The organism is Shewanella halifaxensis HAW-EB4, from assembly GCF_000019185.1.
Taxonomy (GTDB): Bacteria; Pseudomonadota; Gammaproteobacteria; order Enterobacterales; family Shewanellaceae; genus Shewanella; species Shewanella halifaxensis.
In genome coordinates this window covers 576,714-692,056 of record NC_010334.1, presented here as the reverse complement: position 1 = coordinate 692,056, position 115,343 = coordinate 576,714, and the positions used below count along the sequence as shown (strand labels likewise).

Annotated in this window: 95 protein-coding genes, 1 tRNA gene and 2 pseudogenes (2 of these 98 cut by a window edge); 34 read left to right on the top strand and 64 right to left on the bottom strand. The window is 44.1% G+C overall.

Going from position 1 to position 115,343, the window contains the following annotated elements:
• From SHAL_RS02925 to SHAL_RS02875, 11 genes are all read right to left on the bottom strand, one after another.
• Nucleotides 1–259: the start of an ABC transporter permease gene (locus SHAL_RS02925; RefSeq protein ID WP_012275705.1), read on the bottom strand. It extends 572 nt beyond the left edge of the window; the window shows 259 of its 831 coding nt (coding positions 1–259); its start codon is at nt 257–259; the stop codon falls past the left edge of the window.
• Between the two features lies 1 nt (nt 260).
• Nucleotides 261–1,169, bottom strand: coding sequence for an ABC transporter ATP-binding protein (locus SHAL_RS02920; RefSeq protein WP_012275704.1), 909 nt, complete (start codon nt 1,167–1,169; stop codon nt 261–263).
• Nucleotides 1,170–1,261: 92 nt separating this feature from the next.
• Nucleotides 1,262–2,581 (bottom strand): nitrous oxide reductase family maturation protein NosD, encoded by a 1,320-nt coding sequence (gene nosD, locus SHAL_RS02915; RefSeq protein ID WP_012275703.1) that lies wholly within the window; start codon nt 2,579–2,581, stop codon nt 1,262–1,264.
• A gap of 54 nt (nt 2,582–2,635) precedes the next feature.
• On the bottom strand, nt 2,636–3,124 hold the full coding sequence (locus tag SHAL_RS02910; RefSeq protein ID WP_041415812.1) for a nitrous oxide reductase accessory protein NosL: 489 nt from the start codon (nt 3,122–3,124) through the stop codon (nt 2,636–2,638).
• 172 nt (nt 3,125–3,296) lie between these two features.
• Nucleotides 3,297–4,244, bottom strand: a complete 948-nt coding sequence (gene nrfD, locus SHAL_RS02905) for an NrfD/PsrC family molybdoenzyme membrane anchor subunit (protein ID WP_012275701.1) — start codon at nt 4,242–4,244, stop codon at nt 3,297–3,299.
• A gap of 2 nt (nt 4,245–4,246) precedes the next feature.
• Complete coding sequence (locus tag SHAL_RS02900) at nt 4,247–4,957, bottom strand: 4Fe-4S dicluster domain-containing protein (RefSeq protein ID WP_012275700.1); 711 nt, start codon at nt 4,955–4,957, stop codon at nt 4,247–4,249.
• A 61-nt stretch (nt 4,958–5,018) separates the two neighbouring features.
• Complete coding sequence (locus tag SHAL_RS02895; RefSeq protein WP_012275699.1) at nt 5,019–5,732, bottom strand: tetratricopeptide repeat protein; 714 nt, start codon at nt 5,730–5,732, stop codon at nt 5,019–5,021.
• Nucleotides 5,733–5,849: 117 nt separating this feature from the next.
• On the bottom strand, nt 5,850–6,635 hold the full coding sequence (locus SHAL_RS02890; RefSeq protein ID WP_041415809.1) for an FKBP-type peptidyl-prolyl cis-trans isomerase: 786 nt from the start codon (nt 6,633–6,635) through the stop codon (nt 5,850–5,852).
• A 59-nt stretch (nt 6,636–6,694) separates the two neighbouring features.
• Entirely contained in the window at nt 6,695–7,123 is a 429-nt protein-coding gene (locus SHAL_RS02885) for a rhodanese-like domain-containing protein (RefSeq protein WP_041415808.1), read from the bottom strand.
• 69 nt (nt 7,124–7,192) lie between these two features.
• Complete coding sequence (locus SHAL_RS02880) at nt 7,193–9,223, bottom strand: cytochrome c3 family protein (RefSeq protein WP_012275696.1); 2,031 nt, start codon at nt 9,221–9,223, stop codon at nt 7,193–7,195.
• 713 nt (nt 9,224–9,936) lie between these two features.
• Nucleotides 9,937–12,744, bottom strand: coding sequence for a hypothetical protein (locus SHAL_RS02875; RefSeq protein WP_012275695.1), 2,808 nt, complete (start codon nt 12,742–12,744; stop codon nt 9,937–9,939).
• A 405-nt stretch (nt 12,745–13,149) separates the two neighbouring features.
• Between SHAL_RS02875 and SHAL_RS02870 the strand changes: the two genes are divergently transcribed.
• Nucleotides 13,150–13,809, top strand: coding sequence for a LysE family translocator (locus SHAL_RS02870; RefSeq protein WP_012275694.1), 660 nt, complete (start codon nt 13,150–13,152; stop codon nt 13,807–13,809).
• Nucleotides 13,810–14,099: 290 nt separating this feature from the next.
• On the opposite strand, the pseudogene SHAL_RS23640 reads toward SHAL_RS02870, so the two are convergent.
• The 15 genes and pseudogenes from SHAL_RS23640 to SHAL_RS02800 form a co-directional block, all read right to left on the bottom strand.
• Nucleotides 14,100–14,352 (bottom strand): annotated as a pseudogene (locus tag SHAL_RS23640) (hypothetical protein); the annotation flags it as partial.
• Nucleotides 14,353–14,513: 161 nt separating this feature from the next.
• A complete protein-coding gene (locus tag SHAL_RS02865) occupies nt 14,514–14,831 on the bottom strand; it encodes a hypothetical protein (RefSeq protein ID WP_012275693.1) in 318 nt (105 codons plus the stop codon).
• A gap of 94 nt (nt 14,832–14,925) precedes the next feature.
• Nucleotides 14,926–15,363, bottom strand: coding sequence for a T6SS immunity protein Tdi1 domain-containing protein (locus SHAL_RS02860; RefSeq protein ID WP_012275692.1), 438 nt, complete (start codon nt 15,361–15,363; stop codon nt 14,926–14,928).
• Between the two features lie 106 nt (nt 15,364–15,469).
• Nucleotides 15,470–15,922: a hypothetical protein gene (locus SHAL_RS02855; protein WP_012275691.1), complete on the bottom strand. Its 453-nt coding sequence runs from the start codon at nt 15,920–15,922 to the stop codon at nt 15,470–15,472.
• Between the two features lie 767 nt (nt 15,923–16,689).
• Nucleotides 16,690–17,973 (bottom strand): winged helix-turn-helix domain-containing protein, encoded by a 1,284-nt coding sequence (locus SHAL_RS02850; protein ID WP_012275690.1) that lies wholly within the window; start codon nt 17,971–17,973, stop codon nt 16,690–16,692.
• 209 nt (nt 17,974–18,182) lie between these two features.
• Nucleotides 18,183–19,028 carry an ABC transporter permease gene (locus tag SHAL_RS02845; protein WP_012275689.1) on the bottom strand — a complete coding sequence of 282 codons (846 nt, stop codon included), beginning with the start codon at nt 19,026–19,028 and terminating at the stop codon, nt 18,183–18,185.
• A 1-nt stretch (nt 19,029) separates the two neighbouring features.
• The gene (locus SHAL_RS02840; RefSeq protein WP_041415807.1) at nt 19,030–19,938 is read right to left on the bottom strand and encodes an ABC transporter ATP-binding protein; all 909 of its coding nucleotides are present in this window, start codon (nt 19,936–19,938) and stop codon (nt 19,030–19,032) included.
• Between the two features lie 56 nt (nt 19,939–19,994).
• Nucleotides 19,995–21,353 (bottom strand): nitrous oxide reductase family maturation protein NosD, encoded by a 1,359-nt coding sequence (gene nosD / locus SHAL_RS02835; protein WP_012275687.1) that lies wholly within the window; start codon nt 21,351–21,353, stop codon nt 19,995–19,997.
• Nucleotides 21,354–21,407: 54 nt separating this feature from the next.
• Entirely contained in the window at nt 21,408–21,896 is a 489-nt protein-coding gene (locus SHAL_RS02830) for a nitrous oxide reductase accessory protein NosL (protein ID WP_012275686.1), read from the bottom strand.
• 348 nt (nt 21,897–22,244) lie between these two features.
• Nucleotides 22,245–23,192: an NrfD/PsrC family molybdoenzyme membrane anchor subunit gene (gene nrfD, locus SHAL_RS02825; RefSeq protein WP_012275685.1), complete on the bottom strand. Its 948-nt coding sequence runs from the start codon at nt 23,190–23,192 to the stop codon at nt 22,245–22,247.
• Between the two features lie 2 nt (nt 23,193–23,194).
• Entirely contained in the window at nt 23,195–23,902 is a 708-nt protein-coding gene (locus tag SHAL_RS02820) for a 4Fe-4S dicluster domain-containing protein (protein ID WP_012275684.1), read from the bottom strand.
• Nucleotides 23,903–23,987: 85 nt separating this feature from the next.
• Nucleotides 23,988–24,455, bottom strand: a complete 468-nt coding sequence (locus SHAL_RS23375; RefSeq protein WP_223296235.1) for a tetratricopeptide repeat protein — start codon at nt 24,453–24,455, stop codon at nt 23,988–23,990.
• A gap of 295 nt (nt 24,456–24,750) precedes the next feature.
• Nucleotides 24,751–25,551: an FKBP-type peptidyl-prolyl cis-trans isomerase gene (locus tag SHAL_RS02810; protein ID WP_012275682.1), complete on the bottom strand. Its 801-nt coding sequence runs from the start codon at nt 25,549–25,551 to the stop codon at nt 24,751–24,753.
• Between the two features lie 37 nt (nt 25,552–25,588).
• The gene (locus tag SHAL_RS02805; protein WP_012275681.1) at nt 25,589–26,017 is read right to left on the bottom strand and encodes a rhodanese-like domain-containing protein; all 429 of its coding nucleotides are present in this window, start codon (nt 26,015–26,017) and stop codon (nt 25,589–25,591) included.
• A 60-nt stretch (nt 26,018–26,077) separates the two neighbouring features.
• Nucleotides 26,078–28,114, bottom strand: coding sequence for a multiheme c-type cytochrome (locus SHAL_RS02800; RefSeq protein ID WP_012275680.1), 2,037 nt, complete (start codon nt 28,112–28,114; stop codon nt 26,078–26,080).
• Between the two features lie 555 nt (nt 28,115–28,669).
• Between SHAL_RS02800 and SHAL_RS02795 the strand changes: the two genes are divergently transcribed.
• Genes SHAL_RS02795 through SHAL_RS02785 form a run of 3 tightly spaced genes read left to right on the top strand, consistent with a single transcriptional unit; the run spans nt 28,670 to nt 31,666 of the window.
• A complete protein-coding gene (locus SHAL_RS02795; protein ID WP_012275679.1) occupies nt 28,670–30,646 on the top strand; it encodes a heme lyase CcmF/NrfE family subunit in 1,977 nt (658 codons plus the stop codon).
• Nucleotides 30,643–31,089: a cytochrome c-type biogenesis protein gene (locus tag SHAL_RS02790; RefSeq protein WP_012275678.1), complete on the top strand. Its 447-nt coding sequence runs from the start codon at nt 30,643–30,645 to the stop codon at nt 31,087–31,089. The genes SHAL_RS02795 and SHAL_RS02790 overlap by 4 nt, the downstream gene beginning before the upstream one ends.
• Nucleotides 31,082–31,666 carry a TlpA family protein disulfide reductase gene (locus SHAL_RS02785; RefSeq protein WP_012275677.1) on the top strand — a complete coding sequence of 195 codons (585 nt, stop codon included), beginning with the start codon at nt 31,082–31,084 and terminating at the stop codon, nt 31,664–31,666. The genes SHAL_RS02790 and SHAL_RS02785 overlap by 8 nt, the downstream gene beginning before the upstream one ends.
• Before the next feature lie 357 nt (nt 31,667–32,023).
• On the opposite strand, the gene nhaC is transcribed toward SHAL_RS02785, so the two are convergent.
• Nucleotides 32,024–33,553, bottom strand: a complete 1,530-nt coding sequence (gene nhaC / locus SHAL_RS02780; RefSeq protein ID WP_012275676.1) for a Na+/H+ antiporter NhaC — start codon at nt 33,551–33,553, stop codon at nt 32,024–32,026.
• A 542-nt stretch (nt 33,554–34,095) separates the two neighbouring features.
• On the opposite strand from nhaC, the gene SHAL_RS02775 reads away from it, so the two are divergent.
• The gene (locus SHAL_RS02775) at nt 34,096–34,674 is read left to right on the top strand and encodes a nucleoside triphosphate pyrophosphohydrolase family protein (protein ID WP_012275675.1); all 579 of its coding nucleotides are present in this window, start codon (nt 34,096–34,098) and stop codon (nt 34,672–34,674) included.
• Nucleotides 34,675–34,987: 313 nt separating this feature from the next.
• Nucleotides 34,988–35,890 (top strand): alpha/beta hydrolase, encoded by a 903-nt coding sequence (locus tag SHAL_RS02770; protein WP_223296234.1) that lies wholly within the window; start codon nt 34,988–34,990, stop codon nt 35,888–35,890.
• A 111-nt stretch (nt 35,891–36,001) separates the two neighbouring features.
• On the opposite strand, the gene ubiA is transcribed toward SHAL_RS02770, so the two are convergent.
• The 3 genes from ubiA to SHAL_RS02755 all read right to left on the bottom strand — a co-directional run bounded on the left by ubiA (nt 36,002) and on the right by SHAL_RS02755 (nt 39,668).
• A complete protein-coding gene (gene ubiA / locus SHAL_RS02765; RefSeq protein ID WP_012275673.1) occupies nt 36,002–36,865 on the bottom strand; it encodes a 4-hydroxybenzoate octaprenyltransferase in 864 nt (287 codons plus the stop codon).
• 142 nt (nt 36,866–37,007) lie between these two features.
• Nucleotides 37,008–39,173, bottom strand: a complete 2,166-nt coding sequence (gene uvrD, locus SHAL_RS02760) for a DNA helicase II (protein WP_012275672.1) — start codon at nt 39,171–39,173, stop codon at nt 37,008–37,010.
• Between the two features lie 141 nt (nt 39,174–39,314).
• Entirely contained in the window at nt 39,315–39,668 is a 354-nt protein-coding gene (locus SHAL_RS02755) for a RidA family protein (RefSeq protein WP_012275671.1), read from the bottom strand.
• Nucleotides 39,669–40,032: 364 nt separating this feature from the next.
• On the opposite strand from SHAL_RS02755, the gene SHAL_RS22355 reads away from it, so the two are divergent.
• A complete protein-coding gene (locus tag SHAL_RS22355; RefSeq protein WP_012275670.1) occupies nt 40,033–42,117 on the top strand; it encodes an EAL domain-containing protein in 2,085 nt (694 codons plus the stop codon).
• Between the two features lie 41 nt (nt 42,118–42,158).
• On the opposite strand, the gene SHAL_RS02745 is transcribed toward SHAL_RS22355, so the two are convergent.
• The 4 genes from SHAL_RS02745 to SHAL_RS02730 form a co-directional block, all read right to left on the bottom strand.
• Complete coding sequence (locus tag SHAL_RS02745; RefSeq protein ID WP_012275669.1) at nt 42,159–42,608, bottom strand: NUDIX hydrolase; 450 nt, start codon at nt 42,606–42,608, stop codon at nt 42,159–42,161.
• A gap of 332 nt (nt 42,609–42,940) precedes the next feature.
• Nucleotides 42,941–43,876 (bottom strand): SPFH domain-containing protein, encoded by a 936-nt coding sequence (locus SHAL_RS02740; protein WP_041416225.1) that lies wholly within the window; start codon nt 43,874–43,876, stop codon nt 42,941–42,943.
• Nucleotides 43,877–43,878: 2 nt separating this feature from the next.
• Nucleotides 43,879–44,808 carry an SPFH domain-containing protein gene (locus SHAL_RS02735; RefSeq protein ID WP_012275667.1) on the bottom strand — a complete coding sequence of 310 codons (930 nt, stop codon included), beginning with the start codon at nt 44,806–44,808 and terminating at the stop codon, nt 43,879–43,881.
• A 28-nt stretch (nt 44,809–44,836) separates the two neighbouring features.
• Nucleotides 44,837–45,316: an NfeD family protein gene (locus SHAL_RS02730; RefSeq protein WP_012275666.1), complete on the bottom strand. Its 480-nt coding sequence runs from the start codon at nt 45,314–45,316 to the stop codon at nt 44,837–44,839.
• Between the two features lie 395 nt (nt 45,317–45,711).
• On the opposite strand from SHAL_RS02730, the gene SHAL_RS02725 reads away from it, so the two are divergent.
• Nucleotides 45,712–46,464 carry an outer membrane protein OmpK gene (locus tag SHAL_RS02725; protein WP_012275665.1) on the top strand — a complete coding sequence of 251 codons (753 nt, stop codon included), beginning with the start codon at nt 45,712–45,714 and terminating at the stop codon, nt 46,462–46,464.
• A 77-nt stretch (nt 46,465–46,541) separates the two neighbouring features.
• Here SHAL_RS02725 and udp read toward each other — a convergent pair whose 3' ends face one another.
• Nucleotides 46,542–47,300, bottom strand: coding sequence for a uridine phosphorylase (udp, locus tag SHAL_RS02720; protein ID WP_012275664.1), 759 nt, complete (start codon nt 47,298–47,300; stop codon nt 46,542–46,544).
• 495 nt (nt 47,301–47,795) lie between these two features.
• On the opposite strand from udp, the gene SHAL_RS02715 reads away from it, so the two are divergent.
• The gene (locus tag SHAL_RS02715; RefSeq protein ID WP_012275663.1) at nt 47,796–48,011 is read left to right on the top strand and encodes an HP1242/YdcH family protein; all 216 of its coding nucleotides are present in this window, start codon (nt 47,796–47,798) and stop codon (nt 48,009–48,011) included.
• Between the two features lie 98 nt (nt 48,012–48,109).
• On the opposite strand, the gene SHAL_RS02710 is transcribed toward SHAL_RS02715, so the two are convergent.
• Nucleotides 48,110–48,568, bottom strand: a complete 459-nt coding sequence (locus SHAL_RS02710; RefSeq protein WP_012275662.1) for a hypothetical protein — start codon at nt 48,566–48,568, stop codon at nt 48,110–48,112.
• A gap of 211 nt (nt 48,569–48,779) precedes the next feature.
• Here SHAL_RS02710 and SHAL_RS02705 point away from each other — a divergent pair, with 211 nt between their 5' ends.
• From SHAL_RS02705 to SHAL_RS02690, 4 genes are all read left to right on the top strand, one after another.
• A complete protein-coding gene (locus SHAL_RS02705; RefSeq protein ID WP_012275661.1) occupies nt 48,780–49,616 on the top strand; it encodes a mechanosensitive ion channel family protein in 837 nt (278 codons plus the stop codon).
• A gap of 241 nt (nt 49,617–49,857) precedes the next feature.
• Complete coding sequence (locus SHAL_RS02700) at nt 49,858–50,898, top strand: outer membrane beta-barrel protein (RefSeq protein ID WP_012275660.1); 1,041 nt, start codon at nt 49,858–49,860, stop codon at nt 50,896–50,898.
• A 591-nt stretch (nt 50,899–51,489) separates the two neighbouring features.
• Nucleotides 51,490–52,422, top strand: coding sequence for a LysR family transcriptional regulator (locus SHAL_RS02695; RefSeq protein WP_012275659.1), 933 nt, complete (start codon nt 51,490–51,492; stop codon nt 52,420–52,422).
• The gene (locus SHAL_RS02690; RefSeq protein WP_012275658.1) at nt 52,419–53,357 is read left to right on the top strand and encodes a LysR family transcriptional regulator; all 939 of its coding nucleotides are present in this window, start codon (nt 52,419–52,421) and stop codon (nt 53,355–53,357) included. Before SHAL_RS02695 ends, SHAL_RS02690 begins: the two co-directional genes overlap by 4 nt.
• Before the next feature lie 15 nt (nt 53,358–53,372).
• Here SHAL_RS02690 and SHAL_RS02685 read toward each other — a convergent pair whose 3' ends face one another.
• Complete coding sequence (locus tag SHAL_RS02685) at nt 53,373–54,152, bottom strand: radical SAM protein (protein WP_012275657.1); 780 nt, start codon at nt 54,150–54,152, stop codon at nt 53,373–53,375.
• A 514-nt stretch (nt 54,153–54,666) separates the two neighbouring features.
• Here SHAL_RS02685 and SHAL_RS02680 point away from each other — a divergent pair.
• From SHAL_RS02680 to SHAL_RS02655, 6 genes are all read left to right on the top strand, one after another.
• Entirely contained in the window at nt 54,667–55,863 is a 1,197-nt protein-coding gene (locus SHAL_RS02680) for a hypothetical protein (RefSeq protein WP_041415805.1), read from the top strand.
• 87 nt (nt 55,864–55,950) lie between these two features.
• Entirely contained in the window at nt 55,951–56,562 is a 612-nt protein-coding gene (locus SHAL_RS02675; RefSeq protein ID WP_012275655.1) for a hypothetical protein, read from the top strand.
• 372 nt (nt 56,563–56,934) lie between these two features.
• Nucleotides 56,935–57,990 (top strand): ComEC/Rec2 family competence protein, encoded by a 1,056-nt coding sequence (locus SHAL_RS02670; RefSeq protein ID WP_012275654.1) that lies wholly within the window; start codon nt 56,935–56,937, stop codon nt 57,988–57,990.
• Nucleotides 57,983–59,311, top strand: coding sequence for an ABC-three component system protein (locus SHAL_RS02665; protein WP_223296232.1), 1,329 nt, complete (start codon nt 57,983–57,985; stop codon nt 59,309–59,311). The genes SHAL_RS02670 and SHAL_RS02665 overlap by 8 nt, the downstream gene beginning before the upstream one ends.
• Nucleotides 59,295–59,834, top strand: coding sequence for an ABC-three component system middle component 1 (locus SHAL_RS02660; RefSeq protein ID WP_012275652.1), 540 nt, complete (start codon nt 59,295–59,297; stop codon nt 59,832–59,834). Before SHAL_RS02665 ends, SHAL_RS02660 begins: the two co-directional genes overlap by 17 nt.
• Nucleotides 59,824–62,955 (top strand): AAA family ATPase, encoded by a 3,132-nt coding sequence (locus tag SHAL_RS02655; RefSeq protein ID WP_012275651.1) that lies wholly within the window; start codon nt 59,824–59,826, stop codon nt 62,953–62,955. Before SHAL_RS02660 ends, SHAL_RS02655 begins: the two co-directional genes overlap by 11 nt.
• 101 nt (nt 62,956–63,056) lie before the next feature.
• On the opposite strand, the gene SHAL_RS02650 is transcribed toward SHAL_RS02655, so the two are convergent.
• On the bottom strand, nt 63,057–64,466 hold the full coding sequence (locus tag SHAL_RS02650) for a DEAD/DEAH box helicase (RefSeq protein WP_012275650.1): 1,410 nt from the start codon (nt 64,464–64,466) through the stop codon (nt 63,057–63,059).
• A gap of 4 nt (nt 64,467–64,470) precedes the next feature.
• The gene (locus SHAL_RS02645) at nt 64,471–65,010 is read right to left on the bottom strand and encodes a VspR family transcription factor (RefSeq protein WP_012275649.1); all 540 of its coding nucleotides are present in this window, start codon (nt 65,008–65,010) and stop codon (nt 64,471–64,473) included.
• 132 nt (nt 65,011–65,142) lie between these two features.
• On the opposite strand from SHAL_RS02645, the gene SHAL_RS02640 reads away from it, so the two are divergent.
• Both SHAL_RS02640 and SHAL_RS02635 read left to right on the top strand, forming a co-directional pair.
• Nucleotides 65,143–65,349: a helix-turn-helix domain-containing protein gene (locus SHAL_RS02640; protein ID WP_012275648.1), complete on the top strand. Its 207-nt coding sequence runs from the start codon at nt 65,143–65,145 to the stop codon at nt 65,347–65,349.
• A gap of 605 nt (nt 65,350–65,954) precedes the next feature.
• Nucleotides 65,955–66,614: a competence protein CoiA gene (locus tag SHAL_RS02635; protein WP_041416222.1), complete on the top strand. Its 660-nt coding sequence runs from the start codon at nt 65,955–65,957 to the stop codon at nt 66,612–66,614.
• 95 nt (nt 66,615–66,709) lie between these two features.
• Here SHAL_RS02635 and SHAL_RS02630 read toward each other — a convergent pair whose 3' ends face one another.
• Together SHAL_RS02630 and SHAL_RS02625 are read right to left on the bottom strand one after the other, a co-directional pair.
• Nucleotides 66,710–67,852, bottom strand: coding sequence for a reverse transcriptase family protein (locus tag SHAL_RS02630; RefSeq protein ID WP_012275646.1), 1,143 nt, complete (start codon nt 67,850–67,852; stop codon nt 66,710–66,712).
• 148 nt (nt 67,853–68,000) lie between these two features.
• The gene (locus SHAL_RS02625; RefSeq protein WP_150102049.1) at nt 68,001–69,257 is read right to left on the bottom strand and encodes a phosphoribosyltransferase-like protein; all 1,257 of its coding nucleotides are present in this window, start codon (nt 69,255–69,257) and stop codon (nt 68,001–68,003) included.
• Nucleotides 69,258–69,436: 179 nt separating this feature from the next.
• On the opposite strand from SHAL_RS02625, the gene SHAL_RS02620 reads away from it, so the two are divergent.
• From SHAL_RS02620 to SHAL_RS02605, 4 genes are all read left to right on the top strand, one after another.
• A complete protein-coding gene (locus SHAL_RS02620) occupies nt 69,437–70,309 on the top strand; it encodes a phosphoribosyltransferase-like protein (RefSeq protein ID WP_012275644.1) in 873 nt (290 codons plus the stop codon).
• Complete coding sequence (locus SHAL_RS02615; RefSeq protein WP_041415803.1) at nt 70,310–70,654, top strand: hypothetical protein; 345 nt, start codon at nt 70,310–70,312, stop codon at nt 70,652–70,654. It abuts the gene before it with no gap.
• A 151-nt stretch (nt 70,655–70,805) separates the two neighbouring features.
• Nucleotides 70,806–71,837, top strand: coding sequence for a reverse transcriptase domain-containing protein (locus SHAL_RS02610; protein WP_041415801.1), 1,032 nt, complete (start codon nt 70,806–70,808; stop codon nt 71,835–71,837).
• A gap of 262 nt (nt 71,838–72,099) precedes the next feature.
• Nucleotides 72,100–72,507, top strand: coding sequence for a hypothetical protein (locus SHAL_RS02605; RefSeq protein ID WP_012275642.1), 408 nt, complete (start codon nt 72,100–72,102; stop codon nt 72,505–72,507).
• Between the two features lie 356 nt (nt 72,508–72,863).
• Here SHAL_RS02605 and gmtX read toward each other — a convergent pair whose 3' ends face one another.
• From gmtX to SHAL_RS23370, 4 genes and pseudogenes are all read right to left on the bottom strand, one after another.
• Nucleotides 72,864–73,502: a gamma-mobile-trio protein GmtX gene (gmtX, locus tag SHAL_RS02600; RefSeq protein ID WP_012275641.1), complete on the bottom strand. Its 639-nt coding sequence runs from the start codon at nt 73,500–73,502 to the stop codon at nt 72,864–72,866.
• Nucleotides 73,499–77,017: a gamma-mobile-trio integrase GmtZ gene (gene gmtZ, locus SHAL_RS02595; RefSeq protein WP_012275640.1), complete on the bottom strand. Its 3,519-nt coding sequence runs from the start codon at nt 77,015–77,017 to the stop codon at nt 73,499–73,501. The genes gmtX and gmtZ overlap by 4 nt, the downstream gene beginning before the upstream one ends.
• Nucleotides 77,010–78,419, bottom strand: coding sequence for a gamma-mobile-trio recombinase GmtY (gmtY, locus tag SHAL_RS02590; protein ID WP_012275639.1), 1,410 nt, complete (start codon nt 78,417–78,419; stop codon nt 77,010–77,012). The genes gmtZ and gmtY overlap by 8 nt, the downstream gene beginning before the upstream one ends.
• A 129-nt stretch (nt 78,420–78,548) precedes the next feature.
• Nucleotides 78,549–78,653: pseudogene (locus tag SHAL_RS23370) on the bottom strand (radical SAM protein); the annotation flags it as partial.
• Nucleotides 78,654–78,820: 167 nt separating this feature from the next.
• Between SHAL_RS23370 and SHAL_RS02585 the strand changes: the two are divergent.
• Nucleotides 78,821–79,066, top strand: coding sequence for a hypothetical protein (locus SHAL_RS02585; protein ID WP_049763866.1), 246 nt, complete (start codon nt 78,821–78,823; stop codon nt 79,064–79,066).
• 77 nt (nt 79,067–79,143) lie between these two features.
• Here the strand turns inward: SHAL_RS02585 and SHAL_RS02580 are convergent, their stop codons facing one another.
• The 3 genes from SHAL_RS02580 to SHAL_RS02570 all read right to left on the bottom strand — a co-directional run bounded on the left by SHAL_RS02580 (nt 79,144) and on the right by SHAL_RS02570 (nt 82,421).
• The gene (locus SHAL_RS02580) at nt 79,144–79,602 is read right to left on the bottom strand and encodes a GNAT family N-acetyltransferase (protein ID WP_012275636.1); all 459 of its coding nucleotides are present in this window, start codon (nt 79,600–79,602) and stop codon (nt 79,144–79,146) included.
• Nucleotides 79,603–79,758: 156 nt separating this feature from the next.
• Complete coding sequence (locus SHAL_RS02575) at nt 79,759–81,348, bottom strand: DHA2 family efflux MFS transporter permease subunit (RefSeq protein ID WP_012275635.1); 1,590 nt, start codon at nt 81,346–81,348, stop codon at nt 79,759–79,761.
• Complete coding sequence (locus SHAL_RS02570) at nt 81,348–82,421, bottom strand: HlyD family secretion protein (protein ID WP_012275634.1); 1,074 nt, start codon at nt 82,419–82,421, stop codon at nt 81,348–81,350. The genes SHAL_RS02575 and SHAL_RS02570 overlap by 1 nt, the downstream gene beginning before the upstream one ends.
• A gap of 94 nt (nt 82,422–82,515) precedes the next feature.
• Here SHAL_RS02570 and SHAL_RS02565 point away from each other — a divergent pair, with 94 nt between their 5' ends.
• Nucleotides 82,516–83,463 (top strand): LysR family transcriptional regulator, encoded by a 948-nt coding sequence (locus SHAL_RS02565; RefSeq protein ID WP_012275633.1) that lies wholly within the window; start codon nt 82,516–82,518, stop codon nt 83,461–83,463.
• A 126-nt stretch (nt 83,464–83,589) separates the two neighbouring features.
• Here SHAL_RS02565 and SHAL_RS02560 read toward each other — a convergent pair whose 3' ends face one another.
• A complete protein-coding gene (locus tag SHAL_RS02560) occupies nt 83,590–85,656 on the bottom strand; it encodes a multiheme c-type cytochrome (RefSeq protein WP_012275632.1) in 2,067 nt (688 codons plus the stop codon).
• Between the two features lie 803 nt (nt 85,657–86,459).
• Between SHAL_RS02560 and SHAL_RS02555 the strand changes: the two genes are divergently transcribed.
• The gene (locus SHAL_RS02555; RefSeq protein WP_012275631.1) at nt 86,460–87,188 is read left to right on the top strand and encodes a YebC/PmpR family DNA-binding transcriptional regulator; all 729 of its coding nucleotides are present in this window, start codon (nt 86,460–86,462) and stop codon (nt 87,186–87,188) included.
• 98 nt (nt 87,189–87,286) lie between these two features.
• Here the strand turns inward: SHAL_RS02555 and yedF are convergent, their stop codons facing one another.
• The 3 genes from yedF to fdhD all read right to left on the bottom strand — a co-directional run bounded on the left by yedF (nt 87,287) and on the right by fdhD (nt 89,775).
• Complete coding sequence (gene yedF, locus SHAL_RS02550; protein WP_012275630.1) at nt 87,287–87,523, bottom strand: sulfurtransferase-like selenium metabolism protein YedF; 237 nt, start codon at nt 87,521–87,523, stop codon at nt 87,287–87,289.
• A gap of 75 nt (nt 87,524–87,598) precedes the next feature.
• Nucleotides 87,599–88,840 carry a selenium metabolism membrane protein YedE/FdhT gene (gene yedE, locus SHAL_RS02545; RefSeq protein ID WP_012275629.1) on the bottom strand — a complete coding sequence of 414 codons (1,242 nt, stop codon included), beginning with the start codon at nt 88,838–88,840 and terminating at the stop codon, nt 87,599–87,601.
• Nucleotides 88,841–88,911: 71 nt separating this feature from the next.
• Nucleotides 88,912–89,775: a formate dehydrogenase accessory sulfurtransferase FdhD gene (gene fdhD, locus SHAL_RS02540; protein WP_012275628.1), complete on the bottom strand. Its 864-nt coding sequence runs from the start codon at nt 89,773–89,775 to the stop codon at nt 88,912–88,914.
• 285 nt (nt 89,776–90,060) lie between these two features.
• On the opposite strand from fdhD, the gene SHAL_RS23000 reads away from it, so the two are divergent.
• Nucleotides 90,061–90,155, top strand: a tRNA-Sec gene (locus tag SHAL_RS23000).
• Here the strand turns inward: SHAL_RS23000 and selB are convergent.
• The 9 genes from selB to zntR all read right to left on the bottom strand — a co-directional run bounded on the left by selB (nt 90,133) and on the right by zntR (nt 102,626).
• A complete protein-coding gene (selB, locus tag SHAL_RS02535; RefSeq protein WP_012275627.1) occupies nt 90,133–92,049 on the bottom strand; it encodes a selenocysteine-specific translation elongation factor in 1,917 nt (638 codons plus the stop codon). The two genes, SHAL_RS23000 and selB, sit on opposite strands and share 23 nt — an antisense overlap.
• Entirely contained in the window at nt 92,046–93,494 is a 1,449-nt protein-coding gene (gene selA / locus SHAL_RS02530; protein ID WP_012275626.1) for an L-seryl-tRNA(Sec) selenium transferase, read from the bottom strand. The genes selB and selA overlap by 4 nt, the downstream gene beginning before the upstream one ends.
• Before the next feature lie 145 nt (nt 93,495–93,639).
• Complete coding sequence (fdhE, locus tag SHAL_RS02525; protein WP_012275625.1) at nt 93,640–94,620, bottom strand: formate dehydrogenase accessory protein FdhE; 981 nt, start codon at nt 94,618–94,620, stop codon at nt 93,640–93,642.
• Nucleotides 94,621–94,622: 2 nt separating this feature from the next.
• A complete protein-coding gene (locus tag SHAL_RS02520; RefSeq protein ID WP_012275624.1) occupies nt 94,623–95,267 on the bottom strand; it encodes a formate dehydrogenase subunit gamma in 645 nt (214 codons plus the stop codon).
• 5 nt (nt 95,268–95,272) lie between these two features.
• A complete protein-coding gene (gene fdxH, locus SHAL_RS02515) occupies nt 95,273–96,175 on the bottom strand; it encodes a formate dehydrogenase subunit beta (protein ID WP_012275623.1) in 903 nt (300 codons plus the stop codon).
• Nucleotides 96,176–96,177: 2 nt separating this feature from the next.
• The gene (gene fdnG, locus SHAL_RS02510; RefSeq protein ID WP_150102048.1) at nt 96,178–99,195 is read right to left on the bottom strand and encodes a formate dehydrogenase-N subunit alpha; all 3,018 of its coding nucleotides are present in this window, start codon (nt 99,193–99,195) and stop codon (nt 96,178–96,180) included.
• Nucleotides 99,196–99,915: 720 nt separating this feature from the next.
• Nucleotides 99,916–100,584 carry a thiol:disulfide interchange protein DsbA/DsbL gene (locus tag SHAL_RS02500; RefSeq protein ID WP_012275620.1) on the bottom strand — a complete coding sequence of 223 codons (669 nt, stop codon included), beginning with the start codon at nt 100,582–100,584 and terminating at the stop codon, nt 99,916–99,918.
• A 174-nt stretch (nt 100,585–100,758) separates the two neighbouring features.
• Complete coding sequence (locus SHAL_RS02495; RefSeq protein WP_012275619.1) at nt 100,759–102,108, bottom strand: SO_0444 family Cu/Zn efflux transporter; 1,350 nt, start codon at nt 102,106–102,108, stop codon at nt 100,759–100,761.
• A gap of 2 nt (nt 102,109–102,110) precedes the next feature.
• Nucleotides 102,111–102,626 carry a Zn(2+)-responsive transcriptional regulator gene (zntR, locus tag SHAL_RS02490; protein WP_012275618.1) on the bottom strand — a complete coding sequence of 172 codons (516 nt, stop codon included), beginning with the start codon at nt 102,624–102,626 and terminating at the stop codon, nt 102,111–102,113.
• Nucleotides 102,627–102,973: 347 nt separating this feature from the next.
• Here zntR and purH point away from each other — a divergent pair, with 347 nt between their 5' ends.
• From purH to SHAL_RS02475, 3 genes are all read left to right on the top strand, one after another.
• Entirely contained in the window at nt 102,974–104,563 is a 1,590-nt protein-coding gene (gene purH / locus SHAL_RS02485; protein ID WP_012275617.1) for a bifunctional phosphoribosylaminoimidazolecarboxamide formyltransferase/IMP cyclohydrolase, read from the top strand.
• A 197-nt stretch (nt 104,564–104,760) separates the two neighbouring features.
• On the top strand, nt 104,761–106,062 hold the full coding sequence (gene purD, locus SHAL_RS02480) for a phosphoribosylamine--glycine ligase (protein ID WP_012275616.1): 1,302 nt from the start codon (nt 104,761–104,763) through the stop codon (nt 106,060–106,062).
• A gap of 367 nt (nt 106,063–106,429) precedes the next feature.
• Nucleotides 106,430–106,648, top strand: coding sequence for a hypothetical protein (locus SHAL_RS02475; RefSeq protein ID WP_012275615.1), 219 nt, complete (start codon nt 106,430–106,432; stop codon nt 106,646–106,648).
• Here the strand turns inward: SHAL_RS02475 and SHAL_RS02470 are convergent.
• Nucleotides 106,638–109,205, bottom strand: coding sequence for a putative bifunctional diguanylate cyclase/phosphodiesterase (locus tag SHAL_RS02470; protein ID WP_012275614.1), 2,568 nt, complete (start codon nt 109,203–109,205; stop codon nt 106,638–106,640). The genes SHAL_RS02475 and SHAL_RS02470 overlap by 11 nt on opposite strands.
• Before the next feature lie 336 nt (nt 109,206–109,541).
• Nucleotides 109,542–110,606, bottom strand: a complete 1,065-nt coding sequence (gene hemE / locus SHAL_RS02465; protein WP_012275613.1) for a uroporphyrinogen decarboxylase — start codon at nt 110,604–110,606, stop codon at nt 109,542–109,544.
• Nucleotides 110,607–111,137: 531 nt separating this feature from the next.
• Here hemE and SHAL_RS02460 point away from each other — a divergent pair.
• Nucleotides 111,138–111,605, top strand: coding sequence for an Rsd/AlgQ family anti-sigma factor (locus SHAL_RS02460; protein ID WP_012275612.1), 468 nt, complete (start codon nt 111,138–111,140; stop codon nt 111,603–111,605).
• A gap of 131 nt (nt 111,606–111,736) precedes the next feature.
• Here the strand turns inward: SHAL_RS02460 and acnB are convergent, their stop codons facing one another.
• Nucleotides 111,737–114,334 (bottom strand): bifunctional aconitate hydratase 2/2-methylisocitrate dehydratase, encoded by a 2,598-nt coding sequence (gene acnB / locus SHAL_RS02455; protein ID WP_012275611.1) that lies wholly within the window; start codon nt 114,332–114,334, stop codon nt 111,737–111,739.
• A 403-nt stretch (nt 114,335–114,737) separates the two neighbouring features.
• Between acnB and hxpB the strand changes: the two genes are divergently transcribed.
• On the top strand, nt 114,738–115,343 hold the 5' portion of the coding sequence (gene hxpB / locus SHAL_RS02450; RefSeq protein ID WP_012275610.1) for a hexitol phosphatase HxpB. It continues 60 nt past the right edge of the window; 606 of the gene's 666 nt are visible here — the first part of the coding sequence; its start codon is at nt 114,738–114,740; its stop codon lies off the right edge, out of view.

Below are 115,343 nucleotides of genomic sequence, written 5' to 3'. Positions count from 1 at the left end.
ATTCATCTTCACCGACAAAGGCGTCATAGCTCACTAACATGGCTGCTAAGGGGATTATAAATACCGAAACCGTCGACAGACTCGACATCAAAGTGTCGATCTCTGGCAAAGACAGATGTCCGGCTACTGCGCTTCCGGCAAAAGTCACACTCAGAGACAAAATCAAAAATATTAATGAAATAAAAATAACCCAACGATTGCGCAGACTATCTTTGATCTCTTTTTTGGCGATAACCATCACCGGGGATTGCCTCATCATATTAACTCACCACTTCGATTTGAGCGCATTGACCCATATACAGGTGATAAATATCGGCCAGAGTCGGCTCTTTAAGGTTGAAATCAAACCGCTGGCACTCAGACATTAATAGCTGCAGCACCTTAGCCTTAGAGTCGACATCCAGCAGCAGCGCATCATCGATATAATAGGGAGCCAGCCTTGGCTCCTGCTCTACCCACATCGCCAAATTAGGCGATGTCAGCCGAGTTTTAAGACCACTGTTTTGCCTAAGCTCGGCCAGACTGCCCTTCGCTAGGCTCTTACCCTTAGCTAAAATCAGCGCAATATCGATGTTGTTCTCAATCAGCGATAACTCATGGGTACAGACGATGATCCCGCAGCCTTGGCGCTTAAGCTGGTCAATCTTGCCGTAAAGAAACAGCGAGGCCACAGGGTCTAAGCCCACCGTTGGCTCATCTAATAGTAATAGCTCTGGCTCGCACAAAATCGCCTGGGCAAAGCCAAGGCGCTGCTTCATCCCTTTCGAGTAAGTCTTCAGCGCTCTGTCTTGGGCGTACTCTAGTCCAAACTCTTCGATAAGCTGGCCAACTCGTGATTTAGTGACTCTTTTAAGCGCCGCAAAGTAACTTAAAATCTCCTTGCCCGTCAGTTTGTCGTAGAAGCTGACATTCTCGGGTAAGTAACCAATTTTCAGCTCGGCGCGATCGCTTAAGCGAGCCAAATCTTGCCCCAAAATACTCACCTCACCATGAGTGGGTTTGATCAGACCTAACAGAATTTTAATCAGGGTAGATTTACCCGCACCATTATGACCCAACAAGGCCATAGTCTGTCCACGTTCAACCTCAAAGCTGACATCATTAAGGGCGGTAAAATCGGTAAACTGATGCGAGATATGACGCGCTGATACTGCTAAACAAGGATTCATTGATTCTCCGAACATGCCCAATAGCCAAGCCTCTAGGGCAAAAAAATCGCCTAATGGCTGATATTTACTGCCAGTTTGTTAATCATTGCCTATTAATAGTCAAATGCGGGATTAGGCGTTAACAGGGGAAAACTATCGACTATGCCGCTAGGCTCTGTTATTTCAAATTGACTCTGCACCCAGCGAAGTACTACAACAATAGGGCTATCCATCAAGAAGTTAGCTTCAGGATAAAGCCAAAACAGTTTATCTATATTATCATTAGGACGGTAAGCCGTGTTGCCTACATCATCGGAACTGTGACCCCAACCTAGGTATCCACTCCAGTAATTACCACGACCAGTTTGACTCCACTCCAGCAAGACATCGCCGACATATTTAACTTGGGAAAAGTTATCAATAAACTGATTACCATAAACCTGATTGCCCTCGCCGCCCATGGCCATATAGAAGCCTATATCATTGTTGGCAAAGCGATTATTAATAATGGTGTTGTCTCGGGCGCCGTAAACAAAAATACCTTTACCTTCTTGGCCCTGTATTTGGTTTTCGCTGCGATTAATAATCTGTTCGACCCGATTAGACTTCACCAACGAGTCTTTGGTCATATTGAGCAAGATACCAAAATCAATCGCATCCCAAACCTGATTACGGTGCAGGTAGATACGTTTCGAGTCCATCAGTGCATAACCACCATCAACTTGATAACTTTGGTTATCGAAAGCTTCGTCATCGGTGGTATACATATAGTGGATACCATACTGCTGGTCGAAAAGTTGATTTGCATACACTTTACTTTTACTGCCAGACTCAAGGTAAACCCCATCTCTGACCTGCGAGATAGTATTGCCCCATATTTCAGCACCGATAACATGTTGCAGATGGATACCATCACCTCTATCTAAGATGTATAGGCTGCTATTGCCCACAATCACGTTATTGTGGATCTTTATATCGTTTAGCTCATCGGCGCGAATACCAAAACCATTGCCAGTCAGAGAGTTATTATGAATTCTTAGCCCATGATTTCCAGGCTCAACTAAAATTCCTGCATCACGCTCGTAATGATCATTGCCCCAGTTTTCAATTCTCAGGCCTGAGATCTCAACATTTGGCGCAAATACCTTAATGGCACTGCCTATACCATTTGCATCTATGATGCTGTCGCCAAGGCTTGAAAGAATAATCGACTGATGAATTTGAAGTGGGCCTTGATAACGTCCAGTATCGAGAATAATTCTATCCCCCGATTTGGCATGAGTTAGTGCATGCTTTAACTCTTCAGTACTAGACACTGACAGGTTCTCAGCGTAATTATTAGCACTATAACCAAGAGTGACAGCCAATATAAACAGGCGAAAAATAGCGGCTCTACTTGCCCGGCTAACAACGTTTAACAGTGATATGTTCATCGCTTAATACCACCTTCACTAATCATCAAACCTAAATCAACTCGCTTTTTCTAGCTATTCGCCAGCCAGTAGTTCAATAGTGATCTGCTCATAGGTTAATACTGCACCACCAAACTCTTGTGCAAACTGAGTCGCACCTTCTTTTGTGGCAAAAGACGCAACAGCAGGACCCATCACCGCCTTTTTACTGGTACCATAAACATACCAAGCAGAGGCACCATCAACAAAGGTGTTATCGTCAGGATTTTCCCAATCTGCAACCGACATATCATGCACCTTGAGATACGTGATCTGTCGCTTATTCTCAGGCTGTAGCGCAAAATTAAACATGTCTCGAGTGGAGCAGAACTTTGGCACTATCGATTCATTCTTCAAACCCAATTGCCCTTTGGGCCCTGGGTACTTTTTGATCATCATGCCGCATAGATGACAACGTTCATGCTCATGAATTGCCTGCGCTTTTGCTGATTGTGAAACGGCGTCCCCTTGGCTACAAGCAAACATTAGCGGGACAAATAACAAGATGAGCATCAGTTTTTTCATACAAGTTCCAACTTGAAGTGACTCAGAAGAGGCACTCGTCACCTTGCTAACCCATGGAGGTAAGCGAACAAGGTGAGAGTATATGATTTCAACAGATCCGACTCCTAATACCTACCCTGCAGGGACGGCGTATTAGGAGCGAACCAATTGAACTCAGCTACCGACCCTAAGGTTAGATAGCAAAGTTTTGACCTGCGTACAGGATAAACATACGCAGACACATCATGCCGGTAACAGCGCATACACCCGATAGATAGAATGCTTTAGCTGAATGGCTAAATGACTTACCCGTAGCAAAGTTAAGCAATAGTGGACCACCAAAACCTAGACCCACAACACCAAACCAGAACACCGCAGCCCACTCTCCGGTATGGAAAGCAGTAAATGCACTCTGTGCTCCCGCATTACCCGTCATTAGTGATGTCACTATCATGAAGATGAATAGTATTTCAGCAATCATGATTGGCCATTCTGCACCGTGCAGTAACTTCATATCTTGGCTATGTAAGTCTTCTTTAAACATCGATACCGCAAGCATTTTGGCTGCTGCAGCACCCGCTGAGATACCAGAGGCTATAAATAGTGCCGGTAGTACAGAGGTGTTGATGATAGGAAAACGGATCAAAGCCGAGATAAGGAAGCCTGTATAAGCACAGACAGCAAGTGCTAGTACCAGTACAGTGACTTCACATGGACGACGAATGCCCTGAAGCTTATCAACCAAAGGTACAAGCATTTTAAGCGCAGGTACCGAGCGGATCTCTTCTTCGAATGCGTATAGGCAAATTAATGCGACCAGCGGGATGTAGACCGACAGCGCGATAACACCGATAGACATTACCGAATTTAGGTTATAGAAAACTAAAATTCGCCAGAAGAACAGCGGATTGGTCAAATCGAGAACCAAACACAACATACCTAAGCTGATGGTTACCAATGAGATCAATGCTGCCGCTTTATAAAATGGCGTATTGGTTGTCTGCTTTTTGTAGAATCGCAGGAATAGCGCAGTGGCTAGCGCACCACCCGAGATCCCGGCAAAGAACAAGTAAACAGCAATGGGCCAAGGCCATGCAAGGCCCTCGGAAAGCCCCATTGTAAACTCAATATTTCCGTCCATATCTATACTCCCTGCTTAACAATAGGTATGTAACGTAAGCTTGGTTCAGTACCAAACCCTGGCTTAATACGCACAGAGTCTTTAACTCGTAATAGCTTACTGATATAGGATGTCGGATCGTTAACATCACCAAAAATCAGTGCATCATAACGGCACTTCTGCACACAGGCAGGTAGCTCACCAATGGCAAGTTTGCTATTCAAGCAAAAATCACAGTTGTCAGCGACATCGGTTTCTTTATTAATAAAACGCGCATCGTATGGACAAGCCGCAATACAGTACTTACAACCAGCACACTTACTCGCGTCCATGGTCACAATGCCAGTCTTCTCATCACGGTGCGCCGCGCCTGTAGGGCATACGGTGACACATGGAGCATTCTTACACTGTTGACACGACACGCGGACAAACTTACGTTCACAACCACATTCTTCTGTTTTACCGCAGTGTGGACAAGGCTGACCTTCTACCGCACCAGAATGCTGTTCCATCAACAGCCTAGATTTACCTTCTGGTAAGTTGTTGGCTAAATTACAGGCCTCCTTACACTCGCCGCAGCCGGTACATTTATGTTGATCAAACACCATCGCATAATGGGGCTTGTTTGCATCTGACTCACCCTCTTTGACAGAACTGCACCCTAAGGGCGCTATTATCAAAGAGCTGGCTCCTAAGCACTTAAGGAACCTCCGTCTCTCTATATTTTCACTCACAGCATCCTCCAGCTATCAGCTATTTTGCTGATATATTTATACTTATTAGGTTTACGTGACTCTACTCAGATGCAGCCACTGAACGATTAGCTATTTTTTGCTCGGCTCTATAAATTGCATTATTAATTGAGGCTCGGTTAATGCTCTGGTTGTCACTTTCGAGTAGCTTCAGCCATTGCTCGATGGCTGGTTCAAACTCACCATTTAGGTAAGCGTGGGTCGCAAGTAACAGCCGAGATTGCGGCTCATATTCGTCGAGCGCCAGGGCTCTGGCGATAACCAAATCAATGTCTAAACTCATTTCACGGTTGTCGCGGTAATACATGGCATTGGCTTTCATTCCCAAAATGCCGGCATCATCACCCGTGAGTTTGAGTAGTTCATCGAAGGTTTGTACAGACTCGTTATACAGGCCGCCATCCACATAGGATTGAGCCAAATTTAATAATGCAATTTGATTACTAGGTTGCTCATTTACTTTCTTTGCGTTTTTATTGATCTCTGCGGTGATCAGATAATCAATATTTTCGTCTATCACTCCCTTATTCCAACCATCGAAATGGCCAATTTGTGAGTAAATTAAAAGTGTCGATGTAAAGAGCACCACAGATAGCCCTGCGGCAACCTTAATATCAGCCTGTTCATTGCTTTGGTCATCGTTAAAGGAGTTAGCTACCAGCGTTACACCATGCTTTTGACAAGAGTGATGATGACGCAAAATTAAAGTGATAACTGCACATAGGGTGACAGCAATGCCGATAGCTAAACTATTCATAGTGACTCTCTACAAACGACACAAACAAACTACAATTCAGATCTAAACTGCTCAGTTAACTCAAGTGACCTGCGCCATGTACGCTAGCAACGGTATGAGTTAAGTGAGTACATACTATTAGTGACCGCCGCCCATCATGCCGCCCATGCCCATGCCACTTAAGCCCATGCCATGAGAGTTTTGGCCTGGCGCTTCAACTTTAACCAGTTCGACTTCAAACACTAAAACCGAACCAGGCGGGATAATGCCAACTTGCTTATCGCCATAGGCAAGCGCTGCTGGAATAGATAATTTGTAAGTCGATCCCTCATTCATTAGTGGGATCCCTTCTTGCCAGCCTTCAATAACACTCATCAAGGCAAAACGGTTTGGTTCATTACGCTCATAAGTACTATCAAACTCAGTCCCATCTATAAGTGAGCCTTTGTAATGCACAGTAACCACATCTTGAGGATCAGGTTTACGACCTTCACCTTCGCTTATGACTTCATACTGCAAGCCAGATGCCGTTTCTTTAACACCCTCTTTTTTCTTGTTTTCAGCAAGATACTCGTTACCCGCAGTTAAGCTCTCCAATGCTAACTTAGCTTCAGCCGCTTCTCTGGCTGTGTTTAACTGCTCAGCACGCTGATTGAGGTAAGTTAAAATCTCTTCGTCTGAAAACCTTGGGTTATCTTTAAGCGCATCGACCACACCTTCAATCACAAGGTCTACATTCACTTCTGCGCCAAGTTCAGTTTGGTTATAAATTTGACCCGAGATGTACTTACCTAATGAAGCGCCAATGCTGTAAGACTCTTTTTGTACTTCGGATGTAAGCTCTGTTTGCGCCATGGCGTTGGCAGACATACACAGAGTAAAACCAGTCACAACAGCTAGGGTGGTTTTTGTAAATTTTTTCATAATTATCATCTCTTTAAATAAACAATTTGCGTTTAACTCTTGTATCCAACATCCAGCTGTTACGGTCTTTCTGTTACTCGGTTAGAGAGGCGCCATCCATAAATACCATCAGGCATCTGTCTAACATTGGTGTAGCCCATCTTCATCGTATGATGTGCTGCGACTTCACTCGCGTTACAAAGACGGTTTGCGCAATAAAAGACCATCAGTGCGTCTTTATTAGCAGGCAGTAATTTTTTCCAATCTTTAACGTTGAAATAAATAGCACCTGGAATATAGCCTTCTGCCCACAACTCCAATGTATTAACATCGAAAAAGTACACGCCCTCTTTACCAATTAGACTCTCAGCTTCCATCATGCTAATCGTGTGAAGCTGGTGCTCATAGCGCGGAGCGGGTGCCATGTCAGAGCCACCACCTGCTAAACAGCTTGCTGAACTAGCAAGTAAAGTGAAGGTTACAAGAATTTGACCAAGTGCTTTTTTCATAATCTTTCTCTCTATTGCCTCGGCAATTATCGCAGTGCAATGCATGCCGAGGCGGTTAAGTTAGGCGGCTTACTTAGCTGCGTAACCTGTTCCATCTAGAATGTTTTGCGCTTGCGTAACATACGTAAGTGCAGCATCTAGGCGCTTCTGGCTATAACGGAAACCGTGAACACCCCAAGAACCATCTTTCTTAATTAGATCAACAGTCTCTTGTGCCTTCTCTGCTAGCATTAGCACTTGAGTCTTGTCTTCAACAGACAACTTAGTGACTTCTAATAGCTGATCGATACGTACAAGAGCTTGTTCAACTTTGGTGAAAACTTCCTTAACTGGAGTTTGCATCTTCATTACTTCGCCGTAGATCTCTAACTGATCTTCGTAATGTAGACCTTTCTCAAGCTCAGACTGGAACTGGCTGTGACAACCCTTGTTCTCTACCACATCGTGGTCAGAGATTGAGGTACGAGCACAAGACCACATTAAGTCGAGGTATGAGCGACCTTCTTCGTTCTTAGCAACAGTCCAACCTTTAACACCGCTTGGGCCACCAGCACGAGACTCACCTTCAGGCGGGTTCAACGTCTTCAGAGTTGGGTCGACTTCAATCTTCCACATGTGAGACTTACGTACCGCGTCAAATCCAGCTTGGTCAGGGAACTGCAATGCCTTGAAGTTTTCACAGCTACCCATGTTAGGCATGTGACAGCTTTGACAAGTTTGCTGGTTGTGAGTATCTGAGTTCTCAGCAATCAGTGTTTGCGCTTCATGACAGTCTTTACAGTCTTTCTTAAGCTTTGGTGTAGTAAAACCAGACATCCAAGAGCCGTCAGTCACTTCGTGCGGATCGTGACATGTAGTACAACGCATGCCCTTCTCGTAGTGCTCAGAGTTATACATCTGAGAACCTTCAGTACCACATGATGGACATAGAGACTTCATCTTCACACCAAAGGCATACTCGCCTTTCTCTTGTGCTTCAGGTGTATCTTGAAGAGTTGGGTCATACTGGAAACGCTGGTGACAACGTTCACAGTTAGACTGCATGCCGCCAGTACCACCATCTAAGTGACCACCTGCGCCATGACACTCTTCACAAGCAATACCACGAGAAATCGTGTGCTCTTGAAGTTTCTTCGGATCGCCTAAGGCATCAAAGAATTCTTCCTTACTCTGGAAGTCAAACTTAAACGTATGACAGATTTCACAGTAAGAGCTTGCTGGTTGGAAAAGCATTTCTGTACGATATTTAGCACCGTATGAACTCATGCCTTGCTGATGAGAACCAGACGCACCAAAACCTTCTAGAGTTATTGGGAAGTCAGGTATAACATCGTTAATTTTCTTAGACATCTCAGGGGTTAGCCATTCAGCCCAACCACGAGAGAACTGGTTAGCACCAGCAACCATCTTGCCTGTGCCGTCGCGTAATAGACCGCCTTCAATATGATAAGTACCACGTACTAACCAAGAATCGATGAAACCATATTTGGTACGCGGTGTACCAACAGTTGCATAGATAGCATCTGGCGTAATGCCGTCAGGTAAGATTGAGGTATCTTTAGTGTTGTACATGGTTTTTTCAATGTCGTTATCCACTTCTGGGTGTTCGCCAGGGAAACGAATTGTTTTAGCATGACGCGAGCGCTGCCACTTTTCATATTGAGTCGCATGACATTCAGCACACTTCTCAGGACCAACGAAGTTGTTTGGATAATCTAAGATAGATTTAGCACCTAGGCGGTACTGCACCGCACGAGGCTTACCAACACCTTTACTATATGCAGGGCTGTGGCCCGTATCTAAATACTCTTCACCACGGTCACTGATGTGGTAATCACCCACTAAGTTTCCAGATTGCTGGTATTTAAACATTGGATGGTTTTCGAATAGGAAATCGAATAATTCATCCTCTTGTACAATATAATCTTGCAGCGTTTTAACGCCGTTGATCTGTTCTGTTCCTTGATAGTTAGCTATCGACTCTTTAGCCGTTTTTCCCATTTGAGGGATGCTATCGTACTTTCCAGCAGCGTTCGCATTGGCAATGGCACCAAAACAAAACAGCACGCTTAATGCTACCTTGTGTTTCCAGCGTCTCATCATTCACTCCTACTTATATTATTTTATTTTTTTCACTGTTTTTAGCATGTTTCTAAAACACACTTTTTTAAATCTAACCGTTCACCGATTGAGCTAAACATCTGAGCGACGCCTATTTTCCACATAAAAAACAGTAAAAATCTGCGCTACAGCACACTTAAAAAAGCATCAGAACCGATTAGATATAAAAACAACATTTACAATAAAAAACAGTAGGTTAAATAGTTATCTATAGATCTTTTTAGATATAAAAATCACAACTTAACGTTTTTTGAATCGCAAAAAAGTTGCAAAATCGGTCACTTACAGCGTAAGTCTGCGCTGTTTTATTTAACGCAAAGTAAGGTGACATAAGGGATCGCCCCCTGGTAGCTATTAAGAGGTAGGTGTAATACGGTGGATTGCTGCGAAATATAGAATGGATAGCCGCTCACCGCCCCAATAGGGTACTAAAGACCTTTTCAAGGTGTTTTAAGGGAGGGGTTAAGGGACTAAAAGACTAATAGCCTTCAGAGTAGATTGGCATCGAGATGATGCACAGAAAGCTGTGAGGAGGTTTACGTTATCTCGTAGTGCTTAAGATTAAAATTAGACATAAATTTAAATTAGACTGAGCCTTTTTAAAGATGATTGCAGAGGATGGCTTTATTACAGCTTAATCACAGCATTGTTATAATAACAGCTGTAATAAAGCCACCCAGAACTGTCAGCAACTAAGAGCGGTTACTAAATAACTTTCCCGCCAACTGTTTTACTGCGCTAGAACAGTCCTGCAAGAAGCTCTGTGCAGTGATGTCGGTCAGTGACTCAGCGCCTTGCAGCATCTCGAGTAGTTGCACTCGTTCATTCGCCGTCAGCCTATCTTGCATATCCGGCAAGCGGTTTTCAGCTGCCAACCTGAGTACAAACTCCTGCTGTTCGTAGCCCTCGTGTACGGCAAAGTACACTAGCGATGTTTCCGGTACTCCTGCCCTGTCGAGCCAATTTAATGCCCAGCTTTGTTTAGCCACATCCAGTGCACTGTCCATATCACAATCTCCATGGCGCTCATTGCCGACCTCGCAGTGACTCCAACGCTCTGCCATTGTGATTTCACCGCTTTGGATTCTAGAGGTCACATAGGCCTCCTCCACAGAGCATCGACCCAGCCAGTGCAGACCACGCTTACCTAACTGTGCTAAAAACAGCGTCAAATGCTCTGCCATTTCACTTGGCAGCAGCCAGACAAAATCGGCAGGCCCCACTTTGCCGCGATACATAGGATAGGGGTTCCACCCCTGAAGTTTTGATAATTTCAGCGCCTGTGGGCTCAACTCCTGTAAGCCTTCACCGCTGACAAGATAGGCCATCAGTTTGTCATACACAGTTTGCGCGGTAGCATCGTCAAAATCTTCTTTTAGCGTATTGATTAAAGCCGCTTCAAACATCGGCATTATCGGTAACTCAATCTCAGGGTTAACCGCCTTAACATGCTGAAAAAATTCCAAAACCTGATCTTCACGGCAATACTCAAGTTGCTGTAATAGCGTCTCAAATTGCTTTAGCTGCTGACGCCCTATCATGCTGGTATCTGCACTATCTAATGCCGCATATTGCGCAACTTTGTCAGTGTAGCGGCGGGCAAATCTAGGATCGGCTGGGCGGTAATCAGCGACTTGTTGATCTGTCATCAGAGTAAAAGCCTCAAGCATGGCTTCAGATACGCCATGTTGATGCAATAAATTGAATAAAGCAGTCTCGGTATCTTGATCATTAATCGCGGCATAAAGCGGGTAATCGGCCTTAAATTTTACAATGCGATTTATCACTCGCTGGGGTGCAATCGATAGCCAGAGTTGCCAGTGCCTTTTGGCTAGCTGCACGACTGGGCTAGAACCTTCACCCTGATTTAGTTTACCCGCGCTTTGTAATAACAAGGTGGTTAACATGCAGCGTTGACCACCATCATAGTTAAACAAGGTCCAATAAGCCGCCTGTTTCGCGCTAATTTCAGGCCCAGACTTACCTCCATCTTTTGCCATGCCAGCGCGCACCAGCTCGATCATTTCTGCGTCGTTCTGTTGAGTAGCTTCAGCATCAGAGCCAACACCAGACTTTTCTACATACGTCAGCCACTGGCGTAACACCTCAGTATCAGCTTCTGCTACATCGCAATACTTGAGGACAAAATCAGTGAGTAGCTTACTCAAGTGCAGCTCAAGCCATTGCTCAATCGCATCACGCTCCGCAAAACTTGGTTGCTGGAGCAACCTATGTGCAAGATAAGCACTACTACCTAGATGCAGCGGCATATAAGGTAAGGCTTCAACAATCTCTAGACCACCGCGATAACCAAGCTCATCACTCAGGCGCTCAAGACGGTTTTGCGTCAGCAGTTCGAGTCTTGGGTTGAGACAGCTAAAGAATGAACGGCCGCTTTTTTCATCCCACAAAATCGGCTCTACTTGTGCTAGTTCAGACAGGGATTCTTGTTCACTTTCTTCCTCTGCTTCAACTTCAGCCGGCTCCATCCAAACCTGATAAGCGTTATCAAGCCCATTTAACTGAGCTTCTGCTACCGAGAAATACTCAGACTCGTTGCGAGTTTCAGTGAGCGTTGCCGCCAACGCTATGATTTCGTCTTCAACTTTAGCGCCACAAATAAGCTGCTGCTTTACCCTGTCTTGCCACTCTTCTTGCTGTTCTTCTAGCTCCCAGCGCTCGCATCCCACAGACCAAACGCCCATGCTGTCATAATATTCAAACAACATCTCTGCTAGAGAGGTCGACTCGTCAGCAAACACCAAAATAGGGCTGATCTGCAATCGCGCTAATAGCTCATGTTTAAAATAGCTGTAATCGTCAGGGTGAGATTGTAGGTGCGCTAACAAGTCTGGCTGCGCCGCGTTATAACCCTCATCTTCAAAAGAGTCGCTTTCATAGAAGTAGCGGCGCACCTCAGCCCCATCGCACCACACATAAGCCTTGATCAAATCACGGCTCCAGCCATGCTTGTTAACTAAATTGCTAAGCAAGCACAGCGGTGCAGTCATGGTCTGGGTATCCCAGTAAGGCACAAGGAAGCGACCTAGCAGCGGGCTATAAGAAGCATCGCTTTCTATCAGCATATACAAGGCTTCGATACCGAGCGCGTTGCAGTCATCTATCCAGAGATCGTTAGAATCGTTACGGCTACGAGCAAACGCCACCAAAGCTTCAATCGTTTCAACCACCGCAGGTATCAACTCGGAGAAGTTTAACGCAGCACCAAACAACACAGGCTCGCTGATATAGCTCAACTTCTGTTCATCGCGACAGGCATTAATGGCCTGCTCTACCAAAGCGTGGTTACTCCCAGCATCGTCCAAAGTCAAAGCGCTGCCGTCAGGCTTAATAAACTGCACATTGAGTAACAGGTTCATGGTTAAGCGAAACGCCGAACCGTTCTCTAGGCGCTGGCGATACTCGGCCAGTGCATTGGCAATACTCTCTGCAGAACTTGGATCGACAACGATGGAAACATACTTATCAAACTGGGCCATACGGCATCCTTGGCGGTGGAATAGAATAAGAAAACAAATAGATAAAGCGACCGAAGATTATCTCTGTGCACAATAAAATGCGAATAAAAATCGTAGGGATATGAGGTTGCGCCACACCACTAACCACTACTAACCACTACTAACAGCTTGAAACTATGGTATTTAACAGCAATCTCTGCCGTTTAACGAGGAAAGGTAATCTCGATTATCTAAATTTTCATGGCCCCATCCAAAAGGCATTGCTCAAAAACAACCTTAGTGGTAACTTGCTAATATCATTGTAAATAAATGACTCTTCACCCAGACGAGATACCGCTAATCCCCCGCAGACTATTATCGAAGTTAGCGCTAATACACTGTTATCTTTTATTGTAATTTTTGTGTTTTTTTATGGAGTCACTTTAGATGGACATAAGCTTGATAGGGATTTTTGCTACTGTTGCCTTTGCTCATTTTTTAGCATTAATTAGCCCAGGCCCTGATTTTGTTATCCTTGTAAAGAGTGCCGTTAAAAATGAAAGCAAAAAAGCCATAGGAGTCGCGCTGGGCATATCAATTGCAAATGCATTATATATAGCATTGTGCTTAATTGGCGTGGGTTCATTATTAGCAAGTTCTGTATATATTATGATAGGGCTAAAAATTGCAGGAGGGTTGTTTTTAATATATTTAGCAATTCAAGCCTTACGTGCAAAAAAAAGCGATTACGCTGGTTTGTCTTCTCAAGTCAATCGTGGGGATCATAATGAGACCACTTTTTTCAAGGAGTTTATTGTTGGTTTTATGTCTGCAATTTTAAACCCAAAAAACATTCTATTTTATTTAAGCTTATTTACGGTTGTGTTAACTAAAGATGTAAGCCTTACATTTAAAATCATGCTGGGAATTTGGATGACTTCCATCGTGTTTATATGGGATTCAGCAATTGTGATTTTTTTGTCTGGCGATAAAGTCAGGAGCAAGTTTTCTAAGCTGGCTTATTATATTGATAAAGCAACTGGTGCTATTTTAGGCTTAGTCGGCTTTACAATCGTGAAGGCCGCGTTTACTAAATCAAACGTATAATAAATGCTTAGTTGGAAAACCACCGTTGGCTATCGCTCCATGCTTTAGCCAACCAATAGTTTCCACTTTGCAAAAGGTTAAGCCCCATCTCAGCCTAGAAATTTAATGACCAACTAGAATTAATTGAACTGAAAGATAAATCCCTTTTGGTTGATACTGTTTTTCATTACCAATTAAAGCAACTGCTTGGCGGGCAGCACCTCCTTAAGAGCTGCATTCACTCGTTGTTGTGTGCTGATGTAGTCTGACATTCCTGATGTTTTAGCTACCTTCGCGCGAATAGACTCTCAGTCTGGCCAGATATTAGTTATTTCAAGGGCAATAGTAAGTGTCACATGCTGATGATCACTCCCTCTCTGTCACCAAGAGTGCATAGGATACGACATCAACCACAAATAGCTTCCGTTAACTTCAATATTTGTTCCTCAACCCATCCACGGCGATGGTCATAGTTCTTACCTGTGTATTTGTCATCACCACACACTCTTTTATAGCAAAGAATCGGGCAAGCCGAACCACACGGCTACAACAATGGTAATACGGTCTTCTTGTTAAGTAGAAAGTTCCAAACTAATAAACGTACTTCTGGGATAGGCTTACAAGGAGAAGCATAACCACCTCCTACTTCAGCAATAACTAAAGCTTAATAAGAGGCTACAAAACATGCCATTTATCTTGGGTGTCTATGGTTAAGCGATTGCACACTATTCATTAAATGGCTCCCATGCTTCAGCTTCAAGGTCACCGCACTCAGAGATGATACTGCCGTTTTCATCATGAATTTTGTATGTGTGTTGAATATCTCCAATTGTTCCGCAACCATCCAAACCTAACAAAATTGAGTAGAATACGTCATTGAGTATTCCATCAATTACCGCATTCATTTTCTCCTGCTGATGATCTGAAAGCCCCATTTGCTTTATCAGTTCTGATACTGCAGTAGCTGGCTCGCCAGATGTATAAAGTTCAAGACAGTAATCTTTCTCTTTCTTGAAATTCTGGACAAATTCATTTGCGTTCATATGTTTCCTTACGCTTAACGCCTGCATTTGGAGCACGCAGTGCGGAGGTCACAGTCCACGAAGTGGGCGAACAACATGCACTTGTTATGCGTGCTCAATCTACCACCTTTAGTTGAATTTGAGCGCCGTCGGGGAGGTCTTTGATTTGGTTGGCCAAATCACCAGAGAAACGTACAAGCTCAATTAGTGGTGCCGTTTTAATATTAGAGATAGCGTACTCGCCACCGAGAACACTGGGTGTAACGAGACAATATTTATCTCCCTCGCTAAGCGGACCAAGATGTTGGTTAGCTTGCTCTACCAACGCTTGCATGTACCAATCTTCCAAGAACTCTTGATCTGTGGATAAGCGATCAAGATCTTCTCTATTCTTGGCAACAAGTTCACAGTAGACGTCTTCTGGGCATAGCCGCCAGTACTGACCCTTTGAATCCTCAATCATAAGATTTCCGAAATCGTTTTGTCCTACGATCTCGATAGGGTCAATCCCGACCCAGCCCCATGACTCTTTAACTGCCTGAATGATTCTCATGACTTCCTTTACGCATAACGCCCTCGTTAATGGGCAAAATTTAATGGGCTAAAATTGTTGAGGAACGAAAAACAGCAACAGTATTTTGTCCTGATTTAACAGCTTGTTATATTTTTTTACACACCGTAATTTCGTTGGTTTCACTATTAATTTGAACCCAACGATTTTCATTTATAGACTTAGTAATAGTTGACGCTGTGTCAGCTAACATAGCTTTTCTCAGGCTTTCTTCGGCACCCGTAAGAAAACCTGTCTCATCTTTAATTATTGCTATTTCTATTGAGTCTATCTGCTCTTTAACTGTAAGATACTCTAATTGAAAAGTACCTACGGTGGTAGATTCTAAAATAGATTCGACTCCATCTTTTTGTATAAAAGTAACCTTGCCATTATGCGTGAAGCTCATGTCTTGAGTACGATATTCGACAATACTAATGAGTGCCATTTCACCATTTGCCTCAGGTGAGCAATCCCACTTACCATTTATTTTCCATTGGTCATTTTCGAACGCAAAACTATTAAGACTAAATAACATAAATAAAACTAGAATTTTGCGCATACGTTTCCTCGAAATATAACGTCTTATTAAACAGCAGCAGCGCTAACATTGTTATCGCTGCTGCATTTTTAAATATTATCAGTGCGTCTTGATAATGTTCTACGCAAAAATATAACTTATTGTTTTAAAAGATAACACAAAAACAAAAAAGGCATTACCCGTACAGAATTATATGCTTTTTATAGCAACTGGTTTGCTGATAAGCTCGGCGTAATACTGAACTCACAGAAAACACCTATTCCCCATCGAAGTTGTGAAATACGCAAATGAAAATGCCGTGGAACCATCATGGATGATGGTTCAGGCTCGGAGGGACATGGACGTCCCATCTGAGCCGTTAGGCGATTTTCATTGGAGTATGAGGCCCGTATCTAATGCATGTAACTTCGTCTGGGGCGCTGAGGGTTTGCTAAGGGGGACAAGCGCTTTCCCCCTTAGCTCGGGTGTGGGCGAAGCACCACGACATTAATTGTTAGACGCAGTCTAACTTAAAGGTCAGGCGTAGCCTGATAGGTGGCAAAGCCACGACCTTTATCAAGCGGAGCTTGATTAGCTATATATGGGACGCAGTCCCATAACGTTAGTTATCAAGCGCAGCTTGATTGCACATATTGACAAAGCTCAACTGTGGAGCACCACAGCCAAACCAAGGGCACAAAAAAGCCCACATAACCGTGGGCTTCCAAAGAGGGACGCAGTCCCATGATGCTAATCGTTAGACGCAGTCTAACCAAACAGCTCTGCTCGATATGAGCCCTGATATCGACCTAAATATCGAATCTCTCATAATGGTACCAAGCCGTAACTTGGCCAAACAACGGAATGACCCAAACCGCCGTCTTGTGATCTTGATGAATTCGAATGTAATACAGCTCTTCATCTTTAATATTACGCTTGCGTAAATCGCGATAAAAACGCACCGCTGAGCCATTCAATTTATCGGGGCGGATCAAGTCTTTCTGCTCGACTTTCACCTGGAAGATATCGGCCTTAAGGCCATCAATCATGCCGGAATACTGTTTAAACTTACCTCGCACCTTGTACTTAATCGGTGTGGTTAAACAGTCTTGGTCGGTGATGCAGGTCGAGGAGTGGAATTCACCGCTATCTGACGAGTCATAGATCAGTGACATGTTAATATCGGCGCGGATCAGTAGCTCATCTTTCACCGGAAAATACACATCGGCCTGATAGTTATGCTCAAGCAGCGCACCACTGGTATCGGTACTTTCAGGCAGCATCACGCGGTTGTAGCGGATGCGTTGCTCCATGGCACTGGAGAGATCGACAAACTCCTCCAAATTCAGCTGTGCTGGCTCTGAGTCCACCGAGGTTAGGTTAATTAACCCCTTACCCGCACACTGCTCTTTATCACTACCGGGGCAGATAGCCATCGAATAATTTTCGCCATCTGTGGCAACATAGGCATTGAAATCTTCATGGCAGGTTAAGAAGCTGTTATCTGGAAGCAGGTGTTTCTCCCACATAAACGGATGCAGATGCGGCGCGTCATCTTTATAGAGCAGCTGAGCATTGCCCTTTAATCCACCCACTTGCAGATCGAATTGCTCATCGGCACTCCAGCGAGCCAAGTTCTGCTTGGCCTTGTGACTATCACTAAAATACCAAGCAAGTACTAGCAACAATAGGGCGATAACGATGCCGGAAATTTTAACTATGAGTGAAACGTCGAAAATCGCGGCGCGCATCGATTCGGCGTCATTGACCGCTAACATCTTCACATGGGATTGGGTCGAGATGTGTAACTGATAACCACGACGGGCGATGGTTTTCAGTTGTACCTCACGATAAGCGTCGAGCTTTTTACGCAAGGTACTAATACATTGAGTTAACGAAGTTACGGCAACGACGCGATCGGGCCATCCAGCACTAAGCAGCTCCTCTTTAGAGCAAACTGGCTTGGAGGAGAGCAGAAGACGATGCAGCACTGCTGACTCGGAGAAGGTTAAAATGACCTTCTTACCACTCACATGATCAACTAACTGGTGAGCTTCTGTATCTAACTCCAAATAAGGAGTGATTTTTAACACAACTAACCTCGACTACTTATTATGCGCAACTGATGCCTGAATGTGAGAATTCTACAACTAAGTGCTTAAGTAGAATGTGATTATTGGCTCAAAATGGCCGCCAATGTGCGGCCAATCATCGCCAATGTTCACAGATTTAGAAATTAGTGATATTACTCATTTAGTTGTAGGCGCTTTCTGGCCCATTAAGTGGATTTATTCCGGCTGAATTAAAGCGGCTTACGCTTAAAGATCCGATGCGAGATAAGCGTCAAAGAGACAATCCACAGCAAAAATAAACCGTACATGGCCGATAAGCCCCAATCCGTCGTAGCTATCATCGCCAAGCTGCCTGTCGCGCCCTCGCCCTCTATCGCCACTAAATTGATTGCACGGTAGAGGTCTGTTGGGCTCATGGCGATCAGAATATTAATCAGGAATTGATTAGCGAAGGAAAAATCAGAGACCAACAGGGTCAAGAGCAATAGATCATAGATCAGCACAAATAGAAACCATAGCAACAGTAAACAACCGATCGCCTTGGCTTTCTCGGTGCACTTGAGGCTGACGATGTAACTGAGCAGAATAAAGGTCAGTGCTAACAAATTACTACTGAGTAGGAACTGCGCAAACGCCGCCACTAACTCGGCGCCATTGTACTGCTCACCAACGAGTAGCAGCAGGGCTGCTGTCAGTCCAAAGGCAAAGCCTGTCGCAGTCAACATCACTGTGATATGGCCGAGTAGTTTACCGAAGATAATCTGTGAGCGCGTCAGCGGGTAAGATAGCAGTAACAATAAGGTACCCGCCTCCTCTTCACCGACAAAGCTGTCGTAACAGAGCAAAATCGAAGCCAGCGGGATGATAAATACCGAGATGGTCGATAGGCTGCTCATCAAACTACCAAGCTCTGGCAGATACAGGCTGCCTGTCACTGCGCTACCGGCGAAGCTGACGCTCAAAGAGAGCAGTAAAAAAATACTGCCCATAAAGGTAAGCCAGCGATTACGAGAGCTATCGCAGATCTCTTTATGGGCAATAATCAAAATCGGGGATTTAAGTCTATTCATCTGCATTCTATGACTGCTCAACCGAGGAGCGTAAAGATTGCCCCATTAAATCGTGGTAAATATCTTCGAGCCTTGGCTCTTTGATTTCAAAATCAAATATTTGGCATTGTGAGACTAAGTGCTTAACGATGTCGACCTTCTTATCCGCGTCAAACTGCAGTAAGCCATCTTGGTAAAACTGCTGCAGATAGGCATTGGTCTTCACTCTTTCACTCAGCTCACTAAAGTGGATACGGGTCTTGATCGAGCTGGCATTTCTCAGCTCGGCGCAGGAACCTATGGCGAGGCGCTTTCCCTTGGCCATGATCAAGGCTCTGTCCAGATGGGATTCAGCCAGAGACAACTCATGGGTCGAGATCACCACCGCGCAGCCCGCCAGCTTTAACTGATTGATCTTGCCGTAGAGGAACTGTGATGCCTGAGGATCGAGCCCCACCGTTGGCTCATCGAGTAGCAAGACCTTAGGCTCTGATAAAATGGCTTGTGCCACCCCAAGGCGCTGTTTCATCCCTTTAGAATACGTTTTTAGCTGTCGATGCTGGGCGTATTCGAGGCCAAACTCCTCAATCAGTGACGCAACACGAGGCTGATTCACCCCTTTTAACGCCGCAAAATAACTTAGTACCTCACAGCCTGTCAGCTTGTCATAGAAGTTTGCATCCTCAGGCAGATAGCCAAGACGCACGCTATTGTGAGCCTGACTTTCCTGTGCATTCTGCCCCAAAATATTGACCGTTCCGGATGTCGGCATGATCAGGCCTAGAATGATCTTAATCAGGCTAGACTTACCGGCACCATTGTGACCGAGCAGGGCCATGGTCTGGCCTGCCTCGACATCAAAACTGACGCCATCGAGTGCGGTAAAGTCGTTATATTTAAGGCTAACATCGGTTAGCTGTATTGCGAGTTCTGACATTGTGGTCTCTGCTCTGCTCCTATGATTGCCCCTAGGTTGTGGGGTGGCTGTGCTCATCAGTACTGCGCCCTATAGACGCTACCTGTACTGCCAGTGCTGCCCGCACTGATCAGGGGAAAGCTGTCGACAATGCCTGTAGCGGCGCCGACTTCAAATTGGCCTTGCACCCAACGTAGCAGCGCAACCACGGGGCTGTTCATCAGGAAACGCGCCTCAGGATAGAGCCAAAATAGCTTATCGAGGCTGTCGTTAGGGCGGTAAGGTTTATCGGCGATGCCGTCATGGTTTGCATCCCAGCCCATATAACCGCTCCAGTAATTCCCACGTCCTTGATGACTCCACTCTAAGAGCGAGTCGCCCACGTATTTCACTTGGGTCTTATTATTGACAAACTGATTACCGTAAACCTTATTCTTCTCACCGCCCATCGCCATATAGATACCGATGTCACTGGTGGAGAACAGGTTATGGCTCACTTCATTATCGCGGGCGCCGTAGATAAAAATCCCTTTACCCTCATTGCCAAGCTCAGCCGTGCCTTGTGGGTTATGCCCCAGCGATAAGCGGTTATGACTCACGATGCAGTGGTTACTGATATTGAGCAGCACGCCAAAGTCTAAGGTATTGGAGGCCTGATTTTGATGTAGGTTAACGAACTCTGAGCTCATGATGGCGTAGCCACCATCGACGTTATCCACCTCGTTGCCATAGCCTTCATCATGCTTGGTATACATGTAGTGAATACCATACTGTGCAGAGTGGAAGCGGTTATCGAACACTAGGCTGTTAGTGCTGGTTTCCAGATAGACACCATCCCTAACATGGGAAATTTTGTTGTCATGCACCACAGGTGCATCGACCCCCTTGAGATAAACGCCATCGCCCCTGTCGAGCTTATACAGCGCGGGGTTGCCAGTGATGACATTATTCACCACGGTAATATGCTTGCTATTTTCCGAATAGATCCCAAAGCCATCACCTTTAAGGTGACTCGACTCGATACGTACACGGTCGGCGTTATCTTGTACCAAGATGCCGGAGTCGAGCTCATAGAGATCAGCGCCCCAGTTTTGAACTTGTAAGTTGGAGATGGTGACATCCGAAACAAACACACTAATGGCGCTACCACTGCCTTGGGCATCGATAATCGCGCCCTTTTCACCCATTAGCATGATGGGCTGATGGATCTCAAAATGGCCAGAATATTCACCCGCCTTTAAAACAACGGTGTCGCCCGCTTTAACCATCAACAGTTGCTGTTTAAGGCCTTCGGCGTTCGACACCGAGTAGTTCGCCGCGACGGTAAGCGGGCTAACAAACAGGCAGAACCAAGTGCTAAGGCAGACCTGTTTCGCTGCCTTTCTCAAACTGTTACGCGCCAGCTCTGAGCCACAATTTTTCATGAGTTTCTTCATAATTTAGTAACTAACCATTGTAAGCAACCATGGTAAGTAACCACTCACCTACAACTATTCGCCCGCTAACAGGGCGATATCAATTTTTTCATATGGGAGAACGGCGCCGCCAAACTCCTGAGCAAACTTAACCGCATCGGCTTTATTCTTAAAGCTGGCCACCGCTGGACCCATTACCGCTTTTTTAATGCTGCCGTAGACATACCAAGCCTGGGTTGCATCGGTAAAGGCGTCATCTTTAGGTTGTTCCCAATCTGTAGCTGCTACGTCATGGACAAAGAGCGCTTCGATTTGGCGTTTGTTCTCGCTCTGCAGTGCGAAGTTAAACATATCGCGTGTCGAGCAGAACTTGGGCACTATCGACTGTTCTTTTAGGTGAACTTGCCCCTTAGGCCCTGGATACTTAGTGATCATCATGCCGCACAGGTGGCAACGGTCATGTTCATGAATGGCCTGGGCCGTGTATTGCGTTGCATCCGCGCTGCTATCGCTACACGCACTCATTAGAGGTAAAAGGAATAGTAAACAGATTAACTTTTTCATTGTATTTCCAGAATCAAATATGCTTTCAGGCTACCCCTTCAATAGCCTTGCAGGGGCGACATTGAAGGGCTAGCTTACTCACAGCTAGCGAAATTCAGGAGGGTGGAGCTAAAGCGAATTGTTCACTAAGCGCCCATAGGGAAAGCGCTCAAAGACCACATGCTTCAACACCACCACCATTTGAACTTACTAGCATTATTAGTATTGAGTCTTTGATCACTCCATCGTTAAGGGGATACCTAAACGACTTGGGGAGGAGTCACCCCAGACTCACTACTTTTTACACATCAGATTAATCAATAGCGGCGTTAACTTAGGGGGCGTTAACGCGTTATCGATAGACTCCGACTAGATGGCATTTAACTGACCGGCGTAAATGATGAATAAACGCAAGCACATCATGCCGACTACTGCACACATACCAGACATGAAAAACGCTTTAGCCGAATGGCTGAACGCTTTACCTGTGGCGAAGTTAAGCAATAGTGGACCAACAAAACCAATACCCACAACACCCATCCAGAACACATTAGCCCATACGCCGCTATGGAAAGCGGCAAATGCACTCTGTGCACCAGCATTACCCGTTGCTAAAGACATGACAATCATGAATAGAAACAGGGCTTCGGCTGCCATTACTGGCCATTCAATGGCATGTAACGTGTGCATATCTTTGCTGTGTAAGTCTTCTTTAAATACCGAGACTGCAACCATTTTTGCAGCAGCAGCACCGGCTGAAAGACCTGACGCAACAAATAGCGCAGGCAATACAGAGGTATTGATGATTGGGAAACGGATCAAGGCCGAGATCAAGAAACCAGTATAGGCACACACTGACATAGCAAGTACAAGTACTAGCTTTTCAGATGGCGCGCGAATAACGCGTAACTTGTCGATAATTGGCAACAAGAAATGCAGTGGCTTACATGCCTTAATCTCTTCCTCGAACGCGAACAGTGTCACCAACGCAACCAAAGGAATGTATGCATTTAGGACAAGAACACCCACAGACATCACAGAGTTTAGGTTGTAAAACACCAAGATTCGCCAGAAGAACAGCGGGTTAGTCAAATCTATAACCAGACACAACATACCTACCGCAATCGTGACTAATGAAACTAAAGACGCCGCCTTTAAAAAAGGCGTGTTTTCAGTTTGTTTTTTATAGAAACGAATAAACAGCGCAACCGCTAATGCACCACCAGAGATACCAGCAAAGAACAGGTAAACCGCAATTGGCCAAGGCCAAGCGATGCCTTGTGAAAGGCCCATTGTAAATTCAATATTACCGTCCATGACTATACTCCTAGCTTCACAATAGGGATGTAACGTAGGCTAGGTTCAGTACCGAAGCCCGGCTTAATACGTACCGAGTCCTTAACTGCTAATAGCTTACTCACATATGAAGTTGGATCGTTTGCATCACCAAAGATCAGCGCATCGTAACGGCACTGCTGCACACATGCAGGTAACTCACCAATGGCAAGCTTGCTGTTTAGGCAGAAGTCACAGTTGTCGGCTACGTCAGTTTCTTTGTTGATGAAACGTGCGTCATATGGGCAAGCACCGATACAGTACTTACAACCCGCACATTTCGCCGCATCCATGGTCACAATGCCAGTCTTCTCATCACGATGTGCAGCGCCCGTTGGGCAAACTGTTACGCAAGGAGCGTTCTTACATTGCTGACATGAAACGCGCACAAACTTACGCTGACAACCACAGTCATTGGTTTTACCACAGTGTGGACAAGGTTGACCTTCAATGGCGCTTGATTGCTCTTCCATTAATAGTCGAGACTTACCTTCGGGTAAGTGGTTAGCCTTATTACAGGCTTCCTTACACTCACCACAACCAACACATTTGTTTTGGTCGAAAACCATTACATAGTGCGGCTTGTTGGTGTCTTCCTTATCTTTGACCGAGCTACACCCAAGCGGTGCTAATATCAAAGAGCTGGCTCCAAGACCTTTAAGGAACCTCCGTCTCTCTAGATTTTCACTCACAGCATCCTCCGAATATCGGTATTCAACCGACACGTTATTTTTTTAATTTAATATTTTTACTAGCGTTTATTTAGGCGTTAATGAGTTAGTCGAAATCAACTTGCGTTAATTTTTGCTTAGACTTTTCAATTGCAAAATTAATAGCGTCAGAATTAAAAACTTGAACCTTATTGGTTAAAACAATATTCCAGTTATCTATCGCCTTCTGATAGTTACCGTTTAGGTAAGCATCGTTGGCAATAAGTAAGCGGGTATTGAGCTCTTCGTGATGCAGAGTTAGCGCCCTCGCGATCACTAAAGAGGTATCCATGCTGATTACTCGACCATCTCGGTAGTACATGGATGATGCTTTTAACCCTAAGGCCTCAGTATTCTCGCTGTTAATCACCAGCAATTGATCTAAGGTTTCGATCGCATCTTTATATAGGCCGCCATCGATATACGACTGGGCTAAGCCTAATAACACTAGTGGATCATCAGGGTTTTTTTCGGCAAGTTTCTGTCCCTTATTGATATCAGCAACCAGTAGATAATCGACATTGTAGTCAGCCATCGCTAAGTCCAAGTCCTGGTATCGACCTAACATCAAATAGAGGAATACAGAAACACTGATTAAAAATACACCTATGAATCCAAAAGGATAATTATTGTTTGAATTAACATCATTTGACGTGATGTAATTATTAGAGCCAAAACAGTCTCCAACCTCATTTTCTAAGTCTTGGATTCTTGTGCCATATTTAAAATGATGGCAAAAAAGAAATGCAAACGAACAAAATAAGGTAATTGAGATACTAATAAGTACAGTATTCATTTCGGCTCTATATCAATAATTAATATCAAATTTATTAGTGTGGATTGGCGCCCATAGAGCCGCCCATCATGCCACCCATACCCATGCCACTTAGACCCATGCCGTGAGCACCTTCACCAGGCGCTTCAACTTTGACTAATTCAACTTCGAATACCAAAGTTGAGTGAGGCTGAATCATGCCAACAACACGGTCGCCGTAAGCAAGTGCAGGTGGAATAGCTAACTTAAATTTTGACCCTTGAGGCATTAAAGCAAGGGCTTCTTGCCAGCCTTCAATAACGGTAACTAAAGAGAAACGGTTTGGTTCGTTACGATCATAAGTACTGTCAAACTCAGTGCCATCAATCAAGGTACCCTTGTAGTGAACAGTGACAACATCATTGCCTTGCGGCATTGCACCTTCACCCATGGTGATCACTTCATATTGCAGGCCTGACTCGGTCTGCTTAACATCGCTGTTTTTAGCATTTTCAGCCATGAAAGCTTCACCAGCTGCTAAGTTCTTAGCAGTCAGTGCATCTAACTTGACCTGCTTAGCCGCATTTAGCGTTTCGGCGCGCTGGTTTAGGTAAGTCACGATTTCCTCTTTAGACATTTTTGTTTCGTCTTGTAACGCATCGAGTAAACCATTTACAACTTGACCCATATCAACTTCAGCGCCGAGCTGAGTTTGGCCATATACCTGACTAGAGATATGGTGACCAAATGACGCACCTATACTGTACGATTCCTTTTCAACGTCAGTCGTTAGGTCGCTATTCGCAAAACACGACACCGATACTGATAGGGTTAGACAAGACACAACGGCCAAGACACTTTTTTTAAGCTTTTTCATACAATCAATCTCACTAAAAATAAATAAACATAATCCGTTATGGCTTTTCTGTTACTCGATTCGATAAACGCCAGCCGTAAATTCCATCTGGCATTTGACGAACATTGGTATAACCCAATTTCATCACGTGTCGAGCAGCAATTTCACTGGCATTACAAAGACGGTTTGCACAGTAGAGAACCAACTGTGCGTCTTTGTTTTTTGGCAGCAAGTCTTTCCAATTTTTAACGTTGAAATAAACAGCGCCTGGAATGAATCCTTCTGCCCATAACTCCAATGTATTGACGTCGAAGAAGTAAACTCCCTCTTTGCCCACTAAGGTTTCTGCTTCTACCATGGTGATCGTATTAAGCGGTTCATCATAATATTTAGCAGGGGCCATCTCTTGACCACCACCGGCATAACTGCCCGCCGATAGCATTGATAACAAGACGGTGAAAACGACACTTCCCAGTACTCTATTCATAATTTCTCTCTTAGTTACCTCAACCTAAGTAGCCTTAGGTTGAGGTCGGTATTAACTCAATTACATTTTTTTAGCGCTGTAACCAACACCGTCAAGAATATTTTGAGCTTGGGTAACATAAGTTAGGGCTGCGTCTAGACGCTTCTGGCTGTAACGGAAGCCATGAACACCCCATGAACCATCTTTCTTGATTAAGTCGATAGTTTCTTGTGCTTTCTCAGCTAGCATTAGGACTTGAGTCTTGTCTTCAGTAGACAGCTTAGTCACTTCTAGTAGCGTATCGATACGTTCAAGAGCTTGTTCAACTTTGGCGTAAACATCCTTAACAGGTGTTTGCATCTTCATCACTTCGCCATAGATCTCTAACTGGTCGTCGTAATGCATGCCAGTTTCTAGCTCAGACTGGAATGGGCTATGACAACCCTTGTTATCCACTACGTCTTTGTCAGAAATCGCTGTACGAGCACATGACCACATTAAGTCTAAGTAGTTGTGACCTTCTTCGTTCTTAGCCACAGTCCAGCCTTTAACGCCTGAATCACGTGGTTGACCTTCAGGAGGGTTCAATGTCTTACGCTCTGGGTCGATATCGATCTTCCACATGTGTGAACGACGTACCGCATCGAAACCTGCGCTATCTGGGAACTGAATCGCAGCGAAGTTTTCACAGCTACCCATGTTAGGCATGTGACAGCTCTGACATGTTTGGTTGCTGTGAGTGTCAGTGTTGTCAGCGATCATTGCTTGCGCTTCGTGACAGTCAACACAGTCTTTCTTCAGCATTGGCTTAGAGAAACCAGATAGGAAGTCGCCATCAGTCACTTCGTGTGGATCGTGACAAGTTGTACAACGCATGCCTTTCTCGTAGTGAGAAGAAGCAAACATTTGCGAACCTTCAGTACCACAAGATGGACAAGCAGACTTCATGTATACGCCGAATGCGTATTCCATCTTCTCTTGTGCTTGTTCTGTATCAGCTAGTGCGTCAACGAAGAAGAAACGCTGGTGACAACGTTCACAGTTAGACTGCATGCCGCCAGTACCGCCATCTAAGTGACCGCCCGCGCCATGACACTCTTCACAAGAGATACCCTTAGAGATAGTGTGCTCTTGTAGCTTCTTAGCGTCGCCAAGTGCATCGAAGAACTCTTGCTTGTTTTGGAAGTCAAACTTGTATGTATGGCACATTTCACAGTAAGAGCTACCAGGTTGGAATAGCATCTCTTTCTCGTACTTAGCACCGTATGAAGTCATACCCCACTGGTGAGAACCGGTAGCGCCAAACTCTTCTAGCGTTACTGGGAACTCAGGAATTGCTTTATTAATCTTCTTCGCCATCTCTGGAGTTAGCCATTCAGCCCAACCACGAGAGAACTGGTTAGCACCGGCAACCATCTTGCCTGTACCTTCAGATAACAAACCGTCACGAACGTGGTAAGTACCACGAACCAACCATGAATCTAGGAAACCGTACTTAGTACGTGGTGTACCAATAATGGCGTACACGTCGTTAGCACGAATACCGTCTGGAAGCATTGATGCATCACTACCGTATAGCTTTGCATTCAAATCGCCATTTGGTACTTCTTTATCGGTAATTTCGCTTGGGAAACGAACTACGTTAGCGTGGCGCGAACGTTGCCATTTCTCGAACTGAGTCGCGTGACACTCACCACACTTCTCTGGACCGACGAAATTGTTTGGGAAATCCAGTGTAGATTTAGCACCTAGACGGTACTGAACAGCACTTGGACGACCCACACGCTTGCTATATGCCTGGCTTCCACCAGTGTCTAAATATTCTTCACCACGGTCACTAATATGGTAATCACCAATTAAGTTACCTTCTTCCTGATACTTGAACATTGGATGGTTTTGAAATAAGAAATCAAATAACTCATCTTCTTGAACAATATAATCGTGTAGTGATTTAACACCTGTTCTTTCTTCTGTACCAGCATAGTTTGCGATTGCATTCTTAGCAGATGCACCCATTTCAGGAACGCTATTGTACTTGCCACCAGCGGCATTTACAGAACCAATAGCGCCGAAACAAAACAGCACACTCGCGGCTGCTTTAAGTTTCCAACTTTTCATCATCACTCCTAGTTATAACCTAGTTATAGTATTTTCATCATCATTCAACTAAGGCACTCTCTTGTTTAGCGAACAACTGAACAATTGAGTTGAGGCTATTTTCCACATCTTTTTTGGAAAGAATACGCGTCACTGCAAGAAATGAGATCTAGAAAAGCACAGATAGTAAAAAATCAGTGAAAAACAAATACAAACAATGACTTAGATTAATTATTGCAGTGTGTTTTTCACTTGTAATCGCACCTTTTGACATCTAAAAGGATCTAAAAAATCCTGATTTAGACGTGAAAAAACATCAGAAAGCAAACGGGATACTATAAAGGCTAGAGAGGTCACAAAACACTTCGCTAATATAACCTACCCTTGAGTTCAATGACGTAAAACAGTCGTTGCTAAAGCATCGAATCTGGCTAATGGTTAATAATTAGCAGTCAAAACAATTTAATGAATCGCTAAATTCAAAATCAAGCAATAGTGAAAAGCCAATTAACAAAGCATAAATTTCACACAGGCTTTTTGAACTTTTAAACGTAAACAAATAGAGAAGTTAATAAGATGATCCCAGAGTTAGGACTTATTTTCCTTATCATTAGCACAGTCACTGCTGTGTTACTTGCGTTTATTCCGCTCTATGCGTCATATACTAAAAACCATTATTTATTTAGTTATGTAAAAACATTAACCGCATTAATGACGGTCACCATTAGCGCTTCTATATTATGTTTGCTTATTTCATTTTTACTCGATGACTTCTCGGTTGCCTATGTTGCCAACCATTCCAATACGCAATTAGCCACCCTATATAAAGTCGCCGCGGTATGGGGTAGCCATGAAGGCTCAATGCTGTTTTGGGTGGTATCGATAGCCATTTGGGGCTGTTTGATTGTGTTCTCATCGCGCTACCAAGATCCACTGTTTATTGGCCGCATGATTGCCATCTTGGCATTTGTTATTGCCGGCTTTAACTTATTCATGCTGTTTACCTCTAACCCCTTTGCGCGCTTGCTGCCAAACTTCCCGGTTGAAGGTCGTGACCTTAACCCAATCTTGCAAGACATAGGCCTTATCTTCCATCCGCCGATGTTGTTCTTAGGCTATGTTGGCTTAACCATCACCTTTGCCGCCGCGATTGCGGCGCTACTGGGGGGCAAGTTTACTCAACAACATGCTGGCTATTTGCGTCCTTGGGTGCTTATGGCCTGGGTCTTTTTAACTGGTGGTAATGCCTTTGGCTCATGGTGGGCCTATAACGAACTTGGCTGGGGCGGATGGTGGTTCTGGGATCCGGTGGAAAACGCCTCGTTTATTCCCTGGTTGGTCTCCACTGCATTACTGCACAGCGTGGTACTGAGTCAGCAACGTAGCAGTTTTAAGATCACCACCCTGTTGCTGTGTTTACTGGCATTCTCATTGAGCTTATTAGGCACCTTCTTAGTGCGCTCAGGTATCGTACAATCGGTACACGCCTTTGCGTCAGACCCGACTCGCGGCATGTCAATTCTATTCCTATTGGGTGTTTTTGTGTGTGGCGCCTTAACCCTGTTTGCCTTAAAGGCTCATTTGATTAAGTCTAAGTCTGACTTTGCCCTCATCTCACGAGATAGCGTGATGTTGCTCGGCAACATCGTCTTAATCGTGGCAGCTATCTCAGTGCTACTCGGCACCTTCTATCCACTGCTATTCGAGCTATTAAATCTAGGTACCCTATCTGTTGGCGCGCCTTATTTTAATAGTATGTTCGTGCCACTGACCTTTGTCGCCGTATTGCTCATGGGCGCTGCGCCGCTTATTAAGTGGCAACAACAGACGTTAAATAGCTTATACCCACTACTTGGATTATTTGCCGCGGCCGCAGTGATAGGTGTGCTGGTCGCAATACAAACTCGTGATGGCTTTAACCCTTGGGTATGGATTGGTGCCACTTCAGCTAGCTGGATATTGCTAACTCTTGGCTACTTAATGTTTAACCTACGCCAGCAAGGATTAGCCGTTATCGCTAACAAGGCTGCCATGTTGATCGCTCACCTTGGTGTGGCTGTCACAATTATCGGCGCTACAGCCGTATCCAACTTTGAAACGCAGGAGTTACTCAGAATGGGGCCGGGGCAAGGCAAGGTCGTTGCTGGATACACCTTTGTGTATGAAGACACCGTTGATGTGGATGCCACGAGTTATACCGCGATTCAGGCTAACATTCGCGTCACCGATAGTGATGATAACTTTATCGGTTATATCACCCCACAGCGCCAAACCTTTAAGACTAACGCCATGGAGACGACTCAAGCGGGCATTATGCGTAACTTAGCGCGCGATCTATATGTCTCCAGTGGCCAACAATTGAGCGAGACTGAATACTTGGTACGTATTAGCCACAAACCACTGGCGTGTTGGCTCTGGATTGGTGGCTTGATGATGATGTTTGGCGGCACTATTGCGGCTTTTTCAGGCTTACATAACCTCCGTCAGCAAAAAGCAAAGGCTCACTCCTCGTCCTCACAAGTCACATCTAAGTATACCGAGGAATTAGCATGAGCAAAGCATACACGTCGACGTTAATGCGCTTACTTGCAGGCCTAGCCATATTGCTTTGCATAAGCATCTCTGCGCAAGCGGCGAGCGATAAAATCCATTACACCCAGGACCAAATTCGCGATTTGGGTTTTGAGATTGCCCATGAGCTACGCTGTCCAATGTCTGTTAATCAAAACCTATTTGACTCAAGTGCACCTATCGCCAGCGAGCTTAAGGGGCAGATTTTTTTGATGCTAGATCAAGGCGAGTCTAAGGCTGAGATCATCGATTTTTTAGTGCAGCGTTACGGCGAAAAAATCCGTTACCAGCCAAGTTTTTCAAGCGCAACGGCCCTGCTCTGGTTTGGTCCATTACTCCTTCTATTCGGCATAATCGCCTTCGCTGCGATTTGGATCCGTGAACAACGTAAACATCAAGATATTAAGGCTAACACCCATGAATAAAACACATTTACTGAGCTGCTTACTGGTTTTCTCATCCCTGCTTATACCAGCACAAGCTCAAGTCGCCTCAAATAAGGTTTATAGCACAGGTAAAGCCATTGAGAAGCCGCTTATCATGTCACGCTTTATCGAGATGCAGTCGGCTCGCTCGGTACCTGAAGTGATGTTTACCGACACTAAAGGTGAGCAAATTAGCTTAAAGCAATACAAAGGGAAATTAGTATTAGTAAACCTTTGGGCAACGTGGTGCGCACCGTGTATCAAAGAGATCCCGCAGATGGAAAACATCCGCCAAGTTAATAAAAACAACAACTTGGTTGTGGTTCCTATCTCAATTGACGAAGAGAGTGACAAGGTACAGGCCTTCTTAGAACGCCATGAACTTGGCCATTACCAGACTTGGTTAGATCCTCAGAAAACCATCGACCAAATTATGCCAGCCGACGTGGTACCTGCAACTTACGTGTTTGACGGCTCAGGCAACCTAATAGGCTTTTTACGTGGTTATCTTGATTGGGGCGACAAAGAAGTGCAGCCGTATCTTGAGAAGCTAACGGCAAAGTACGCGCATCGTTAGTTCTAGGATCAAGCTAAGACGGTAATGCCGATAGGGGCTGAGACGGAAAGGCAGGATCAAAACCCATTGTAGGTCGGCGTTTATGCCGTCTTTTGACTGTATAGCAGGACGAAGTCCGTTCTAGCCGCGAAGCGTCCTCGAAACGAGTATGCGAGCGCTCTAGGTCCTAGGTCCTAAAGTGATTTAAACATTGCTTTCCTTGCTAAACGCCCATTTCGATGGGTTATGACTTTCACCCTCTCCATGGTGAGATTTGGCTTATTAATAATTCGATTAATAGCTACGCCAAGTGCCTTGTCGATTCCTAACCGACAAGGCTTTTTTTTGTCCTGACTACTACCAATGTCTCACGCCTGCTTAAGCAACGGCCTCTTGTGCCTGTGGTACTTCAGCCTCTGGCAATCGCTCGATTTTAAAGTCGTATTTCGCATAGGCTGCGCTAATAAGTGGACACACTAAGTTAAAGAAGGCGTAAGGTAGATAAGCCACTGTCGCCACCCCTAAGGTGCTGGCCATATACGCGCCACAGGTGTTCCACGGAATAAGCGGGCTAGTAATCGTGGCCGAATCCTCTAACGCTCGGCTTAAGTTAACCGGTGCTAAGCCTCGTTTTGCGTATTCCACTTTAAGCATACGCCCCGGCAAAACGATTGCGATAAACTGATCGGCGGTGATCAAATTGGCGCCGATACCGCTCGCTAATGTCGTCAAAATCAAACTACCGCTGGACTTCACTAGACTCAGAATACTCTGCAAAATGCGCTTAAGCAGACCTGTAACCTCCATGATGCCACCGAAGGTCATGGCGCAAAGAATTAACCAAACCGTATTCATCATGGTGCTCATACCACCGCGACTGAGTAGATTGTCTAACACCTCATCCCCCGTACTGGCGGTGTAGCCATTAAACATCGCCACCCAGATCCCTTTAATCAATGCCACAACCGGCATCAAGGTTTCGTCATCTGCAAATTTGACCACATTATCAAATTGGAATAGCGCCGCGCAGACAGCACCGGCAATCGTGCCGATAATCACAGTCGGAAAGGCCGGGATTTTTTTCCAGGCCAAAATAAATACCACTAGCAAGGGTAAGAGTAGATGAACGCCAGGATTAAAATCGGCTTGAATGAGTGACAGAGTGGTTTCAAAATTATTGTTATCCATGCCTGATTGGGTGTTAAAGCCCAAGAATAAAAAACCTATCATGGCGATAATAATACTTGGTGCCGTAGTCCATAGCATGTGTCTAATATGACTGAAGATATCGGTTCCTGCGACCGCAGGCGCTAAGTTAGTGGTGTCTGACAATGGCGACATCTTATCGCCAAAATACGCACCGCTAATAATGGCTCCGGCGGTGATTTCCACATTAAGCCCCATAGCAGAAGCCACTCCGACCAAGGCAATGCCTAAGGTACCTGCAACCGTCCAAGAGCTACCGATACTGATAGCAACCACAGCACATAATAAGCAGCAGGCAACATAGAAATACTCGGGGTTGAGTACCAACATGCCGTAATAGATCATGGTCGGTACGGTGCCTGCAAGGATCCAGGTACCAATCAAGGACCCAACGGTAAATAAGATTAATATAGCACCAGTAGCCACACCGATACTGCGGACAATGCCTTGCTCCATTTCCGCCCAGCTATAGCCGTTCTTCCAACCAATTAATAGCCCTATACAGCCAGCCATAATCAAGGCTATCTGGTTTGCACCGTAAGAGCTGTCGGATGAAAACAGATACACTGCGGCGGTGAGCATCATCACCAAGGCAATTATCGGGATCAGGGCATCGAGTAATGTTGGAGCGGTATGTCGACTATCTTCTAAAGGGTCAATAGTCACAGACTCTGACTGTTGAAGATCATTATTTGAGCTCATGAAACATCCTTATTATTTTTATTATGTCCTTCAGCTCTATTCGCTTTAAAAACGAATTTAATTACGAACTGTTCACCATACCGCAATGGTTTAGCGTACCGAGAAGAATATCCTTACATAAAATTAACAACAACGTCTAGCATCGTCCCCCCAGCCTTATTACACAACAGTCCTTTTTATCTGACGCGCAAGCCTAGTTATTCACTAAAAACATCGAACACTGACTAACCACGCAGAAAAATAATATTTTTAAAACCTTGAAAGACTAATGATAAAAATTCACCACCCGTCTCACAACCAGCTAAAAATACAACAATTATGCAGAATCAATGAAAAGCGAATAGAGAACCACTCACTTTGAGAGCGGGATTTTGACAAACTGACCTTATTAAAGTCGGTTGCAAGGGAGTGATGGTCAGAATTTGATAGGCTGGTAGGTAGCAAGATTGCTACGCATCAAGCAGCGGTTGGCTTTCATTTATAGCTTCAGTTCTTTAGTATGGCGGCTCTTAACCCTATTTTGCAGCAAAGGCACAATTGAGATGAAATTATCCGCTTTGGATCAACCACTATACGATCACCTATATCGCGATATTCGAGAGTTTCGCTCAACTTTCGATCTACCGATTGAGGATAGCAATACACTGGATGATAAAGCCGATACACTGCACACATCCTTAGCTATCGAAGAACTTACTGAGCTTGCTGAAGCCGACAGCCGTGTAGAACAGGCCGATGCCATCGTCGACTCTGTCTATGTATTGATGGGCCGTCTAGTACATTTGGGCGCAACCCAAGTTAGCGATAGACTCGAGATCAGCTACGTCATCGACCTGCTGCTACACGTAGCTAAGAACCGTGAAATCGACTTTGTCACTTGCTGGGATGAAGTGCATTCTAGCAACATGAGCAAGGTATGCCGTAACGAGCAAGAGCTTGAAGAGACCATCGCTTTCTATGCCAAGCAAGGTGTTGAGATTGTTGGCAGCACCAAGGGCGACTTCATCATCGCCAAGTGCGCTAAAGACGTCGATATGGCGGGTAAAGTGGTTCGCCAAGGTAAAGTATTAAAATCCGTTTACTACCGCCCAGCGGATCTAGAAAAGCTAGTTAAAGCTTAAACTTTTATCTCCTGATCAAAAGTGTCCGCTTTTAAGCAAAAGTCAGCAGAGCCAAAGGCTCTGCTGACTTATAAGATACCTTCTAACTGGCTTCTCTTAGCCGTTTTATTTTATCGCCAGCGATAAACTCAGCCACCGATAATGATTATTTATCGTGCTAAATGTAAGAGATTTCCCCTAAAGAAAAGGTTAAGCTATTACCACAACTAATGGATAAGTAGAGCCGACAATGTCCTCCCGAAACTGCAATGCCCCATTACTTAGACTCATGCTTTGCAGCATACTGTTAGCAAGTTTTTTCCCTACTACGTGCATGGCGAATAAACCCGTTATTGAAGCCTCGGCACACTTAACCACCCCCTTTAGTATTCCCCGCAGCCATACGGTGCAAATTAACGATAAAGAGCGCAACTATAAGCTCTATATCAAGCTACCCAAGGGCTATAAATCCTCGGCAAATAGAGACAGGCAGTATCCGGTGATCTATCTCACCGATGCCATGTATACCTTTCAGATCATGTCTGGCGTGACCCGCTTTCCGATGAACTCAAAACAGATGCAACCGACGATTATCGTCGGGATCTCATGGGAGTTAGGTCTTAGAAGCGATCATAGCCGAGTAAGGGACTACACCCCTACCGTAGACACCAGCTGGAAAAAAGTCACCGGCGGGGCAGATAGACATTTGCACTTTCTAAAGAGCAAAATCATCCCCTATATGGAACAGAACTTTCGTACGGTTCCAGAACAACGCACTTATGTCGGTAACTCTTTAGGCGGACTATTTGGCGCCTATATTCTTTTAAAGCAGCCTGAACTTTTTAGCAATTACTTGTTAGGCAGCCCCTCTCTTTGGTGGCAAAAACGACAGTTCCTCACTCAGTTCGCAAAGAATATCGCTTCGCTCAGGGAGATAGATGCAAATGTCTTTATCGGTATCGGTGCCTTAGAACATAACGGTGAAGACGGGGATTCTCAGCACAATATGGTGGCCGATGCACAGCACTTTAAGGCGTTACTGAACAATCTTGAAGTGAACAACCCGGCTTTAAACAGCAAGCTATTGATTATCGATGAGGCTCACCACGCTATAGCCTTTGCGACTACGGCTGTTCATGGGATGGACTGGCTGTTTAACAGTAAACGAGGTAAAAGCATTGGAAACCAGACAGCCCTCACGCAAGAGCTTGCAACGACAAAAGAAGAAAGATTCTAAGTAAAGAGTGCTATCAACAGCAGTCTCGATTAGTACGAATTAAACTGCCCGCCGCTCAGTCTTTAAGATGCAGGCTGTTTTAGATAATAACTGAGTTAATCTAAAGTAAGACTATAAGATTAAATAATCTAAGGTCAGTGCAATATATAACACCATGCCTGCCCAATTATTATTGAGAAAAGCGGTAAAGCAGGGGCCGCGTTCACGTCCGTAAATCAACTTCTGTTGATACACAGCAAAGCCGATAAAGGCCAATATTCCTAGGCCATAAATTTCACCTCGCCCAGCCAACATGCCCGCAATAATAAAACAGCTTAATGCCGCAAGCTGAAAGGCAGCGATTATCTGTCTGTCATAGCGACCAAAAAGAATTGCCGTCGACTTGATGCCGACTTTTAGATCATCGTCACGATCCACCATGGCATACATGGTGTCGTAGGCTACAGTCCAACACCAGTTAGCCGCAAATAGCCACCAAGCCTCAATCGGCACTGTACCAGTTTGCGCCGCATAGGCCATGGGAATAGACCAGCTCCACACCGTGCCAAGAAACATCTGCGGCATATTGGTGTAGCGTTTGGTAAAGGGGTAAATAATGGTAAGAATAATACCGACGACGGAGAGCTGTACGACCAGAGGGTTGAGCATTAGCACTAAGCTAAAGGCAAATAGACCCATCACCCCAAACAGCAGTAGTGCTTCTTTACTGGAGATCTCGCCACTAGCAAGGGGTCTCGCTTTGGTGCGTTCAACATGGGAGTCGAGATCCCTATCGGCATAGTCGTTGATGATGCAGCCGCAAGCTCGCATCACCACCACACCAATAACAAAAATGATAAACACTTTGAGATCTGGCAGACCACCTGCGGCAAAAGTTAAGGCCATCAAACAGGGCCACAACAACAACAAGGTACCAATGGGACGGTCCATACGCGCGAGTCGCATATAAACGTCAAGTTTATCCCTAAAACTCATTTATTAGGCTCTCCTACAACGTCTTCGGCCTTTAATCTTCTACCCGCATTATGACTGAGCTGTAACAGTATTCAACCAGTATTGAGAATAATTTGTAGCGATAACTTTGCTTATAAGAGAGCCTGTTAATGAGCCGATTTGATTAAAGCGCCTCCAAGCGAGCGTAAGCGATTACTAACCACTTGCTGCCAACATCGAAAAAGTTAACCTGGATGCGCGCCTGAGCTCCACTTCCCTCATAATTTGTTACCGTGCCCTCACCGAATTTGGGGTGCATCACACGTTGGCCAATCTTAAAGCCGGAGTCATTAAAGCTATCATCTTGTTTACTAAAGCGACTGCTAACGGCCGGCGCTGAAACCTGAGTTCGCATACGGATCTCTTGCACATATTGCTCAGGGATCTCTTTAACGAAGCGCGAAGGTCTAGCAAAGCTCTCACGGCCATAGATACGTCTCGACTCGGCATAGGTGATATACAGCTTCTGCATGGCGCGGGTCATACCCACATAACAAAGACGACGCTCTTCATCGAGACGATCCCCTTCATCAATTGCCATCTGGCTCGGGAACAAACCTTCCTCCACACCAGCCATAAATACCATTGGGAACTCAAGACCTTTAGCCGAGTGCAATGTCATCAATTGTACGGCATCGGTAAACTCATCGGCCTGCCCTTCACCCGCCTCTAACGCGGCATGGGATAGGAAGGCGTTAAGCTCGCCCATATCTTCAATTTCTTCTGGCATCACAAAGCTACGGGCAGCAGTGACGAGTTCCTCTAAGTTTTCGACACGTGCACGCGCTTTCTCGCTCTTTTCTGCCTCATACATCGCCTTAAGACCCGATGTTTGAATAACATGGTCAGTCGTGCGCTGCAGCGATAGCTCATCGGAGTCCATTCTCATGGCGATAATCAAGTCCATAAAGCCACGAACCGCATTAGCGGCGCGACCATTGAGGACCTTCTCCTCGATTAAGCGAAGACTCGCTTCCCACAGCGTCATCTCTTGCTGACGCGCCGTGGTACGAATAATCTCTAAGGTGCGATCGCCAATACCACGGGTTGGGGTATTCACCACACGCTCAAAGGCGGCATCATCATTCTTGTTGTTGATTAGCCGCAGGTAGCCCATGGCATCTTTAATCTCTTGGCGTTCGAAGAAGCGTAGGCCACCATAGATACGATAGGCGATGCCCTTATGTAATAAGGCTTCTTCCAGCACTCGAGACTGAGCGTTAGAGCGATAAAGAATGGCGCAATCCTCTAACTTACCGCCTTCATCCTGCCAGTCAGTGATCCTACCCACGATAAAGCGCGCTTCATCCATCTCATTGAAGGCGCAATAAAGCCCAATCGGCTCACCGTCTTTATCATCGGTCCACAGCTTCTTGCCCATACGATCTGGATTATTGGCAATCAGCTGGTTCGATGCGTTAAGAATATTACCGCTCGAGCGATAGTTCTGCTCTAAACGAATGGTTTGCGCCGCAGGGAAGTCGGCTAAAAACTTATGCAGGTTCTCCACCTGAGCGCCACGCCAGCCGTAGATAGACTGATCGTCATCACCCACAATCATCACGTTAGCCGTTGACCCGGCAAGCACACGGATCCACGCATATTGGATGGCGTTAGTATCTTGAAACTCGTCGACTAATATATGCTTAAATCTATCTTGGTAGTGATCCAAAATATGTGGTTTGTTAAGCCATAGCTCATGGGCTCTGAGTAAGATCTCTGCAAAATCCACTAAGCCGGCACGATCGCAAGAGTCTTGATAGATCTGGTAGATCTTCAGTAAATTTTGCTCAATCGGGAAACCGCCCGCATCGATATGCGATGGGCGTAGACCTAAGTCTTTCTTGCCGTTGATATAGCCTTGCGCTTGTCTTGGCGGATACTGTTTCTCGTCCAAGTTAAGGCTTTTTAGAATTCGTTTGATCAGACGCAGTTGATCGTCTGAGTCTAAGATTTGAAAGCTCTCAGGCAGATTAGCATCTTTATAATGGGTGCGTAGTAAACGATGTGCTAAGCCGTGGAAGGTACCGATCCACATGCGGCTCATGTTGCCACCAGCGACCTTTTCAACACGCTCACGCATCTCTTTTGCCGCTTTATTGGTAAAGGTTACCGCTAAAATGGCATAAGGGCTTTGCTGTTCAACCTGCATCAACCAGGCAATTCTGTGGGTTAACACCCGCGTTTTGCCACTACCAGCTCCCGCCAAAACTAGCATGCTAGATTGCGGTGCACCAACAGCTTCACGCTGCTTGTCGTTTAGGCCGTCGAGTAAAGAAGATACGTCCATTATTGCCTCCAAAAAATCAAGCGGGCAGTATAACAGAACCTGAGAACTCGGGGATAGAATTCGCGCGAAGAGCAGGGGTTAAAAGCAGAAGAGAGAATTACCGAAGTGAGCTTTCACCTCGGTAATGAAGGCTGTCTATGATTAAGCTTTTTCGGCTGCAACGACAGAGATCTCAACCAATAGCGCATCGCGGGCCATCTTAGCTTCAACACAAGCGCGGGCGGGTGCGTGCCCTGCTGGTACCCATGCGTCCCAAACTTCATTCATCTCAGCAAAATACTGCATATCTTTAATGTAAATTGTTGCTGACAGAATATGCTCTCTGTCACTGCCTGCTTGCTCTAGTAGGCTATCAACCTTTTCCAACATGGTACGTGTCTGCTCGGCAATACCTTGCTCAGCATCCTTAGCCACCTGACCACATAGGTAGACGGTGCCATTGTGTTTAACAATACGGCTCATTCGGGCGGCGGTTTCAATTCTTTCTATCGTCATTTTTAACTCTGCTACTCAATTAATTGGATTGTTAGTGTCATTCTAAATAAGATTCTATTGATTAGCATCTGATTTATCGCTGAAAAATATTTAAGGGGTCATCTGACGTTTTGTTACATTTATGGCTATTTACCATTTGTAGATTTAAGTCCTATACTTAATGCGATAGATAATCAACGGATTTGATTTCTGAATTTTTAAGGGACTAAATATGGCTTATCCAGATACCAAGCTCAGCTTCTTATTTTACCAATTGCATTCAGCCTTCAACCCTACCCTTTTAGCTCATATCCGATCTGCGGCAGCCTTGTTAACGATTTCTGAGGCTCAATTATTCTCTCGTAGCAGCAGTGGTAGTTAATATATGAAAACAAATACAAATTTCCCGATCAACTCAGGTTATCTTTGCCTAACCATGGTCATTTTTAATGCCTGCATAGGCTTATTTTGTCTATTGGGTCTCCCAGCTCAGAGCTCTACACTACCACTTACGATACTGTTGCCATTAGCCAATATCATCGTATTTGGTGTCATTTTCAGCCGTTTTTATAATCAACACAAGCACGCCTGCACGCTAAGCGAAGCTCCATTAAATACCAATGAATTAAGCCTGAAAGTGGATCATAAAACCGCGCAGTTAAATCAACTGAGAAAAACAGAATTAAGCGCCAGAACGGTCAGTAAAAATGTCCAACTTGAAGTAGAAGTAGAACAAGCTCAAACCATAATGACATTAAAAGATGATTTACAACTTCTATCTGCCATCTTAGATTCCACTGCTGTCGCGATTTATGCCGTGGATAATAAAGGCCTGTGCATCTTTGCAAATCCTCAATGCGCTCTGTTACTCGGATATAGTCACCCTTCGCAATTACTTAAATCCAATATGCAGCAACTGGTTAACCAAAGAGCCGAGTCACCAAATACTGAGTCATCAATCCAAGATCTAGAAAATATTAAGGAAGACATTTTTTGGAAGGCTGATGGTAGCAGTTTTCCTGTCGAATATAATTCACAGCCTCTAACCTTAAATAGCCACGTCAATGGTGCAGTCATCTCTTTCTATGACAATAGTGAACGCCGAGAAGCAGAAGAACTGATCCGCCGCCAAGCCCATTATGATACGTTAACTGACCTGCCCAACCGTTTCTTGGCTTTGAAGCGTCTTGAGCAATTAGTTGAGTCCAGTGAAAGAAGCGGTAAAATGCTGGCGGTCATCTTTCTTGATTTAGATGACTTCAAAAAAATTAACGACTCTTTAGGCCACGAGGCTGGAGATCTACTGCTTATCACTGCATCGGAGCGGCTATTAAAAACGACTAGAGCAGAAGATACTGTAGGGCGTTTAGGTGGCGATGAATTTATCATTTTACTCGATGGCCTCTCGAGCGCTAATGATGCTCAGCCTATTGCTGAAAACCTAATCGGTGGCTTTAGGAAGCCATTCTATATCGACAACCGACAACTTATCCTCACCGCCAGCATCGGGATTGCTATCTACCCTAACGATGGTGAAACCCCTTCAGAATTATTACGAAATGCTGATTCCGCCATGTACCACACTAAGAGCATAGGCCGAAATACCTACTCATACTTCACCCACGCAATGAATAAAGAGGTTTCTCGTCGTCTTGCTATCGAAGAACAGATCCATGGTGCCTTAGAGCGCGGTGAGATCAGAGTACACTACCAGATCCAACTCGATATCAGGGATGGCAGTATAATGGGGGCCGAGGCGCTATTGCGTTGGAATAACCCAACTTTAGGCAGTGTCTCTCCGGCTGAGTTTATTCCAATTGCCGAACAAACCGGCATGATTGAACCTATGGGCGAGTTTGTTCTACAACAAGCATTAGAAACTGCACACATTTGGCAGAGAAAGTTTAACGACAAGTTTAGAGTGGCAATAAACTTATCACCTCGCCAATTTAGAAATCCCAAACTCGTACAAACGATCATTGATAAGGTTGAGAAGCTAGGTATGCATCCTAGTGATCTTGAGTTAGAGATCACAGAAGGAGTACTACTCAGTGGTCATGCTTATACACTCGGTGCACTCATGCAGTTAAGTGAAGCAGGCTTCTATATATCAATGGATGACTTTGGTACTGGGTATTCTTCTCTTAGCTATCTAAAAACTTACCCATTTACCATACTGAAAATCGATCGCAGCTTTATTCATGACATGAATAAAGACGATAAGAGTAACGATCTTATCATCGCCACAATCGAGATGGCTCACGCTTTAGGCATTAGAGTTATTGCAGAGGGAGTAGAGACCCAAGAACAACTCGATGAGTTAAGCTTTATGATGTGTGATTACGCTCAAGGCTTTTTGATCAGCAAGCCTGTGCCGCTAAAAGAGCTATTAAAAATTGGCTCTCGCTATAGAAAAATGCATGAACAGAACACATTTCAAGGAGAGTCTGAAGCCTTAAACATCGTCTAGCGATTAAAAATATACGGCTAATATGTCAGATCTAGTCTGGACTAATACTTACGGCTAATCACGGTACCGTTATAATAAAGGCAGTCTTCAACTCTTTGTTTTTGAACATCTGGTAGCGAAGAGATCGGAGCAAATCGATATTCGCTATGCTCATCACTCAAGCATATTTGGGCAGCTTGTGGCAGCTCACACAAGAAAATAAATACCCGTGAGTTGTAGGCTTTATGATAATAAACTCCTGTAAGGTAGTTAATCTGCACCAGTACTCCAAGCTCCTCTACACATTCCCTCAATAACGCCTCATGAATGGTTTCTTCTGGATCTAAAGCACCGCCGGGGACTCCCCACGCACCACTGCCATAATCAGCTTTGAGTAACAGCACACTCGGTTCAGGCAAATCCTTACTTATAATCACCGCGTGACTACTGATACCAATCAGTATAAAGATTTGGTCACTCAGCGAGAGTTTAGCGGCACTGAGACAAGGCAACGAGTGAAGAGCATAGTTGAACTAGGGCTTGTTCCTTAAGAGTCACAGTATCAGAGCCGCTAAAACTCGCCATTCTGGAGCGTTTTTGGCTGCCTACTTCTGCGTTGAACAACTTCACAAGGGAGCAACCATTTTTTCAGTTATTCGCCTTGAATTAGTTTGCCAAAAACGTTCTGAGTAGATCAACTTCTTATACTGATTGGTATGAGTCTAAACTTATCTTCAAACGCCATGGTGCCTTTCCTTATGAAACGACCGATTGGTACCTGTCACCCATAAAAAATGCTAACTCCCATTTTAGAAGCTAGCATGTTTAGCAATAGTTCAGACTGTTATTTAGGAGTCTCTTCTAGTCCGATACTATTCATCCAGTGGTCAAAGTCCATCATATTTCCGGGTAAAATAACCTTACTTTGGCCAGAGCTGACGCCATCGAGCTGTTTAAGGTATTGCGCACCTAACTGCATACGCACCACGTTTTTTCCGCCTGGCGCCGCAATAACGGTGGCCATACGCTCAATCGACTCTGCCGTGGCTCGTGCAATGGTTAAGATCTCCTCCCCCTTACCTTCAGCCTCGTTAATTCGGCGCTGCATCTCACCTTCTGAGTGGTTAATGGTTTCCGCTTTGATACCTTCAGAGCGATTAATCTTACTCTGCTTATCACCTTCACTCTTGGCCAGTAATGCACGCCGTTCTCGCTCGGCATTGACCTGCATCTCCATGGCATTTTTAACCGTTTCAGGCGGAGTAATATTTTTAATTTCATAACGGTGTACTCGAATACCCCACAGTGCACCCGCTTGATCCAGCACTTCAACCACTTTGGCGCTAATCACGTCACGCTCTTCAAAGGTACGGTCTAGATCTAGGGTACCAATCACGCTGCGCGTGGTGGTTTGCGCTAACTGAATCGCCGCATAACGGTAATCGGTAACGCCGTAACTGGCTTTTACTGGGTCAACCACTGAAATATAGATAACCCCATCAACTTCTACATTCACTTCATCACATGAGAAGCACTCCTGGGGTGGCACATCAATCGTCTCTTCTTTTAGATCGTGTATATAAGCCACTTTATCGACGAATGGCACTAAAGCGTGAAAGCCCGCATCCAAGGTTGAGTGATATTTACCTAAACGCTCCACGATATAGGCCGACTTTGTAGGCACTAAGCGAATCGATTGAAATAGCTTAACCACAAAGATGGCAAAGATAAGGCCCCAAATGCCCATTACAATTAGATCGGTATCAATTCCTGCAATCATCATTAGCGTGCTCCCTTAACTGAGTTGGCTGACACTGCGTTAGTGACCTGTTCCATGCCTTCGAAGAATCCCTCAATCTTGGCCAGTTCTGCTGGTACAACAGACACATCTGCCTCAGCCAAAATCTTACCTACTTGGGTGATGAACTGCTCTTTTAGCTGCATATTCATCGCTTCGTTACCGCCATCTTTAGCCAGCGCAGCAGACACTAACTCCATACCTTCAGCCTTCGCACGAGCAACAATTGCAATTTCTTGCGCGGTACCTTTGGCCTCATTGATGCGGCGTTGTTTTTCACCCTCAGACAAGTTAATCGCTTCTTGGCGCTCACCTTCAGATAGATTAATCATCGCGGCTTTTTCTGCATTTGCCAAGGTGATCTCGGCGCGCTTACTGCGCTCCGCTTCCATCTGCTTCTCTAGGGTGTGGATGACCTTACGCGATGGGGTGATATTTTTAATCTCATAGCGCAGTACCTTGATCCCCCAAGGATCCGATGCTTTATCGATTTCGCGCACAATCGACTCGTTGAGACTATCTCGCTCTGAGAATGTCTGGCTTAGGCTTAATTTACCTATCTCTGAGCGCATGGTGGTTTGTGCTAGGTTTACCGCCGCGCGGCGATAATCTTCAATACCATAGCTGGCAAGCTTGCCATCCATCACCTTCAGATAAACAAGACCATCGACCTCTAGCTGAGTATTGTCTTTTGAGATACAACTTTGTGGTGGTACATCGAGCACTTGTTCACGGATTTCATGCTTATAAGCCACGCGGTCAAAAAACGGGATTAAAAAATGAAATCCAGGTTGCAACACGGTACGAAACTTACCTAGGCGCTCAATCACGTTGACCTCACGCATAGGTACAATTAGCAGCAATTTATAGAGAATAAAAAAGACGAATAAAACAAAGAGTGTAAATGCAAACATAGAGAGATCCTTTCCTGACTAAAACCCATTACTTTTCTGCGCAGTGCTCATCTTCAGCCTTTATAGGCTCAACCACTAACGCAATATTATCTCTGCAGATAATCCGAACTACAGAGCCAGCAGCTATCTCGCTACCATCTCCCAGTGCAGACCATTCACAGCCCTGAAACTCGACTCGCCCCATCTGTTGTGCCGGGCCAATAGTTTGTTTGACAGTAGCGAGCTGATCGTAAATATCCAACTCTTCATCGGTATTGTCGATGTGGGCGTCTCCGCCAACCAACTTTTGTGTGATCTGGCGAAAAACCAGTAAAAGAACCATAGCGGCAATAAACCAAAGCGTTAAGCTTTGCACTATGCCTTCGACTAAACCTATAGCCAAGGCGCCTGCGACAACCAAGCAAGCCGCACCTATGAGGATCACTATACCACCCGGTAAAATGATCTCTGTCAGCATAAGAAAAATGCCGATACATACCCAGATTAGAATGGGATTTGAAAACTCCATATTTCCCCCAAAAAATGAAAGAGCCTAACAATGACTATATCAGCTGCACAAGTTTTGTGCGACATATTATGTCAACAAGCCTCTATCTAAGGACTGTAACACAGGTGGTTGAACTCCTCTAGGTCACTGGCTAACATGCCTTTGATTTGAGCTTATGACTCATACCACGAGTGTTCAAGTTCTCGTTAAAAGACAATGCCACATGGTCAAGACTATAAAAATAAGCAGGATTATCATGGTGTTATAGCGTCACCGTAATGTCATCACCAAAAAACCACAACAAATACTTTGAACATTGTTCACTTTGCGCCTATATTCCCCGCCAGCGACAGACATGCTTAGCTCTAGTGTTAAATCTAACGCACTGAGATCTCATAAAAATAAAAGGTTTTACGATGAATAACAAATTACTTTGTTTGGCTTTACTAGTGAGCCCAACAGCAATGGCAGACAATATGGTTAACTGGTGGGATGTAAGTGTCACTGCGCTATACGGTGAAAACTACGACCTAGCTCCATCAGAAAAACAGACCACCCTAACCTTTGAAACCGCTGGTGATTGGAAATATGGCGACTGGTTTGCCTTCCAAGACGTGACTTACTTTAACGGCTCAAATGTCAGCAAAGACAACACCACCTATGGAGAGATCTCGACTCGCTTTAGTGCTGGCAAAATTTTAGGTAAAACAGTGGGTTTTGGTCCAGTGACCGATCTATCGCTAGCACTCACACTGGAAGAGGGGGAAGGCCCTGTTAAAGCTTTCCTGTACGGCGTCGGTATGGATATTAAGATCCCATATTTTAGCTACTTCCAACTTAATACTTACCGTCGACATGCAATCAGTAGCGATAATATCAGTGATGGTTGGCAGTTAACGCCTGCTTTTAGAATGGATTTCCCTATTGGCAATTCAAATATTGTCTTCGACGGTTTCATTGATTGGGTATTCGTAGCTGACGAAGCTGTTTACGAAACTAACTTCCACTTCAATCCACAACTTAAGTATGACTTAGGTGCGGTCATGCTAGGCGAGCATCAAAAAAACAAGCTATTTGTCGGTATCGAGTACGATTACTGGAAGAACAAATATGGCGTCGATGGTATCGAGCAAAACACTTTTTCGGTGATTGCTAAGTATCACTTCTAATCTCAATTTTGAAAGCGAGTGTTATAGACCAACAAAAAAGGCGCATATAGCGCCTTTTTTACTGCATAAACATAAGCTTATGCGAGTAGCTTCTTAGCTGCCGCTACGACGATAGAAACGGCACTGACCTCAGTCTTCTTCATTGTCGCTTCATCTGGGATCTCTTGTTGAGTACGGTTAACAATCACACCCGCAACACATGCCGCGCGCCAACCTTGTGAAGAACACATGGTAAATAGCGTCGAAGATTCCATCTCGTAGTTCAAAACACCTAAGTCTTGCCACTCTTGCATAGACCCCTTGAATTGACGTGTTATGCGACCCGAAACAGTATCGTAACGCTCTTGGCCTGGATAGAAGGTATCTGATGATGCTGTAATACCAATATGTGGCTCAAGCCCTGCTTCGCGACTTGCGGCAACCATAGCGGTTGTACACTCAAAGTTTGCTACAGCTGGATACTCCATCGGCGCGAAGTGCAGGCTTGCACCATCTAAACGCACCGATGCTTGAGTCACAATCACATCGCCCACATTCACATGTGGCTGAATCGCACCAGTGGTACCGACACGTAGGAAAGTACGCACGCCAAGCTGCGCTAACTCCTCAACGGCGATCGATGTCGATGGGCCACCAATACCCGTTGAACACACAACCACAGGCTTACCGTCTATGTATGCCAAGTAACTGGTATATTCACGATGACTCGCTAAAAATGTCGCATTCTCCATCAACTCGGCGATACGCTTAACACGCTCTGGATCGCCTGGTACGATCGCTAAGCTAGCACCATCTAACATCTCTTTCGTTAAGCCTAAATGAAATACATCAGACATCGTGAAAACCCCTTTCATTTTTGAATTTATAAATCTAATTAATGCGACTTTAACCTAGTCTCGACGCTAAAAAGGTTAAACTGATCACACTTTACCCGCCAAGAGTAAATGATTTGTCGTAATCTAGTTACTAAATCAATTAAAACTCTGAGCTAGAATATAGCAGCTACTCAGCATACTGCCAGCGATGAAAAAGCGGTGACAGCTATAGATAAGACCAAAACCATAACCACTATCTTCAAATGAATAAAACAAACATTAGCAACTGTTTAGCTATATATTGCGACTCGCTCTAGACCTGAGCTCATAGGCTTTAAGATCTGCTTATTTGAGGGCTTTTTAGGGAAGAATAACAACATAAGAATCGCAACGTTCCAGCCTACAAGGTTAATCGTTCACAATTTGATCGATATCACGTTTGGCCATACTAAATCACGCTAGTTTAAAACTGTAGTAAATGACCTATCCGAAAAAACAGCTAAAAAGGACGCCTGCATGTTTCCAGAGTACAGAGAACTTATCAGCCAACTAAAGACATCTGATAGCCACTTTCAGAAGAAGTTTCACAAACATAACGAACTCGATGAGGAGATAAAAAATCTGGAAAAAAACATCGCTAGCGACTACAACTCAGAGGTGCATGAACTAAAAGTAAAGAAACTACATTTAAAAGAAGAGATCTACGATATTTTGAAGGGGCATTCGGCTTAACCGAATAAGAATATTAAAAAGGGCGCAAAGCGCCCTTTTTTGCATCAAGTTAGCGTCTTATTCTGAAGTGTGTTTACAGATTTAGAACGCGAGTGGTGCTATTTCAAGTCTGCTAACAGAGCATCGGCAGTCTCATAGAAAGCAATCTTAGTTATCTGGTTATTATTAAGCTCAACCAAGGTCGCTTGATCTTTTTGCGCAGGTAACGGCTTAGTCTGTTCACCTTCATTATCCAACGCAACTCTATAAGGGAACTTCTTAAACTGAGGCAGAGCAACAAAGCGTGCAATCAAAGATGGCATGCCACTGATATCAGCCACATAAACCAAGCTATTATCTTTCACCAACTCAGGCTCAGCCTCTAGCGCTTCTTGGATAACCGTGCCGCCATCCATACTACGACTAAATAAAACCCGAGTTGTGCTGCTATCTACTTGGTATTGCGCTTCATTCTGATCTTGCAGCTTGATATCAGTAATTTGATCACCAACCTGATACGTGTTTGCCCAAACAGACGTGGCCAATAGGCTAGATAAAACAAAAATAAGTGCTCTCATAATTAAACTCGGCAGATTAAAGTTAACGAGAAGAGTAACCTATTCTTTGGGGGCCAACAGTAAACTTAATGGCAAAGCATGATCCCCTTCACGCTAAGTGGCTTAGGAGAAAAATGTACTCATAACCACTCACATACACGCAAATACTGAGTTACAAAATTGTTTATTGTCAGTAAGCTAATTGATAAGCGTTTAATAGAGGATTGGATAAATGAATGATCAAGGGCTAGACCAAGAGATTGCACAACTGCAAAATGCTTATACTGCGATAACTGAGTTTCTGGTGCAATATAGCTTTAGTATTCTTGGTGCCGTCATCATCTTCTTAATTGGCCTGTGGATTGCGGCGAAAGCGGCTAACCTCGTCACGCGTATTTTTGAAAAGCACAAAATAGATATTACCCTCAGTAATTTTACCAGCAACTTCGTCCGCATCTTAGTTATCGTGATGGTGGGGGTGATAGCCTTAGGCAAGCTAGGTATTAGCGTCACTCCAATGGTGGCCGCTATTGGTGCAGCCTCTCTCGGTGCTGGTTTAGCACTGCAGGGAATGCTATCTAACTATGCTGCCGGAATTACAATTATTGTCACTCGACCCTTTATTGTTGGTAATACCATCGAGATAAAAGGGGTCGGCGGCTTAGTTAAAGATATTCACCTTGGTATGACAGTGCTAACCAACGAGGAAGGTGAAGAGATCAATATACCCAATAAACATATCGTCGGTGAGATCTTACATAACTCCTTCGCCAATAAGCTGGTCGAAACCAAATTTAATATCAGTTATCAGTCCGAGCCACAGCAGGTCATCGCCCTACTCACTAAAGTCTTGAGTGATAGCTCAAGAGTCTATCAAGGCACTAAAGCCCAAGTTGGCGTAAATGACTTTAACAGTATTGGGATTGAGATAGGGATTCGCTATTGGGTTGCGACCCAAAGTTATTACCAAGACAAATACCAAACCAATGCAGCACTATTTAAAGCACTAAAAGAGGCCGATATCGAGATCCCCTACCCCGTTCAGCAGATCCATATTCAGCAGTCTTAAGTTAATTACCCCCATAGCGGCGTAAGATTCGCCGCTATCTATTGCTATTTTTCATCATCCAATCTACTTATGGAAAAAGCCCACACACTCGCATTTTTGTGACTTTCGACGTTTTGCCACGACCTAATCATAAGTAAGGCAAATAATCATTATTGCATTTACTCTATCGCTCTAATTTAGCCGATCCCGCAAAATGCGCTCCATTGAAATGAGAGACGAATTAAAACTCACTGGAGATAACATGATGAACAAGACACTAATTGCACTAGCATTAATGGGTACATGCGGCTATGCCAATGCAGCCGATATCGATAACACTTGGTACATAGGTGCAGGCGCAGGTCAAAGCAACTATGAGTCAGTTGACGCCGCTAGCCACCTAGGTGACGACAGCGATTTAGCTTGGAACGCCCTAGTAGGTTATCAGCTAAACAAATACTTGGCCTTCGAAGCGGGTTGGCAAGATCTTGGCACTAACGATGACACTCACCTTTGGGGTGGTTTAGACGGCAGCCAAGAGATTGACGTTGACGGCTTTACTCTTGGCGTTGTGGGTACCTTACCACTGTCTGAAAAGTGGTTCTTAACTGGTGAAGCGGGTGCTTATCAATATCACTTAGCACACCAAATGAGTGCTAATAAATATGTGAGTGCTACCGATACCGCTCCTTACTTTGGTGCGGGTGTGGGTTACAACATCACCGATTCTTTAGCTATTTCAGCTAAGTACCGCCGCTTTGCCAATATCGATGAAACGGCATGGAACACGGCAAACATGGACGCACAGACAGTGGGTCTACAGCTAACTTACCGTTTTGGTGTTAAAGCTGCGACCACAACTGCAGTTGTACTACCGGCTGTGATTGAAAAGCAGACTAAGCCAATGCCTCGCCCAGAACCAAAGCCTGAGCCTAAGTATGAAATTCACACTGAAAAAAGCAGCGTAGCCGTACTATTTAGCTTCGACTCTTCAGAGCTAACTAGCGCAGCCAAGGCCAAGCTAGACCAGGTTATCCAGCTATCAAAGAGCAAAGATCAAGACGTTATCTTGCTTAATGGTCAATCTGATAACCAAGGTGATAGCCAATACAACCTTAAGCTATCTGAAAAGCGTGTGCAGCACGTAGAAGCCTACTTAGTTTCTCACGGCGTAGAGGTGAAAAAAATCGACACTCAAGCCGTTGGTGAGCAAGATGCCCACGCTAATTTACGTAAAGACCGCGCACTAGAGCGCCGCGTAATAGTGACACTAACAAGCCAAGAAAAAGTATTAGCTTCTTAAGCTGAACTTTACAAAATTAGTATCACCAATAGGGACCCGACGTCGCTAGGATGGCGAAACGATACACTAGGATCCCTTAAATCTTGTCATGCCCCTTGGCATAAGGTTTAAGGGTGTAGGGTTTACGTTAACTAGGACGGTTGACGTGAATACTTACCAAGGAAGTATGCAGGGACAAATTGCACTTAATCTAATACCAATCAGAATAAAGATTTGGTCGCTCAGCGAGAGTTTAGCGGTTATGAGGCAAGGCAACGAGTGAAGAGCATAGTTATTCTACGGTTAAGCTCGTTAACGCAGCATCAGAGCCACTAAAACTCGCCATTCTGGAGCGTTTTTGGCTGCCGACTTCTGCGTTGAAAAGCTTCACAAGGGAATAACCATTCTTTCAACTATTCGCCTTGAATTAGTTTGCCAAAAAGCGCTCTGAGTAGATCAACTTCTTATACTGATTGGTATAAGAGCAAAAACAGGGATAACCATAAGCCAGGGACGGCTTCATTCACTCCACATCAACTCACACCAACATGGCCTATTCAAGCTGAAATTTATCGTTTATAGTCAAGTTGATAATGGAAGATAGGTAACATAATGCTAACTCAGCTCAATCTTGAACGACTGAAAAATTGCGATTTAAACCTATTGCTGGCACTGGCCGTACTGCTCAACGAGGCCCATGTTTCCAATGCTGCTAAGCAACTGGGTCTGTCTCAATCGGCAATGAGTCAGATGCTAAAACGCTTACGCCTAATGTTTGCCGATCCCCTGCTGCTCAAGAGCAATAACGGCATGACCTTAACCAACAAGGCTCAAGCTATCGCATTAGAGTTAACTCCTCTTCTGGATAAAACCGCCCGCATCTTAGAAGCCGAACACTTCACCCCCAAAACGGCCCAGGGTAGAATACGCTTTATTATGAGTGATGTGACGGCCCAGCTAATTATCGCCCCATTAATCGAGCTGATGAGCGAAAAAGCCCCTGGAATTGAGCTGGAATATATCTCGCAAAACGCCAATGGCTTTCAGTTACTCAGACGAGGACAAGTTGATGCGGTCATCGGCTTCTACGACAATGTGCCAAGCCCGATTGTCAGTGAGCCCATAGGTCTCGCTCCATGGCAAATGGTCACCCATAAAGTGACCAACAAGCAAAATATCCATGCAGATAAAGATGCTATCAAACTCTTACGCTACCAATTTCAAGAGCATAACCAGCTGCATTCGATTGAAGCGCTAGAACACCTAGATGCACTCGATGCGGCATACGCTTTGACAACGAACTCTTTAAGCACGCTGCTTTATGCGTTGCAAACCAATAATACCGTCACCCTACTGCCTCATTTCGCCATGGGGATCCTAGCAGAAGATGAGACTAAAAATTTTGACTGGCTCGGCTCGCCAATCAATCTCGAGCTCAAAATTTGCTGGGATCGTCACCAAAGAGCGCCAGAGCTGCAGCAGTGGTTTAGACGTCAGTTGGTCACGCTTTTTCATAAACACTTTCCCTTAGAACAAGCCCTATGAATCCAACTGACTTAAAAATTATTCAACAGTGCGATCTCAACTTATTGCTAAGCCTAGCGATCCTGATTGAGGAGCAGAGTGTATCTAAGAGTGCAGACAGGCTAGACATCTCCCAGCCTGCCATGAGCCAAAACTTAAAGAAATTGCGCAATATGTTCGATGACCCCCTGTTTGTAAAACAGGGTCAAGGCATTCGTGCCACCAGCAAGGCTCTGAGACTATATGCCTCACTCACCGAATGGCTGCAGATGAGCGATCGACTGATCTCGCAGATCGCTTTCGATCCTATGGAAAGTCATGGGGTGATCCGCATCGCATTTATGGATGATCTCACCCAGACCATGATCCCCATGATGCTAGACAGGATCCTCGCTTTTGCGCCCAATGTTGAACTCGAGTTTGTGCACAAGCCTAGAGATGTATTTTCGCTGCTAGAATCTGGCGAGATAGACATCGCTGCAGCGGGTACAGATGCCCCTCCTGCGAATATTCATGGCCGCCATATCAGCACCGATAATTACTGCGCCGCCTACAGTCTAAAGCATCCCTTAGCCAAAATTGCACAACCGACACTGGCGCAGATTTTCTCCTATGATACGGCTGAATATTCAGCCTCTAACTTAGTCGAGATAGAGATCACTCAACTTGCATTACAACACCAACTACAGCGGAAAATCACCTTTGCGACGGGCTCGTTTCTAGTCTTATTACAGGGGCTACTCGCCGGAAAACATGTTGGCTTTCTGCCTCAGCGTGTTCTCCATTCTGCAAAATGGCGCTCACAATTAAAGGGAGTCGTGTTCACCGATCTACCTCAGCTAGACAGCACCCTCTACTGGCACGCAAGAGTACACAAAGACCCATTGATCCAATGGTTTAAAGACCAATGCCTAGATATTGTCAGCCAACTACAACTGCAAAGAGGTGGAGGTTAAATCAACAGGCTAGACTTATAGCCCTCTTTGCCACTCCTGCCGTAATTCAATTTTACTCGGCGTATTCATCGCAGCTTCTACCTGCGCAACGAGAGCTTGCTTATCTTTACCCAGCACGCCCTTTAGCACCAAGTAATTGGAGGCGTGATCCGAACGAAATACCGTTTTATTCAGCTCAAGCTTACTCAGTAGAATATGCATCTCTTCAAACAGCTGCGCCTGACTCGGCAGCTGAAAGTGGCCGCCAAAAGCCTTGTCCATCCGCTCAGTACCCAGCGGCAGGGTAACGACTAAGGTCGACAGGTATTCAGGCTGCGCCGCATTCATCAACTTGGCTGAGTTTTCGGCATGCAGCTTGGACAATTCAACCCCGCCTAAGCCATTTAAAATCATCACCGAGGCTTTAATCCCCGCGGCTTTGATCTTCAGTAATGCCGCCAATGAGGAATCAAAGGTTTCCCCCTTATTAATGCGCGCTAACACCTCATCATCACCACTCTCACAGCCGATATAGAGCAAGGTGAGTCCAAGTTCTCTTAAGCGCTGCAACTGTTCAGGGGTCTTATTATCGATATTACGTGGCAAGCAATAACTGCTTATTCGCGTCACGTTAGGCAAGTATTGTTTTATCAATAAGCAGATCGCCTCAAGGCGTGCAAAGGGAAGCGTCATAGCGTCACCATCGGCTAAAAACACCCGTGAGATATGTGCCTGCGAGTTGGCGACCGCGATAAGATCTTGTTCAATCTTGTCCGCTTTTTGTGCTCGAAAACGCTTCTGTGGCTCGGTATACATGTGCTAAGTATCACCCCTAAAGACGTAATATATTCGTACCACAGTAAGAGTGCCAGTATATAAACCCATTATTTACAGTAATTAAAGTCAAAATAAAATAGTACACTGTGTAGTATATCGATAATAATCATATACTATTTATTGACCCCCATACCAATACATTCATGTCCTGGCACGTCTTGGAGCGATCAACCTAAGGCGTTATTTCCCCAGAACAATTTTCCTTCTCGTTACCTAAAGTTTGAATTTTACCCCAACTAACTCCACAACCTAAACACTTGAAAAAATTACGTTTACCTTCAAATTCATAGAATTTAAAGAGACCAGAAAATTCTCAATTATCTAAATTTTGGCTTTACCCATCTAAAAAGCTCATTGCCCGAAACAAACCTTAGTGCTAACTTATTAATATTATTGTAAATAAATGTTTGTTTTGACGAGATACCGCTAATTACAGCAGAGTGTTTAACGGGATTATCGCTAATAATCTGCTATGTATTTTAGGGAGACTAATGTGGAAAGAGATTGGAACGATTTTAAGGGTATGTATGGCAATAAGGAAGGAGCTAGAGCTGCCTTCGAAAAGGTTTGCGGAGCTTTATTAAGGAATAAGTATCCTAATCGAGCGTATGAAGTGGAAGTTTCTAATGGTGATGATGGTATTGATATTTTTGTTGGTAATGGAATATTCGATAAAAGCTTAGAAGTATTCCAATGTAAATTCTTTATTGATGGTTTCTTTAGTTCTCAAAAACAACAAATGAAAAGTTCATTTGACAGTATAATTAATAATGACAAATATTCAGTAAAGAAATGGTATATAGCATTACCAATAACGCTAAATAAAGAACAACATAAATGGTTTGATAAATGGAAGCTTGAGCGGTCGAAAGAGCACGCTATAGATCCGGGTAATATAATACTTTGGGATGGTGATTATTTACTTGACCAATTAAAAGAGTCTGGATTGTACAACACCTGGTTTAAGATAGAAGACTCAAATAAAATCAAAGAAATTCATGAATATATATTAAATAAGGATGATAAAACCCTGAAAATCAAGGGTGACAATGAAATCAAAGGGTTAAGTGAACATTTAAATAGGACGTCTAGCTTTATACCTTCAGAAACTAGGTTAGACTTTACTAAAGTTTTGGCCGAGTTGGCACAAAATGCAACGCAACACGGTGGAGGAAACTTCATTTCTGTATGTTCTAACAATGGTCAGGTTGAACTAAAGTATGATGGAAAGAGGTTTAACTCATTAGATTTTGTAGTTGAAGAATATCATGGTTTGGGAATTCGTAGTCTGAAGTGTTTTTTAGAAATATATAAGGACTCTGTTGAATGTTCATATAAGTATGATAAAAGCAATATCCTAACGTTTAAATTTTTAGATAATTTGTTACCTCACCAAACAGATAATCCATGTTTCATATTTACCTCGCATTCAATTCATTCTTTGTCTTCAGATGTTTTTAGAGCTATTAACCACGACTGTGAAGAAGTGGAAATAGATCTGATTAGTACACATATGCACTTTAGCAATTTACATATTCTTATTAATGACTGTGTGGCAAAAACAAGAAAATTTAACACTAAATTTAAATTCATTATTGGTGACCGAGCCATGAACAAGCATATGGTTTCCCATTTAGATTCCAGATTTTCATCAGAAGACTTATCTAGAGTTGAGTGGGTTTTTAAGTAAAATACATAACATAAATGGATAAGCCGCCAAAAGCGCTGCTTCGCAGCAACTAGTTCATTAACTCAGCGTTAGTATGGAGAATATTCTTTGACTATCAATGAAATTATTACATTAATTAAAGATATAGTATTGGGTTTATGTGCTTTAGGAACAGTATCTGTAGCTGTTTATGGAGTAAAAAATTGGGCTCGAGAGTTAAAGGGGAAAGCAGATTTCGAAGTGTCTAGACAGCTTATCCGTGCTGTATATAAATTTAGAGATGAGATTGAGTATTCTCGTTCTCCAATGACTTTACCCAGTGAATTTCCAGCAAACTATGATCCAATGAATAGAGCAGCAAAATACAAAGCAGAGTCTTGGTCATATGTGTTCTCTAATAGATGGAAGCCTGTGGTTGAAGCTGTACAGGAATTGGAGGTACAGGGTTTAGAAGCAGAAGCTCTATGGGGGGCTGAGATTAAACAACTTGTGCAAGAACTTAGAAAGAATGCACGATTGTTACGTGTTGGAATGCAGGCAGTTGTTGATAACGAAATGCAGGATAATGAAAACTTCAAGTGTAACTCTGACTTAGGTAAAACGATGAAAAATCGTGTTTGGAAATCGATGTTTGAAGAAAATGATGAGATCACAGTGGCTATAAACTCAACGGTTGAAAAGTTAGAAAATTATGTTCGCCCGCATTTAAAACGCAACTAAATAAGACTATTTGTTATGGCTTAGTAAAATGGCCACTATTTCATAGTTAATATCTATGTTTAGCATAGTCAGATGCTTATCTAAACAAGTGACAATACCGTTACTCTTTAACTCTGAAATGTCCAGAAACATGCCAAGGGCGTAAATCATTTATGCCCCATTCGTTGTTACAACTACATTAGGAAAGCACTTTGTGAGCTACAGAGCAGACTAAATTTTAGTAATGCTTCAGAATGTGGTGATTCGGATTGCATACTATATTTTGATAGATATTTTAGTGGTTTAATATAAAATCAAAACCATATTAGTTGATAATATTATTACGCTAGAAGAGGCGGAAATGACACGAAAAACAGAGAAAAGGAGATCCAGTTGAGCATAGTCGTGCGCGTCCTTAAAGCAAATCATGGAGATTGCATACTGGTTAGCCATGAAGGGCCTTCGAGTGTTTTCAACCTACTGATAGATGGTGGGACATCGACGACTTTCAGACATGGGCCTAGGCAGCGCTATGCGGGAGCCTTATGCAATGCTCTTGATGATCTGAAAAAGAGGGGGCAGCACGTCGATCTGGCGATCCTAACCCATATTGATGACGACCATATCCATGGCCTTATCAAAGCTTTCGAAAAGCCTGGCTACCTCGGTCAATTAGTTAAATCAATCTGGTTCAATTCGTCTCGGTTAATAACACGTCATTTTAATGTTCCTGAGATTTCGGAAAATAATATTCTATTGACTGACGATTCTCCTGAAACAAGCGTGAGTCAGGGGAAAGAGCTCGAGACATTACTCGATGATATCGGATGTGAGCGAGCGCCTCTTATTATGGCTGGCCAATCTTATGAAGTCGGTCCGTTCACTTTGAAAATATTGTCACCGGAGCCAAGGCAGCTGGAGCGGCTTTTGCACAAATGGCCAACTGAAGTCGAATCAGGTGCGACCTCATCGCATGACAATGATTACCACCTTTCTTTAAGCGAGATCTGGGCAGAAGACAAGTTTAAACCCGATCCGTCTATTTACAATGGAAGTTCTGTTGCATTTATCCTTGAAGCAGACGGCAAGAAAATGCTTTTTCTTGGGGACGCGCACGACCAGGTCGTTGCAGAAAATCTAAGAGCATTTGGTTACAGCGACACGAATAAGCTTAAGCTGGATCTCGTAAAAGTCTCACACCATGGCAGTCAGAACAATACAAGCAATGAGTTTCTTTCACTGCTGGATTCGTCACGTTACGTCATTTCAACTAATGGTTCTAAGCATGGGCTTCCTAATAAGAGGACAATTGCTAGGATAATGAAATCAACTAGTGGCAACGTGCTATTTAATTATAGGGATGTAATAACGCCCTTGCTTTTGGCTCATGAAATAGAGAGCTATTCCTCTCGTCTAGAGGTGCTCGATGATGAGATCAGATTTGAATAATACAGATGCTGAAATCATGCAGTCATACACTGTTATGGTTAATGGAGGTAGTGGTGTACTCGTCAATGCTATGACATTGGATTACTCCTACGTACTAACCGCAGCCCATGTAATTCGTAAGAAGAAAGGTGATATTGCCGTCCTTGATTTAGATGATATTAATGTCTTAGATTATAAAAGTGAGAAACTCAAAGTTTTAGCTGTGCTCATTGACCCCGCCCCCCACGATGCGGAGGATCCTACTTATGATTGCGCAATTTTAAAAGTTGAATATCAGGCTAGAGTGTTACAAAGATGTTTTGCTGCTTCTAGATTACCTCATCTTGCCGCCATTATATTAGTTGGATATCCAGCAACTGAAAGAGGAAGTGCAGATCAAATAAAGCAGTATGATGGACATAAGACAAGTGTGGTCAACAAACTTGTCATTCTCACAATTAACGGCGTTCCAGCTAAATCGACGATCCAGGGCATGTCTGGTGGAGGCGTTTACCACATCCAAGCTGGAAGTCCATTTCTTATCGGCGTTGAATTCCAGATGGACGGCACCGGCGAAGAGCAGCAATACGGCCGAGTACAGTGCCACAGTTTAGCTAGATTTGAGGAAATCATAACTGCATGTACAAGTGCGCAGATGATTCCTGCTCATTTGGAGTGCTTTTCTAGAATGCGGGAGATGATATTCGCGTTCAATGTTATTGACCCAAATAACGTTCACCAGCTAAAAGTGGCGTTAGAGGGCTTTGCCGATTCGCTAATAAGGGGCGGAATTCCCGCGCCTTATGAGGTCATGGAGCAATATGATTTACAACTGCTAGTTGATTCCAAGCGACCTGACGAACTCAAAAATCAAGAATTATGGGTGGCTTACCTAGAGTTTTTAGTGATCTGTGCTTTGATGGATAATGTTGGAGCTGCGGATGCTAATTACATAAAAAATATAGAGCGAAAGCGACGGCTGTTATATACCAGTGACGGTTCTAATTGGCTTCGTCGCCTAGAAGAGCTGCTTAAAACTGCGCGCAAATATTTAGATAAAAATGGCACGCTCATCGTTGCGTCACCAGAAGCCGCTGCACAGCTTTTACCACCGAATTTTACGCTTAAAAATGTGATAAGTAATATTGCTGTAGTGCCAAATGAAGGCCCATTAGCTATTGATACAGTTGAAAGCGCCATCTATACGAGCTTCAAACTTACTCATTTGGAAGGGCTTCGAAAGAATTGTGTGATTGATAGCGAGGATGAATATCAAGGCTTGCCTTCAGGTCGCGCGCAATTGCAGTTGTTTAAGGATAAGCTTAATGAAATTATTAACTAAAGAAGTCGATCTGAGCTTCTTATCTGATCATTATGAAAACATTAGATTTCATATGTTTTGTTCTGATGACCCTCTTTCCTTTATTTCCTGCATAGCGTGTGTATGTGAAACGTCTGCAGAGGTTGTCGAAAGTTGGTCTGAAATCCAGAGCATGGTCTCTGTTTACTACCAGCCCTCAGGCAACTTGGCATCATGGAATGTGTACTTGGCCTTGATTACAGTTGAAAGTGTTCCAATTTGGGAAAAATATCAAATAGAAAATAACAAGTATGCAGCTCGTAAGATCATACTTGATGGGCTCCCAGAAATACCTTGTATTGACCAGATGGCTATTGAACTACAGAAACAGCTATTGGGCTCAGATTTAGCACTTTATCCCCAAGTCAACGAGTCAAGAGAGGCTTTGCTGTCTATAGAAGAGTACATTCGTGGTACACCTTTAGATTCAAAAAAAGAGTCCAAAAATAAGCGCGCCTTGGTGATCGACAACATAATTGAGCTCTTGAACAATAATGAAAATTAAAAAAGTTGAAATCGAGGCATTTCGTGCCTACAAGTCAAAGTCGGACGGAACTTTTGATTTTACGAATCAAGGGGATATACCTTCGAACTTTGTCGCAATATATGCTCCTAATGGTTTCGGTAAAAGCTCATTTTACGATGCAGTTGAATGGGCGGTTACTAATCATTTGGAAAGACTTGGTGGGGAATATAATCGTTCTAACTTTGTAGATGCAGCCAAGATCACTAAGGACAAAAATGTAGGACAAAAAATTCTTCGTAATAAATATGTTGATGACAAAGTGGTCACAAAGGTCGTGGTATCCACTACTCGAGCAGGACTTTTTGAGCGTAAGCTGCCGAAAACGAGATCGAACAGTCGAGACTTGCGTTTTGGAGTTAAAAGCCAACGAGAAAATGAGTTTTTCCGACGTGTAATTTTAAGCCAAGATGAGATTGATAGATTTCTTCGGGAAGCAAAGCCAAAAGAGCGTTATACCAAGTTCATGACGAGTTTCGGTGGTGATATCGAGATAGCTCGGCAAGAGTTGTCTGTTCTCATCAGCGATAATGAGACTGAACTGAATAATCTGAACAACCAGCATGAATTGCTTATCAAGGAGATAAAACAACCAATTGATCTTTCAGTATTCGAGCATTTCAATTCAGTTGCTGCAGAACTCAATGCGGTGGGTGAGAATATTATATTACCGGATGAAAAGTTTTCGTCTCAAAACGAACACCTGCTTAATGCACATCTTGTATCTCGACAGCATGAACTAAACACATCGTTCCAAGCAAATACTGAAACAACAGAAGCGCTTGTAAATAGGTTGGAAAAAATACCAGAAATAGAGATCCATGTCCGCGATCTGGCAGAACATTCTCCTGATCTGACTAGGCTATCGAAAGGGATTACCGACGCAGACAAATATCAAGCATTACTAGACTCGCACGAGAAATATGTGACAGCGCAAAAACAAGCACATGCGCGCCTAAATAGTCTAATTGTAATAGCTGAGAGCACAGATACTTTTTTACAAATTGAGTCACGTCTTCTCGAATTATCCACGCAGAAAAAAGCACTGACAGAAGAACGATCCAAAACCTCCACACAACTTGAAGCACTTAATCAGACATTAAGTGAATTGAACACTGAGCTTAAAGCTGTTGATAATAGGACTTTACTCCTAAGAACTTCTATCGACAACGCTAGTCCAGTTTATACCGAGATTTCAAACCGCCGTGCTCATTTCGCTGCTCTAGGACTGCAAATCGCGGAGAAAGAAATTGCTATCCAGAAAGAGAAGGTCCAATTTAACGTATTGAATCGGGAGCTGAGTGAGATATCCACACTAAAAATCACACCAGATTTATTATTAACCGGTAAGGTGGATGCTTTACTTTTCGAACAAGGAAAAATCGATCAATTGACGAGATGTTATGCTGATCTTGATTTGATCGAGGTGAACATTACGGCCTTGCATACCACTAAAAAGGCCTTAACTGAACAGATGGAATTGCACGAACGGTTGCTTTCCATAGGTCTAGATTACCTTAGTGTACAACCTTCCAATATTTGTCCTTTGTGTACCTCCCCTCACGCATCCGTAGAGGCTCTGCAAGATAAGATTAAGAACCGAAATCTGTTGTCTGATTTAAGTCAGGAGAATACTAAAAAACTTTCTCTTTCCTCGAAACGTCAGAAAGAACTCAGAGATATAATCCAATCTATTGTTCAACAGGCGATCGAAGCACAAGTTAAGCAGCTCAACGGCCTGCATAATAAAGTTAATGAAGTTGGTGCGAGACTTACTCAAACGGAGCGAGATAAATCTACTTTAGAAGCTGAGTACAAGAGCATAGAGAACAGAGTCGTAGAGCTGGAAAAATCAGTTTGGGGACTTTCACATGTTGAGCTAGTTTCACGTGTTGAAGCTGAGTTGAAAGAACTTTTAATAAAACGGTCAAATCTACTTGAACAAAAGACCTCTGCCACAACTCAAATTACGTTGTTCACTAAGTCGTTCAAAGCTAAAGACCTCGAATTGCAATCATTAATTTCTGAGGTGGAGAGAAAAGGTAGTGAGCATGCCTATGTGACAGTGCAGGCATACCTTAATGAAAATGCTATCGTTGCTTCTAGCCTTCAAAAACATTGCGAAATTAAGAGAAAAGAGCTTGATACGGAAGTCCTCAAATATAAAGTTGAAGTTGAATCTTTAACTAGCCAGTGCAATGCTTTGCAACAGGAAATGCAGGTGGGCGGCACATGGATAAATTTCCCTCAGTTGAAACAGCAGAAGGAGGCTTTAGAATTAAGGCTTGCCCATTCTCAATCGGCAGTTAACGCTTTTTATGGGAGCTTATCCCATATTATTTTGGTTCGCTCTGAAGATACACTGGAAAAAGTCAAAGAGTTCATAACAGGGGCGATTGAAGAACGCCAGCGTCGTTCTGAAGAGCTTAATATATTGTCGAGCAAAATTAAGTTGCTCTCGGAGCTATTGGCTTCGTTCAAGCCTTACATTAGACGTATCTCTCTACAGGAAGAGTTGACAGACGTAGAGCGTCAGCTAGAACAACGTAGTCAGGTCTATGAGACTTTAGCTGCGGAAAAAGAAGTAGTCGTGGGGTACCTAAAAACACTCATTAATAATTTCTTCTATGAAGATCTTATTAATTCAATTTACAGGAAAATAGATCCACACCCAGCCTTTAAAAAAGTGGAGTTCAAACCTGACTTTGATTCAGGTGAGCCTAGCTTAAATATCGTGGTTAGTGATGGGGATGGAGAACTGATATCACCGATCCTCTTTTTCAGTACTGCTCAAATAAATATTCTTAGTTTGAGTGTATTTTTAGCAAGTGCACTTCATGCGAGAGATGATGAAGATAAACCTATTGATGTTATTCTGATTGACGATCCAATCCAATCAATGGATTCTATTAACATACTCTCGACTATTGACCTCTTGCGCAGTATCAGTCTCCAGTTTGATAAACAAGTCATTATTTCAACGCATGATGAGAACTTCTTTGGTTTACTTCAGCGCAAAATTCCTGCGGAGGTTTTGGGGTCAAAATTCTTAAAATTGGAAAAGTTTGGCGTAGTTGTGCCAGTCGAACCGTTCCTCAATTAGGCGGGCTAGTTTTCTCCGTGTCAAAGGTAAAACTCTGGCAGGCTTAACATATAACTCAAGCTGCCATTAAAAATGGTGGCACCATAAATAAGGTTTCTGCATCAAAAAGGTGAGTTGAAAGTGGATACCACCTTTTCTCTAAAACCACCTAAAATCTCAAAAGATGGCGAGTTTACCCAAGTGAGATTTTGATTGTTAGGTGGTGCTAAAATGGGGAAGTGTGATTGATTTATGTGTGGTGTACTAAACCTAACTTTATGTTCATTTTGAGATAGAAAACTAGTTCTTACTATTTTGCTTTCCCCCTGCTTAACGGAGACCGTAACCGTTTCAGATTCCCTGAATATAATTGGCACATCTGGAATCTCTTCAGCGATGCGATTTGCAAACTCAACAAGCTTTGGTGCTGCAAAAGTGTATAGCCAAGCTTCTTGGTTTTTGCTTTTATTTGTCCGTAAAATTCTACCGAGTACTTGCCTAAAATAGAGTTCGGTTTTAACTCTGCTTAGGTGGCAACACACCTGCAAACGCGGGATGTCAGTACCTTCGCTTATCATGCCAACACTGACAATCCAGTTTGTTGTACTGTTCCTAAACTCATTGATTTTAAGTGAAGGCAGCTCTTCTTTATAGGTAACTATTTCGGCAGTTTCCCCATATTCATTTCTGAGCATATTCAGAATGTATGTAGCATGCTCTATCGATGATGCAACGACAAGTCCAGCAGCATTAGGGTTATGCAGTCTAATGTCGTCGAGCTTGCTAGTCGCCAGCGTTAAGGCATGCCGAATGGCTACATCATTTTTGATGATCGATTGGTAAGAAACCAATGAACCTTTGAATAGAGCGTCTAGGCAATTAAACGTCTTAGTTTCATTTTCTTCGTCAGTTACCGAAATTCTTTCATTATCGATTAATACAATCTTTGGGCTTCGGCATACACCGTCTGCAACGGCTTCCCTTAAACCGTAGATATAATCACACTGTATTTGATTGTCTGGGTCTGTATAACGAGATAAAGCTATCGGTGCTTGATCTGAGCGCCACGGAGTGCCCGTTAACGCTAAAGTGTATTCGGCTTGGCTTTGAATATTCAGTAGGATCTCTTCCCCCCAGGCGTTGGCATCTTCAAGAGAACTGCCTGAGCAATGGTGGATCTCATCAAATATCACGAGTACCCGATTTTGTTTTAACAGTTGCCAGAAATCCGCTTTGAAAGACAGCATGCTTTGATACGTATAAGAGCAACCAACGGCACCTATGACACCATCGAAACGACATTCCAGCCGTGTCGAGAAAGTTTGCTTAATACCCTGCGATATATTTATCGAAGGTGAAAAGCAAAGCACAAAATCGATAAGGTCTTGCTCAAGTAAATGAAAAGCGACTTCTGAAGCCATAATCGTCTTACCAGCGCCTGGAGTAGCCAAACAAAGGAAGTGTTTCTGTTTGGCACTAAAGTGCTCTAGAGCGTGATTGACGCACTCTGATTGCCATTGTCTTAGATGCATTAGGTTACTTTCGTTGATGAGCGAGAACAGATTTAATCGCTTTGATTTGACCAAGTAGTTTTGAGCTGTTTTCGCGAGCTTGTAAATACTGGGATTCAAGGTGCGCTTTCATCTCTGGAAAGGATTGATACAACCGCATATATTCTTCTGACTCGCCAATGCTAGTGAGTAAATCAACTTCAGATTCTTTAAGGCGCTTTTCAAGCTGTTCGACTGTAGTGTTTATGCCGACAGTAACTGCTTTGGGTCGATTCACTTTATCCTCAGTTGTACTTTGGACGACGAAGTTAGTTTTAAAGAATAGATCTGCCTTTTGGTACACAACTCTTTTTGAGCTTTTGGTTCCTTTCTTTAGCAGTAAGCCTTTCTTAAGCAGCCTAAGAATTTGCCTATAGACATATTTGCGAGCCTCAATGGGCTCTTCAACCGTTGAAGACATTGCTAGGTATGCATCACGCAATTGCGTCACATTGAAGTCGTCAAAGTTCTCATCCTGGAGAATTGCATTTAGTTGGGCATTAATTTTGATGGATGGTTTTGACATTACTTTCTCGCAAAGAGGCTCTTTATCTCTAACTCACATGGCTAGGATAACTTCACATTATTAATACGGATTATAATCCGTGGCTTTATAAGCCGCAACTTTGGATAGTCTTTCTCTTTAACGAGATTAAAAATGAAAGACTTAGCGATCCAATTTGGTACAAAATTGCGTGATAAGCGCAAGGCACTCGGCATTTCTCAGGATAAATTGGCGTTATTAGCAGAGATTGATCGAAGCTATGCAGGACGAATTGAGCGCGGTGAAGTCAATATCACCCTCGAAAAGGCATACCAATTAGCAGAAGTTTTGGAGTGTGATGTAAGGGAGTTACTCCCTTAAGTTATATAGCTGAATGACCCAACCATCTATAATGCTTGGATGGCGTTTATTCTATGAATAACACATCCGATTGAGAAGCACTTGGCAAGCGCGAATGCTCAGTCACCTGATAATATATAGTTCATCACTGAGCCAACAATACATAAAACCGCTACAACAGCCAAAATGAGTCTTAGAACTGATTGCTCCATGCTTGTCCCTTAACGATCCTTGTCAATGGTGTAAAAAGTATAGCAATAGTTCAATTTAAGGATGATGGGAATTATCTTATTTTGCTCATCTATCTTTCAAGGTGGAGTACAAAAGCATGTTTGGCCACTTGAAAGCAAATCGCGCGCCCATGTCATATATCACAATGACAGTGTGGGTACTTATCAATTTTGACAACACTCAGTGGTGAGCATATTAAGCTGAGGATGAGTGGTTTGTTTGAAGGTTATACTTTCATTGCTATCTCTTACCTGCTTTGCCTTTGTTCAACTCGCTTATGTCCCAAAGTTTATTGGCAGCTTGTTTGTACTGTCCCATTGACTGAATTTTTCTATGGCTACATAGTGTCTAGATAAAGGATGGTCATTCAAACTCAAACCTATCAGGAAAGTTTCATGAAATTTGCTTTGATAAACGGAGAGCGTGTTACACCCGCACCAAAAGCCAGGGGAATCTGCCCTGTATGCAAATCTGAGTTAATCTCAAAGTGTGGTGAGTACATGTTATGGCACTGGGCACATAGGTCACGCAAAAACTGCGACCAGTGGTGGGAAAACGAAACTGAATGGCACCGTTCATGGAAAGATTTATTTCCTGATGATTGGCAAGAAGTAGCAGAAAAAGATCCCTATACGGGAGAAATTCATGTCGCAGACATAAAAACTCCTAATGGTTTGGTAATCGAGTTTCAACATTCCACGATCAACTCTGATGAACTTATCTCAAGAGAGTTATTTTATAAAAAGATGATATGGGTTGTAGATGGATGCAAAAATGAATTTGATATGTACAACTTCAGTAATATGCGAAGTCGTCCAGATGCTGAAGGTATTGCTAATTTTCATTGGTTTGGGAGAAGCACGCTCTTTAAACGCTGGTATTCGAGAAAGCCTATATTTATTGATTTTGGACCTAAAGGATTCTGGAGAGTTCTTCGGTTTGATTTGAAAACAAAGAAAGGGTTAGTAGGTATTGTTGATAAGAGTGATTTTGCAAGCCTCATTATTAAAGATACAACAGATTTTAGCGATTGTGGGGGACCGGCTTCAAACTAAACACTGCGGTGAATGGACGATGGAAGTGTCTACTGTTCTAGGGACTTACCATTCGGTGGGTAACTAACCGCTTACGTTTTAGCTGCTTAATTAGCCTAAGGATGCGAGGTCCATGGTGGAGTAATGTTATTCATTCTTTTTTCAAACTCTTCCCCTCTGGGAGCATCCACGCTTTTTACGAATGAGATGTAGCCGCATAAATGATTGTAAAAACCAAAGGTAGAATCGAATTTTTCATGTGTTGCAACGCTGTCCAGCCCAAACTTTTCGATGGCATATAAATATCTGTCGAGCTTTTTATACATTTGTTTAGATAGGCGAGGCTGTTCACCATCAACAAGTAATCCTAGTATCATCTTTTTAGAGCCAGGACCTGCTACGGAAGTTTTTTTTTCGTTTTCTTTGAACCCTTGCGCTTTCATTATGCCTGTAATTTCAAATTGAATTTTACCAATGCTTTTTTTCTCGGGAAGATCAATAGCAGAAAAGGCTAAATCATCTGCATAACGAGTGTAAGTAAAACCATTTTCAAGAGCGTATTGTGTTAGTTGTTCATCAAGCTTGGTTGCAATTAAGTTAGAGAGCATTGGGCTAGTTGGCGCTCCTTGAGGTAACACGCCTCGGCATCCTTCGGGTTGGTAATAGAACTTATATTCCAAGCGTGATGAGTTTCGACTTCGGATGTATTTTTGATGTTGTATTGGTAGGCGTAAAGTCGTGCATATTCTTGCCAGTTCAAAAGCTAACAATGGCCTGTAACCTAGGGATACAAAAAATTGGTAAACATCAGTTTCATTGATGCAATAAAAGAAATTAGAGATATCGAATTTTAGGATCCACCTTGCACCACAATGCATAGCAGCACACTTTTTTATGCCCCCATTAGCATGAAAAGCAAAGGAGGCATTGTGTGGCTTTTGTTTTTGTAAAATTTCGGTGTTTATCCATTGTTGAACGGGCTGTAGTTGGTTTGATACTGCGTGTATGAATCTGCGGCCACCCGAACGTTTACTAATCGAGAACATTTTGTAATTGCTGTGCTCTCGTTTCCTTTCGACGGTACTACGTAAAAATGTGTATCTCTTCTCCATAATTTCAGAGAGGTGTTTGAGCGTGAAGATTACAGGAGTATTTTTACTGATTAAGTTCCTAGCGTAAAAAGTTAAGTCTTTTACTTCGTCGTTACTTAATGTTTCTAATGCTTTTTTATTTAAATGGTGTGCTGACCAACTTTCCATTCACTTTACCTTTTGCCCAAGGGCCTAGTATGTCGTCTCTCTACCGAGTCTTCGATGGATACTGAGAGATGACATACTAGGGCGGCGAAGCCGCCATTGCGACAGTTTTTTCCAGAGAAACCTCTCCGATTTCCCCATCTATCAGAATTTAAAAATCCCAGATAGAATCTGCAAATTCTTCTTGGTCATTTGACGAGTCATTTGACGCTTTTTGTAGAAGAGTTTGCGGCTGATTGGAGGTTGAATCAGCACACCAAGACGTCGGAATATACAGTTTTCTGTTTCGTTTTTCGAGTTTTTTGTTTCTCGTAAACTTAAACACTAATTCATAACCCACTTTTGTGAGTCGATGGTTTTGATTAATAAAGCCTGATTTTTCAGCCATATCAAAATATGCCAGTATCAATTTGTGCTCACAGTTGAGTCTGTGGGCTATTATTGTTGTGTTTTTCACCCCTTTTTTTATTAACGTGAGCAGAGCTTGCATTTGCTCTGAAACACCTCTTGAGGAGTTAGAAACAATGCAAGCATTACTGTTAATGAGTAAAATAAACCAATCAGGTAGTGCTCTTTCAGGGAGTAGGGCATTCCATCTGTTTTGACGGTCTTGAAACCATAATAAGCCAGGGATGTTGTTAGGCACACTGTGTTCAAAGATAATATTACCCATCACGCGACCATAACCTCTTAGGGCCCATTTGGGGATTAGTTTAATTGAATAACATAAATCAAGTATGGACTGATAGTTGTCGCCCCACCGTTTAGATAGTTCTTCTTGATTAAATACAAAGTGACTGTTAAAGGTGATTTTCTCTGATTTTGGATAAACTCTTTTGCCGTGATCTGACCCTTTTACTTGATCAATAATTTTGGCTTGTGCGCCAGCTGGTCGAGCATAAGATAGTACGGTTATGTGCATTAACCCTAGAGACCACCAACTGAGAAAGGAATCATGTTGTAGCATGGCGTTGATGAAACTAGCCACTCGGTCACCACTGCCTATTGAGTCATCAATTAATAGAATGTTTTTAATTCTATTTTGTTTTAAGTCAGCAATACTTGGATGATCTAGAGCATTTTGGGTTCGGCGTGAAGCATTTGAAATGAGAGAGTAGACTAAATCTTCACTTCCTTGCGAGGTGCCGGGTCTGAGTTGTATCGCTCCACTTCTGTCCCAAAGTGGTGTGTTTTTGGGCAACTTCCTTACTGAATACATGGCGTAATTGCCTGTCATACTGAGAGAGTTTAATGCGCTATTGAACCATTGTGCGTAGCCATCTCTGGAGACAAAACGAAGTCTAGTAAGTAGCTGTGTTGCAATGGGTTGCTTGTCTACTGGAAGTTGACCTAGCCACTTTTTTATTTCATCGCTGCTTTCGATTTGATTTAGGGTTAATTGTTTCACACTGAGATAGATAAGTAGTAGTGGTTTGAAGTGCACTATATCATGGTGTTCTGTTTATTAGGAGGGAGGTAAATGTGGCGAAAGCATGACCTTTTTAATAAAATCGGTCCCCCTTTATTTTAAGTAGTGAATTGCATATTATCTCTTTAATATATTGGAGTTTTTATAATTAGGCTGTAATGACTATATACACCCCTAGAAATTCAATTGAGTCAGACTTTTATGAAGTAGGAGATTTACAAGCTCAAATCTCTTGGCTGAATGACCCGCGCTATGAAAAGGGACTTCACGGACTTTTGGAAGAGTACAAATCACCGGAAGAACGTCAGGCGCTCATGATACTATTTGAGAGGTTTATCCATCATGAGCAGAGGGATAGACTTGATGCTGTAGATTATCTTGTTGAGGTCATCCAAACAAAGGGATTTACACATGAAGACACTTTGTTAGTAGCGACTTCAGACGGAAAGGAGTCTGATGGCTCAACGGCTGGTTTATACAACTTCAAGGAGGCACTCTCTCAAATAGATCAGCACTGGAAAGAAAAAAATTTAGTACCTTCTCTTGCCGAGTCTTTTGACAAATTTAAAAACCATAATATTAAAAACGTTGTAATATTTGATGACTTCATCGGTAGCGGAAAGACAATAGTTAAAAAGGTCAATGAGTTTCGCCAAGAGATGCGAAATAGGGATATATTACATGTCAAAATTTATGTTTTTTCATATGTAGGTATGAAATTTGGAGTTAAGCACGCTACTCAAAAATTGAGTATAGAAATATTTTGTCCGCTTCAACTTCAGAAAGGTATATCTGATTATAAAAATAGTAACCCTGAAATTCTGAAATCTACGGTTTTGGGTATGGAGAACAAACTTGGGAAAAATTGGAAGAAATTACAGCTTCAGGATTTTAAACTTGGTTATAAAGAATCGGAATCTCTGTACCAGCTATTCCGTTCAAATTGCTCCAATAATGTTTTCCCTATTTTTTGGTGGCCTAAGAATGTTTCAAAGAAGCATCGAGTAACTATCTTCAACAGGCTTTACTAGATGATTAATATTCACATATATTTGGCTATTCGCCTGATTAGAACTGGAAAATCAAGTACACTTTATGAGCTTCATTGCCGCTTTCGCTTAACATATACACAAGCATTACAAGCAGTTAAATATCTTGAGGATATAGGTCTTGTTAACTTTGATGGTAAAACGTTTTGTTTGAAGCAAGGCATTACTAGGTATCAGCTCAAAGAGCTATATTTAAAAATTCGCTATAGAAATCTAAAGCTAGACAATAGAGCGCTAGATGCTTACAGAAAAAATGCTCTCAGCCCTGACAGTTTGTACTTTCCCAAATTATTTCTTTTAGATTCAACGCTAGTCGTTGACGACTAACGATATATAGCTATCATACTGGGTGGCTATCCAGCGTTAGTTAGTATAGGTGAATCGCCTATCTTGTTGAGGTCCTTTTTAACCTCATCAATTCTATTACAAGCTCCGGTTCGTGGCGTTGGGTAGCCACCAAATTTTATAAGGAAGTTTTTTGGTATTTCAAGAGTCGCGTTGGTTTCAGTTCTTCATTGAACACAAATTATCTTCTAGACAAGCAGCCTTACTTACAGAGTATGCTATAAATCTTGAATGCAACTCCGTACCTGTCATTTTCGAAATAGAGCACTTATCTAAGCTGTTAGGAATAGAGCTATCTTTGGTTAGCCGCATGACTGGAGTTAGTAATCTTTTTTATCGTCAGTTCCCTTTGAAAAAGAGATCTGGCGGCATTCGTACCATAGAGTCCCCGTATCCCAAATTAGCATATGTTCAGCGATGGATAAAAAATCATATATTGGAGATTAAACCAATTAGTAGCAATGCTTTAGCGTATGTTCAAGGAAGCTCTCACATAGAGAACGCTAAACGGCATATTGGAGCAAAGGAATTACTAAAAATAGACTTAGTTGATTTCTTTGAGTATATAAAGTTAAGCACAGTAAAGTCTATATTTACAGAGTGCGGATATACAGAAAAAGTAAGCCATCAACTTGCTAAATTATGCACACTTCGGGATAGGCTCCCTCAGGGAGCACCTTCAAGCCCAGTAATAAGTAATCTGGTACTTGTTGAGCTTGATAAAAGACTACAAAGCATATCAAAGAAGCATGAGTTGGTTTATACCAGATACGCAGATGATTTGTGCTTCTCAGGACACGCTATTTCGGATGAATTTTTCTCCTTAGTTAAAGATGAAATTGAGTCTGAGGGCTTCGTTGTAAATCAAAATAAATCTGGTGTTGTTCGAGGTCATAAACGAAAACTAATTACGGGACTAGTTGTTAGTGAGTATGGAGTTCGTGTTCCAAAAAAAATGCGTAGAGAATATCGAAAGCAGGCTCACTATATGCTCAAGAATGGTATTGAACAGTTGAATGGTAATATGGGGATGCTTAATCCACTTCATATTGATGAAGTAATAGGAAAAGGACAATATATACTCTCTGTAGAACCTGGTAATGCTTATGTAAAAGACTCACTATGCATGTTGCTTAAGTTAAAAAATAAACTGCTAATCAAATAGGTACAGCTTTTCATTACATGAGCTAATCTTTAGGTTTATTTTTTAGAACCTCCAACCAAAACTCAAGCCTGTTCAAGAGTGTGTCAGCGGTTGCTCACTATCCTGACACAGGGGGCCCCCCATTTTTAATGGAGTTCAGAAGTAGACTTGTTAAGTCTCGCAATGCTATTGAACACATGCTAGGTATATAATTTTTGCTAATAGCTATTATTTGTACAATTATAAATTATTATGTTGGAATAATTAATATGGGGTGGAATCAATGGATTGGGGCGTTATTGGTGTGGCAGTTCTCGGTGGAGGCATTGTAGGGCAAGTTTTTACTGTTTTTTGTACAAACTATCTTACTGATAAAAGAGAGTATAAGAAATGGCGTTTAATTGAGAGACATAAGGCCTCAAGTGAATTACTCGATATCTTAGCATCAAATCCTCAAAATGAGAGTGAACTTTCAAAATGGACACATAATATAAGAAATGGATCTTTGAAGGTTCATATTTTGTATAGAAATGGCGTAGCTCCTGAGAAGTTGAACCATGCATTAGAGGTGGCTTTTAAACTGGCCCAGAGGGAAAAAGATGGAGTTTCATCCGAAAACTGGTCTCAAGAATTTAGAGTATCTGTATCTGAACTGCGGAAGCAATTGTCTAATCACATCAATCATGATTAGGTGTTCGTATTTAGCATTTTATATAAAGTAATGCGTAGGGTTATAGTGGTATATGCTGACATGCCGCACTCATACTCGAAAAGGAATTTCGTACAAAGCGGTACAGCATTATCTAACAACTAACCTATCCTGCGGAGGCAATTGGGTAGGTACCTTATTTTCCTTACATATCTTAATTTAAACTTGCCGAGCTAGAGCAGGTCTTCTAGCTCATTTTTGTCCCGAAATCAGCTAGATAAACCCAAAAGTGGTGGCCAGTTTTGTTGGCCACAATACTGGATTAACTTATGCCAAGAAAATAAATAATTTCATGGACTAAATCAGTTGTGAGAATTTGGCACTTACAGATCAATGCCTTATAAAGATAATATTTTTTCAATAGCATCGACATAACCCGCTTTGAATATTGTATTACCATTACGATCTTTAACTCTTCCACGCTTATCTGCTATCCAGCCATTTTTTTCAAATCTATCAGGGTCAATAGAGTATGATATAGCTTCTACTTCAGTTGGGAGTAGATTCGACTTAGTTAAAGATAGATGAGATGAACTTTCCATTGCATTGTTATTAGCTACTGGTCTTAGATCAATATTAATATTTGATAGCTCTTTTGCTAATTGAAGTTGCCCAGTTAACTTACTATTTTGTGCTATTAAATCCATTACGAGCCATTTGATACGGGCATCGTCAATATCATCAACCCATGCATTTTGTTCTTTTACTTTGCTTGTGATAACTTTTAAGGGCTTTTTATATTCTGCCCATGATTGAATAAGTGCTCGGTATTTTTCACCTGTTTTATTTCTGATGGCCTGTGTCTTCGGGCCATTAACAGCTTCACTTAAACGTCCAATCGTCGCTATTGTAAAATCACAGGACCCACGTTCAGACTGCTCAGTGCATATCTGATGAATTAGCTCTATTGAACTTGCTGTTTTGGGTGTAGAAATTTGCTTAAGTGCTTCACAAAGTTCATGAGGTTCATGACTCATACTGCCTCCAATAAAGGCTTGTTAATGTTCAGTTGATTCGCTTGGCTTTGGAGTAAGATCTTCTTCACTTCATCATGAAGCGGCATGAGCTGATTATCATCATTAAAATCACTTAAAAGGATCTCTGCCCTCATCAGTTTTTCAACATTTTCCCATGACTTCAAACGACTCTTTAAAAGCTCACTCATTTGGTTCCCAACTTCTAGCTGCTGCTCAGGGGAAAGCATGCACAACCATGGCTGAATGCCGTTTTGGTGCGCCATTTTGTCAATTAATTGAGAACGCCTAGCATTGGCCAATGATGCATCACTTAGTGTAAAAATAGCTGCATTCTCACACACAGTGCTTAACTGATGAAACTCGCTATTAGTTTCATCAATGCTCCAGTCAATAGAGGACGATTCCGTATTTGCAACTAACATAGTTCCGGTATCTTCCTCCGCTTCAATGGACTGGTTCAATAGGTTGCTACACTGCATAATAAGCCGTGCAATATGCACTGTATCAGTCGCATACATACTGGTTTCTTTAGCTATCAGTTCAAGATTTGATGCCGCTTTATCTAACTCCATTGATTTAGTGAACACCTTTTCCTTTTTTTCAGCGTCATAACGTTCATCCTCTAATGACTCAATATGAATAATTAGATTCTGTTCTTTTTGCTTAATATAAAACTGCTTTAATGAAATCTCGTTAAACACTGCGGTTAACCCCCCCAAAAAAGCAGGGCTTGTGATAAAAAAACGGCAACGAATACAGTTCTTTTCACCAAGGTGGCCTGAGGCTACTGGTAAATATTTTTTATTTTTGACTTCACTATTTTCAACCTCGCCACCCTGTTCACACTTTCCCCCACCCATAGGGCATATACCTATATCAGTGAAAGAAAATGCTGAAGCTGGATAATCGTTATTTAAATTCTTAAAGGCTAATAGATCATTCGGAACCAATGAGTCTCTTATTGCTTCAAATTGTTTATTTCTAATTTGTTGCTGAACTCTTAGTGGTGCAGCGGCTAAAGCTCGTTTATTTGCTGCATTGAGTTCATCACGTATTTCAGCATGACCTACCTTAGTGTAATAAATCGTCATAACTAATCTTGCATGACCAACCAATTTTTGAACAATATGGATAGGCACTTTTGCATCAACAACAAATGCTGTAATTAAGCTTACGCGCATTGCGTGAGGTGTATAATCTGATTTGTACGAACCCACATTCCCTGTACTACTAACTTTATTTGTTAAGGGATTATCCTTGCTTTCTATTTGATGCAAAACATACGCAAGTAACTTTGAAAAAATGGGCTGCTGGTGAGGTTGACAACTATTGCCCACTCTAAATAAAAAACAATTAGCACCTCGTTGCTCTAGAATCCTATTTCCAATGGGTACCCTCAACGTAAGGTCCGTCCATTTTGTAGGCTCAGTAATGGCATTATATTTTGATTGCCAATTTCTAAGTTTAATCATCCAATAGTCAAAATTTTCAGGTACCCAAGGGATGTCGTAGCCCCCCTCGTGATACGATGTTTTGTTAGTGGTAAAATGTAAGCCCTGCTCAGTTTCTGAATATTCTTTTATGAAACCTTGTTTCTTTGCCCTCCCAGCTAATAAACCCGTATTCGCTACCCACTCGACTTTACCATTCACAAATTCGGGAACTTTTTTATCTGCTTCTCCGCTATCGCACCAAAGTATCTGTTGCCCTCGAGCTGGGACACTCAATAACGTATATAAGGCAAAAAAACGAGCTGGTGACCACACTTGACAGACTGTTTCGTTATACGCCCCAATTAACGCGCCTGTATGTTTTCCTTTGCGGCGATCTTTTTCTACATATCTATAGACACAATCTGGATCACTTTTATCAATTAGCGAAGGGTCTACGTCAAACCAATCGTTTTCCATCAAATCGTGTAAATGATTTAAATCACGTAGATTTTTCGATTCTGGTGGTAAAACCCACTCTCTTGCTTTAACCACATAAGTATAAGCTAAAAGAGGTTTATCTGATTCGGATAATCGACTGGGTTTAATCTCCAGCAAAGGACTTTGAAATTTACTTAATGGGTTACGAAAATCAGGATGAATTATTACTTCATCTTCGTCTTCTAAGGTGCATAATTGAGAAAGGCAATATTGAAGGAATTCAAGAACAATTACGTGGAATTTAGACTTCTCTTGTTCGCCAAAAAACTTGAGGAACTCCTCGTACTGATTTTTATTAATCTTTGTTGTTTTAAGCAGGAATTCCTCTGGTTTTGATGGGTAATTGTTTTCCATGATGAATCTGCAGATAAAGCCGATACAAACTCTTTTTTTCGTTACTATGCCACGCTGGGATAGTTCGATAAAGGAGTCAAATAAATCAGCCCATCTATTAAATTTTTGACTTATATCCGCACGAGTATAAGGTTTTTGTTGACCCCAAAAACCATACCATGTGCCAAACGCCTGCCAGTCATCGCTGTAAAATCTATCAGGGCTACTATGCAGCCTAGGGTCTTCCTTATAGCGTTTCATGTACTCAGGTTGCGTTTTAATACCGAGCTTGATGACCGCTTTTGAAGCTGCTTCTATCGTTGGGTAATAATCAGGAATGTCGTTACCTAAAAAACCATACCATTTACCAAACGCCTGCCAGTCATCACTGTACAATACAAGAGGGCCACTAGGCAGCCTAGGGTCTTCCTTATAGCGTTTAATGTAATCAGCTCGCGATTTAATACCGAGCTTGATGGCCGCTTTTGAAGCAGCTTCAATCGTAGGGTAATAATTAGGAATGTCGTTACCTAAAAAACCATACCATCTGCCAAACGCCTGCCAGTCATCTCTATACAATCTATTAGGGCAACTATGCAGTCTAGGGTCTTCCTTATAGCGTTTCATGTACTCAGATTGCGATTTAATACCGAGCTTGATGGCCGCTTTTGAAGCAGCTTCAATCGTGGGATAAGAATCAGGAATGTCGCTACCTAAAAAACCATACCATTTGCCAAACGCCTGCCAGTCATCGCTGTAGAATTCACCAGGGTTGCTAGGCAGCCTAGGGGCTTCCTTATAGCGTTCGGCGTAATCAGGTTGCGATTTAATACCGAGCTTGATGGCGGCTGTTGAAGCTGCTTCAATCGTGGGGTAATAATCAGGAATTTCGTTACCTAAAAAACCATACCATGTGCCAAACGCCTGCCAGTCATCGCTGTAGAATTTACTAGGGCTACTAGGCAGCCTAGGGTCTTCCTTATAGCGTTTCATGTACTCAGGTTGCCTTTTAATACCGAGCTTGATGGCGGCTGTTGAAGCAGCTCCAATCGTGGGGTAATAATCAGGAATGTCGTTACCTAAAAAACCATACCATGTGCCAAATGCCTGCCAGTCATCGCTGTAGAATTCACCAGGGCTACTAGGCAGCCTAGGGTCTTCCTTATAGCGTTTCATGTACTCAGATCGCCTTTTAATACCGAGCTTGATGGCGGCTTTTGAAGCCTCTTCAATCGTGGTGTATTTACTCATAAGCACTCCTTAACTCTAATATTCTTTTAGTTTTGCTTTCTAAGCATTTGAACTCGGAGCGTATCTCTTTTGGCGATAGCGATTTATAAGAGTCTTGAGACTTTATCGATTTGTGATGTACTGCGTTGGCTACGAACAGGTTACCTACACCAGCTTTTTCTAGACGATTTATATAAGCATATCGGTGGCCATGTGGCGTTGTCCCTAAATCTTTCTCAAAAACAAGCCCAACCCGTTCAATTGCTTTTTTGTATTTTCGTTCAAAAGCATCTATCGAGTAAGGGTCACCAAATTGATTAGTAAATGCATATGGATGCTTGCGATTTTTATGTGGACTAACCCTTTGTTTAGATAAATACAAACGCCAATAAAATAAAAACTGTTCGCCAGCTGATGGTTCAAACCAATTCACAACCATATAATTTTTTTTTGATGGGGATAATTTATTATTCTTCCAACCTGCATAAACCTTTTTACTTTTTTCATATTTGTTTCGGGGCAAGAGTTGGAAGTTTTTAGCTAGTGTTTCTTCACGAACCTCAATGCGCCCATTGGTATACGACACGGGAGACTGTCCGATTTCAGGTTCGTATACCAATACTAAAGCTTCATTTGAATTTTCAGGATGTAGTTCTATATCCTCGAGCCATAAATGAAAAGGCTCCGATCTTCTTAACCCGCCAAAGTGAAGTAACATAGTGATGAGTATGTCCCTTAATTCAAGGCGGGTATAAGCAGGGGCGGTAGCCAAAACACCAGGCTTTACAAACCCTTTATGAATTAAGTCGTCAATATACTCATCAGGGAATCTGTTCAAAGCAGAGTTATTATCATTGGCCCTATGATCTTGCTGGTATCTAACATTTCTAGATGATTTGTTTCTATCTTGCGCTGTTTTTTTTGACCATGTGTGCGCTAGAAAAGCATTTTTATGTTTATGTGAATATGCTGCCCAATTTAATCGTTCTTCATGGCTTGTAGCTTCACGCCAAGGATTAAGGTTGTCTTTGTTGTTAAGTTCTTTATGGTCGCAAAGCCAATCAGAGTATTGAGTCACATACGAAATGATTTTATTGCCATTTTGTATACTTCGCTTTCTCCATCGGAGTCCCGTTGGATCTTCACCATTTTGATTGATTGTTCCTGAGAATAGTTTGTCTGAAAAGGCTGAGAAAAGGTCTGCAGGATATTTGAAATACGTGCTATTGAATTCTACAAATTCGACAAGTAAGCAAACTGCTCGAGCACTCGCATCAATCCAAGACATGCTCTTATTTCGTTTATAGATTGAATAATCTAGATATGATTTTAAAACCCCATTTTGCGTGTAAATAACAGGCAGTCTTATTTCATTTTTTTCTTCAATATGTATGGTTGTTCTGATGACTAAAGGGTGAAACATAAGAGCCCCTATATAATATTAATTACACTTTAGGGGGGCATACTAAAACAAGCAAGGTATTAACCTTGATCAAAATCAAGATAATCGTTTAAAAAGGATATAAATAGTATAAAGAAGTTAGGGGTTATACTCGCAAAAGCTGCATTGATTCCAACTGCAACCATTGGTCACCTGCAAAATAAGTGATTTCCACTCCGATGGTGGACGAAATACCGGTTCGATATAGTTGAGCACAACTCACTCCTTAATACACTTGTGATACGCACGAGAAAAGTTGAACACCTTTCTTCACAAAAATAAATATTGTCTCATTATTTGTCGGATAAAAACTAGTCATATTAGCTGGCGGTTGTATACTTAAACCTTATCGGTCCCACTACGATACTTATAGAGAGATGAACATGCTAGTTGCATTACATTCTAAAGAGAAGCGAGGGGCTACACTCGATCATGACACTCATTGGGATGCCATGAGTGCGGAGCAGAAGATTGCTCTGTATGATCTACATAAGTTTGGCTTCCGATTACTGTTTGTCCGCCACTTAACTAGCGGTCCACTGGCATTTATTATGCAAAATAAAACCCTTGCAGTGATCAGCAAAAATGGTGATGTCGACTACTCACCCGATGTAAAGTTACGAGCCTAACCAGTTAACCTATTTGTGATTGGTCATAACGCAAAAAAGCGCACTTGAGTGCGCTTTTTCATATCGATTATTCAATGCTAGTTGTTTAAGGTTAACAGCATATCAATATGAGGGATACCATCCTCAAGATACATCTCTGAAACAGGTTCAAAACCTAACTGCTGATAAAAGCCTTTTAGGTGTTCTTGACCGCCTAGCTGAATATTGTGCTCAGGCCATTTCTTAGTAGAGATAGCTATCGCTTTTTGCATTAATACGTGAGCGACCCCGCCACCTCGGGCAGACTCTGCAACGATTACGCGGCCGACACTGGCATCAGGATAGCTCACCCCAGGGGCTAAAACCCTCGCATAAGCTTGGATCACTCCCTGCTCATTGAGCCCAAGTAGATGCTGAGTTTGACTATGGCGGTCTTTATCGTCTAGCTCTGGATAGGCACAGTTTTGTTCAACCACAAATACGTCCACCCTAAGCTTAAGCAGATCGTACAGTTCATTTAGTGATAGTTCAGAAAAAGATAAAGATTTCCAGAGCATAGGAAGCTCTCCAAAACAACGCAATAGAGCCCCAGTCTAGCACTTAACCCTAAGTAATAACTATGCCAAAGTCGCGTTAAATCAACCTCTGCCGTATAAAGCAGCGGTTGAACGGATTCATTTTGAGTGATAGAGGAAAGTCTCTTTGAATAAGATCTAACCAGCTTGCTGTGGTATCGGTTTGTGTATCGACAATACGGCAACGACGGCCACCACGAGTAAACCTGCCATGATGAAGAACACGTCATTATAGGCTTGCACCATCGCCTGCTGCTGCATGGTTTGCCCAAGCAATGCCGAGGCTTGCTGACTCGCGGTAACCGGATCTGACCCCGCCGCTTGCAACATAGCCGCTGTACTGCTTAAGTAATCATTTGCCAAGGGGCTGACCGCTGGCAATGTTTCTTTCATCCGCGCGAGGTGAACTCGGCCTAAGTTATCGGTCAGGGTTGATACCATCGCGATCCCTACCGCACCACCTAAGTTTCGTACGACGTTTAACACCGTCGATGCCGAGGCATTCTCGTGCTTTTGCAACCTAGCCGTTGCCAACATGCCAATAGGTACCATGATAAACGGTTGGCCAATAGCACGTACCACCATAGAGGCGATTAGCTGAGGCCCAGCAAAATCGGCAGTCATATGGCTGTTCATATAATAACTCACACCGAACATGAAAAAACCAAATGCCGCTAGATAACGATTATCGAAACGCTGCATCAACATCGGCATAAATGGCAAAATCAGCAACTGTGGAAAACCCAGCCACATCAAGACTTCACCTATCTCTAACGAGTTGTAATCTTGGATCTGCGACAGATATAGCGGCACCATATAGATGGATGAAAACAGCGCTAAACCTAGTAAGAAATAGGCAATGGTTGAGATGCTAAAATCGCGATTAGCAAGCAGCTTTAAATTAACCAGTGGCGCCTTGCTTTTTAACTGCAGATAGACAAAGAGCGCAATATTCACCGCCGCGACGATGGCAAGGTTACGTATGAAGTCTGAACCAAACCAATCCTTACGATTTCCCTCCTCTAGCACCACCTCTAAACAACCCATCCCCAATGCCATGGTGATAATACTGCTAACATCGACATTCTTAAGCTCAGGCCAGTTAATGGGTTTCTTCACCAGGCCGTAGGCAAGCATCGACATCACCACAATCCCAGGTGGCACATTGATATAAAACAGATAATGCCAGCTAAATTGCTCGGTTAACCAACCCCCTAGAGTGGGGCCAATCGATGGCGCAAAGGTCGCGGTAACCCCAAACAGCGCCATGCCGACGGCACGCTTACTATCGGGTAGATACTCTAATATGAGCCGAAACGCCATCGGGATCAGGGCGCCGCCAAAGAACCCCTGCATCGCCCTAAAAGCGATCATCGATTCTAAATTCCAAGCAATAGAGCACAGCAGCGATGCAAAGATGAAGATAGCACTGTTCCACAGCATATAGCGGCGTATATCTAAGCCTTTACTGAGCCAACCCGATAGCGGAATGGCGATCATCTCTGCCACTAAGTAAGCGGTGGCTATCCAAGAGCCCTCTTCAAGCGTGGCACCTAAGCCGCCTTGGATCTCTTTCATCGACGCATTGGTGATCTGAATATCTAAAATCGCCATAAAGGCGCCTATCAGGCCGCCAAATACCGCGATCCACGCTCTGCGGCCACCCGGCTCGACCTGTTGAGTCATCGCACCATCAAGTTTCGCAACTCCAGCTTGGGTAGCAGACATTACTGTTGCACTCTATTGGCAACAATAGCTGAGTCTAAGCCATCGCTTGCGGTATCGACTTTCACGAGTGCACTCAAGCCCGGCACGATTCTGCCCTGCTCAAGCTTTTCAGCAGCATTTGAATCTAAGCGAATTCTCACCGGGATCCGCTGTACGATCTTGGTAAAATTACCCGTGGCATTTTCCGCAGGCAATAAGCTGAATTTAGCTCCCGAGGCTGGAGATAAGCTATCAATGACTCCCGAAAACTCCTTTCCCGAAAACGCATCTAACTCAATCGTCACCTTCTGCCCTGCATGCATCTTGGCAATTTGGGTCTCTTTAAAATTAGCGGTGATCCACACCGCTTCATCAGGCACTAGACTATAAATCGCTTGTCCAGGCTGTACATATTGGCCCTGCTGCGCCCCACGCTTACCGATTATTCCTGTAAACGGGGCCGTAATTTGGGTATCTGCCAGCTGAATTTGCGCTAACTGTAGCCCAGCCTTCGCCTGCTCAACACTCGAGTCGGCCTCAACTAATTGTGCATTAAAGACTTTAAGCTCTCTTTGCTTCGCCACTAATACGGCATGTATTTCATCGACATGGGCTGTCGCCGACTCGAAAGCCGCTTGCGCCTCATCCACTGCATCTTGAGAACTGTAATTCTTCACCTTCAGCTTTGTGGCTCGAGTCAGTTGCTGCTGACTACGCACCCGCTCAGCCTCTGCCGCAACCACACTGGCTTGGGCCTGAGTAATAAGCGCTTGCTGCAGGTCAATCTGGGCATTGAGCGTCTGTAGCTTGGCTTTGGCACTGGCTAGCACGGCTTGGTTTTGCGCGACCTTTGCTCTGAATTGATTATCTTCCAATTGGGCAAGTAATTGACCTTTTTTGACATGCTGATTATCGGTCACAAAGGTGGCAGTAACATAGCCAGGGACTTTAACGCTGATATGAGAGATATCGGATTCTACATAGGCATTATCTGTGGACTCAAAATTACGTACTTGGGTCCACCAATAATAACCGCCGGTTAATAACGCAATAATAAGAACAGGAATCCCGAAAAATAACTTGGTTTTAGACATGATTGACTCCTTGATTAGTGAGTCATAGTTTACTACTGTCTCAGTATATTTATTAGATAGCTAAAAAATCACCCACTGTTTCACAGGTGTAACAATGATAGATCTCAATCGCATCCAAATGTTTGCCCAAGTCGTCGAGCAAGGCAGTTTTACTCGAGCAGCCAACGCCTTAGGTCTGACTAAGGCTACCGTGAGCCGAAAAGTCGCCGAGCTGGAAGCCGATGCTGGGGTGCAGTTACTGCATCGGACCACTCGCGCACTTAAGCTCACCGAGGCCGGAGCCGACTACTTTCATCGTGTAAACCGGATCTTAACGGATCTTAAAAATGCCGAAGATCAGCTCAGTGCTCGGCAGCAGACGATTAAGGGCCACCTTAAGATTGTCTGCCCAATCGAGATGGGTCAGCTCTATTTTGGGCGGGTCTTCGCCCAGTTTCTGGCGCTCTACCCCGATATCACCATCGAAGCCGAGCTGACTAATAGACAGGTAGATGTGATAGCTGAAGGGGTTGATCTATTGTTTCAGATCACCGCAGAAACCGATGATAGATTAAAAAGTTACGCCCTTATCAATACCCCAAAAATCTTAATGGCAAGCCCTGAGTATCTCGATAAATTCGGCGAGCCCACAACCCCAGAGCAGTTACAGGAGCATCAATGTATCCGTATTAGCTCGCCCCATATTGACGGTAACTGGACACTGTTTAATGGCAAAGAATGGGTGACGATAGAGCCGGAATCGAGACTTGAGACCAACAATATTACCCTGATGCGCGAAGCAGCATTAGAAGGGTTAGGCATTGCTGCCATTCCTTTAGTGATTGCAAACGATGCCCTAGAGAAAGGGAAGCTCGTAACGGTACTGAATGACTTTCCGATGAAACAAAGTCTGGTCACCATGAGCATGCCACAGCGAGTGTACCTGCCACGGCGTTACCGTGTGTTTATCGAGTTCCTCTATCAAGCATTATTTAATAACTGGCAAGATAAAGTACTAGATCTACCTGATTTTATCGAACGCCCCGAATTCAATAATAATTAAGAGTAGAAAAAAGGCGCTAGATAAACTCTATTCAAAATCAGCAGAAAACTATCTCGAATAGAGGTTAAATCGCGCCTCAAAAAGTCATGGGCTAACTATTTGCAGGGAGAAGCTAGCCCTTACTTTTTATTCTTTACGGTCAAACACGTGATACTTCTCAATTCCGTATGAGCGCCCCTCTGCATGACACGTTGCACAAGACTCAGATGTGCCTTGGGTAAACCAATCACCCGCTTTGTTTACTTCAAGGTTAAGCTCACCACCGTTTGAGATCATATGGTTCAGCGCTTGGTCATTATTATGACAGGCAAAACAGTTTGCGGTAATAGGACTTGAGGCAACACCAGACTCTCCGGCATTTCCACCATTGAAGGCTCTAGAAAGCATATACTGGTTTGGTACAGCGTTAAGATCGATACCATCGGCATGACAAGCCACGCAGTTATCGGCATTCAGCTTTGCCGCTGAGTTTGTTAGCGCAACCTCATTATCTCGGCTAATTTCAGAGCCAATAACAGACTGCAATCCCCAGTGTTGTGCATGCACTAACGGACCAAAGCCTGGCGCACTATTCGCTTTCCAACCCGTTTGTTCTCCATCGCTATTCTTTACTGCAATGGTGTAGCCAGCATTAATGCGGAAGCTATCGGTTTCAAATGCATCCATTGCAACGACTCGCTGTCCTGCGCGATCTTGACCATTGTTATGACAAGCCACACAATCTAAACCACCATCACTATAGCTACCATTCTTGTGATAGTTAGTCTCGTTGTTATGACAAGTGGTACAGCTATCAAGTGTGACGCTGTGGCGACGGTTATACTCTTGCAGTTTTTCCTCATTTCTATCAACAACGTCCGAGTAACTCGTCAGTGAAACACCATCATAGCCGCCATCGTCATCTTGCTGCTTGAAGGTCACTCTCGAGCTTGCGGTAAAGCCTGCATTAGCGAAGCCTGCATCAATACCATCTAAGCGCACGTAACACGCCGCTCTAGAGCCATCAGGATTTTCAATATACTGGCTATTTGTTACGCCACCAGAATCTCGTGGGCTTGGGCGACCGACTATTGAATCATTGTCATAGGCGTGAATATAGGCTCCCGCATAGGTTAACGTGCCTGCTGCATATAACTGTGCAATATTAAGCTGTACGTCTGTTCCTGAATCGGTATTAAACAGTGCGATATCAGTACACCAGCCTCCGGTTGTTTCATGGTCATCCCACTCCAAACTGCTATTGGTGTATGGGGCTGATGTCGTCGTGTAATGCTGCGCTCTAATGTCGGCTCTTTCACCCACTTTCTTATGGAATTGACGCACGTCATCGGTCTCGTCGAAGCTACTGTAGGTCATCGCAACCGAAGTCGTACCAACGCCTGCAGCATCATGACAGTCGGTACAGGTATCCATGCTATTTACCTTGGTGATAGGCTCTGCATGACAGGTGTAGCAATTAGCAGGCTCAAAGTCTTTTTCAAACTTCTGATGATTGATATGACCAATCTTCTGCATTGTATTTTTTGCATAACCGCCTTTATCACGCACCACATTACCATGACAAACCATACAGCCTGCGACCAGATCGGTTTCGCCATCGGTATTAATGGCCGTGTAGCTTGGATGCTTTAATTTAGACGCCGCATAATCGACGTGACAACCATGACAAGTCGCCGTTGAAGTGGTGTGTAGGCTTTCCGTCTTATCAACGACAATATAGTTTGACTTGGCGATATTCTCACCGCCTCCGACTGCGAGTCGAATGATCCCCTCTGTCCCTGCATTGACTGCTGGCATGGGTGCTAAAAATTCATAACGACCATTTTCAGTCATGTTGAGACTTGCCCCTTCAGTCTCCTCATTAGCATTACCACCAGCAATGGTGCCTTCGAAATCAGGACGGCTGCGTGCGATGCCTTTATCTGTCAGCTCCGCAACCTCAGCGCTCACTTTTTCGAGGCCACTGACAAGCAGCCCCTCCTCGTTAGTGACTTCAAACTCAAAACGCACCACGCCCTCTTCTAGGGTGTGGCTCAGCACTTCAACATTGGTGATCTCTGTCGCGTCGACGACGGGTGGCAGCGGGCTGATGCCATCTTCATCATCACTACCATCTTTACCGTCACTACAGGCTGCTAGACCGAAAGCGGTGGCGACAATTAATGCCACACTACATTTATTAAATTTTCTCATCATCACTCCATAATTTTTATTAAGTCGTGACCTTTTACTCCCCCGTAAATACCTTATTAGTAGTAACGGCTCATTTTTGTGACAAATTCCCCAACAATTAATTTATTTAATATAAATGGCGAAATTAACAAACAAACATCAATAATACATAAAATGATTAATATTTAATTAATCAAACAAAAACCAGCGCAGGAAATTAAAACCCAATAAAAACAAGTGCAAGCATAAGAATTGTAATAATACAAAATCGACAGCAACAACAAGCAACGGTTATCAATTAAGGATTAATTAAGCGGACGCTATACCGTATAAAGGGAAATTATCGAAATAGTTAGAAGGAAAATAAAAATGCTCTGATAAATATGCCAGAAAACCTGTTTAAACTAGAAGTAAGATCATACTCAACAACAAATGTAACTAGGTAACTAACATTTATTGATGATAATTAATCGCCATAAATCTAAATCAGCATCAACGGATTAGGTTACATTACCAAGCAGCTTTAGTCATGCCTTTAGCTAGGTATCGATACGAGCCAACTCTCATTATTAATCTCTAGCTCTAACCGCCACACTGAGTTCGCCGTCTTAGTGCCATATTCTCATCAATAGACGGGATACCCACCACGATGTAAGCGATTACCAATCAAAACTAGGGGGAAATCTAGCTTTAGCGGCTTTAGTCGCTAGGATTAAACACAATTAATGGCTAGGATTAGTATTTTTAAAGGTCTGCACCTGATTTGTTTCGATAAATCTGCTAACATTGCTGCCAATTTTTTAAGCTTAGTGAGAAAGATCAAGATGGGCAGAGCATACCAAAACAAAAAAGAATCCATGGCGAAAACCGCTGGGCAAAAAACCAGAATCTATTCTCGATATGGGAAGGAACTGTACGTTTGCGCCAAGAATGGTGGTTTTGATCCTGACGGCAACCTTGCACTTCGCACCATGATCGCCAAGGCAAAGAAAGACCAAGTACCTGCACACGTTATTGAACGCGCAATCGAAAAAGCTCGTGGCGGTGGTGGTGAAGACTACGAAACAGCACGTTATGAAGGCTTTGGTCCTGGCGGTTGCATGGTAATTGCCGACTGCTTAACTGATAACGTTAAGCGAACTTTCACCGAAGTTCGCCAAGCATTCGTTAAAAACGATGCCAAGCTAGGCGGTCCTGGTACTGTTGGCCACATGTTCGATCATCAAGCGGTATTCGTATTCGCTGGCGATGACGAAGATGCGATTCTTGAAATGCTAATGATGGCTGACGTTGATGTAACTGACGTTGAACTAGAAGATGGCATGATAAGCGTTTATGCACCGCACACTGAATTCTTCAAGGTTAAAACAGCATTAGCCGCTGAACTACCAGAAGATACTGACTACGTTATGGAAGAGATTACTTTCTTACCACAGACAATGACAGCCATTACTGATGCGGAAGAGATTGAGCAGTTCGAAAAATTCCTAGCCGCACTAGAAGATTGTGATGACGTGCAAAACGTTTACCACAACGCAGAGCTTCCACAGTAAGAGTTACTACTATTAACGCTTACCTCTACTGACTCGCGAAACGCGAGTCAGCAAAAAGGCACTCAATGAGTGCCTTTTTTATTGTCTGCGATTTGCAATTACTTCTTCAGTAAGTAACGTAGCATCACACCCTGCTGGCTGATATCGAGAACCTCGTAACCGTGGTTCTTAGCATCGTTAGGAATATTATTGATCGACTGTGAACAATCGGTAATCACTTCTAATACTTCACCCGGTTTGAGTGACTGCATCGCCTCAAGTGTCGCCACGGCAGGGTAAGGACAAGGCTCACCATAAATTTCTAGATTGTAATCAGGTACGATAGTTGCTGGCATATTATGCTCCTCAGCAAAAAAGGCTCAAATCAACTTGAGCCGAATATAAAGTAAATGCTGTTATCAATATAGCCTTTAGCCTTTAACGCTAGCGGCCTCTGCTTGATGGGCGACATTGGCTAGTGCAGCTTCTTTCAAGCTGTTTTGCTTTTTAAAGAAGCGCTGCTCCCAGACTAAAATCAGCACAAAGGATAAGCCCAGCAATAGATAGGTGACACCTAGACCGCCTAACGGTCCAAACAGATCGAGTAAATTGATTTTATCCCAGTCAGTTGCTAATGGGGCGGCAATATCATCCCAGTAATAAGCCAAAATGGTCGCGCCGATAATGTTACCAAGCCCCACCCACCAAAAATGCACTTGGCCTTCTAATGCACGGTACATCCAACCGGTTTCACAGCCGCCCGCGATAACAATACCGATGCCAAATAGTAAGCCACCAATCACCGCATTCGGACCAGCCCACAGGGTTTTAGGCGTCATGCCTAGCTGCACATAGCTGTAAATGCCGATAACACTCACAGCCATGCCTAAGATAATCGCCTTAGCCATATGGGTACGGCCAGTGATCCACATATCTCTAAATGCTGAGGTAAAGCAGATCTGCGCGCGCTCAATCAACAGGCCAAATATAATGCCCATTAACATGGCAATGCCCAGCTTAGTCGAGCTCTGCATGATATAGAGTGACCCCACTATCATGGCTGCAAACACAACCCAGCCCAAGCGGAAACGGTTTTGTACCTGATTTGGATTAGGCTTGGCAATTTTCTTAAGTCCACCTAACTTTACCGTGGCCGTTGAGCGGAAAAACGGCAACAAGGTGATCTTAGCGCCAATATAAGTACCTGCGGCGGCCGCAAAGGCAAAAATCCACGCGTGCAGCGTAAATTGCGGAATACCGGTGAAGAAAGCAGCCAAGTTACAACCCATGGCAAGGCGCGCGCCAAAGCCTGCAATCATGCCACCTATCAGCGCCTGTGCGATGCGCTTCTTGGAGCTTGGCATACGTAGCTTCATGTTGTTGGCCCATAGCACCGCAGCTAAACAACCACCAAACATACCAATAATCATCACGCCGCCCACACGGTCCAGCGGTGTTCCCTGTAAACCAATGATCTTAAAATATTGCCATGACTCCGGCTCTGCGCCGAACCACTGCAATATATGCCCACCCCAGCGAGTAAACTCCCCCGTTACCGCCCAAAGTGATCCGGTAAGACCAAAAAAGTAGGTCGACAAAATACCTGCCGCAATAACGGCGGCAAAAGGCGACCAAAATTTAATAAAAAACTGATTTTTAAACGTTAACCACATAGTTAAAATTACCAACTAACATTAAGTGCTTAAATTACAACCTAAATTAAAAGATTGAATTACAAGCCTAATTACATAACAGCTAAGTTATTGTTATCAATATTACTTAGTGTTTCATTACATAAATACAACCTTTCGGGATGGGTATATATTGTCACTCTATTTTCACGACAAAACCCAACCAAAGTAATATTCGATCGGTTTGCGATATCAATCGCTAACGAAGTTGCAGAAGAAATTGCAAATATAATACTAATATTTGCAATAGCGGCTTTTTGCACCATTTCAAAACTGGCTCGACTGGTTAATAGCAACGCCGAATGACGAGCCTGATTATCGCAGCTGATATGACCAATTAATTTATCGAGGGCCACATGGCGGCCAACATCTTCGAAGCAGCACATAATATCACCTTCTGTCGACAACATGGCAGCAGCATGTGTCGCTCCAGTCAAATTAAATGCATTTTGATGCTTATAAAGATTACTTAAGGCTATTTTTAAGCTGTTTAGATTAAACTTTTCAGCCCCTGTGACTTTTACAATCGGTTTAACCGTTTGCTCTATCTGCTCGATACCACAAAGTCCACAGCCTGTGCGCCCAGCAAGGCTACGACGATGCTCTTTTAACTGCATAAAGCTGCGTTGGCTTATCTCAATGTGCACCAATACTCCGGTAGCTATCGTTTCTATTTCGATGGAGCGGATCTCTTTCACATCTTCGATAATCGATTCAGATAAACTAAAACCGATGGCAAACTCTTTTAATGCCGTTGGGCAGGCCATCATTACCACGTGGGAGATGCCATTATAAATCAGCGCAACCCTGACCTCTTTCGCCACCGTTTCAATTAATGCTTGCTCTCTATCATTGCGAAAACAAGTGACTGCAGTCTGCTCGGTAATATTATTTAAGCCACACACAAGTTCCGTCATAGCGTTGTTCCATTTCTTCTGCTAAGTAATGTTCCACCTAACGATTTGAGTATCGATAAATGGATAGATGTAAATAGGACTCACACTTCGTAAACATATAAGTCGATTAATATCGTTAAAAAAACACACTCTCTGCCATCGCAGCATTCTGTGGTCTGGTAAATAATGTCCCACTTAGCGATCTGAATATCGATAAATGTAACTTGGACTCACATTTAATAAAGTTTGAAACCGACCGATATTGTTTAGCTAAAAACAATTATCTATTATTCCCGCAAGTGATACGGAAGAACGTCGTTTCCGGTGAAACGTCTGGATTTCAAATCCAGGTGGGGCTGCCAGCAGTCCCGGGTAGGTTCAACTCCTATGTTCTTCCGCCAAATCACTCGATATAAAGATGCTACTGTCTCTTATGACCCTCGAATTATCCTTTCGCTTTCGCCACGTTAATCCACTGCGGTCATAAAACTCTAAAAGTTGAATACTGGCTTTTCTGCCTAGCTTAATAATCGAATTAAAATCGGCGGTTTTTATTTCGCCACAAACATTAATTTGTTGTCTGATAACATCGGCGTAAAAATAAAGACTTTCGGTTAACATAAAGCGGTCTTTAATAATGGCGGATAAGTAACCTAATTGAATCAACTTACGGCAAAGTAACCGCACAACAGTTAGCTCAAGGTTAAGTTCCTTAGCCAGATCAGATGACCACAAAGGACCATTTGCTGCCAACATCAACTGTTTAATGCTGAGCCACTGCTGTTGCTCTTGCTCCGATAAGCTTAAGCTGTGCCTCGGTAGGTGCAACAGGCCGCGGGTGCTCTGCAGCAGTTGCTGCTCACGCAGACTATCCGTAAGCTTGAGCAGTACAGCCAAAGGATATTTTCCATGAGTCATGCGCTGTAGGCGGTTAATGCTTAGTCCAAGCAGTTCTGGAGATGCCTGATGGTAGTCTTCCACTAGGGTTAATAGCTGAGTCTCAATCTGCTGCTTTAATGTGTGAGATAGCAGGTAGCCATCAAGCTCTAGTAGCTGTTCATCGGCTAATAGCCGAGCCTGATCCGTTAGCTGATTGGCCCACATGAAGTCAGACTTCTTCACGCAGTGATCTTGTGTTTGAACTTGCAAGCTGCGCTTAACTGAGCTGCACTCTTTTAGTGCCTCTATATAAGCCAAACGTTCAGGACTACGCTTGCCTCGTTTTGGCGGATTAATATCTAACACTCGCAGCGCACCTAGAGTGGTCTTAGCCGCACTATCACGCACAATGATTCGGTCTTGTTCCACGCAATGAAGTGACTGCTCACACTGAAGTTCCACCAAGGCTTTGCCGTCGGCAAGGCTCTGCAATAACCCAAGACGAGCCGTGGTGTGGCTATTACCTAAGTGCACTTGCACAGCTTGCCAGTGCTTAAATGAAGAGCTGGATTCGAACACACCGCAAATCACCTTAGGCGCTTCAATAACTGCAACAGCAGGCTCAAGTGCCGTTAGCCAATCGCCGCGCTGGGCGCCCCGATGTTGGTCTACTCCGGTTAAGTTAAGCGCCACGCGCTGACAATGATGCGCCTTATCAGTGACACGACCTTGGCTATGTAGGCTTCTGACTTTTACCGCTTTACGCTGCCCTGAAAGATATAGACTTTGCCCCTGACTCACCTGCCCACTAATCACGGTGCCGGTGACGACAAGGCCTGCACCTTTAACGCTAAAGGCTCGGTCGATCGCCATGCGAAAGCTAGACTCTACACTTAACTGATTCAGCGTTTTTGTTTGGGCTTCGGCCAGCAGTTTAATGGCAAGGCTAAGCTCAGTAATGCCAAAGCCTGTCTGCGCTGACACCACATAAATAACACTCTGCCTGTGATGGTGCGCGAGTAGTTCACTCACCTCAAGTTTGACAATCTCAACGCGTTCGCTGTCAACCTTATCTTGCTTGGTCAGCACCACGATTAAGTGCTCAAGATTAAGCAGCTGTAAGATGGCTAAATGCTCATGGGTTTGCGGCATCACGCCGTCATCACAGGCGATAATCAATAGCGCATGCTTGGCGCAGCTCACTCCTGCGAGCATGGTATTGATAAACTTACTGTGGCCCGGCACATCGACAAAGGCCAGACGTTTATCATCCGCCAAATCCATAAAGGCATAGCCCAATTCTATGGTCATGCCACGCTGTTTCTCTTCCGGTAAGCGGTCGGCATCTGTACCGGTTAGTGCTTGAATTAAACTTGTTTTGCCGTGATCTACATGGCCAGAGGTGACGATAATCATTGGCTCACTCCTGAGCACTGCGCAGCGATATTGGCGGCTATCTGTACTAATACCTGAGCCAGTTGTTCATCGTTATCACTCCCACGCAGATCGAGCCAAAGCTGATTCGCGGTAATGCGGCCGATGATCGGGATCTGAGCGGTTTTAAAGTGGCTATCGAGTTGCTGCAGGCTTAACTGACTATCAGGTTTTTGGCTAAAGCAAAGTGATACCGAATCCAGCAATACATCGGGCTGAGAGCCGCTTCCCACCTGGGTTTGACTTGCCTTAATCGTCACATTGAAATGGGATAAAAACTCGGTACAGACAATGAGCAGTTGCTCTGCAAGTTGCTCAAGCTCTGGCTGTGGCCGCGATAACTTTTTAAAGATCGGCAGCAGGCTATCTAATGATTCAGGGTTACGGTATTGCATCAAGGTGGCTTCAAGTGCCGCCAAGGTCATCTTGTCGCAGCGCAGCGCCCGCTTGAGTGGGTGCGCTTGCAGCTTGGCGATTAACTCTGAATCACCAACCACTAACCCAGCTTGCGGGCCACCTAGTAGTTTATCGCCCGAAAAACTCACTAAGTTAACACCATCGCTCAGCATCTGCTGCGGCATCGGCTCTTTTGATAGCCCAAAGCGCGACAGGTCGGTGAGTGCACCGCTACCAAGGTCTGAGATGAGCGCGATGCCTCGCTCTTGGCACAATGCGGCAAGTTCAGCTTCTTCGGTCACCTTAGTAAAACCAGAGATATGATAGTTACTGGTGTGCACCTTCATGATGGCGGCGGTGTTGTCGGTAATCGCTGCGGCGTAATCTTTAAGGTGAGTACGATTAGTGCAGCCCACTTCCACCAGCTTGCAACCCGCCTGCGCCATAATGTCGGGAATACGAAATGCGCCGCCAATCTCCACCAGTTCACCGCGAGAGACGATCACCTCTTTGCCTGCCGAGGTTGCGGCTAACATCAACAGCACTGCAGCGGCATTATTATTAACGATGCAGCAACTCTGTGCGCCTGTAAGCTCATGAATAAGCGCCGATATTGCGCTATCACGGTGGCCACGCTTACCTTGGCCCATATCAAACTCCAGCGGCACCGGATGACGCATCACCTTAGTCACGGCATCGATAGCGGCTTCGCACATCTGCGAACGCCCCAAGTTGGTATGCAATATGGTGCCAGTGAGGTTGAAAACCGGCGTCATACTTTGGCGCAGGGCTAAAACAAGCCTGCGCTCAAGCTCAGTGACTATCTTTGTTTGATTCAAGCACCAGCTTGGCAGGCTTCGACTCTTTGCGATTTGCTGGCGCGCATCTTTGAGCATTTGTGCTAATAAAGATTTAATCCAAGGCTTGCCCTGTTGGTCGGTAAAACGTATCACTTGAGGTATCAGTAGCAAACTGTCCATTGCAGGTAAACAACGGTAGAGGGCTTGGGTTGAGTTGATAGCTTGAGTCATAGGTCTTCGTCTGGTCGTCTGTTTATAAAAAAATGAGTTATAAAAATTTGTTAATTGAGCGAGTTAACTGAACTGGGTTGATTTAACTCAGTTAATAAAAGAGCCGCACCGAAATACGGCTCTTGTTTGACTTACTTAGGAGTGACTAGTGGATGTTACCCACTTTAGGCTGAACCACAGACTCCTGAGGCTCATTCTCTAGCTGAGGCTCTTGCTCATGAGCTAGTAGCAGAGGGTTAACCGTGGTTGCACTATAACCTTGCTCAACCAAATGGCTATCCATCACCAGAGTCGCTAAATCGTCTGCCGCTACCTCAAGTCTAGGGTTGATGTCGGTAAAGAACATCTTGGTATAACCCTTACAGGTATCGCAGCTTTCAACACGAATAGCAGCCTTAGTTTCGGTTTCAGCCCATAGGAACACGCCTTTGCTTTCACCACATGAGGTGCACTCGGCGCGCACTTCATGCCACTCGGTTTCACACAGGCTGCAATGCAAGTAGCGCAGTCCAGTGCGCGGCACTTCCTTGATCACGCTGCCTACAGGGTGGCTGCCACAAACGGGACATAATCGTTTGTGGGCCTGTGCCGCGTCAGCTAATCCTTGTGCCACTTCAACCGCCCAATGTGACCAATACACCGACAGTGCCGCCCAAATAAATAGGCTGTACTGCGCGGGTACTTCGGCAAAGCGTCCGCTAAGCATGGACTTGGCATAACCTTGCAACACATCGGCTTCAGCTTTAGCCAGTTCCTTTAGTACCACATGCAAGTCAGTACTGACTTTTGGCATTAACTCACTAATCAGCTCCAGCAATACCGACTGCCAATAGTTGCCCCACTCAAAGTGCTGCTGCGCCATCGGCTGGCTTTGGCTTAGATCTAACTTTGGTTTTGGACCAAAACAGCTCTTTGCCGCCTCACCATACAGTGCCGCTACCTTTTGCTGAGCACCAACTAACTGCTCGAGCAAGCCAAAGTATTCTGCTAGTCCAGACTCCTCGGCTAACTCGGCGAGTCGCTGCGCCCTAAATTGATAAACGGCTTTGGGATCAGCAGGGATCACGGTTTTGATCTCCAATGACTGAGTTGGGATCTTTTCGGCGTCGAGTATTGCTGTGCTCATAATTAGTGTTTTTCCTGCTTATTAGTCTTTAATTCAGGATCGTTTAGCATGTTAGGGTGATGCTTCTTGCACCAAGCCCGCGACACATAGCCGTACAACATGCCAGCAACCGATCCTTCCACCCAAGTGGCCATCCAAAAATGCACAATCACAAAGATCAACATGATCACTGCGCAGATTGCGTGGATCAAAATGGCCCACTGGATTGTTATAGCCGCGAAGTGTGGGGCAAAGTAAGGCTGCCACATCATGAAACCAGTAATCGTCAAGCCGATTGAGGTCACCACGAAGGTGCGGAACAGCACTTTTTGACCTGGGTTGTAATGGCCGATAGCGGGGATCTTGTCCTCGTTTTCGAACATCACATCCTTAATCGCTAACATCCATGTCAGGTCATTCTTTTCCCACTTGTTATGGTGGTAATAGCGCACTAGCATCAGCATTAGCGGTAAGCACATCAGCAAACCGGCAATCGGATGAACAAAACGCGCCATCTGTGGCGTACCTGCAATCGATCCCAACCATTGAAATGATGGGAAGAAGAATGCAAAGCCTGTTAGGAATGTCACCAAACCTGCGGCAACCACAAACCAGTGACAGATGCGGTCGAACAACTTATGACGCAAAATCATATTCTGCTTATGCATGAGTGTTACTCCTTATCTGACTTGTCTGAGTGAGTGTGGTCAAACGCTGCCGGCTCATCTTCTTCGACGATATTACGGCCCACAGTGATACGGTGTAGACAGGCCACCGCCACGGTCGCGAGAATACCCGCTGTACCTAATGGCTTAACCACGTCTTGCCACAGTTTCACTGGCACGCTTGTTTTTGGATCGGCTGGTAAGCCATAGTTTTCAGGCTGGCTAACATCATGCAAGATCATCATCATGCCAGTGCCACCCACGCCCTCAGGACTGTACAGACCCGCTTTAGTGAAGCCTTGTTTATGCAGTTCTTTAATTCGAAGGTCTGCAATAAACAACATATCTTCACGCGTACCGTATTTAAGCGCCCCAGTAACACAAGACTTCACACACGCTGGCTCTTGACCAACTTGTAGACGGTCAGAGCACATGCTGCACTTGTAGGCTTTTTGATCGATAGGGTCGAGTCTTGGTACATCGAACGGACAAGCCGATACACAGTAACCACAACCCGTACACTTATCAGATTCAAAATCGACAACGCCGTTAGCACGCTGAACAATCGCCCCTTTAGTCGAGCAAGCCGTTAAGCAGGCTGGATCAGCACAATGCATGCAAGCACTATGAGTAAAGTTCCAGCGTAACTTGTTGTCCTGCTCAATTTCGTTGTACTTCATCAGTGTCCAGCACTCTGAAGACAGATCCATTGGGTTCTGGTAACTACCTTGGAAGCTGCCGACTGGCGCTCTGAGGTCATTCCATTCAGAACAGGAAACCTGACAAGCTTTACAGCCGCTACACTTAGTGGCATCAAATAACTTGGCCACCTTGCTTAATTTGCGGCGTACCTGCGCAGCAGGGGTGAGCTCTGATGTACCAGAGCTTAAAATAATATCTTGAGCAGACATGATTACACTCCCTCAGCCTTAGTAATATCCACTAGGAACGCTTTATATTCAGGTGCTTGAGTATTAGCATCACCCACTTCAGTGGTCAGTACGTTACAGCTAGAACTTCTACGAGTTAGACCGTTATAGCCACCATGACGTGGCAAGCCAACCGTATGCACCATCTGCCCGTTAACCTTGAGTGGTTGTAGACGCTTAGTCACCAAAGCCTTGGTCATCAAGCTACCACGCTTAGAGCTAACCTTGACCCAATCACCATTGTTAATACCCTTCGCCGCTGCCAGAATTTCATCCAGCTCAACAAAAGTTTCAGGCATAGAGATAGCCGCTAAACGACAGTGAATCGTCCAGAAGTTAAAGTGCTCTGTTAATGAGTAAGTGGTACACACATAAGGGAACTCATTATGTGAACCAAGCGTTTCGGCCACGCCAGGTAGCATGCGAACCGCAGGGTTACTGATCACGTTCGGGTGCAATGGGTTGGTGCCGATAGGCGTCTCCATTGGCTCGTAATGTTCAGGGAATGGTCCTTCAGCTAACATTTTTAGCGCGAAGAATCGGCCCACACCCTCAGGCTGCATGATGAACGGATGCGCCGACTCTTTTGGCGATAACTTCATATTGAAGTCACCCACATCGATGCCATGCCACTTACCATTGGTCCATTCAACGATGACGCGACTTGGATCCCATGGCTTACCGTTAACATCACAAGATGCACGGTTATAGAGTACGCGGCGGTTTGCTGGCCACGAGAATGCCCAACCCGGTGTAATACCCTTACCTGAGGTATCAGAGTTATCACGGCGGGCCATCATGTTGCCCTGCTCAGTCCAACTACCCGAGTAGATCCAGCAACCACATGAAGTACTACCGTCATCTTTTAACTGGCTAAAGCTATCTAGCTGCTTACCTGTTTTAAGATCGATACCGTTAAGCTCTTTTGCCACTTCTTCGCCATGTGGTGTATGTGGATTATGGTAGTCCCATTTCACCGCATCAATCGGCTCAGGTAATACCCCACCTTCGGCTTTATAAAGCTCACGCAGCTGCATCATGATCCCCGATAGGATCTCAGCATCTGGCTTAGATTCGCCCGGTGGATTCGCGCCCTTCCAATGCCACTGCATCCAGCGACCCGAGTTAACGATACAGCCTTCTTCTTCGGCAAATAACGTCGTAGGTAAGCGGAACACTTGAGTCTGAATATCGCTTGGGTCAACATTGTTGTATTCGCCAGCTTTTTTCCAGAACACCGAAGTTTCAGTCGCTAACGGATCCATCACCACTAAGTACTTAAGCTTGCACAATGCAGCCAAGGTTTTATTACGGTTTGGCATAGAGTTAATCGCGTTAACCCCTTGCACAAAGTAGCCGTTAACCTGACCGTGGTACATCATGTCGATATGTTTTGTATAGTCGTACTGCAAGTCCCACTTAGGTAACCAGTCATAACCAAAGTTATTCGCCGCGGTTGCATTCTCGCCCCAGAAACTCTTCATCTGTGAGATAAAGAACTTAGGATAGTTAGACCAATAGTTAGTTTGGCCTGGACGCAACGCTTTAGGCGTATAGTTTTCAAGGTATGTGGCTAAGTCTGTATCGTTATCATTTGGCAGCTTCAAATAGCCCGGCAGGTTCTGGCATAGCAGTCCCATATCGGTTGCGCCCTGTACGTTTGAGTGACCACGAAGTGCGTTTACACCGCCACCCAACACGCCGATATTACCCAGCAGCAACTGTACCAACGCCATAGAACGGATGTTCTGTGCGCCTTTGGTATGGTGAGTCCATCCTAGTGCGTACAAGAATGTCGCCGCTTTATTATGAACGTGAGTGCTACCAATAAGCGCACAAACTTTCTCATAATCTTCAACGGGCGTACCGGTAATATTACTAACCGTTTCAAAGTCATAGCGATCGACATGATGCTTTAATAAGTTCCACACACAACGTTGGTGCTCATAAGTGTCATCGACTTTAGCGTAGCCATCTTCATCTAATTCGTAGTACCAGGTTTCTTTGTCGTAAGTGCGGCTCTTATCATCAAAACCACTAAATAGACCTTCATTGAATTCGTAATCATCGCGCACTATGTAACTAGCGTTGGTATACGCTTTGACATAGTCGTAGTTAATTTGTTTAGTCTCAATAAGGTATCGACATAGACCTAAAAGGAATGCGATATCAGTACCACTACGAAGTGGAGCATAACAGTCAGCTAATGCAGCACTGCGGTTAAAACGTGGATCAACAACCACCAATTTGGCGTTATTGTGTTCCATTGCTTCTGTAACCCAGCCGAAACCGACAGGATGTGCTTCGGCGGCATTACCGCCCATGATCACCACGACATTTGCGTTCTTAATATCGATCCAGTGGTTGGTCATGGCACCGCGCCCAAATGTTGGAGCAAGACTTGCTACCGTTGGGGAGTGTCAGTTACGCGCAATAGTGTCGATGGCCACTAGGCCAAGAGAACGAGCAAACTTATGAGTGATAAAACCACCCTCGTTTGGCTGTGCAGACGAGGTCATCATGCCTGTGCTCAACCAACGGTTTACTGTGGTACCGTCACTGTTCTTTTCAATTAGGTTTGCATCGCGGTCATCTTTCATTAAACGCGCGATACGACCAAATGCTTCATTCCAGCTAATGCGTTTCCACTCGTTAGAACCAGCCTCACGCACTTCAGGGAAATGGTTACGATTAGGGCTATTTACATAGTCCACCAATCCTGCACCTTTAGGGCATAATGCGCCGCGGTTAACCGGATGGTCAGCGTCGCCTTCAATGTGGAAAATTGCTTGTTCGGCATTTTTGCCGTTACTGCCATTGCTGTACATCAGCAAGCCACAACCCACTGAACAATAACAGCAGTTATTGCGGGTCTCTTTTGCTCTCAACAACTTGTACTCACGAGGCGCCGCCATCGCAGTGCCGGGCATTAGTCCCAGCGCTGATATTGCCGATGTGGTCGCTCCGCAGGCACACAGTTTAAAAAACTGTCGTCTGTCCATATCACCCTCACACAATTAGTATTTTCTACTCTGACCGACTAACTCATCTCGGCATGTAGTTTTGGTTTTTCCGTTAATCCACTTTTAGTCCAACTTGTGCTACTTACCCGCAAGCTAAACAAAGGTTAATTAACGCGAGAGGATTATCCCTAAAGTCAGCTATACGAACAATTTATAACACACGACGTGGATCACACTAAAATCACAACAAAATAAAACACCAAAATAATGACACCATGAAAAACAATCAACCATAAGCACGCTAAAAGAACACTTAAAACCAGAGCAAATCCGGCGAAACCATAATTGACACCAAAGAGACACAATGACGCACCACCAATGGACAGTATGTCTCAACAGCAATGCGAATTAGATGTTAAATAGATTTAAGAGGAAACAGATAGCGATCTACATAAGGGGGCATGAGAGCAGGTCTAGCAAAAGATAATTAGGCAGGTTGCGCGATAACCGCTTTTTAATAACAGGCTCAGGCTATCTTTATGTTAGCAGTTAGCGGGTCAAGCTTAGACAATATGGCACACCTAAAACCATTGCATTATGAACGCAATGATCTGTCAGGCCTAAAAATAGAGTGATTTGCCGTTGAGTAAATTTAAACCGCTGTTCAACTAACCATGCTATTTCTGAATTTTCCAACTTGGTTGGTGGTGATTTTTCAACCAGAATGGCTTAATTTATGAGCCAAGAGTTTGGTTAGTATTAGGGATTGGCGAGCCTAGCTTTTTCCAGTTCAACTAAATAGCTGGCGATATCCATCACCTGCTTGGCCGAACTAGCCGAGTCATTCAGCACGATATAGCGGCCATTGACTAAGATGGTTGGCGTGCCATTGATCTCAGCCGATGACATCAGCTGTATCGCTTGCTTAAGCTTAGAGATGATATCTGCCGAATTGAGTTTCTCGTTAAACTTCTGCTGCGTTAAGCCATAACCACTTAAGAATACGCCAAGCTTTGCTTGCTGTTCATTTAGGTCTCTCACTTCCCGAAGGCCAACTATTTCTTCAAAAAGCGCGGCGTGCACCTGCTGCATATTTTCCATCTGCTGCACAATGAAAAACACTTTGGCATGTAGCTTCATGGCCTCACTCCACACCGCTGGCGACTGCACTAAGGTGACGCCATCAGCCATGGTTTTCTCCCAATCGTGTAGTGGTTTTTCAAAAAGCTGACAATGGGGACAGCCGTACCAGAAAAACTCGGTTACCGAAATATCATCATTACTAGCAGGGATCGGTGTTGCTAAAGTGCGGTAATGCACGCCTTCGACAAAACCTTCAACAAGGTTGCCGTCGACGTCCAGTTTAGACGGCTCGGAACAAGCTATCATAGCGAAGGTGAGAAACAGACTAACTAAGCGTTTTTTCATGACAGGTCCTTTTGTTCGCGTGATTGACTATATAGCTGGCTATTGCCAGTTAGACTCATCACCAGCACTCATCACATATTAGCCCAAAAACAAAAAGGCACTCAAATGAGTGCCTTTTACCTTACCAAACAACTCCCTGCAAAGGTTGTTTAATACCAATCAGTATAATTCTATTTATGAACAGCAATCTCGGCGCCACCAGTTTTTAGGAAGCTTATCCAAGAAGACTTTAGCCATTAGTATCGCAAGTATCACACCAGAGGTGTAAACGATGCCAGCCGGTAATAACTCATGCTGCTCACCAATTTGTGGCATCACCACAAAACCAAAAGTATCCACTAAGTAGTTAACCAATATGCCTGACACTAATGCCACGCCTAATACACCGCCCAAATAGCCATAGAGCGCACGCTTACCGAGCTCTTTAGTCACCACGCCAAGCGTTGCAATGTTCGTTGCTGGACCTGCCAGCATAAATACCAATACCGCACCAGGAGATACACCCGCTAATAGCAGGCCTGCCGCGATAGGCGTTGATGCCGTCGCACAGATATACATAGGCACAGAGATAAGCACCATCACTAGCATGGCGAGTATGCCATCACCCCACTTCGCCATAAAGTCAGCCGGTACGTAAGTTTGTACCAGTGCAGCGAAGAATAGACCTATCAACAACCAAATGGTGGTATCACGCACAAGATCGGTCGCCGCATAATGTAAACCTTTACCAATTCGGCTAATAACAGAGGTGCCCTTTAATTCTGTGGCGATATCTCTGGTGGACTCGCAGCAGCCTTCCGCTTCAGTGTCAGCCTGACCATGTACATGGCTGGAAGACTCGGCTTTTTTACTGCTACAACAGGATGACTTTTCAGCAACTACGGCCTCAACAGCTGGTGCTTTTTTACTTGAGCAGCACGATGCTTTCTCTGCTTTATACTCAACTTTTTTGCTACTACAACATGAAGCTACTGGCTCCACTTTAGCCTCGCCCTTGTTATTGCTACAACATGAGGCAACGGGCTCCACTTTTGGCGCTGATTTTTTACTGCTACAGCAAGATGCGGCAGACTCAGATTTTGGGGCGGCTCCTGCCTTAGCCTGCTCACTAACAACAGGCTTTCCATCATCGTCATCACGACCAACCAATAAGCCCGCTACGATGGCACTGATCACCGCCGCAATCGGTCTCACTATCGCCATAAATGGACCGAGAAGTACATATGAAACTGTCACCGAATCCACACCAGTTTCAGGCGTAGACACTAAAAATGAAGTTGTCGCGGCTTTCGATGCACCGCTACGACGCAAGCCCACTGCCGCAGGAATAACCCCACAAGAACACAGGGGTAAAGGTGCGCCAAGTATCGCAGCCTTAACCGTGGTTTTAAAACCGTGACCGCCTAGCTGCTTTTGCATCCAGACCATTGGCACGAACATTTTCAACATGCCTGCTAATACTAAGCCCAGTAACAACCAAGGCGCGGACTCTAGAAACAGCTCAATAAAGTTTTCAAATAACATAACTACTTCTCGTGTGTTTTCTTCGTTATCGATTTAGCTATCGATTTATCACTGCAGGTCTTAGTGAACTCTTGCTCACCGTGACGATGCTTGTCATTTTCACAGCGGATGCTGTCGGTATTCGACTCCAATGCTTCAAGAATCGAACAGTGCTCTGCGCTTTCAGGACCACCACAACAGGCCTGAGATAGGCGCTGCAGTGACAATTGAAAATGGTTTAGCTCGGCAATTTTCGCTTCAACATTAGCAAGTTTAACATCGACTAAGCCCTTCACATCGGCGCAGGCCCAATTAGACCTATCTAGCTCAATAGACAGCAGCTCAGTGATCTCCGCTAAGGTAAAACCCACCGCTTTAGCACGCAAAATAAAGCGTAAACGCTGGGCATCGGCCTCGGTATAGATCCGGTAACCGGAATCGGTACGAGACGATGGCGACAACAAGCCATGCTTTTCATAAAACCTTAAGGTATCGGTCTTCACTTCACACTGTTGTGCAAGCTCACCTATTCGATACATGCCAGCTCCAAATCAACCTTGAATTTAATATCGACATCAGAGAGTAAATCTTCAAATTGGTCTGATTTACTCGCTTGAATTTCTAAAGTATAAACCTTGGAGTTGTATCCAAGGTCAAGGGTTATTCTGCGCTTAAATAAACAAGAAAGCTTGTTCTGCTGAACGTATTGTGAAATCGCGCAGAAAAAAACACCGCCACGTAGAAATTTACGTTAAAATACGCGCGCCGTGACGGGAGAGTAAAAACTTGAGGGACTTTTGGAAAGCAGTATTAGCCGTTAAAGAGGATGAGACTGTTCTGTTTTCCGAAAGATCCTTAAAAATAACTACTGGACCCTGTACCTACAATGAATAATGCCAGACCTATTCGTCGCGCGCTGTTAAGCGTTTCAGATAAAACCGGAATCCTAGAGTTTGCACAAGCGCTGCATGCTCAAGGTGTTGAGCTACTTTCTACTGGTGGCACCGCACGCCTGCTGGCTGATAATGGCGTGCCAGTCATTGAAGTATCAGATTATACTGGTCACCCAGAGATCATGGATGGCCGCGTTAAAACCCTGCACCCTAAAGTGCATGGCGGTATTTTAGCGCGTCGTGGTATCGACGAAATCGTAATGGAACAAAACAACATCAAGCCGATCGACTTGGTGGCGGTTAACTTGTATCCGTTCGCAGCAACTGTAGCAGCTGAGGGTTGTACTCTTGCCGACGCTATCGAGAACATCGATATCGGTGGCCCAACGATGGTTCGCTCTACCGCTAAAAACCACAAAGACACTACCATCATTGTTAACGCTAACGACTACGGTCGCGTGATTGCCGAGATGCAAGCGAACCAAGGTAGCACCACGCTTGAGACTCGCTTTGACTTAGCGATTGCCGCGTTTGAGCACACAGCAGCATACGATGGCATGATTGCTAACTACTTCGGTACTAAAGTGCCAGCACACAGCAAAGATGAGTGCCATGAAGACTCTAAGTTCCCACGTACTTACAACACGCAGTTAGTGAAGAAGCAAGACTTGCGCTATGGCGAAAACAGCCATCAAACCGCCGCTTTCTATGTTGACACTCATCTTGATGAAGCCTCTGTTGCTACCGCAGTTCAGTTACAAGGTAAGGCGCTTTCTTATAACAACATCGCCGATACCGACTCTGCACTTGAGTGCGTAAAAGAGTTCGACGAGCCAGCTTGTGTAATCGTTAAGCACGCTAATCCATGTGGCGTGGCGATTGGTGAAAATCTACTTGAAGCCTACAACCGTGCATTCCAGACTGACCCAACCTCAGCCTTTGGTGGCATCATCGCCTTTAACGGCGAATTAGATGCAGCAACCGCAAGCGCAATCGTTGAACGTCAATTTGTTGAAGTGATCATTGCCCCTAAAGTCAGCCAAGCGGCACGTGACGTTATTGCCGCTAAAGCCAACGTACGTGTACTCGAGTGCGGACAGTGGGCAAGCAAGACCACCAGCTTAGACTATAAGCGCGTTAATGGCGGCCTGCTCCTGCAAGACCGTGACCAGGGCATGGTTGGAATCGATGATGTTAAGGTGGTTTCTAAGCGTCAGCCAACGGCAAGCGAAATGAAAGATCTGATGTTCTGCTGGAAAGTGGCTAAGTTTGTTAAATCAAACGCGATTGTCTACGCCAAAAACAGCATGACTATCGGTGTTGGCGCAGGTCAAATGAGCCGAGTTTATAGCGCTAAAGTTGCCGGCATTAAAGCGGCTGACGAAGGGCTAGAAGTACAAGACTCTGTGATGGCGTCAGACGCGTTCTTCCCATTCCGTGATGGTATCGACGCTGCAGCAGAAGCTGGCATCAGCTGCATCATCCAGCCAGGCGGCTCTATCCGCGATGAAGAGATCATCGCAGCAGCAGATGAGCACGGCATGGCAATGGTATTTACCGGTATGCGTCACTTCCGTCATTAATTTGTATGAAGCTTTAGGTTCTAGGTTCTAGGTTCTAGGTCCTAGGAATTTTGCCTCAAGCTTCTAAAAATTGATTTTTAACGTTTAGCGCAAAGTCATCGGTTATTGAGCAAAGAAAACACACGGAGTGTATGCCAATACATGAGTATGTTTGATGCCGTTCAAGGACCGATGAAGAAGCGATTAAGGATTAAAAAATGAGAGTATTGATTATAGGTGGCGGCGGTCGTGAACATGCATTGGCATGGAAAGCGGCGCAATCGACACAAGTTGAAACCGTCTTTGTTGCTCCGGGCAACGCTGGTACGGCATTAGAGCCAAAGCTTGAAAACGTAGCGATTAATGTTGAAGAGATCTCGGCATTGGTGGCGTTTGCGACAGAGCAAAAAGTCGCGATCACCATAGTTGGCCCAGAAGTGCCGTTGGCACTGGGTGTGGTTGATGCTTTTAACGAAGCTGGCCTACCTATCTTTGGCCCAACCAAAGGCGCCGCGCAGCTAGAATCGTCTAAAGCTTTCACCAAAGACTTCTTAGCGCGTCACAATATCCCTACTGCGGCTTACTCAAACTTTACCGAGATAGCTCCCGCTAAAGCCTATGTGACTCAAGTTACTGGCTTAACGGGTTTCCCTATCGTGATTAAGGCCGATGGCCTAGCGGCAGGTAAAGGCGTGATCATCGCAGCAGACCAAGTTGAAGCCGATGCCGCTATCGAAGATATGCTGGCAGGTAACAAGTTCGGTGAAGCGGGTTCTCGCGTGGTTATCGAGGAGTTCCTCAGAGGTGAAGAAGCCAGCTTTATCGTGATGGTGGATGGTAAGAACATTCTTGCTATGGCCACCAGCCAAGATCATAAAGCGCGCGATAACGGCGATCATGGTCCCAACACTGGCGGCATGGGCGCATACTCACCAGCCCCCGTTGTGACCCAAGCGGTTCACGACTGGACTATCGAGCACGTTATTCGCCCAACCGTTGATGGCATGGCAGCTGAAGGCAACGTCTACACAGGTTTCCTATACGCAGGCCTGATGATTTCACCTGATGGCAGCGCTAAAGTGCTTGAGTACAACTGTCGCTTTGGTGACCCTGAGACGCAGCCGATTATGATGCGCCTACAATCAGACATCGTTGAGCTTTGCTTAGCCTCGACTCGCGGCGAGCTTGACCAAGTCACTGCGGAGTTTGATGACCGTGCGGCCGTCGGCGTTGTGTTAGCCGCTGGCGGATATCCTGATGCATACCGTAAGCATGATGTAATTGAAGGCCTGACTTTAGGTAACAATCATGCAAAAGTGTTCCATGCGGGAACCTGTATGAAAGAGGGACTCGTGGTGACTAATGGCGGCCGCGTATTATGTGCGACAGCACTGGGTAATACAGTGACTGAAGCACAGCAATCAGCTTACGCTTTAGTGGATGCTGTCCATTGGGATGATGCCTACTTCCGCACCGACATTGCATACCGCGCAATAGCTCGTGAAAATGGCGAAGGTTAACTAACTAAAAACTATTGGGATGATGGCTGTTATAACTTAACAGAACCGACATTTTCCGCACCGACATTGCATACCGCGCGATTGCTCGTGAAAATGGCGAAGGTTAACTAACCTTACAGCTAACTCCGATTATGAGCCCTGTTAGCACAGGGCTTTTTTATGCCTGTAATGACTCTCAGCTTCTCTGACTCTTGCCGACAATCTATCGTTACCATCAAGCAATCAACAGTTTTGTGACATAGGTAACACAAACTCATTATTCGAAGGCGCATTCTAAATAGATCAGCAATTGAACTCATAAAGTGCGAAGTGAGTGATTTACGCTACAAGATTTCAAAGAATTAAACTTAAACATCAGGGGTTAACTATGAAATATTCCATTGGCGATCTTATCTATCAAGGTGAAACATCTGGCGTTCACAACTGGGACACTCTTTCAGGGTCATCTTTTTACTGGCACCCAGACTGGCTGCATATTGCAGAAAATATGACTGGCCACAACGCTACGGCTCACATTGAGGCCAGTGCAGAGAAAGCAACCAAAGCCGAAGCGACTGAGGCGATTGTTAAGCATCTCAATAAGTAGCCATAACTTGTTCAGAGACGGTTTCACTTTGATAGGAGTCTAATGCTTGAGGTCGGCCTATACCGTATCCTTGAGCATAATTAACTCCTATGACTTCGAGTCTATCAATAATCTCTTGGTTTTCCACAAACTCTGCAACGGTTTCTATCCCCATCACGCGGCAAACATCGTTGACTGATTTAACGATGGCATAGTCTTTGGCATTACTGGCTAAGTTTTTAACGAAGCAGCCGTCAATCTTGACATAATCGACAGGCATCTCTTTAAGATAGCCGTATGAAGCAAAACCACTACCAAAATCATCTAGGGCAAAAGCAAAGCCTCGCCGACGTAGATCTGCAATCATCTTCAACGCGCGACTGTGGTTTTGAATCGCACTCGTTTCAGTGATCTCGAAGCAAACGCAACTACTCGGGATCCCAAAACGCTTTTGCTGTAGCAAAATAAAGTCAATCATACCTTCTGCCCCAAGGCTATTACCTGACAAGTTAATTGATAGACAATGATCACTCCAAACCTGCTCATTTAAAGACAGCCACAAGAAGGTCTTTCTGATGACCTCTTTATCTACTTCAACAATCAACTTAAAGCGTTCCGCAGCAGCAATAAATTGTGCAGGGGGTAGAATTCTTCCCCCCGCATCTTGGATCCTGAGTAATATTTCAAGACGCTGCCTATGGCTATGAGAAGAAAGACACTTTATCTTTTGATAGTAGAGAATGAGTTCATTATGCTCAATCGCCTGTACAATTCTAACCGCCCATTTAGGCGCATTACGTTGATAGCTTAGGTCTTTATCGCGACTATCATAGAAGTGCACTTGATTGCTGCCCTTACGCTTTGCAGCAAGACAGGCGATATCGGCATCTTTTAGTAGCTCTAGAGCATCAGTTTGTTGATTAAAGCGCGCCAAGGCCACCCCGGCACTCAAGCCAACACGATAGCTGGTGTCGTTATGCTCGATCGATTGGCAACCCACACTGGCAATAATCTTCTTAATCAACTTTGCAACAGCAAGGGCAGAGCTGTCTTTAATAATCAAGCCAAACTCATCTCCCCCTATGCGCCCCAAGAGCATATTGCTCGATAAACTAGATTCAATCGCCTTAGCCACTTTACTAAGCATCTTGTCACCTGCATTGTGGCCACAAGAATCATTGATTAATTTGAATTGCTCCAGATCGAAATAAACTACCGCTATAAACTGAGATGATTGAGCATAACCAACAAGCCGCTCTTCAAAAGCCGCCCTGTTAAGCAGACCTGTAACGGGATCTAAATACGCTTGTCGCTGTAGTTGCTGCTTTAATAAGACTTCTTGAGTCGTGTCTTTCAATACCAGCACCGCACCAATAATGTCCCCTGAATGGTTACAAAAGTGACCGAAGGTGCCACTCATTAACTTGGGGCTATCGATATTTAGGCGCAAGCGTATCGAATCAATACTAAGCGATGAACTTTGCATAAAGGTGGTAATCTTATTGTTTAAACTTTGATTACCCGGTAATAGCTCATGAAGCTTCTTACCCTGTGCTTGCTCATTGCTGAGTTTTAGTAGGTGCTCTGCATACGGGTTGATATAACTGACGTTATAATGAATGTCAGTCAAAATAACCATGTCAGTAATAGACTCTAAAGTGACTTGAGAGAGCTTCTCTTGTCGATAGTGCCTCTCTAGTAGCTGATTAATATTCTTAGTAACTTGGCTTAACTCATTATCACCAGCACTCTTAATATATTGTCGGTCTTTTGAGTTGGGTTCTAGACTCAAAACTTGTTCTGAAAGCTGGTTTAAAGGCCTAATCACGGCGGATCTAAGCCAGAAAAATACCAATAGCAGTAATACAGAAACAAGCCCCAATAGCCCGAACGTCTGTGCGCTGTACAGCCTTGTCATCCCCGAAAAGAATTGATTCGAGAAGGTAATAGATAGATGCGCCTGCTCTTGATTTAAAAGAGCAGGAACATTCAATTGAGCGATGACGGTATTACCCCGTAACCCCCCCCCATGCTTGGCACTTCCTGCTTCAATCTCAATCTTGGTGGCAAAGTCAGCGAGACCTAATGTCGCAAGATAGTTATCGGTGAGCCGACTAATTAGCACTAAACGCTCAGGCCTAATGTCGCTCTCTGCTTGTATGCCGATGACATAACCTACGGCTTGCCTGCTGTCAAAATACACCCCAGACTTAGTCTGTTTGCTCGCAAGCAGCGCCGTGGGTAACATTGGCTCCATTGGCTTTGATTTATCAATGGGCTGAAATTTACCGTCAATAACTTGCTGAACTTGTGTGCTGCCAAACACGGTTATTTCTGGTAATAATGAGATGGGTACACCCGATTGAGGATGAAGCGATGAAGTCTCCAGCTGAAGCTGAAAACGTTCGAGATCTCGGTCTATTCTTGACTGAATACTCTCGAGCTCTTTTTCTATGACATAGCTACGTATAGCGTCAACTTCGCTATGTAGCCAGCTTATTGCTATAAAGCTGGCAGCAACTAGGAGGGGGATACAGATCCCAAATATCACTAAGACAGCTTTCTTACCAATTTGCATCTGAGGTCAACTTCTCTAATTCAAAACCCGCCAGTAACTCTGGCTATAACTTGGTTTGCGTTAGCAAAGTACCCCATTTCGGCAGCAGATAATACCTAGTATGTGCACAGGCGTTGATAAAAACATCAACAAACTCATTATCTTTATTGGATCTCATCATCGACCATGCTGAATCGCCAAAAATGATGCTTCTAAAGATTTGAACGCTTAGCGAGAGTTTAGCGCTTTGTGATACCCAAGCGGTATCCAGCTGAAACGACTTTGCTAAACCACAGAAACAATAAAGGCCCAGTAAACTGAGCCTTTATTTAATCGCTTAGCGTTTATGCTAGTTGATTACTTGTGGTACTTAGCCGATAGCTCATGTACTGAGTTGATAAACGAGCCCGCGCGCTCAGGATCAACGTGCTGGTGAATACCGTGGCCCAAGTTAAATACATGGCCAGTACCTTCACCATAAGAAGACAGGATTTGATCCACTTCTTGATGAATGCGCTCTGGTGTACCGTAAAGTACTGATGGGTCCATGTTACCTTGTAGGGCAACTTTATGACCAACACGGCGACGTGCATCACCGATATCAACAGTCCAGTCTAGACCTAGTGCGTCACAGCCAGTTTCAGCCATAGACTCAAGCCATAGTCCGCCACCTTTAGTGAACAGAGTCACTGGTACTTGGCGACCGTCTGCATGGCGAGTTAGGCCATCAACGATTTTCTGCATGTAACGTAGTGAGAATTCACGGTATGCGTGGTGAGAAAGCGCACCACCCCATGAATCGAAGATCATAAGAGATTGTGCACCGTTAGCAACCTGAGCATTCAGGTATAGCGTCACAGAGTCTGCTAGCTTATCAAGCAGCATATGCAAAGTTGCTGGCTCTTCGTAAGCCATCTTCTTAATCTTTTCAAACGCCTTACTAGAACCGCCTTCAACCATGTAAGTCGCTAGTGTCCAAGGTGAACCAGAGAAACCAATTAATGGTACTTCACCTTTAAGCTCACGACGAATAGTGCTTACAGCACGCATTACGTAGCCAAGCTCATCTTCTGGATCTGGGATGCAAAGCTTTTTGATTGAATCGATGGTGTCTGTAGGACGTTCAAAACGTGGGCCTTCACCAGTTTCGAAGTACAGGCCTAAGCCCATTGCATCTGGCACTGTAAGAATATCAGAGAACAGGATTGCTGCGTCTAAATCATAGCGACGTAGTGGCTGAAGAGTCACTTCACAGGCTAAATCTTGGTTCTTACAAAGAGACATGAAGTCGCCAGCTTCTGCGCGGGTGGCTTTATATTCTGGAAGATAACGACCTGCTTGACGCATCATCCAGACAGGAGTTCTGTCGACAGGCTGTTTTAATAACGCACGTAAATAACGATCATTCTTTAATTCTGCCATTTGGCTTGATTCCTAAACTTATAGTGATATCCGCTTGGGGCAGTAGTTTAGCATTTACGTTAATAAAGTAACCTGAATCCGTAAAATAATGTGACAGATAACGCGACAAATTCCGCCAACTCTGAGGTAGTTAACATTATTAACCGATTAAGCAGTAAAATTTTCAGGCTACAAATCATAGTTCACAGCTTTAATTGAAAACGTGAAATAGATTCACAACTTGGCTTAACCTAAGCTGTATGACTCGCAATGTGGAAGAAAAAAGTTGCACCAAGGTGCTAGCTTTGGTATAAAAAGTCTGCGCTAGCAAGAACAATCAAGAAGCTCGTCACATCGAGCCCGCTACAAACTTTACTCGCCCAGCGATAGATTTCTATCGCTGGGCATTTTATTTTATAACGTTTCGTTTACATCCCTTTCGCTGGTATGTCCATTTAGTATTTCCTCATAAATCGATCAAAAATGGTTGATCAAAACCACATTTTTCCCCTACATTAGAGATACAGAGATGGATTTTTAACGGGGAAGATCATGCTAAGAAACCTAGAGAAAGCCGAACAAAAATGGGGCGGCTCAAATACTCTTATAGATCAATGGTTAAATAATCGGCGCAACCTGCTTATTAACTATTGCCAGATTGCAGGGATCCCGCCGTATGAGGTAACTGATAAGTCACTGCCCGCCTTTGCTTCCGTAAAACAGTTTTGTGACCAATTAATGGATTATGTGTCAGAAGGCCATTTTGAAATTTACGATCAAGTCGTCACAGCCTGTGAAAAGAATGGCTCTTCAAGTCAAGAACTCGCACAGCAATTAGTCCCGCAAATTAGCGAAACCACAGATACTGCACTCGACTTCAACGACAAATATACCGAAGCCGAAGATGAGCAAGTACTATTTCATTTAGATAAAGATCTGTCATCTCTTGGTCACGCAATGGAAACACGTTTTGAACTTGAGGATAAACTGCTAGAAGTGTTGCACGCGAAGCATTCTTAAAGCTTCTAGGCGCTATAGAAGGTCCTAGGTCCTCGCAAAAATTTAAAATGAATTAACAAAAAGGCCTGCTAATTAGCAGGCCTTTTTAGTTTTTCTATTTCAGAGCATCAACTTCAGTGTATCAATCAGGCTTAAACCGCCGTTTGGAAAATCACTTCGTCAGCTTTTGCCGTGTACGATGCTATCTTATCGAAGCTCAGGTAACGGTAAGTGTCGGCTGCAGTCGCATCTAACTCTTTCGCGTATGTCTGATATTCATCAGGTGATGGTAGACGACCCAGTAGCGCAGCGACGGACGCGAGCTCTGCCGAGGCTAAGTATACGTTAGCACCTGTACCTAGACGGTTCGGGAAGTTACGTGTAGATGTTGAAACTACAGTCGCACCTTCGGCAACACGTGCTTGGTTACCCATACACAATGAACAACCCGGGATCTCAATTCGAGCGCCCACGCGTCCGAAGATGGCGTAGTAGCCTTCCTCAGTAAGCTGATCGCGATCCATCTTGGTCGGTGGAGCGATCCACAGACGTGTTGGCAGCGTCGATGCAAACTTATCTAGCATCTTACCCGTCGCGCGGAAGTGACCGATGTTGGTCATACAAGAACCTACGAATACTTCGTCGATCTTAGTATTAACCACTGAAGACAGTAAGATGGCATCATCTGGATCATTTGGCGCACAAAGAATAGGCTCTTTGATTTCGTTCAAATCGATTTCGATAACTTCAGCATACTCAGCATCGCTGTCCGCCTCCATTAGCTCTGGGGTTGCTAACCACTCTTGCATCGCTGTAATACGACGTTCGATGGTGCGACGATCGCCATACCCCTCGCTAATCATCCACTTAAGCATGACGATGTTTGAGTTTAGGTATTCAATAATCGGTTCTTTATCTAGCTTAATAGTACAGCCCGCCGCACTACGCTCAGCCGATGCATCTGAAAGTTCAAATGCCTGCTCAACTTTAAGCTGCTCAAGACCTTCGATCTCTAGAACGCGACCCGAGAAGGCATTGATCTTACCCTTCTTCTCAACGGTTAGCAGTCCCATCTCAATGGCTTTATGTGGAATCGCATGTACCAAGTCACGTAATGTAATACCAGGCTGCATCTCACCCTTAAAGCGAACCAAGATTGATTCAGGCATATCAAGAGGCATGACACCTGTTGCAGCAGCAAACGCCACAAGGCCAGAACCTGCAGGGAACGAGATACCGATTGGGAAGCGCGTATGAGAGTCACCACCCGTACCCACGGTATCAGGCAGTAGCATGCGGTTTAACCAAGAGTGAATAACACCGTCACCAGGACGTAGTGAAACACCACCGCGATTCATGATGAAATCTGGCAGTGTGTGGTGCGTGTTCACGTCAACTGGCTTTGGATAAGCCGCTGTGTGACAGAAAGACTGCATGGTCAAATCGGCACTAAAACCAAGACAAGCTAAATCTTTAAGCTCATCACGCGTCATAGGACCGGTAGTATCTTGAGAGCCAACAGAGGTCATCTTAGGTTCACAATATTGGCCAGGGCGAATACCGGTAACGCCACATGCCTTACCCACCATCTTCTGCGCAAGGGTGAAGCCCTTACCCGTGTCTGCCACATCCTTTGGACGAACAAACTCAGTTGATGCTTCAAGGTTTAGCGTTTCACGAGCACGATCGGTTAGGCCACGACCGATAATCAATGGAATACGGCCACCCGCACGCACTTCATCCATCAACACATCTGTCTTTAGAGAGAACTGTGAAATCACTTCATCAGTGCCATGACGCTTAACGATGCCTTCATATGGATAGATGTCGATAACATCGCCCATCTCCATCTTGCTAACATCTAGCTCAATCGGTAGTGCACCTGCATCTTCCATGGTGTTGAAGAAGATTGGGGCAATCTTGCCACCTAAACAGAAACCACCAGCGCGCTTATTAGGTACATTCGGGATATCATCTCCCATGAACCACAGCACGGAGTTGGTTGCAGATTTACGTGAAGAACCGGTACCCACAACATCACCGACATAAACCAGTGGGAAGCCTTTAGTCTTTAGTGATTCAATCTCTTTGATTGGGCCCACTACGCCAGCTTCATCAGGCACAATGCCGTCCCGAGCATTCTTAAGCATCGCGAGTGCATGCAATGGAATATCAGGGCGTGACCATGCATCTGGTGCTGGAGACAAGTCATCGGTGTTGGTTTCACCCGATACTTTAAATACGGTCAGAGAGATTTTCTCGGCAAGCTTGGGGCGAGATAGGAACCATTTAGCATCAGCCCAAGCATGGACGACTTGCTTAGCGTAGTCGTTACCCGCTTGCATTTTGTCCACTACATCGTGGAAAGAGTCAAACATCAAAAGTGTATGTGACAATGCTTTAACGGCAAGTGGGGCTTGCGCATCATTATCTAACTGAGCAATTAGCGGCTCGATGTTATAACCACCTTGCATCGTGCCAAGCAGCTCAACTGCGCGCTGAGACGATAAGATAGGAGATGCTATTTCGCATTTTGCGACAGCATCTAAGAAACCCGCTTTAACGTATGCGGCTTCATCTACACCCGGTGGGATACGGTTTTCAAGTAGATCGAGAATAAATGCTTCTTCACCTGCTGGTGGATTCTTTACCAATTCGACTAGCTGTGCCACTTGTTGGGCATCTAATGGCTTAGGGACTACGCCCTCTGAAGCACGTTCTGCGACGTGTTTACGATATGCTTCTAGCACGGCAACCTTCCTCTTTGTTTGGCGTTCTAACAGCGAAACTACTCGTCTTCAAACTGAAACTGACAGCTCGGCAGGCTCGCCCCTTATTTCGAGCGCCATTATACTACAGCTTTACAAAAGTATGAATCCGATCACATTTCGGTAAAAGTAAAATAACGCCCTGTCGACATCTCGAGCTATACAGTAAATCCATTTGCTCAAAAAGAAAACTAGACCATAGTGTGAAACCTTGATCTAAATTATATAAATCATGCATTTATATTTGTTCTAATCGATTATTCTGGGCGGAAATCACCGACAAAGCCCTGTGATTTTCAGCAAATTAGTCGTATGATTATTCGCAAAACTGACTCTTTACACAGCTAATATTCATCAAAGTTATAATGAATATAATTGGACACTTATGAGTATACCAGAGCTAAAAGCCGTAATTTTCGATATGGATGGCGTATTAATTGACTCCGAGCCTGTTTGGCAAATTGCCGAGCATAAGGTACTAACCGAGCTAGGTTTAAACGTCTCTATTGAGGATATGACTCTAACCACAGGCCTGAGAATCGATCAGGTTGTTGACTATTGGTATGCCCGCTTCCCCTGGAGTAACGACAATCATCAACAAACAGCACAGGCTATTGTCGACCAAGTTGTTAGCCACATCTCGGCCGACGGAGAACCAATGAAAGGTGTTATCCAAGCGCTTAAAGCTTGCCAAAAACACGACCTCAAAATAGGTCTGGCAACTTCCTCTTCCAGCGATATCATTCATGCCGTTTTAAACAGGTTAGAGATAGGCACTTATTTTCACGCCATTAATTCCGCTGAACACTTAGCCTATGGCAAACCGCACCCTGAAGTTTATTTAAGCTGCGCTCAGGCTCTCGATATTGATCCCATCAATTGTTTAGCGATTGAGGATTCATTTAATGGATTAGTGTCTGCTCGCGCTGCCTGTATGCAAACCATTGCGATTCCTGAAGCGAAACATGCGGCGCTCAGCAAGTGGGTCATT

Bases quoted from the DNA above. Each gene is read 5' to 3' on its own strand.
- SHAL_RS02920 (WP_012275704.1), bottom strand. From the start codon at position 1,169: ATGAATCCTTGTTTAGCAGTATCAGCGCGTCATATCTCGCATCAGTTT.
- nosD (WP_012275703.1), bottom strand. From the start codon at position 2,581: ATGAACATATCACTGTTAAACGTTGTTAGCCGGGCAAGTAGAGCCGCT.
- SHAL_RS02910 (WP_041415812.1), bottom strand. From the start codon at position 3,124: ATGAAAAAACTGATGCTCATCTTGTTATTTGTCCCGCTAATGTTTGCT.
- nrfD (WP_012275701.1), bottom strand. From the start codon at position 4,244: ATGGACGGAAATATTGAGTTTACAATGGGGCTTTCCGAGGGCCTTGCA.
- SHAL_RS02895 (WP_012275699.1), bottom strand. From the start codon at position 5,732: ATGAATAGTTTAGCTATCGGCATTGCTGTCACCCTATGTGCAGTTATC.
- SHAL_RS02890 (WP_041415809.1), bottom strand. From the start codon at position 6,635: ATGAAAAAATTTACAAAAACCACCCTAGCTGTTGTGACTGGTTTTACT.
- SHAL_RS02885 (WP_041415808.1), bottom strand. From the start codon at position 7,123: ATGAAAAAAGCACTTGGTCAAATTCTTGTAACCTTCACTTTACTTGCT.
- SHAL_RS02880 (WP_012275696.1), bottom strand. From the start codon at position 9,223: ATGAGACGCTGGAAACACAAGGTAGCATTAAGCGTGCTGTTTTGTTTT.
- SHAL_RS02875 (WP_012275695.1), bottom strand. From the start codon at position 12,744: ATGGCCCAGTTTGATAAGTATGTTTCCATCGTTGTCGATCCAAGTTCT.
- SHAL_RS02870 (WP_012275694.1), top strand. From the start codon at position 13,150: ATGGACATAAGCTTGATAGGGATTTTTGCTACTGTTGCCTTTGCTCAT.
- SHAL_RS02865 (WP_012275693.1), bottom strand. From the start codon at position 14,831: ATGAACGCAAATGAATTTGTCCAGAATTTCAAGAAAGAGAAAGATTAC.
- SHAL_RS02860 (WP_012275692.1), bottom strand. From the start codon at position 15,363: ATGAGAATCATTCAGGCAGTTAAAGAGTCATGGGGCTGGGTCGGGATT.
- SHAL_RS02855 (WP_012275691.1), bottom strand. From the start codon at position 15,922: ATGCGCAAAATTCTAGTTTTATTTATGTTATTTAGTCTTAATAGTTTT.
- SHAL_RS02845 (WP_012275689.1), bottom strand. From the start codon at position 19,028: ATGCAGATGAATAGACTTAAATCCCCGATTTTGATTATTGCCCATAAA.
- SHAL_RS02840 (WP_041415807.1), bottom strand. From the start codon at position 19,938: ATGTCAGAACTCGCAATACAGCTAACCGATGTTAGCCTTAAATATAAC.
- nosD (WP_012275687.1), bottom strand. From the start codon at position 21,353: ATGAAGAAACTCATGAAAAATTGTGGCTCAGAGCTGGCGCGTAACAGT.
- SHAL_RS02830 (WP_012275686.1), bottom strand. From the start codon at position 21,896: ATGAAAAAGTTAATCTGTTTACTATTCCTTTTACCTCTAATGAGTGCG.
- nrfD (WP_012275685.1), bottom strand. From the start codon at position 23,192: ATGGACGGTAATATTGAATTTACAATGGGCCTTTCACAAGGCATCGCT.
- SHAL_RS23375 (WP_223296235.1), bottom strand. From the start codon at position 24,455: ATGGCTGACTACAATGTCGATTATCTACTGGTTGCTGATATCAATAAG.
- SHAL_RS02810 (WP_012275682.1), bottom strand. From the start codon at position 25,551: ATGAAAAAGCTTAAAAAAAGTGTCTTGGCCGTTGTGTCTTGTCTAACC.
- SHAL_RS02805 (WP_012275681.1), bottom strand. From the start codon at position 26,017: ATGAATAGAGTACTGGGAAGTGTCGTTTTCACCGTCTTGTTATCAATG.
- SHAL_RS02800 (WP_012275680.1), bottom strand. From the start codon at position 28,114: ATGAAAAGTTGGAAACTTAAAGCAGCCGCGAGTGTGCTGTTTTGTTTC.
- SHAL_RS02795 (WP_012275679.1), top strand. From the start codon at position 28,670: ATGATCCCAGAGTTAGGACTTATTTTCCTTATCATTAGCACAGTCACT.
- SHAL_RS02790 (WP_012275678.1), top strand. From the start codon at position 30,643: ATGAGCAAAGCATACACGTCGACGTTAATGCGCTTACTTGCAGGCCTA.
- SHAL_RS02785 (WP_012275677.1), top strand. From the start codon at position 31,082: ATGAATAAAACACATTTACTGAGCTGCTTACTGGTTTTCTCATCCCTG.
- nhaC (WP_012275676.1), bottom strand. From the start codon at position 33,553: ATGAGCTCAAATAATGATCTTCAACAGTCAGAGTCTGTGACTATTGAC.
- SHAL_RS02775 (WP_012275675.1), top strand. From the start codon at position 34,096: ATGAAATTATCCGCTTTGGATCAACCACTATACGATCACCTATATCGC.
- SHAL_RS02770 (WP_223296234.1), top strand. From the start codon at position 34,988: ATGGCGAATAAACCCGTTATTGAAGCCTCGGCACACTTAACCACCCCC.
- ubiA (WP_012275673.1), bottom strand. From the start codon at position 36,865: ATGAGTTTTAGGGATAAACTTGACGTTTATATGCGACTCGCGCGTATG.
- uvrD (WP_012275672.1), bottom strand. From the start codon at position 39,173: ATGGACGTATCTTCTTTACTCGACGGCCTAAACGACAAGCAGCGTGAA.
- SHAL_RS02755 (WP_012275671.1), bottom strand. From the start codon at position 39,668: ATGACGATAGAAAGAATTGAAACCGCCGCCCGAATGAGCCGTATTGTT.
- SHAL_RS22355 (WP_012275670.1), top strand. From the start codon at position 40,033: ATGAAAACAAATACAAATTTCCCGATCAACTCAGGTTATCTTTGCCTA.
- SHAL_RS02740 (WP_041416225.1), bottom strand. From the start codon at position 43,876: ATGATTGCAGGAATTGATACCGATCTAATTGTAATGGGCATTTGGGGC.
- SHAL_RS02735 (WP_012275667.1), bottom strand. From the start codon at position 44,808: ATGTTTGCATTTACACTCTTTGTTTTATTCGTCTTTTTTATTCTCTAT.
- SHAL_RS02730 (WP_012275666.1), bottom strand. From the start codon at position 45,316: ATGGAGTTTTCAAATCCCATTCTAATCTGGGTATGTATCGGCATTTTT.
- SHAL_RS02725 (WP_012275665.1), top strand. From the start codon at position 45,712: ATGAATAACAAATTACTTTGTTTGGCTTTACTAGTGAGCCCAACAGCA.
- udp (WP_012275664.1), bottom strand. From the start codon at position 47,300: ATGTCTGATGTATTTCATTTAGGCTTAACGAAAGAGATGTTAGATGGT.
- SHAL_RS02715 (WP_012275663.1), top strand. From the start codon at position 47,796: ATGTTTCCAGAGTACAGAGAACTTATCAGCCAACTAAAGACATCTGAT.
- SHAL_RS02710 (WP_012275662.1), bottom strand. From the start codon at position 48,568: ATGAGAGCACTTATTTTTGTTTTATCTAGCCTATTGGCCACGTCTGTT.
- SHAL_RS02705 (WP_012275661.1), top strand. From the start codon at position 48,780: ATGAATGATCAAGGGCTAGACCAAGAGATTGCACAACTGCAAAATGCT.
- SHAL_RS02700 (WP_012275660.1), top strand. From the start codon at position 49,858: ATGATGAACAAGACACTAATTGCACTAGCATTAATGGGTACATGCGGC.
- SHAL_RS02695 (WP_012275659.1), top strand. From the start codon at position 51,490: ATGCTAACTCAGCTCAATCTTGAACGACTGAAAAATTGCGATTTAAAC.
- SHAL_RS02690 (WP_012275658.1), top strand. From the start codon at position 52,419: ATGAATCCAACTGACTTAAAAATTATTCAACAGTGCGATCTCAACTTA.
- SHAL_RS02685 (WP_012275657.1), bottom strand. From the start codon at position 54,152: ATGTATACCGAGCCACAGAAGCGTTTTCGAGCACAAAAAGCGGACAAG.
- SHAL_RS02660 (WP_012275652.1), top strand. From the start codon at position 59,295: ATGAAATTATTAACTAAAGAAGTCGATCTGAGCTTCTTATCTGATCAT.
- SHAL_RS02655 (WP_012275651.1), top strand. From the start codon at position 59,824: ATGAAAATTAAAAAAGTTGAAATCGAGGCATTTCGTGCCTACAAGTCA.
- SHAL_RS02650 (WP_012275650.1), bottom strand. From the start codon at position 64,466: ATGCATCTAAGACAATGGCAATCAGAGTGCGTCAATCACGCTCTAGAG.
- SHAL_RS02645 (WP_012275649.1), bottom strand. From the start codon at position 65,010: ATGTCAAAACCATCCATCAAAATTAATGCCCAACTAAATGCAATTCTC.
- SHAL_RS02640 (WP_012275648.1), top strand. From the start codon at position 65,143: ATGAAAGACTTAGCGATCCAATTTGGTACAAAATTGCGTGATAAGCGC.
- SHAL_RS02635 (WP_041416222.1), top strand. From the start codon at position 65,955: ATGAAATTTGCTTTGATAAACGGAGAGCGTGTTACACCCGCACCAAAA.
- SHAL_RS02630 (WP_012275646.1), bottom strand. From the start codon at position 67,852: ATGGAAAGTTGGTCAGCACACCATTTAAATAAAAAAGCATTAGAAACA.
- SHAL_RS02620 (WP_012275644.1), top strand. From the start codon at position 69,437: ATGACTATATACACCCCTAGAAATTCAATTGAGTCAGACTTTTATGAA.
- SHAL_RS02615 (WP_041415803.1), top strand. From the start codon at position 70,310: ATGATTAATATTCACATATATTTGGCTATTCGCCTGATTAGAACTGGA.
- SHAL_RS02605 (WP_012275642.1), top strand. From the start codon at position 72,100: ATGGATTGGGGCGTTATTGGTGTGGCAGTTCTCGGTGGAGGCATTGTA.
- gmtX (WP_012275641.1), bottom strand. From the start codon at position 73,502: ATGAGTCATGAACCTCATGAACTTTGTGAAGCACTTAAGCAAATTTCT.
- gmtZ (WP_012275640.1), bottom strand. From the start codon at position 77,017: ATGAGTAAATACACCACGATTGAAGAGGCTTCAAAAGCCGCCATCAAG.
- gmtY (WP_012275639.1), bottom strand. From the start codon at position 78,419: ATGTTTCACCCTTTAGTCATCAGAACAACCATACATATTGAAGAAAAA.
- SHAL_RS02585 (WP_049763866.1), top strand. From the start codon at position 78,821: ATGCTAGTTGCATTACATTCTAAAGAGAAGCGAGGGGCTACACTCGAT.
- SHAL_RS02580 (WP_012275636.1), bottom strand. From the start codon at position 79,602: ATGCTCTGGAAATCTTTATCTTTTTCTGAACTATCACTAAATGAACTG.
- SHAL_RS02575 (WP_012275635.1), bottom strand. From the start codon at position 81,348: ATGTCTGCTACCCAAGCTGGAGTTGCGAAACTTGATGGTGCGATGACT.
- SHAL_RS02570 (WP_012275634.1), bottom strand. From the start codon at position 82,421: ATGTCTAAAACCAAGTTATTTTTCGGGATTCCTGTTCTTATTATTGCG.
- SHAL_RS02565 (WP_012275633.1), top strand. From the start codon at position 82,516: ATGATAGATCTCAATCGCATCCAAATGTTTGCCCAAGTCGTCGAGCAA.
- SHAL_RS02560 (WP_012275632.1), bottom strand. From the start codon at position 85,656: ATGAGAAAATTTAATAAATGTAGTGTGGCATTAATTGTCGCCACCGCT.
- SHAL_RS02555 (WP_012275631.1), top strand. From the start codon at position 86,460: ATGGGCAGAGCATACCAAAACAAAAAAGAATCCATGGCGAAAACCGCT.
- yedF (WP_012275630.1), bottom strand. From the start codon at position 87,523: ATGCCAGCAACTATCGTACCTGATTACAATCTAGAAATTTATGGTGAG.
- yedE (WP_012275629.1), bottom strand. From the start codon at position 88,840: ATGTGGTTAACGTTTAAAAATCAGTTTTTTATTAAATTTTGGTCGCCT.
- fdhD (WP_012275628.1), bottom strand. From the start codon at position 89,775: ATGACGGAACTTGTGTGTGGCTTAAATAATATTACCGAGCAGACTGCA.
- selB (WP_012275627.1), bottom strand. From the start codon at position 92,049: ATGATTATCGTCACCTCTGGCCATGTAGATCACGGCAAAACAAGTTTA.
- selA (WP_012275626.1), bottom strand. From the start codon at position 93,494: ATGACTCAAGCTATCAACTCAACCCAAGCCCTCTACCGTTGTTTACCT.
- fdhE (WP_012275625.1), bottom strand. From the start codon at position 94,620: ATGAGCACAGCAATACTCGACGCCGAAAAGATCCCAACTCAGTCATTG.
- SHAL_RS02520 (WP_012275624.1), bottom strand. From the start codon at position 95,267: ATGCATAAGCAGAATATGATTTTGCGTCATAAGTTGTTCGACCGCATC.
- fdxH (WP_012275623.1), bottom strand. From the start codon at position 96,175: ATGTCTGCTCAAGATATTATTTTAAGCTCTGGTACATCAGAGCTCACC.
- SHAL_RS02500 (WP_012275620.1), bottom strand. From the start codon at position 100,584: ATGAAAAAACGCTTAGTTAGTCTGTTTCTCACCTTCGCTATGATAGCT.
- SHAL_RS02495 (WP_012275619.1), bottom strand. From the start codon at position 102,108: ATGTTATTTGAAAACTTTATTGAGCTGTTTCTAGAGTCCGCGCCTTGG.
- zntR (WP_012275618.1), bottom strand. From the start codon at position 102,626: ATGTATCGAATAGGTGAGCTTGCACAACAGTGTGAAGTGAAGACCGAT.
- purH (WP_012275617.1), top strand. From the start codon at position 102,974: ATGAATAATGCCAGACCTATTCGTCGCGCGCTGTTAAGCGTTTCAGAT.
- purD (WP_012275616.1), top strand. From the start codon at position 104,761: ATGAGAGTATTGATTATAGGTGGCGGCGGTCGTGAACATGCATTGGCA.
- SHAL_RS02475 (WP_012275615.1), top strand. From the start codon at position 106,430: ATGAAATATTCCATTGGCGATCTTATCTATCAAGGTGAAACATCTGGC.
- SHAL_RS02470 (WP_012275614.1), bottom strand. From the start codon at position 109,205: ATGCAAATTGGTAAGAAAGCTGTCTTAGTGATATTTGGGATCTGTATC.
- hemE (WP_012275613.1), bottom strand. From the start codon at position 110,606: ATGGCAGAATTAAAGAATGATCGTTATTTACGTGCGTTATTAAAACAG.
- SHAL_RS02460 (WP_012275612.1), top strand. From the start codon at position 111,138: ATGCTAAGAAACCTAGAGAAAGCCGAACAAAAATGGGGCGGCTCAAAT.